Source organism: Streptomyces sp. MI02-7b (genome assembly GCF_033793585.1).
In the GTDB taxonomy this organism is placed as follows: Bacteria; Actinomycetota; Actinomycetes; order Streptomycetales; family Streptomycetaceae; genus Actinacidiphila.
Window position 1 is genome coordinate 230,253 of the sequence record NZ_JARAWX010000005.1, and the last position, 112,133, is coordinate 342,385.

The 112,133-nt window shown below is 72.7% G+C and carries 106 protein-coding genes and 2 pseudogenes (2 of these 108 cut by a window edge); 51 read left to right on the forward strand and 57 right to left on the reverse strand.

What is annotated here, in order from left to right:
* Positions 1–633, reverse strand: the 5' portion of a protein-coding gene (budA, locus tag PV364_RS10075) for an acetolactate decarboxylase (protein ID WP_319659442.1). 177 nt of this gene lie to the left of the window's left edge; 633 of the gene's 810 nt are visible here — the first part of the coding sequence; its start codon is at positions 631–633; its stop codon lies off the left edge, out of view.
* A 592-nt stretch (positions 634–1,225) separates the two neighbouring features.
* Here budA and PV364_RS10080 point away from each other — a divergent pair.
* From PV364_RS10080 to PV364_RS10110, 7 genes are all read left to right on the forward strand, one after another.
* A complete protein-coding gene (locus PV364_RS10080; protein WP_319659443.1) occupies positions 1,226–2,449 on the forward strand; it encodes an ATP-binding protein in 1,224 nt (407 codons plus the stop codon).
* Entirely contained in the window at positions 2,446–2,847 is a 402-nt protein-coding gene (locus tag PV364_RS10085) for a roadblock/LC7 domain-containing protein (protein ID WP_319659444.1), read from the forward strand. The genes PV364_RS10080 and PV364_RS10085 overlap by 4 nt, the downstream gene beginning before the upstream one ends.
* Positions 2,844–3,218 carry a DUF742 domain-containing protein gene (locus PV364_RS10090; RefSeq protein ID WP_319659445.1) on the forward strand — a complete coding sequence of 125 codons (375 nt, stop codon included), beginning with the start codon at positions 2,844–2,846 and terminating at the stop codon, positions 3,216–3,218. The genes PV364_RS10085 and PV364_RS10090 overlap by 4 nt, the downstream gene beginning before the upstream one ends.
* Positions 3,193–3,783 carry a GTP-binding protein gene (locus PV364_RS10095; protein ID WP_319659446.1) on the forward strand — a complete coding sequence of 197 codons (591 nt, stop codon included), beginning with the start codon at positions 3,193–3,195 and terminating at the stop codon, positions 3,781–3,783. Before PV364_RS10090 ends, PV364_RS10095 begins: the two co-directional genes overlap by 26 nt.
* Positions 3,784–3,844: 61 nt before the next feature.
* Positions 3,845–5,197, forward strand: coding sequence for a cytochrome P450 (locus tag PV364_RS10100; RefSeq protein ID WP_319659447.1), 1,353 nt, complete (start codon positions 3,845–3,847; stop codon positions 5,195–5,197).
* 100 nt (positions 5,198–5,297) lie between these two features.
* The gene (locus PV364_RS10105) at positions 5,298–6,560 is read left to right on the forward strand and encodes a cytochrome P450 (RefSeq protein ID WP_319659449.1); all 1,263 of its coding nucleotides are present in this window, start codon (positions 5,298–5,300) and stop codon (positions 6,558–6,560) included.
* Entirely contained in the window at positions 6,557–7,372 is an 816-nt protein-coding gene (locus PV364_RS10110) for an enoyl-CoA hydratase/isomerase family protein (RefSeq protein ID WP_319659450.1), read from the forward strand. The genes PV364_RS10105 and PV364_RS10110 overlap by 4 nt, the downstream gene beginning before the upstream one ends.
* On the opposite strand, the pseudogene PV364_RS10115 reads toward PV364_RS10110, so the two are convergent.
* A pseudogene (locus PV364_RS10115) lies at positions 7,308–7,619 on the reverse strand (hypothetical protein); the annotation flags it as partial. The gene PV364_RS10110 and the pseudogene PV364_RS10115 sit on opposite strands and share 65 nt — an antisense overlap.
* A 335-nt stretch (positions 7,620–7,954) precedes the next feature.
* Here PV364_RS10115 and PV364_RS10120 point away from each other — a divergent pair.
* Positions 7,955–8,845 (forward strand): NUDIX hydrolase, encoded by an 891-nt coding sequence (locus PV364_RS10120; RefSeq protein WP_319659451.1) that lies wholly within the window; start codon positions 7,955–7,957, stop codon positions 8,843–8,845.
* A 9-nt stretch (positions 8,846–8,854) separates the two neighbouring features.
* On the opposite strand, the gene PV364_RS10125 is transcribed toward PV364_RS10120, so the two are convergent.
* Both PV364_RS10125 and PV364_RS10130 read right to left on the reverse strand, forming a co-directional pair.
* Entirely contained in the window at positions 8,855–10,360 is a 1,506-nt protein-coding gene (locus tag PV364_RS10125) for an aldehyde dehydrogenase family protein (protein WP_319659452.1), read from the reverse strand.
* Positions 10,361–10,522: 162 nt separating this feature from the next.
* Complete coding sequence (locus tag PV364_RS10130) at positions 10,523–11,497, reverse strand: aldo/keto reductase (protein WP_319659453.1); 975 nt, start codon at positions 11,495–11,497, stop codon at positions 10,523–10,525.
* A gap of 230 nt (positions 11,498–11,727) precedes the next feature.
* Between PV364_RS10130 and PV364_RS10135 the strand changes: the two genes are divergently transcribed.
* From PV364_RS10135 to PV364_RS10150, 4 genes are all read left to right on the forward strand, one after another.
* Positions 11,728–12,711 carry a helix-turn-helix transcriptional regulator gene (locus PV364_RS10135; protein ID WP_319659454.1) on the forward strand — a complete coding sequence of 328 codons (984 nt, stop codon included), beginning with the start codon at positions 11,728–11,730 and terminating at the stop codon, positions 12,709–12,711.
* Positions 12,712–13,054: 343 nt separating this feature from the next.
* Positions 13,055–14,497: an aldehyde dehydrogenase gene (locus PV364_RS10140; RefSeq protein WP_319659455.1), complete on the forward strand. Its 1,443-nt coding sequence runs from the start codon at positions 13,055–13,057 to the stop codon at positions 14,495–14,497.
* Positions 14,498–14,648: 151 nt separating this feature from the next.
* A complete protein-coding gene (locus tag PV364_RS10145) occupies positions 14,649–15,626 on the forward strand; it encodes a class I SAM-dependent methyltransferase (RefSeq protein ID WP_319659456.1) in 978 nt (325 codons plus the stop codon).
* 64 nt (positions 15,627–15,690) lie between these two features.
* Positions 15,691–16,458, forward strand: coding sequence for a phosphotransferase enzyme family protein (locus tag PV364_RS10150; protein ID WP_319659659.1), 768 nt, complete (start codon positions 15,691–15,693; stop codon positions 16,456–16,458).
* 23 nt (positions 16,459–16,481) lie between these two features.
* Here PV364_RS10150 and PV364_RS10155 read toward each other — a convergent pair whose 3' ends face one another.
* The gene (locus PV364_RS10155) at positions 16,482–17,504 is read right to left on the reverse strand and encodes a thaumatin family protein (RefSeq protein ID WP_319659457.1); all 1,023 of its coding nucleotides are present in this window, start codon (positions 17,502–17,504) and stop codon (positions 16,482–16,484) included.
* A gap of 241 nt (positions 17,505–17,745) precedes the next feature.
* On the opposite strand from PV364_RS10155, the gene PV364_RS10160 reads away from it, so the two are divergent.
* Both PV364_RS10160 and PV364_RS10165 read left to right on the forward strand, forming a co-directional pair.
* Positions 17,746–19,701, forward strand: coding sequence for a sigma-70 family RNA polymerase sigma factor (locus PV364_RS10160; RefSeq protein WP_319659458.1), 1,956 nt, complete (start codon positions 17,746–17,748; stop codon positions 19,699–19,701).
* Between the two features lie 396 nt (positions 19,702–20,097).
* A complete protein-coding gene (locus PV364_RS10165) occupies positions 20,098–20,811 on the forward strand; it encodes an NPP1 family protein (RefSeq protein ID WP_319659660.1) in 714 nt (237 codons plus the stop codon).
* A gap of 54 nt (positions 20,812–20,865) precedes the next feature.
* On the opposite strand, the gene PV364_RS10170 is transcribed toward PV364_RS10165, so the two are convergent.
* From PV364_RS10170 to PV364_RS10200, 7 genes are all read right to left on the reverse strand, one after another.
* Positions 20,866–21,246, reverse strand: coding sequence for a hypothetical protein (locus PV364_RS10170; protein ID WP_319659459.1), 381 nt, complete (start codon positions 21,244–21,246; stop codon positions 20,866–20,868).
* 48 nt (positions 21,247–21,294) lie between these two features.
* On the reverse strand, positions 21,295–22,272 hold the full coding sequence (locus tag PV364_RS10175; RefSeq protein ID WP_319659661.1) for a zinc-binding alcohol dehydrogenase family protein: 978 nt from the start codon (positions 22,270–22,272) through the stop codon (positions 21,295–21,297).
* 2 nt (positions 22,273–22,274) lie between these two features.
* Positions 22,275–22,634 carry a hypothetical protein gene (locus tag PV364_RS10180; protein WP_319659460.1) on the reverse strand — a complete coding sequence of 120 codons (360 nt, stop codon included), beginning with the start codon at positions 22,632–22,634 and terminating at the stop codon, positions 22,275–22,277.
* Complete coding sequence (locus PV364_RS10185; RefSeq protein WP_319659461.1) at positions 22,631–23,494, reverse strand: extradiol ring-cleavage dioxygenase; 864 nt, start codon at positions 23,492–23,494, stop codon at positions 22,631–22,633. Before PV364_RS10185 ends, PV364_RS10180 begins: the two co-directional genes overlap by 4 nt.
* Entirely contained in the window at positions 23,487–24,356 is an 870-nt protein-coding gene (locus PV364_RS10190) for a citryl-CoA lyase (protein WP_319659462.1), read from the reverse strand. The genes PV364_RS10185 and PV364_RS10190 overlap by 8 nt, the downstream gene beginning before the upstream one ends.
* Positions 24,353–25,567 carry a CaiB/BaiF CoA-transferase family protein gene (locus PV364_RS10195; protein WP_319659463.1) on the reverse strand — a complete coding sequence of 405 codons (1,215 nt, stop codon included), beginning with the start codon at positions 25,565–25,567 and terminating at the stop codon, positions 24,353–24,355. The genes PV364_RS10190 and PV364_RS10195 overlap by 4 nt, the downstream gene beginning before the upstream one ends.
* Before the next feature lie 163 nt (positions 25,568–25,730).
* Positions 25,731–26,552, reverse strand: a complete 822-nt coding sequence (locus tag PV364_RS10200) for an IclR family transcriptional regulator domain-containing protein (RefSeq protein ID WP_319659464.1) — start codon at positions 26,550–26,552, stop codon at positions 25,731–25,733.
* Between the two features lie 418 nt (positions 26,553–26,970).
* On the opposite strand from PV364_RS10200, the gene PV364_RS10205 reads away from it, so the two are divergent.
* Positions 26,971–28,425, forward strand: a complete 1,455-nt coding sequence (locus PV364_RS10205) for an amidohydrolase family protein (RefSeq protein ID WP_319659465.1) — start codon at positions 26,971–26,973, stop codon at positions 28,423–28,425.
* 64 nt (positions 28,426–28,489) lie between these two features.
* On the opposite strand, the gene asnB is transcribed toward PV364_RS10205, so the two are convergent.
* A complete protein-coding gene (gene asnB / locus PV364_RS10210; RefSeq protein WP_319659466.1) occupies positions 28,490–30,334 on the reverse strand; it encodes an asparagine synthase (glutamine-hydrolyzing) in 1,845 nt (614 codons plus the stop codon).
* Between the two features lie 344 nt (positions 30,335–30,678).
* Complete coding sequence (locus PV364_RS10215) at positions 30,679–31,137, reverse strand: ATP-binding protein (protein WP_319659467.1); 459 nt, start codon at positions 31,135–31,137, stop codon at positions 30,679–30,681.
* Positions 31,138–31,300: 163 nt separating this feature from the next.
* Here PV364_RS10215 and PV364_RS10220 point away from each other — a divergent pair, with 163 nt between their 5' ends.
* Positions 31,301–31,537: a DUF397 domain-containing protein gene (locus PV364_RS10220; RefSeq protein WP_319659468.1), complete on the forward strand. Its 237-nt coding sequence runs from the start codon at positions 31,301–31,303 to the stop codon at positions 31,535–31,537.
* Positions 31,538–31,698: 161 nt separating this feature from the next.
* Positions 31,699–32,607 carry a helix-turn-helix transcriptional regulator gene (locus PV364_RS10225; protein WP_319659469.1) on the forward strand — a complete coding sequence of 303 codons (909 nt, stop codon included), beginning with the start codon at positions 31,699–31,701 and terminating at the stop codon, positions 32,605–32,607.
* Between the two features lie 124 nt (positions 32,608–32,731).
* Here the strand turns inward: PV364_RS10225 and PV364_RS10230 are convergent, their stop codons facing one another.
* On the reverse strand, positions 32,732–33,547 hold the full coding sequence (locus tag PV364_RS10230) for an SAM-dependent methyltransferase (RefSeq protein ID WP_319659470.1): 816 nt from the start codon (positions 33,545–33,547) through the stop codon (positions 32,732–32,734).
* Between the two features lie 282 nt (positions 33,548–33,829).
* Between PV364_RS10230 and PV364_RS10235 the strand changes: the two genes are divergently transcribed.
* The 3 genes from PV364_RS10235 (at position 33,830) to PV364_RS10245 (ending at position 35,432) form a co-directional block, all read left to right on the forward strand.
* A complete protein-coding gene (locus tag PV364_RS10235; protein ID WP_319659471.1) occupies positions 33,830–34,312 on the forward strand; it encodes an Lrp/AsnC family transcriptional regulator in 483 nt (160 codons plus the stop codon).
* Positions 34,313–34,501: 189 nt separating this feature from the next.
* The gene (locus PV364_RS10240) at positions 34,502–34,996 is read left to right on the forward strand and encodes a DUF2000 domain-containing protein (protein WP_319659472.1); all 495 of its coding nucleotides are present in this window, start codon (positions 34,502–34,504) and stop codon (positions 34,994–34,996) included.
* Positions 34,997–35,069: 73 nt separating this feature from the next.
* A complete protein-coding gene (locus PV364_RS10245; protein ID WP_319659473.1) occupies positions 35,070–35,432 on the forward strand; it encodes a DUF6204 family protein in 363 nt (120 codons plus the stop codon).
* A gap of 11 nt (positions 35,433–35,443) precedes the next feature.
* On the opposite strand, the gene PV364_RS10250 is transcribed toward PV364_RS10245, so the two are convergent.
* The 5 genes from PV364_RS10250 to PV364_RS10270 all read right to left on the reverse strand — a co-directional run bounded on the left by PV364_RS10250 (position 35,444) and on the right by PV364_RS10270 (position 40,304).
* A complete protein-coding gene (locus tag PV364_RS10250; RefSeq protein ID WP_319659474.1) occupies positions 35,444–36,082 on the reverse strand; it encodes an SRPBCC family protein in 639 nt (212 codons plus the stop codon).
* Positions 36,079–36,486, reverse strand: coding sequence for a metalloregulator ArsR/SmtB family transcription factor (locus tag PV364_RS10255; RefSeq protein WP_319659475.1), 408 nt, complete (start codon positions 36,484–36,486; stop codon positions 36,079–36,081). The genes PV364_RS10250 and PV364_RS10255 overlap by 4 nt, the downstream gene beginning before the upstream one ends.
* Before the next feature lie 126 nt (positions 36,487–36,612).
* On the reverse strand, positions 36,613–37,737 hold the full coding sequence (locus tag PV364_RS10260) for a type III polyketide synthase (RefSeq protein ID WP_319659476.1): 1,125 nt from the start codon (positions 37,735–37,737) through the stop codon (positions 36,613–36,615).
* Between the two features lie 373 nt (positions 37,738–38,110).
* Positions 38,111–39,316 (reverse strand): cytochrome P450, encoded by a 1,206-nt coding sequence (locus PV364_RS10265; protein ID WP_319659477.1) that lies wholly within the window; start codon positions 39,314–39,316, stop codon positions 38,111–38,113.
* A 181-nt stretch (positions 39,317–39,497) separates the two neighbouring features.
* The gene (locus PV364_RS10270; RefSeq protein WP_319659478.1) at positions 39,498–40,304 is read right to left on the reverse strand and encodes a LysR family substrate-binding domain-containing protein; all 807 of its coding nucleotides are present in this window, start codon (positions 40,302–40,304) and stop codon (positions 39,498–39,500) included.
* Between the two features lie 82 nt (positions 40,305–40,386).
* Between PV364_RS10270 and PV364_RS10275 the strand changes: the two genes are divergently transcribed.
* Positions 40,387–40,791 (forward strand): DUF5997 family protein, encoded by a 405-nt coding sequence (locus PV364_RS10275; RefSeq protein ID WP_319659479.1) that lies wholly within the window; start codon positions 40,387–40,389, stop codon positions 40,789–40,791.
* Between the two features lie 54 nt (positions 40,792–40,845).
* Here the strand turns inward: PV364_RS10275 and PV364_RS10280 are convergent, their stop codons facing one another.
* Positions 40,846–41,172, reverse strand: a complete 327-nt coding sequence (locus PV364_RS10280) for a helix-turn-helix domain-containing protein (RefSeq protein ID WP_319659480.1) — start codon at positions 41,170–41,172, stop codon at positions 40,846–40,848.
* 442 nt (positions 41,173–41,614) lie between these two features.
* Between PV364_RS10280 and PV364_RS10285 the strand changes: the two genes are divergently transcribed.
* Both PV364_RS10285 and PV364_RS10290 read left to right on the forward strand, forming a co-directional pair.
* The gene (locus tag PV364_RS10285; protein ID WP_319659481.1) at positions 41,615–41,995 is read left to right on the forward strand and encodes an SMI1/KNR4 family protein; all 381 of its coding nucleotides are present in this window, start codon (positions 41,615–41,617) and stop codon (positions 41,993–41,995) included.
* A 205-nt stretch (positions 41,996–42,200) separates the two neighbouring features.
* The gene (locus PV364_RS10290) at positions 42,201–43,121 is read left to right on the forward strand and encodes an SGNH/GDSL hydrolase family protein (RefSeq protein ID WP_319659482.1); all 921 of its coding nucleotides are present in this window, start codon (positions 42,201–42,203) and stop codon (positions 43,119–43,121) included.
* A gap of 120 nt (positions 43,122–43,241) precedes the next feature.
* On the opposite strand, the gene PV364_RS10295 is transcribed toward PV364_RS10290, so the two are convergent.
* On the reverse strand, positions 43,242–43,721 hold the full coding sequence (locus tag PV364_RS10295; protein ID WP_319659483.1) for an ATP-binding protein: 480 nt from the start codon (positions 43,719–43,721) through the stop codon (positions 43,242–43,244).
* A gap of 282 nt (positions 43,722–44,003) precedes the next feature.
* Positions 44,004–44,858, reverse strand: coding sequence for an NAD-dependent epimerase/dehydratase family protein (locus tag PV364_RS10300; RefSeq protein ID WP_319659484.1), 855 nt, complete (start codon positions 44,856–44,858; stop codon positions 44,004–44,006).
* A gap of 134 nt (positions 44,859–44,992) precedes the next feature.
* Between PV364_RS10300 and PV364_RS10305 the strand changes: the two genes are divergently transcribed.
* Positions 44,993–45,841, forward strand: a complete 849-nt coding sequence (locus PV364_RS10305) for a helix-turn-helix transcriptional regulator (protein WP_319659485.1) — start codon at positions 44,993–44,995, stop codon at positions 45,839–45,841.
* A 45-nt stretch (positions 45,842–45,886) separates the two neighbouring features.
* Here PV364_RS10305 and tpg read toward each other — a convergent pair whose 3' ends face one another.
* From tpg to PV364_RS10325, 4 genes are all read right to left on the reverse strand, one after another.
* On the reverse strand, positions 45,887–46,441 hold the full coding sequence (gene tpg / locus PV364_RS10310; protein WP_319659486.1) for a telomere-protecting terminal protein Tpg: 555 nt from the start codon (positions 46,439–46,441) through the stop codon (positions 45,887–45,889).
* Between the two features lie 11 nt (positions 46,442–46,452).
* Positions 46,453–48,639: a telomere-associated protein Tap gene (gene tap, locus PV364_RS10315; protein ID WP_319659487.1), complete on the reverse strand. Its 2,187-nt coding sequence runs from the start codon at positions 48,637–48,639 to the stop codon at positions 46,453–46,455.
* 26 nt (positions 48,640–48,665) lie between these two features.
* On the reverse strand, positions 48,666–49,022 hold the full coding sequence (locus PV364_RS10320; protein WP_319659488.1) for a hypothetical protein: 357 nt from the start codon (positions 49,020–49,022) through the stop codon (positions 48,666–48,668).
* 778 nt (positions 49,023–49,800) lie between these two features.
* Positions 49,801–51,033, reverse strand: coding sequence for an FAD-dependent oxidoreductase (locus tag PV364_RS10325; protein WP_319659489.1), 1,233 nt, complete (start codon positions 51,031–51,033; stop codon positions 49,801–49,803).
* A 117-nt stretch (positions 51,034–51,150) separates the two neighbouring features.
* Between PV364_RS10325 and PV364_RS10330 the strand changes: the two genes are divergently transcribed.
* On the forward strand, positions 51,151–52,416 hold the full coding sequence (locus PV364_RS10330) for a cytochrome P450 (RefSeq protein ID WP_319659490.1): 1,266 nt from the start codon (positions 51,151–51,153) through the stop codon (positions 52,414–52,416).
* A gap of 551 nt (positions 52,417–52,967) precedes the next feature.
* Complete coding sequence (locus PV364_RS10335; RefSeq protein ID WP_319659491.1) at positions 52,968–53,516, forward strand: HPP family protein; 549 nt, start codon at positions 52,968–52,970, stop codon at positions 53,514–53,516.
* A gap of 16 nt (positions 53,517–53,532) precedes the next feature.
* Here PV364_RS10335 and PV364_RS10340 read toward each other — a convergent pair whose 3' ends face one another.
* The 5 genes from PV364_RS10340 to PV364_RS10360 form a co-directional block, all read right to left on the reverse strand.
* Positions 53,533–54,075 (reverse strand): GNAT family N-acetyltransferase, encoded by a 543-nt coding sequence (locus PV364_RS10340; RefSeq protein ID WP_319659493.1) that lies wholly within the window; start codon positions 54,073–54,075, stop codon positions 53,533–53,535.
* 97 nt (positions 54,076–54,172) lie between these two features.
* Positions 54,173–54,742, reverse strand: coding sequence for a DinB family protein (locus tag PV364_RS10345; protein ID WP_319659495.1), 570 nt, complete (start codon positions 54,740–54,742; stop codon positions 54,173–54,175).
* Between the two features lie 577 nt (positions 54,743–55,319).
* The gene (locus tag PV364_RS10350) at positions 55,320–56,462 is read right to left on the reverse strand and encodes a glycosyltransferase (protein ID WP_319659496.1); all 1,143 of its coding nucleotides are present in this window, start codon (positions 56,460–56,462) and stop codon (positions 55,320–55,322) included.
* A gap of 919 nt (positions 56,463–57,381) precedes the next feature.
* Positions 57,382–57,738, reverse strand: coding sequence for a hypothetical protein (locus PV364_RS10355; protein WP_319659662.1), 357 nt, complete (start codon positions 57,736–57,738; stop codon positions 57,382–57,384).
* A 10-nt stretch (positions 57,739–57,748) separates the two neighbouring features.
* Positions 57,749–58,198, reverse strand: a complete 450-nt coding sequence (locus PV364_RS10360) for a helix-turn-helix domain-containing protein (RefSeq protein ID WP_319659497.1) — start codon at positions 58,196–58,198, stop codon at positions 57,749–57,751.
* Between the two features lie 199 nt (positions 58,199–58,397).
* Here PV364_RS10360 and PV364_RS10365 point away from each other — a divergent pair, with 199 nt between their 5' ends.
* On the forward strand, positions 58,398–58,886 hold the full coding sequence (locus PV364_RS10365) for a hypothetical protein (RefSeq protein ID WP_319659672.1): 489 nt from the start codon (positions 58,398–58,400) through the stop codon (positions 58,884–58,886).
* Here the strand turns inward: PV364_RS10365 and PV364_RS10370 are convergent.
* Positions 58,844–59,126 (reverse strand): annotated as a pseudogene (locus PV364_RS10370) (leucine zipper domain-containing protein); the annotation flags it as partial. The gene PV364_RS10365 and the pseudogene PV364_RS10370 overlap by 43 nt on opposite strands.
* A 190-nt stretch (positions 59,127–59,316) precedes the next feature.
* On the opposite strand from PV364_RS10370, the gene PV364_RS10375 reads away from it, so the two are divergent.
* Positions 59,317–61,464, forward strand: a complete 2,148-nt coding sequence (locus PV364_RS10375) for a LamG domain-containing protein (protein ID WP_319659663.1) — start codon at positions 59,317–59,319, stop codon at positions 61,462–61,464.
* 217 nt (positions 61,465–61,681) lie between these two features.
* Here PV364_RS10375 and PV364_RS10380 read toward each other — a convergent pair whose 3' ends face one another.
* Entirely contained in the window at positions 61,682–61,870 is a 189-nt protein-coding gene (locus PV364_RS10380) for a transposase (protein ID WP_319659498.1), read from the reverse strand.
* A gap of 324 nt (positions 61,871–62,194) precedes the next feature.
* Positions 62,195–62,896 (reverse strand): TetR/AcrR family transcriptional regulator, encoded by a 702-nt coding sequence (locus tag PV364_RS10385; protein ID WP_319659499.1) that lies wholly within the window; start codon positions 62,894–62,896, stop codon positions 62,195–62,197.
* Positions 62,897–63,625: 729 nt separating this feature from the next.
* Between PV364_RS10385 and PV364_RS10390 the strand changes: the two genes are divergently transcribed.
* From PV364_RS10390 to PV364_RS10400, 3 genes are all read left to right on the forward strand, one after another.
* Positions 63,626–64,201 (forward strand): NADPH-dependent FMN reductase, encoded by a 576-nt coding sequence (locus PV364_RS10390; RefSeq protein WP_319659500.1) that lies wholly within the window; start codon positions 63,626–63,628, stop codon positions 64,199–64,201.
* Between the two features lie 334 nt (positions 64,202–64,535).
* Positions 64,536–65,048, forward strand: coding sequence for a cupin domain-containing protein (locus tag PV364_RS10395; RefSeq protein WP_319659501.1), 513 nt, complete (start codon positions 64,536–64,538; stop codon positions 65,046–65,048).
* A gap of 118 nt (positions 65,049–65,166) precedes the next feature.
* Complete coding sequence (locus PV364_RS10400; RefSeq protein ID WP_319659664.1) at positions 65,167–65,436, forward strand: helix-turn-helix transcriptional regulator; 270 nt, start codon at positions 65,167–65,169, stop codon at positions 65,434–65,436.
* Between the two features lie 349 nt (positions 65,437–65,785).
* Here PV364_RS10400 and PV364_RS10405 read toward each other — a convergent pair whose 3' ends face one another.
* A complete protein-coding gene (locus PV364_RS10405) occupies positions 65,786–66,436 on the reverse strand; it encodes an LAETG motif-containing sortase-dependent surface protein (RefSeq protein WP_319659502.1) in 651 nt (216 codons plus the stop codon).
* A gap of 455 nt (positions 66,437–66,891) precedes the next feature.
* On the opposite strand from PV364_RS10405, the gene PV364_RS10410 reads away from it, so the two are divergent.
* A complete protein-coding gene (locus PV364_RS10410; protein WP_319659503.1) occupies positions 66,892–67,119 on the forward strand; it encodes a DUF6480 family protein in 228 nt (75 codons plus the stop codon).
* 108 nt (positions 67,120–67,227) lie between these two features.
* Positions 67,228–67,716: a GNAT family N-acetyltransferase gene (locus PV364_RS10415; RefSeq protein ID WP_319659504.1), complete on the forward strand. Its 489-nt coding sequence runs from the start codon at positions 67,228–67,230 to the stop codon at positions 67,714–67,716.
* 7 nt (positions 67,717–67,723) lie between these two features.
* On the opposite strand, the gene hemC is transcribed toward PV364_RS10415, so the two are convergent.
* Together hemC and PV364_RS10425 are read right to left on the reverse strand one after the other, a co-directional pair.
* The gene (hemC, locus tag PV364_RS10420; protein ID WP_319659505.1) at positions 67,724–68,659 is read right to left on the reverse strand and encodes a hydroxymethylbilane synthase; all 936 of its coding nucleotides are present in this window, start codon (positions 68,657–68,659) and stop codon (positions 67,724–67,726) included.
* Positions 68,660–68,774: 115 nt separating this feature from the next.
* On the reverse strand, positions 68,775–69,467 hold the full coding sequence (locus tag PV364_RS10425; RefSeq protein WP_319659506.1) for a TetR/AcrR family transcriptional regulator: 693 nt from the start codon (positions 69,465–69,467) through the stop codon (positions 68,775–68,777).
* Positions 69,468–69,655: 188 nt separating this feature from the next.
* Here PV364_RS10425 and PV364_RS10430 point away from each other — a divergent pair, with 188 nt between their 5' ends.
* Positions 69,656–71,113, forward strand: a complete 1,458-nt coding sequence (locus tag PV364_RS10430; RefSeq protein ID WP_319659507.1) for an aldehyde dehydrogenase — start codon at positions 69,656–69,658, stop codon at positions 71,111–71,113.
* Here PV364_RS10430 and PV364_RS10435 read toward each other — a convergent pair.
* On the reverse strand, positions 71,100–72,398 hold the full coding sequence (locus PV364_RS10435; protein WP_319659508.1) for an amidohydrolase: 1,299 nt from the start codon (positions 72,396–72,398) through the stop codon (positions 71,100–71,102). The two genes, PV364_RS10430 and PV364_RS10435, sit on opposite strands and share 14 nt — an antisense overlap.
* Before the next feature lie 197 nt (positions 72,399–72,595).
* Here PV364_RS10435 and PV364_RS10440 point away from each other — a divergent pair, with 197 nt between their 5' ends.
* Positions 72,596–72,775 carry a thiazolylpeptide-type bacteriocin gene (locus PV364_RS10440; protein ID WP_319659509.1) on the forward strand — a complete coding sequence of 60 codons (180 nt, stop codon included), beginning with the start codon at positions 72,596–72,598 and terminating at the stop codon, positions 72,773–72,775.
* A 79-nt stretch (positions 72,776–72,854) separates the two neighbouring features.
* Here PV364_RS10440 and PV364_RS10445 read toward each other — a convergent pair whose 3' ends face one another.
* From PV364_RS10445 to PV364_RS10485, 9 genes are all read right to left on the reverse strand, one after another.
* On the reverse strand, positions 72,855–74,783 hold the full coding sequence (locus tag PV364_RS10445) for a TOMM precursor leader peptide-binding protein (protein WP_319659510.1): 1,929 nt from the start codon (positions 74,781–74,783) through the stop codon (positions 72,855–72,857).
* On the reverse strand, positions 74,780–75,541 hold the full coding sequence (locus tag PV364_RS10450; protein WP_319659511.1) for an ABC transporter permease: 762 nt from the start codon (positions 75,539–75,541) through the stop codon (positions 74,780–74,782). The genes PV364_RS10445 and PV364_RS10450 overlap by 4 nt, the downstream gene beginning before the upstream one ends.
* 2 nt (positions 75,542–75,543) lie before the next feature.
* Positions 75,544–76,458: an ABC transporter ATP-binding protein gene (locus tag PV364_RS10455; RefSeq protein ID WP_319659665.1), complete on the reverse strand. Its 915-nt coding sequence runs from the start codon at positions 76,456–76,458 to the stop codon at positions 75,544–75,546.
* Positions 76,459–77,810: 1,352 nt separating this feature from the next.
* Positions 77,811–78,887 (reverse strand): lantibiotic dehydratase C-terminal domain-containing protein, encoded by a 1,077-nt coding sequence (locus PV364_RS10460; protein ID WP_319659512.1) that lies wholly within the window; start codon positions 78,885–78,887, stop codon positions 77,811–77,813.
* A complete protein-coding gene (locus PV364_RS10465; protein WP_415924540.1) occupies positions 78,884–81,589 on the reverse strand; it encodes a lantibiotic dehydratase in 2,706 nt (901 codons plus the stop codon). The genes PV364_RS10460 and PV364_RS10465 overlap by 4 nt, the downstream gene beginning before the upstream one ends.
* A gap of 68 nt (positions 81,590–81,657) precedes the next feature.
* Complete coding sequence (locus PV364_RS10470) at positions 81,658–83,352, reverse strand: nitroreductase family protein (RefSeq protein WP_319659514.1); 1,695 nt, start codon at positions 83,350–83,352, stop codon at positions 81,658–81,660.
* Positions 83,353–83,425: 73 nt separating this feature from the next.
* Complete coding sequence (locus PV364_RS10475) at positions 83,426–85,306, reverse strand: TOMM precursor leader peptide-binding protein (RefSeq protein ID WP_415924537.1); 1,881 nt, start codon at positions 85,304–85,306, stop codon at positions 83,426–83,428.
* A 394-nt stretch (positions 85,307–85,700) separates the two neighbouring features.
* Positions 85,701–87,938, reverse strand: coding sequence for a TOMM precursor leader peptide-binding protein (locus PV364_RS10480; protein ID WP_319659515.1), 2,238 nt, complete (start codon positions 87,936–87,938; stop codon positions 85,701–85,703).
* 89 nt (positions 87,939–88,027) lie between these two features.
* Entirely contained in the window at positions 88,028–89,137 is a 1,110-nt protein-coding gene (locus PV364_RS10485) for an AfsR/SARP family transcriptional regulator (RefSeq protein ID WP_415924538.1), read from the reverse strand.
* A 574-nt stretch (positions 89,138–89,711) separates the two neighbouring features.
* On the opposite strand from PV364_RS10485, the gene PV364_RS10490 reads away from it, so the two are divergent.
* The 6 genes from PV364_RS10490 to PV364_RS10515 are packed head-to-tail and all read left to right on the forward strand — an operon-like array spanning position 89,712 to position 95,147.
* The gene (locus PV364_RS10490; protein ID WP_319659516.1) at positions 89,712–91,232 is read left to right on the forward strand and encodes a sensor histidine kinase; all 1,521 of its coding nucleotides are present in this window, start codon (positions 89,712–89,714) and stop codon (positions 91,230–91,232) included.
* The gene (locus PV364_RS10495; RefSeq protein WP_319659517.1) at positions 91,229–91,687 is read left to right on the forward strand and encodes a roadblock/LC7 domain-containing protein; all 459 of its coding nucleotides are present in this window, start codon (positions 91,229–91,231) and stop codon (positions 91,685–91,687) included. The genes PV364_RS10490 and PV364_RS10495 overlap by 4 nt, the downstream gene beginning before the upstream one ends.
* The gene (locus PV364_RS10500) at positions 91,684–92,043 is read left to right on the forward strand and encodes a DUF742 domain-containing protein (protein WP_319659518.1); all 360 of its coding nucleotides are present in this window, start codon (positions 91,684–91,686) and stop codon (positions 92,041–92,043) included. The genes PV364_RS10495 and PV364_RS10500 overlap by 4 nt, the downstream gene beginning before the upstream one ends.
* Positions 92,024–92,653 (forward strand): ATP/GTP-binding protein, encoded by a 630-nt coding sequence (locus PV364_RS10505; protein WP_319659519.1) that lies wholly within the window; start codon positions 92,024–92,026, stop codon positions 92,651–92,653. The genes PV364_RS10500 and PV364_RS10505 overlap by 20 nt, the downstream gene beginning before the upstream one ends.
* Complete coding sequence (locus tag PV364_RS10510; RefSeq protein WP_319659520.1) at positions 92,650–93,900, forward strand: cytochrome P450; 1,251 nt, start codon at positions 92,650–92,652, stop codon at positions 93,898–93,900. The genes PV364_RS10505 and PV364_RS10510 overlap by 4 nt, the downstream gene beginning before the upstream one ends.
* A complete protein-coding gene (locus tag PV364_RS10515; RefSeq protein WP_319659521.1) occupies positions 93,897–95,147 on the forward strand; it encodes a cytochrome P450 in 1,251 nt (416 codons plus the stop codon). The genes PV364_RS10510 and PV364_RS10515 overlap by 4 nt, the downstream gene beginning before the upstream one ends.
* 76 nt (positions 95,148–95,223) lie before the next feature.
* On the opposite strand, the gene PV364_RS10520 is transcribed toward PV364_RS10515, so the two are convergent.
* Together PV364_RS10520 and PV364_RS10525 are read right to left on the reverse strand one after the other, a co-directional pair.
* Entirely contained in the window at positions 95,224–96,162 is a 939-nt protein-coding gene (locus tag PV364_RS10520; protein WP_319659522.1) for a 2-dehydropantoate 2-reductase, read from the reverse strand.
* A 28-nt stretch (positions 96,163–96,190) separates the two neighbouring features.
* Positions 96,191–97,408 (reverse strand): MFS transporter, encoded by a 1,218-nt coding sequence (locus tag PV364_RS10525; RefSeq protein ID WP_319659523.1) that lies wholly within the window; start codon positions 97,406–97,408, stop codon positions 96,191–96,193.
* A 38-nt stretch (positions 97,409–97,446) separates the two neighbouring features.
* Here PV364_RS10525 and PV364_RS10530 point away from each other — a divergent pair, with 38 nt between their 5' ends.
* Positions 97,447–98,067, forward strand: a complete 621-nt coding sequence (locus tag PV364_RS10530) for a CGNR zinc finger domain-containing protein (protein WP_319659525.1) — start codon at positions 97,447–97,449, stop codon at positions 98,065–98,067.
* A gap of 93 nt (positions 98,068–98,160) precedes the next feature.
* Positions 98,161–98,916: a glucose 1-dehydrogenase gene (locus tag PV364_RS10535; protein WP_319659526.1), complete on the forward strand. Its 756-nt coding sequence runs from the start codon at positions 98,161–98,163 to the stop codon at positions 98,914–98,916.
* A 40-nt stretch (positions 98,917–98,956) separates the two neighbouring features.
* Here the strand turns inward: PV364_RS10535 and PV364_RS10540 are convergent, their stop codons facing one another.
* Positions 98,957–99,250, reverse strand: coding sequence for an antibiotic biosynthesis monooxygenase family protein (locus PV364_RS10540; RefSeq protein WP_319659527.1), 294 nt, complete (start codon positions 99,248–99,250; stop codon positions 98,957–98,959).
* Between the two features lie 164 nt (positions 99,251–99,414).
* Here PV364_RS10540 and PV364_RS10545 point away from each other — a divergent pair, with 164 nt between their 5' ends.
* Entirely contained in the window at positions 99,415–100,722 is a 1,308-nt protein-coding gene (locus tag PV364_RS10545; RefSeq protein WP_319659528.1) for an MFS transporter, read from the forward strand.
* Here PV364_RS10545 and PV364_RS10550 read toward each other — a convergent pair.
* On the reverse strand, positions 100,682–101,143 hold the full coding sequence (locus PV364_RS10550) for a MaoC/PaaZ C-terminal domain-containing protein (protein WP_319659529.1): 462 nt from the start codon (positions 101,141–101,143) through the stop codon (positions 100,682–100,684). The genes PV364_RS10545 and PV364_RS10550 overlap by 41 nt on opposite strands.
* Before the next feature lie 74 nt (positions 101,144–101,217).
* On the reverse strand, positions 101,218–101,832 hold the full coding sequence (locus PV364_RS10555) for a TetR/AcrR family transcriptional regulator (RefSeq protein ID WP_319659530.1): 615 nt from the start codon (positions 101,830–101,832) through the stop codon (positions 101,218–101,220).
* Between the two features lie 146 nt (positions 101,833–101,978).
* Between PV364_RS10555 and PV364_RS10560 the strand changes: the two genes are divergently transcribed.
* The 4 genes from PV364_RS10560 (at position 101,979) to PV364_RS10575 (ending at position 106,516) form a co-directional block, all read left to right on the forward strand.
* Positions 101,979–102,743 carry an SDR family oxidoreductase gene (locus PV364_RS10560; protein ID WP_319659531.1) on the forward strand — a complete coding sequence of 255 codons (765 nt, stop codon included), beginning with the start codon at positions 101,979–101,981 and terminating at the stop codon, positions 102,741–102,743.
* Positions 102,744–102,881: 138 nt separating this feature from the next.
* On the forward strand, positions 102,882–103,808 hold the full coding sequence (locus tag PV364_RS10565) for an SDR family NAD(P)-dependent oxidoreductase (RefSeq protein WP_319659532.1): 927 nt from the start codon (positions 102,882–102,884) through the stop codon (positions 103,806–103,808).
* Between the two features lie 202 nt (positions 103,809–104,010).
* Positions 104,011–105,591, forward strand: a complete 1,581-nt coding sequence (locus PV364_RS10570) for a multicopper oxidase family protein (protein WP_319659533.1) — start codon at positions 104,011–104,013, stop codon at positions 105,589–105,591.
* A gap of 82 nt (positions 105,592–105,673) precedes the next feature.
* The gene (locus tag PV364_RS10575; RefSeq protein WP_319659534.1) at positions 105,674–106,516 is read left to right on the forward strand and encodes an MBL fold metallo-hydrolase; all 843 of its coding nucleotides are present in this window, start codon (positions 105,674–105,676) and stop codon (positions 106,514–106,516) included.
* Here the strand turns inward: PV364_RS10575 and PV364_RS10580 are convergent.
* Genes PV364_RS10580 through PV364_RS10590 form a run of 3 tightly spaced genes read right to left on the reverse strand, consistent with a single transcriptional unit; the run spans position 106,498 to position 108,998 of the window.
* Positions 106,498–107,232: a GNAT family N-acetyltransferase gene (locus PV364_RS10580; protein WP_319659535.1), complete on the reverse strand. Its 735-nt coding sequence runs from the start codon at positions 107,230–107,232 to the stop codon at positions 106,498–106,500. The two genes, PV364_RS10575 and PV364_RS10580, sit on opposite strands and share 19 nt — an antisense overlap.
* Positions 107,229–108,188, reverse strand: a complete 960-nt coding sequence (locus tag PV364_RS10585) for an AraC family transcriptional regulator (protein WP_319659536.1) — start codon at positions 108,186–108,188, stop codon at positions 107,229–107,231. Before PV364_RS10585 ends, PV364_RS10580 begins: the two co-directional genes overlap by 4 nt.
* A 42-nt stretch (positions 108,189–108,230) precedes the next feature.
* The gene (locus PV364_RS10590) at positions 108,231–108,998 is read right to left on the reverse strand and encodes an N-acetyltransferase (protein WP_319659537.1); all 768 of its coding nucleotides are present in this window, start codon (positions 108,996–108,998) and stop codon (positions 108,231–108,233) included.
* A gap of 185 nt (positions 108,999–109,183) precedes the next feature.
* Between PV364_RS10590 and PV364_RS10595 the strand changes: the two genes are divergently transcribed.
* Entirely contained in the window at positions 109,184–110,566 is a 1,383-nt protein-coding gene (locus tag PV364_RS10595) for a dihydrolipoyl dehydrogenase family protein (protein WP_319659538.1), read from the forward strand.
* A 37-nt stretch (positions 110,567–110,603) separates the two neighbouring features.
* On the opposite strand, the gene PV364_RS10600 is transcribed toward PV364_RS10595, so the two are convergent.
* Positions 110,604–111,083 carry a helix-turn-helix domain-containing protein gene (locus PV364_RS10600; RefSeq protein ID WP_319659539.1) on the reverse strand — a complete coding sequence of 160 codons (480 nt, stop codon included), beginning with the start codon at positions 111,081–111,083 and terminating at the stop codon, positions 110,604–110,606.
* An 88-nt stretch (positions 111,084–111,171) separates the two neighbouring features.
* Here PV364_RS10600 and PV364_RS10605 point away from each other — a divergent pair, with 88 nt between their 5' ends.
* Together PV364_RS10605 and PV364_RS10610 are read left to right on the forward strand one after the other, a co-directional pair.
* Positions 111,172–111,885 (forward strand): SDR family oxidoreductase, encoded by a 714-nt coding sequence (locus PV364_RS10605; protein WP_319659540.1) that lies wholly within the window; start codon positions 111,172–111,174, stop codon positions 111,883–111,885.
* 208 nt (positions 111,886–112,093) lie between these two features.
* Positions 112,094–112,133: the 5' end (the start) of a tetratricopeptide repeat protein gene (locus tag PV364_RS10610; RefSeq protein ID WP_319659541.1), read on the forward strand. Its footprint extends 293 nt past the window's final position; only the first 40 of its 333 coding nucleotides appear in the window; the start codon lies at positions 112,094–112,096; the stop codon falls past the right edge of the window.

The window sequence follows — 112,133 nt, forward strand, 5'->3', positions numbered from 1 at the left end:
GAGGAAGTGCAGGTGGTAGCCGGCGACCGAGATGCCCTGCTCGTAGGCGGGGGTGCGATAACCCGCGAGGGTCCCGCGCAGGCCGGTGAAGGTGGTCTCCGCCTGTCCTTCGGCGGCCTCGGTGAGCGAGGGGTACGGCGGTTCCTGCCGGCGCACGGTACGGGTGCGGACCTCACCGAAGAGGCCGGTGATCCGGATCGCGTAGATCAGGTTGGGGCTGCGGGCGGTGCGGTCCACGAGCGCGGTGACCTCGGCGCGGGGCAGGGGCGAGGCCACGTCCTCGGTGATGTCGGCCCCGAACCAGGTCAGGGCCGCGAACGGCGAGAGTTCGCCGCCTCCGGCGACCTCCACGGATCCGCCCGCGCGCAGGTGGTAGCAGACCCCGTCGAGGACGAGCATCTCGCCGTCGAGGTGGTTGAAGGTGCCCAGGCCGAAGTCGCCGTGCCGGAGCAGTTCCGCGACCGGAACGTCACCGTCGTAGACGCCGTCGATCAGCGCCCCCATCGTGGAGCTCTGGTAGACCTCCCGCGCGCGTGCGGGGTCGTGCCCGGCGCCGGCGCCCCCGTGCCGATGGGCCAGAACCGTCCGGACGAACCTGCGGAACCGGTCCTGTGCCTTCTCCTCGGCGGCCATCGCTCGTCCTCCATCGCGCCTGGCGGGCCCTGTAAACATGCTCTCGCCGTGGTCGGGGCTCGCAACCGGAGTGATCCCCCGGGGCCGGGCCCGGCGAGTGCGGGCGCAACGGCGGCGCGGGCGGACCGCGGACGTGGCGATGCCGCGGGCCGGAGGCGGATTCCGGCCGGGCCGGCCGGTACCTCGACGACCCCGGCGGCGGCCGGGCCCGTCCGGTGTTCCTCCGGCCTCCTCCGCCCCCCCGGACCGGCCTGCCCGCAGGGCCTCGATCCGGGCATGGCGGGACAACCGGGAACACCACTCCCGCGTACCCCGGACGGGCCGCTGACCTGGCAGGTTGCGGTGACCATGTGAAGATCTGCAAGTGCCCCAACCGTGTGGCTATTTGGTGATCCACTGCTGCTAGGGTGATCGGGTTTCCAGAAGGCTGATGGCGCGTCATGCGCGCGGGGGACAGTCTCCAGGGCCCCATCGCGGAGGAGCGGCTCTTGGCTCGGCTCGACGGCACACACCCTGTCGCGGTGTTCGCCCTTGGCCCGACGCCGCGGCCCCGATCGTCGCTTCCGTCGTGATGCGACTTGAAGAGAGCCTCATGACATCGATTTGGGATGATCCACTCCTGTGGATCGCGACAGTTGTATTGTGCGCCGCCGTCTTGATCATCCTGCGCGCCCGCAGGACCAACATGATCCTGCGCGGCAACAACGCCCGGCTGCAGGGTGAGCGCAACGCGCTGCAGCAGGAGCGGGACCACATCCGCGCGGCCCATGCCGAACTGCGGGAACAGCACTCCGTCGAGGTGGCGGAAGTGCGCAAGGACGCGGAGGAGGACACCAAGACCGTTCTGAAGTCGGCGATGCGCACACTGCAGGTGCTCGCCGACGAGCAGCAGGTCGTCATCGACCGGGTGCAGAAGAAGTACGGCGACGACCCCCAGATCCTCGCCGACCTGATGGCGATCGACCACGCCAACAGCCAGTTCGGCCGCCGTGCCCAGGGGATCGCCGTGCTCTGCGGCGGCTGGCTCGGCCGCCGCGAGGCCATCGCCTCGGTGTACGACGTGGCGCGCAGCGCGCAGGGCCGCATCCGGCGGTTCGACCGCGTGCAGATCCACGCGCAGGTGCACTTCACGGTCGCCAGCCGGGCCGTCGAACCGGTGGCCGTCGTGCTCGCCGAGTTGCTGGCCAATGCCACCAACTACAGCGCGCCCGACACTCCGGTCGAGATCAACATCCGCGCCGTCCCCAAGGGCGTCTGCGTGATCGTCGACGACGCCGGCCTCGGCATGAGCCAGGAGGAGAAGGACCGCGCCGCGCTCCTGCTGTCTCCGTCCGCTCCGGTGGGGATCACCACGCTGGGCAACCCCCCGAAGTTCGGCTTCGCCGTCGCGGGCATGCTCGCGGCCCGCTACGGGTTCGAGGTCTCCGTCGACTCCGTCTCCCCGTACGGCGGCGTGCGGGCGGTAATCCTTCTGCCGGAGGACCTCCTGAGCAACGAAGTCCCTGCACCGCAGCCCGAGGCCGTCCACACCCACGACGCCGCCGAGCCGGCGCCCCCCAAGCGCCTGGCACCCGTGAGCGCTCCCGTCCCCATGCCCGCCACCGGCACCACGGCGGGCGGCCTGCCCAAGCGCCGCCGCCAGCGGGTGACGGTGCTGCCGCAGCCCGCCGCCCCGGCGGCGTCCGGATCCGGCGGCACCCCCGCGCCGGAACCGGAGCCGGCCAGCGGTACCAGGGCCTCGCGCATCGGGGCGTTCCAACGCGGCACCCTGTCCGGTCGGGACATGACGAACACGGAAGGACTCCAGGACCAATGAACCCCGATCTGTCGTGGGTGCTGAACGACGTACTCCAGGTGCGCGGCGCCCGGCACGCGATCCTTGTCTCGGCCGACGGTCTGCTGCTGGAGAAGTCCAGCGAGATCGGCCGTGACGACGCGGAGACCAACGCGGCGGCGATGAGTTCGATGCAGTCGCTGTCCCGGGCCGTCGCCCCGTTCACCGGCGGCGGTGCGAGTCCGTGGCGGCAGACGCTGCTGGAGTACGAGCACGGCTGGATCTTCCTGATCGCCGCGGGCGACGGCGCGTACCTCGCCGCGTCGGCGGCCCCGGACGTGGACATGGAGGCCATGAGTTTCCGTATGCAGCAACAGGTCGGCGCACTGGGCAAGGCGATGACGACGCCGCCCCGCCAGAACGCCGGTGCCGAAGCATGACGTCGTCCGGCAAGGAAGAACCGGTCGCGAGCGACTTCGTCCGCTCCTACGTCATCACCGGCGGCCGTCAACTCCCGGCCGCGGACCAGCTGTCCCTGCTCACCCTGGTCACCATCGCCCCCGACCGGGAGCTGCCCCTCGGGGCCGGGCCCGAGGTGCGTGCCATCTGGGAGCTGTGCTCCGGGGGTTATCTGTCGGTGGCCGAGGTGGCCGCTCATCTGGAGCTCCCGGTGGGCGTCGCACGGCTGCTGCTGACCGATTTAACCGAGCATGGGCATCTGCTGCGCCGTGAAGCCCCGCCCCCCGCCCAGGCCGTCGACAAGAGAATCCTCGAAGAGGTGTTGCATGGACTCCAAAGGCGCTTTGCCTGACAGCGCATATGTGTCGGAGGGGGTGACCACCGCCGCGAAGATCCTCGTGGTGGGTCACTTCGCCGTGGGCAAGACGACGTTGATCGGCACGCTCTCGGAGATCACCCCGCTGCGCACCGAAGAGAAGATGACGCAGGCGTCGCTGCACGTGGACGACCTGGCGGGCGCGCCGGACAAGCGGACCACCACGGTCGCGCTGGACTTCGGCCGCCTGACGCTCAGCGAGGAGCTGGTGCTCTACCTCTTCGGCACCCCCGGTCAGCAGCGCTTCATGCAGCTGTGGGAGGACATGTCCCGGGGCGCGCTCGGGGCACTGCTGCTGGTCGACCCCGCCCGGCTCGCCGAGTCGTTCCCCGTCATCGACCTCGTCGAGAAGTACGGCCTGGAGTACGCCATCGCCGTCAACAACTTCGACACCGAGCACCGCTACCAGGAGGACGAGATCCGGGAGGCGCTCGACCTCTTCCCGCACACCCCCGTCGTGTACTGCGACGCCCGTGACGAGGCCTCCTCGGCACAGGCGTTGATCTCCCTCGTCCAGCACCTGCTCACCCACGCCGCCTGACCGCCGGACCCCTTCACCGCCTACCAGGGCGGGAAGGCTCCGGCCCCCTCAAGGAACCCCCATGGAATCTCAGCACGCCACCCCCGTCCCCGGCGCCCCTTCCAGATGCCCGATGCACGGCCACGACTTCGCGGCCGACCCCGGGCGGATCTACGACCAGTTGCGCGACTTCGGGCCCGCCGCGCCGGTCGAGCTGTCCCCCGGTGTCGACGCCACCTTGGTGACCGAGCACGACACCGCGCGCCGCGTCCTGCAGAACCCCACGCTCTTCGCCCGCGACTCCCGCCGCTGGGCCGCGCTCAACGAGGGCCGCATCGCGCTGGACAACCCGGTCCTGCCGATGATGGCCTACCGGCCCAACTGCCTGTTCACCGACGGCACGGTGCACCTGCGGCTGCGCAAGGCGGTCACCGAGAGCCTCGACCGGCTCAACGTCAGCCGGCTGGCCCGTGACGTGGAGCAGATAGCCGACTACCTGATCAGCCAGTTCAGCGAGCGCGGCCGTGCCGACCTGCTGAACGACTACGCCAAGCTGCTGCCGCTGCTGCTGTTCAACAAGCTCTTCGGCTGCCCCGCCGACATCGGTGACCGGCTGACCACCTCGATGGCCGCCATCTTCGACGGCGAGGACGCCCTGCGGGCCAACGAGGAGCTCACCGCCTGCCTGATGGAGCTGATCGCCCTCAAGCGGCGCACGGCGGGCGAGGACATCACGTCCTGGCTGATCGCGCACCCCGCGGGCCTCAACGACGAGGAACTGAAGGACCAGCTCGTCATGCTCATGGGCGCCGGTGTGGAGCCCGAGCGCAACCTCATCGGCAACACGCTGCTCCTGCTGCTGTCCGAGGACTCCTCGGGCCGCCGGTCGGGCATGCTGATCGAGGAGGCCATGGACGACGTGCTGTGGAACAACCCTCCGATCGCCAACTACGCCACGCACTTCCCGCTCCAGGACGTGGACCTCGACGGTGTGGAGGTGGCGGCCGGCACCCCGCTGGTCATCAGCTTCGCGGCCGCCAACAGCGACCCGGCGCTGACCGCCGAGCGCGAGACGCTGAGCAAGGGCGCCCATCTCGCCTGGGGTGCCGGACCGCACGCCTGCCCGGCGAAGTCGCCCGCCCAGCTGATCGCCCTGACGGCGGTGGAGAAGATCCTCAACACCCTCCACGACCTGACGCTCGCCGAGGACCCGGAGAAGCTGCAGTGGCGCCCGGGCCCGTTCCACCGGGCCCTGGTGGCGCTGCCGGTGAGCTTCAGCCCCCTTCCGGCCACCCGGTTCGCCGAGCCGCTGCCCCGGGCCCAGGTGCCCGCGGCGGCCGGTCCCGCGGTGACGGAGGCTCAGCCGGCCTCGCCGGCCCGGCCGCAGGCGAAGAAGGGGTTCTGGTCCACCTTCCTGGACCTCTTCCGCGTCTGACGAGAGGCATGTGACAGGAGCAACACCCCAGGACCGCATGACCGCAGGTGGGGGAGGGGTAGGTTCCGCCGGTCCGGACGCCCAGCCTGAGGAGCTCCGCGTGACCGCAGTCGGTGACATGAGCGAAACAGTCATTGACCGTCGAGCCGTCATATCCGTCCTTCGGCGCCTTCGCACCCCCGAGGGGCAGGCCGATCCCTTCCCCCTCTACGAGGAACTGCGCACCATGGGTGATGTCGTACCCGCCCCCTGGGGCGGGTACTTCATCACCGGATTCGACACCTGCGACCAGGTCCTGCGCGGCAGGAACTGGATCGTCCCCGACTTCGCCTGGCAGGAACGGCAGCGGGACACCGAGCGCTGGCACGCCCCGGCCACGCAGGAGATGAGCCGGACCCTGTCCCGGCTGAACGCGCCGGCCCACACCTGCCAGCGCCGCAGCCTGGGCAACCCCTTCGACCGCGCCACCGTGGCCGGCATGCAGCCGGAGATCGAAGAGCACGTCGCCCGGCTCCTCGACGCGCTCGAGGACGAGCTCCGCACCGCCGGCACCGCCGACTTCGTCGGCACCGTCAGCGAGCAGCTGCCGATCGTCACGGTCGGCCGCTGGCTGGGCATCCCCGCCACGGATTACGCGCACATCCTCGATTTCACCCACCGTCAGGTCCACGCGCAGGAACTGCTGCCCACCAAGTCGGAGTTGGCGATCTCGGAGGAGGCCACGGCCGACATGCGGGCGTTCTTCACCGACCTGGTGAGCAGCCGGCGCGCGCGGCCCGGCAACGATGTCCTGTCCGGCTGGATTCGCCACTGGGACGGGCAACTGCCCGGCGACCGCGAGACGGCCGACCGGATGATCTACCAGTTGGTCATGTTCCTCACCATCGCCTCCCTGGAGACCACGGCGACCCTGCTCTCGGTCGCCGTATGGCTGCTGCTCGACGAGCCGGCGCGCTGGCAGTGGCTGCGCCACCACCCCGAGCACGTCGACGACGCCGTGGAGGAGGCCCTGCGCTACGACCCGCCCATCCACCTCAACAGCCGTGTCGCCGCCGACGACACGGTCCTGGCCGGTGTCCCGATCGCCAAGGACACCATGGTGCACGTGATGTACGGGGCGGCGAACCACGACCCGCGGCGCAACGCCGATCCCCACACCTACGACATCCTCCGCAAGGGCACGCATCTCACCTTCGGCGGCGGCGCCCACTACTGCCTGGGCGCGGCACTGGCCCGGCTCGAGGCGCGTATGTTGCTGACCGCGCTGCTGAAACGATTCCCCACGCTTCGCCTCGCCTCCGCGCCCTCGTACGCGCCCCGCATGGTCTTCCGCCGCGTGACCTCGATGAAAGTGACGGCATGAACGCCCCGCAGTCCCTCCCGCACGCCACCGGCCCCACCTCCAGCACCTTCAGGACCCTCAGGACCGGCCGGCGGGGACCGGTCCTGGACATCGAGCTGCACGACCCCGATCAGGGCAACGCCGTCACCGAGGCCATGCTGGACGAGCTGCTCGCGATCCTCGGCACCCCGGAGCCGGGGGTGCGCGTCATCGTGCTGTCCGGCGCCGGCGAAGACTTCTGCCTGGGCGGCGACCGGACCGAGTACGCCGACTCCCTCGCCCACGACCCCACCGGCGGCGGCATCCGCGCGTCGGCCACGAAGGGCCGCCTCGTGTGCGAGGCACTGAGCGGCAACACCGCGGTCACCATCGCCAAGGTCCACGGCAAGGCCATCGGCGCGGGGCTCGGCCTGGCCCTCGCCTGCGACCTGCGCGTGGGCTCCGACACCGCCTCCTTCCGCCTGCCCGAACTCGCCCTCGGCCTCCCCACCGCCTGGGGCGGCCTCCTCCCCCGGCTCCTCAACGAGATCGGCGCCGCGCGCGTGCGCGAACTCGTCCTCACCGGAAGGTCCTTCGACGCCCACGAGGCGCTGTCCCTGTCCGTCCTGCAGAAAGTCGTCCCCGAGGCGCAGCTCGACGACGCCATCGCCGCCTGGGCACGGCCGGTCGTCCGGCGCCCCGAGGGCGCCCTGCGCGTGACCAAGACCCTGTTGAACTCCTACACGGCCTCCACCCGCCTCGCCGACACCTCGGCCCTGGACGCGGAGCTCATGGCCGCGGTCGTGGCGGGCACGCACTACGCGCACCACCACGGCACGGTCCACCACATGTGACATCCTCCCCGCCCTGAACGACGCTGATTCCTGGCTCACGTGGGCCGGGCACCGGCGGTCCGCCGGCGCTCGCACGATCGGCACCAGCCGGTTCGGGACCGGCCCGGAGCAGTGTCACGCGGGCGGAGTTCGCGTCCCCGGGGGACACTGCTCCGCACGCGGTGCGGGTGCGGGTACGTTCCGGAAGAGGAAGTACGCGCCTGGGTCTCGCTCCGCACGCCGCGCAGTCCATGGTGGTCTGCGCGGGACCGCGAAGGTGTCCGAGCAGATCGACCGTCAGAGGCGGGACACCAGCCGCGAGTGGGCCAAGCGCGTGCCGTCCGACCACGATGCGCCTGCGGGTGGAGGACTTCCGGCCGACGTGCCGGGCGAAGTCCGCCATGGCCCGCAGGGCGGCGGACGCCGTGATCGGTGCGACGAGGACGGCCCTGACCGACAGGGGCCGCATGCACGGGCGGGACATCCGCCTGGAGCGGCCCGGCGGGCCCTGACATCCTGCTGGATGGCGGAATCCGCGCCACACGCAACGGAGTTCCGCCCGAGCCGCGCCCGACCACCCCGCCGACCCCGGAGGACCCGCCCATGCCCGCGGTCACGCCCGAGCCCCGCCAGACCACCGCGCTCATCGTCAACCGGCGCGGCCAGTACCTGCTGCACCTGCGGGACGCCGACAAGCCGATCAGCGACCCGGGCACCTGGTCGCTCCCCGGCGGCGCCCGGGAGGGCGAGGAGACGCCGGAGGAGGCCATCGCGAGGGAACTGCTGGAGGAGGCGGGGCTCACGATCGGCCTCACCCGGTTCGGGGTCGTCGAGCACCCCGGCCCGGACGGCCTCCCCCGGCCGCACATCCAGATCTTCCTCGGTCAGTGGGACGGCGACCCCTCCCGGCTGGAGGTGGGCGAGGGCATCATGTTCGCGTTCTTCGACGTCGCGACGACGGCCCATCTGACCATGGCGCCGTGGGCGGCACGGGTGATCGCCCGCCACCAGGCCGCCGGCGGCGCCGTGCCGACGTCCGGCGGGGGCCCGGGCCGTCAGATCGTTCCCAACGTCGTCGGCGCCCATCTGTACCTTGAACGCGACGGTCAGGTCCTGCTCGGCCTGCGTCACCCGGACTCGCGGTTCGCACCGCTGCAGCACCACTTCCTGGCCGGCCACTGCGAGCAGGAGTCGGCCGTCGCCTGCCTCGTGCGCGAGGCCCGCGAGGAGGCGGGCCTGGTCATCGACCCCGACGACGTGGAGTTCGCGCACGCCGTCCACATGCTCCACATGCCCGGCACCCGGCCCCGTCTGCAGCTGGTCTTCCGCGCCCGGCAGTGGAAGGGCGAGCCGCAACTCCTGGAGCCCGACAAGTGCGTCAGCTGGGACTGGTGGCCCGCCGACCGCCTCCCGGACAGCACCGTCCCCTACACCCGCGCCGCCATCGACGGTATCCTGCACGGCCGTCCGTACACCGAGATGGGCTGGGCCTGACGCACTCGCTCAGAAGCGCACGTAGACGTTCTTCGGCTGGGTGTACGCCTCCAGCTCCTCGATGCCCTCCTCCCGTCCCACGCCGGAGTTCTTCACGCCGCCGAAGGCGGTGCCGGGTATGTGAGCGGAGCTGGAGTTGACCCAGACGTACCCCGTGCGCAGGTCGCGGGCGGCCGCCAGGGCGGTGCGGAGGGACGTGGTCCAGACGCTGGCGGTGAGGCCGTAGGGCAGGGCGTTGGCCTCGGACACGGCCTCCTCGTAGGTGTCGAAGGGGGCCGCCACGAGGACCGGCCCGAAGATCTCGTCCGTGAAGAGGGGACCGCCCGCGCCGCTGGGCGCGGAGAAGAGGGTGGGGCGGACGTAGTAGCCCGGGCGCTCGGGGAAGGTGCCGCCCGCGACGAGGTCGAGGGCGGGGTCGGCGAGCCCCGCGCGGATGTAGGAGGAGACCTTGCTGTAGTGCCCCGCCGAGACCAGGGGGCCGATGTCGGTGCCGCTCTCGGAGGGGTCGCCGATCCGCAGGGCGTCCATGCGCCGGCCCACCTCCCCGACCACCCGCTCGTACAGCGACTGGTGCACGAGCAGGCGGGAGGTCGAGCCGCAGCTCTGGCCCTGCCACGTGAAGTTCATCCCGGCCATCACGCCGTCGATCGCGGCGGGCACGTCCGCGTCGTGGAAGACGATGATCGGGTTCTTCCCGCCGAGTTCGAGGGTGACCGTCTTCACGGCGGCGCTCGCCGCACGCGCCTGGACGCGCCGGCCCGTGACCGACGAGCCGGTGAAGGCGATGCGCGGGACGTCGGGGTGGGTCACGAGCCGTTCGCCCGCCACGGAACCGAGGCCCGCGACGATGTTGAGCACCCCGGGCGGCACGATGCGGGCGGCGATCTCGCCCAGCCGCAGGGCCGACAGGGAGGTCACCTCGGCCGGCTTGAGGACGACGGTGTTGCCGGCCAGCAGCGGCGCGGCGATGCGGGCCGCCGCGAACATGAGCGGGTGGTTCCACGGGACGATCCGCCCGACCACGCCGAAGGGGTCGCGCAGCGTGTAGTCGAGCGCGTCGTGGGCGGCCAGTGGGATGGTCTCGCCACGCAGCTGGAGCGCCAGGCCGGCGAAGTAGCGCAGCTGGGCCACCGCCACCCGGAAGTCGTTGCGCATGACCCCGATGGGGCTGCCGTTGTCGATCGTGTCGATCCAGGCCAGTTCCTCGCCGTGCGCCTCCACCGCCTCGGCCAGCCTGGTCAGCACGGCCGCCCGGTCGGCGATCGACGTCGCGGCCCACGACGGCGCCGCGTCGCGGGCCGCGCCGACCGCCGCGTCCACATCCGCGCAGCCGCCGAGGGGCATGCGGGCCGCCACCGTCTCGTCCGCCGGGTTGACCACGTCGAGCGTGCCCCCCGCGACCGCGTCGGTCAGTTCCCCGCCGATCAGCATGTGCCAGGGACGGTCCACGATCTCGCGCGTGCGGGGCCGCGCGGCGAGGGTGCCCTGCGGATGAGCCAGCCACGAAGTATGCATACATCCCATGTTTGCACCATTGGTGGATATATGCCTCAATTGTTTTGATTTAGTCCAGGTAAACACTCCGCCCCACCCGGCCCCGGGTACCGGGCGACCGGCATCACCCCAGGTGGGACGGGGTCCGCGGCGGAAGCCCGGGATGCGGGGCGCCGCGCCCGCTCAGCCGCCGTAGAAATTGCGCTGCCAGCGGTGCCGGGCCAGCACGTCGAGGTGTCCCGGCGCCAGGGCACGGCCGTCGCTCACGGCGGCGTTCCGCTCGACATTGCGCACGGAGCGCATGCCGGGGATCACCGTGGAGACCGCCGGGGAGCTCAGGACGAAGCGCAGCGCCGTCTCGGCGAGCTCCTCTCGGCCGATGCCGAGGTCCGCGACGATGGCGTCGACGTGCCGCTCGACCTGGGCGGGGCGGTCGCCGCGGAAGTAGCGGTTGCGGAAGTCGCCCTCCGGGAAGGTGGTCCCGGCGGTGACGAGGCCGGTCAGCCCGCCCTCGTCGAGCGCCACCCGGACGATGACGCCGACGCCGTGCTCCTGGCAGGCCGGGAGGAGGGCGTCCGCCGGGGCCTGGTCGAAGATGTTGTAGATGACCTGCACGGTGTCGACCACCCCGCTGCGCACGAGGGCGAGCGCGTTGTCGGGCTCGTGGTCGTTGACGGAGACGCCGAACAGGCGGATCTTCCCCTCCCGCTTCAGATCGGCGATCGTCTCCAGCCAGTCGCCGCGGCCCACCCACTCGTCGCTCCACACGTGGAACTGGAGCACGTCGAAGTGGTCCAGCCCGCTCGCCCGCAGGCTGGTCTCCAGGCTCTCGCGGATGTGCGCCCCGGGGAACGCCTCCGCGGGGTCCACGCCGTCGGGAGCGGGCCACAGGCGGTTCTTCGGCGGAACCTTCGTCGCCACCAGGATGCCGTCGCCCGCGCCGGCCCGCCGGCGGACGAAACGCCCCACGATGCACTCGCTCTCGCCGTAGCCGCGGGCGGTGTCGATGAAGTTCACCCCGAGGTCGACGGCCCGGTCCAGCGCCCGCACCGACTCGTCCTCGGTGGCGCCCACCCACGCCGACTCCCCGATGCCCCAGGCTCCGTAGCCGATCTCGGACACCTGAAGCCCGCTGCGTCCCAGGTCCCTCGTGCGCACAGTCGTCCTCCCGCGGATGCCGCCTCGGCGGCGCGATCGATCCCCGTCGGCACGACCATAGGCGATCACTCGCGAGGGCGCGGGACCGTCCCCGGCGGCCGGGCGAGCGGCGGAAATGCCGGAACGCCGGCATAGGCTTGATCGTCCTGACAAGATGAACCGGCGGTGGCTTCCCGCCAAGTGTCGTAAGAACGACACGCGTTCACGCTTCCGTCGCACGGAGAAGGATCATGCTCGAATCGATCGGCCTGAGCCGGCAGGACGAGGCGGTCTACGAGATCCTGATCCGCCGGACCCAGGCCACCGTCGCCGACCTCGCCCACGACGGCCATCTCGCCGCCGCGGCGGCCCGGCGCTCGCTGCAGACACTGGCGGCGCTCGGCCTCGCGATCCGCTCCCCCGGGCGTCCCGTCACCTACGTCGCGGTCTCCCCGGACACCGGCCTGGAGGCGGTGCTGCGGGACCGGGAACGCGCGCTGAACGACGTGCGCGGACAGGTCGCGGGCCTGATGGACGTCTACCGCGCCGCCACCCGCTTCGTGAACCCGGACGACCTCGTGGAGGTGGTCTCCGGCCGCGACGACGTCAACCGCCGCTGGGCGCACATGCAGCAGAGCACCCGTACCCAGGTCCGCGGCTTCGACCGGCCCCCGTACGCCGCCGTCGAGGCGCACACCGAGCCCAACCCGGACGAGCTCGAACTACTGGGCCGGGGGGTGGCCTACCGCGTCATCTACGACAGCAGCGTCCTGGCGCTGCCCGGCTGGCTCGACGACGTCACCGTCGGCATACGTCACGGCGAACAGGCGCGCATCGCCCCCGGCCTGCCCATGAAACTGGCCGTGTCGGACGAGCGGCTGGCCATCATCCCGCTGCTGCGCCCCGGCGACAGCGTCGTGACCGCCTGCTACATCATCCACCCCTCCCCCCTGCTGGACGCCCTGATCGCCCTCTTCGAGGCGATGTGGGAGCGCAGCGTCCATGTCCGGGCGCACGAGGCGGTCACGGCGGAGGACGGCCGGGAGGAGCTGTCCTCGCAGGAGGCGCGGCTGCTGACGCTGCTCGCGGCGGGCGCGACGGACAAGGCCGCCGGGCGGGCGATGGGGTGGAGCGAACGGACCGTGCAGCGGCACGTCACCAAGCTCATGCAGCGCTTCGGCGCGCAGACCCGCTTCCAGATCGCCATGGAGGCCACCCGGCGCGGCTGGATCTGACGCACCGTCAGGCCGTTGCGCCGGTGACCCGACCCATCTGGTGTCACGTGCCCCCAGATGGGTGTAGCCTCGTGGACATTGCGGTGCACCACCGCACAGATCGCACAAACCGCCGCCGGTGAGGGCACACCCGCCCCCGATGCGGCCTCCAAGGCGCAGCGCCCCCCTGCCGCTCAGCGGGTCGCTCGCACGCCGGACGCGCCGTCGCGGCGCGCCGGACCACCATCGCGCACACACCCCGGGCCGGTGCCGCGGCACGTCGGCGGCCACGGCCACGGGACCCAACAGGGGGCGGCCCTGCCGGCCGCCGCCGGAGGAAGTGCCCGCTATGACCTCCCTTGCCATGAATGCACATGAGAACCGGCTGTTCGTCGGGGGCCGGTGGGCCGCGCCCTCGGGCCACCGGACCATCACCGTCACCTCGGCCAGCACCGGCGACCACCTGGGTGCCGTGCCGGAGGCCGGCACCACCGACGTCGACCACGCCGTCCGCGCGGCCCGCGCCGCGTTCGACGCCCCGGGCGGCTGGCCCTCCTGGGAGCCGGAACGCCGCGCGGCCACCATGCTCCGGCTCGCGCAGGAGCTCGACGAGCGGAGTGATGCGACGGCGAGCAGCGTCAGCGCGCAGAACGGCATGCCGATCTCGATCGCCCGCGCGTACGAGGGGTCCGTGCCTGCCGCCCTCCTGCGCTACTACGCCGCTCTGGTCACCTCGGCGCCCGGAGTCGAGTTCCGGTCCGGTCTGCCCCGGGGCACCACCGAGGTCCGCCGGGAGCCGGTGGGCGTGGTCGCCGCCGTCATGGCCTGGAACTTCCCGCAGACCGTGGGATTCTTCAAGATCGCGCCGGCGCTGGCCGCCGGGTGCACGCTGGTCGTCAAACCGGCTCCGGAGACCGTTTTGGACTCGGTGCTGCTGGCCGAGGCGGTCGCGGCGGCGGGTCTGCCCGACGGCGTGGTCAACATCGTCCCCGGCGGGCGCGACATCGGCGCCTGCCTGGTCGCGCACCCGGGAGTCGACAAGGTCTCCTTCACCGGGTCCACCGCGTCGGGACGCCGGGTCGCCGCCGCGTGCGCGGCGCTGCTGCGGCCGGTGACCCTGGAACTCGGCGGCAAGTCCGCGGCCGTCGTCCTGGACGACGCCGACCTCATGGCGGACCCCGGCGAGCTCTTCGCCACCAGCCTGCTCAACAACGGCCAGACCTGCTTCGCCAGCACCCGGATCCTCGCACCCCGCAGCCGCTACGACGAGGTCGTGGAGGTCTACACCGCCGTGGCGCGCGGTGCGCGGGTGGGCGACGCCCTCGACCCCGACACCCAGATCGGCCCGCTGGTCAGTTCACGGCAGCGGGACCGCGTGGAGGGCTACATCGGCAAGGGCCGGGCCGACGGCGCCCGGATCACCACGGGCGGGGGCCGGCCGGCCGGTCTCGACCGCGGCTGGTTCGTCGAGCCGACCGTCTTCGCCGACGTCGACAACTCCTCGGTGATCGCGCAGGAGGAGATCTTCGGACCGGTCCTCACCGTCACCCGCTACGAGGACGAGGACGACGCCGTCCGCCTCGCCAACGACTCCGTGTACGGCCTCGCGGGCAGTGTCTGGACCACCGACCCGGAGCGCGGGGCGCGCGTGGCCCGCCGGATCCGCACGGGCACGATCGGCCTCAACGGGTACCAGCCCGACATCGCCTCGCCCTACGGCGGCGTGAAGGGCAGCGGGCTCGGCCGCGAACTGGGCCCCGAAGGCCTGCGGGCGTACCAGTGGTCCCAGTCGATCTACCGCCCCTGACCAGTCCTGACGCCGACGGCCGGCGACTACGATCGGGCACGGGCGGTCCGCCGGACCCCCGTGAGCCGGGTGCCTCCCCGCCCGGTTCGAACGGATGGCGCGCGGGCACCGTGTCCCGCTGTGCAAGCCGTACGACCAGGAGGCCCCGCCCATGACCACCCCACCCACGCCGTCCGGCGCCGCCGCCGGCCCCGTCCTGCCCCTCGACGAGGACCCGGCCGCCGTGCTGGAGGCCGCCACCTGGGCCATGGCCGCGATGGTCGGCACGCTGCACGACGCGCTCACCGCGCCGCTCGCCGAGGTACTGGCCGCCGACCCCCGGCGGACCGAGGTCCTGGAGGAGGCCGGTCTGGTGCGCCGGGAGGGGACCGCGTTCGTCCCGCACCCGTCGCTGGTCCCGCCGGACGGCCCGACGGCCCGCAGCGCCGTGGAGGCGCGCCTCAGCTCGATGCGGCAGGCCCTGACCGCGGCGACGGGTGAGGGTTCCGGCGGCTGGGCGGCGCTGGACGACCGGGTCCTGCTCCACCAGGGCCGGGCGTCGGCCGCGGTCGGCCGGGCGCTCGGCAGCCGGATCGTGCCCCAACTGCCGGGCCTGGGCGACCGCCTGGCCGGCGACGGCGGCCACATCCTGGACGTCGGCACGGGGGTGGCCGCGCTGGCCCTCGCGCTGGCCGAGGCGTTCCCCCGCGCCCGGGTCACCGGCATCGACGTACTGGAACGCGCGCTGGACCTGGCACGCGGTGAACTGGCGGAGGCGCGGCCGGGGACCGCGGACCGGGTGACCCTGCTCCGCCGCGACGTCGCCGACACCTCCGAACGGGCCGCGTACGACCTGGTGTGGCTGCCCGCCCCCTTCCTGTCGGAGGCGGTCCTGGAGACCGCCCTGCCCCGGCTGGCCGACGCGCTCGTGCCCGGCGGCTGGCTCGTGGCGGGGGCCGGCTCGCCGTCCCCCGACGGGCTGCGCCGGGCGGTAGGCCGCTGGAACGCCGCGCGCAACGGCGGTTCCGCCTACGACGCCGACCGGATGGCGGAGGTACTGGCCGCCCGCGGGCTGCAGGACGTGCGGCGGTTCCCGACCGTGCCCGGCGGGCCCGTGCTCGTGGCCGGCCGCCGCCCGCAGCCGAGCTGACGTCGACGTGACCGGCACGGCGCCCGGGAGCGGGGCCGCCGACGGCGAGGCGCTGACCGGCGGCATGATGAACGCGGGTGCGGTCCTCCGTCGTGGAGCCCTGGTGGAACGGCCCGCGCCGCGCACCGCGCCGGCGCTGCACGGCTACCTCCGCGCCCTCGGGGAACGCGGCTTCGACGCGGCTCCAAGACCTGTGCGTCTCACCGACGACGGCCGCGAGCAGCTGACCTGGATCCCCGGCGACGTCGCTCTGCCGCCGTTCCCCCGCTGGGCGATGACCGCGACCGCGCTGCGGTCGGTGGGAAGCCTGCTGCGGCGCCTGCACGAGGCGAGCGCGGGCATCCGCGTCGACTCCCGCGCCGAGTGGCCCCGGGCCCTGGCCGACCCGGAAGGAGGGACGATGCTGTGCCACAACGACGTGTGCCCGGAGAACGTCGTCTTCCGCGACGGCCGGGCGTCGGCCCTGATCGATTTCGACCTGGCCGCCCCCGGCAGGCCCGTGTGGGACCTCGCCATGACCGCCCGCTACTGGGTGCCCATGCTCGATCCCGAGTCCGCGGCGCCCCTGTACCCCGCCGGACTCGACGCCCCGGAGCGGCTGCGGGTCCTGGCCGACGGCTACGGCCTCGGCTCACGGGAGCGTGCCGGACTGCCCGCGCTGGTCGAGGAGGCCACCGCGTCCTGCCGGGCCTTCGTCGCCGGCCGCGTGGCCGGCGGCGACCCCGAGTACGGACGGATCCTGGCCGAGCGCGGCGGCTGGCAGCGCTGGGACCGCATGCAGGGCTGGCTCGCGAGCCACCGTCAGACGTTCACGGCCGCCCTGCTCGCCTGACCGGCCCGGCGCCGGGAACAGGGCTAACCCGTGGTGCCGAAGGTGACCCGGTAGTAGCAGGCCCCCTTGCAGGACATGGTCGCCGAGTCGTCGAAGGCGTAGGAGTAGGCGTACGGCGCGGCCTTCTTGAAGACCCGGGTGTAGTCGACCGGCCACTTCGAGGGGACGCACTTGGCGCGGCCCGCCCACGCCCCGCGGCAGCAGTACACGTCGCCGCCGAACGCCGCGCAGGGCGGCTTGCAGCCGATGACCCGGCCGCCGGACGTGGCCTGCATGGCGCTCGGGCAGACCACGGGGCTCGTGCAGGTGCCCTTGTAGCAGCCGGAGGCGCTGACCGGGTCGCTGCTGGTGGTGTGGGAGATGTTGATGTACATGGGCAGGTTGGAGCCGTCGACCATGCTCACGTCGTAGAAGTCCAGACCGGCGTACGCGTCGAAGGTGAACTCACCCAACGTGGTCGGCGGGTTGGGACCGGTGCACACGCTGGTGCAGTCACCGGTGCGGCAGGCGCTCGCGGCCGTCGTCGCGCAGCCCGTACGGCCCCAGATCCGGCCGCCCCACTTGTTCCCCACGGTCAGCGACGTGCTCTGCCCGGGGGCGAGCCTGCGGCCGTCGGGGTAGGCCGGCGAGTCGGTGACGACGGCCCAGATCGTCTCCTGCGTACGGTTGACCAGGGTGATCGCCCGGCTGCCGGCCGGGGCCGCGGCCTGCGACCCCGGTGCCTCGGGCGTGGCCTTGGCGCCGTGCGACGGCCGCTTGCTCGTCCTCGCCGACGGACCGGGCGAGCCGGAGGGCCGGTGGCTCGCCGAGGGGGAGGCCGAGGGCGACGCGGCCGGGGTGGTCCGCGTCGCCGCCGCGGAGGGGGGCTCGGCCGGGGCCGTGTCCCTTCCGGCCGTCACGGCGAGTGTCGCCGGGCGGCCGTCGTCCGCGCCGAATTGCGTGAGGGCCCCGTAGACCGCCAGAACCGCCACCGCGACCGCTGCTGCCGCGAACGTCCACCGCCGCGTGCGCGGGGACCTCGCTCCGTGCCGACTGCGTCGTGCCATCCTTGTGCCTTCCTCGTCCTCACCTGGTGCGTGCGCACGTATCGGGGACCGCGCCCGGGGGCGCCCGACAACACAAATCCGTGCGGCGATCCCGCGAAGTTTGTGTTGTCCGGGCTGCGGCCGGCCGTCTCCTGTATGTGCAGGCATCCCCGTCCGCCCCGATCGCGGGCCGGACGGGACAGGGCAGCGAGACCAAGTGCCGCGCCACGGGGCGCCGGTACGAAGGGAAGAGTGGAGTCACATGCGCAAGACCCACCGGAACGGACCCGGCGCCGGGGTGGTGGTGGCGGCACGCGCGGGCGACCGGCGGGCGCTGGACCAGTTGGTGGCCGAGTGCCTGCCGCTGGTCTACAACATCGTCGGCCGGGCGCTGAACGGCCACGCCGACGTGGACGACGTCGTACAGGAGACGCTGTTGCGCATGGTGCGGGGGCTGACGGAGCTGCGGGACCCGGGGGCGTTCCGCTCCTGGCTGGTGGCGATCACGATCCGGCAGGTCCGCGATCACGCGCGGCTGCGCGCGACGGCCCGGGACCGCAGCGCGGGCCTGGAGGCCGCCGAGCAGATACCCGACCCCGGCCTCGACTTCGCCGGGCTGACGATCCTGCGGCTCGGTCTGACCGAGCAGCGCCGCGAGGTCGCCGAGGCCACCCGGTGGCTCGACCAGGACGACCGGGAGCTGCTGTCGCTGTGGTGGCTGGAGGAGAGCGGCGAGCTGGACCGGCCCGAACTCGCCTCCGCGCTGGGCCTGTCGGACCGGCACGCCGCCGTACGGGTGCAGCGCATGAAGAAGCAGATGGAGGCCGCCCGCGTGGTGGTGCGGGCCCTGAACGCCACGCCCCGGTGCGCCGGGCTGCAGGCACCGGCCGACAACTGGGACGGCGTGCCGAGCCCGCTGTGGCGCAAGCGCTTCGCGCGGCACGTGCGCGGGTGCCCGGTGTGCGGCGGGATGGAGGAGGGGCTGTTCCCCATGGATCGCCTGCTGAGCGGGCTTCCGCTGCTGGCGCTGCCCCCGGCGCTCGACCCGGCGCGGGTGGTCGCGGCCGTCGTACGCGAGGCGGGGACGGCCACCGGGACCGGCGGGCCATGGTCATCCGGCGGTTCCGGGAACTCCGCGGGACACAAGGCGGTCGGCGGCGCGCGGCATGCGCACCGGGCCGCCCGGCCCGCGTCGCGCGTGTTCAGCGCGCCGGTCGTCTCGGGGGCCGCGGTCGCGGCCGTGGTCGCCGTGGCGCTGGTGGCCGCCGGGCTCACGACGGGCTCGTCCGGCACCCCCGGGAAGGCCGCGCCGCCGGCCCGGTCCGCACCCGCGGTCGCGGCCGCCGCCTCGCCGACCCCTTCGGCGCGTTCCGCGAGCCCCTCCCCCTCCCCGAGCACCTCGAAGTCGCCGACGAAGAAGGCCACGCCCAAGCCCACGCACAAGGCACCGGCCGCACCGCCCGCGGTCGCCGTGGCCTCCACGTCCAAGAAGGGCGTGGGCGTGTGGACCTTCCCGGGGGTGAGCAAGGCGCTCGCCGCGTCCGGGGCGAGCTGGTACTACACCTGGTCCACCACGCACTCGGAGGTGACGAGCCCGCCCTCGGCCGGATTCGTCCCGATGATCTGGGGCCGCGACTCCGTCACCCCGCAGAACCTGTCCCAGGCCAGGTCCCAGGGCCCGTACCTGCTGGGCTTCAACGAGCCCGACATGGCCCAGCAGTCGAACATGACGGTGGAGCAGGCCCTTTCGCTGTGGCCGCAGCTCATGGACGCGGGCAGGGTCCTCGGCAGCCCCGCGGTGGCCTACGGCGGCGACACCCCCGGCGGCTGGCTCGACCGCTTCATGTCGGGGGCGAAGGCGAAGGGTTACCGCGTCGACTTCATCACGCTCCACTGGTACGGCGGCGACTTCCGCACCGCGGAGGCGGTCGGGCAGCTCACGTCCTACCTCAACGCGGTGTACCAGCGCTACCACAAGCCGATCTGGCTCACCGAGTACGCGCTGATCGACTTCTCCCACGGCACCCGCTTCCCCTCCGCCGACCAGCAGGCGGCCTTCGTCACGGCCTCCACCAAGGCGCTGGAGGGCCTGCCGTACCTCCAGCGCTACGCGTGGTTCGGGCTCGGGGCCGACGCCTCCGCCCCGAGCAGCGGCCTGTTCACCGACGGCACGACGGCGACGGCCGCCGGCCGGGCCTTTCAGGCGGCGCACTCATAACGCCCCGGGCCGTCGGTCGATTCACAACCGTATTTAATTTCCCGGGACCTTCGCCGTTCCTGCCCGTTGGCTAAAGCCGGGACATGTCGGGAATGCCGATCCGGAATTGCGTGCTTGCGCCACCGGATCGGCCTCGGATAACTTGTCGACGCACCAACAGGCGGAGACATGGCCGGAGATGACCACTCCGGCCTTCCGGCACGCCGGAAACTTCGTCGCGCGAAACCGTCAGTCCTCGGGCAAGGAATTCTCAAGGAGAACCCTTGCCCCCTTTTATGTCGAGGAGTTCTCGTGCGCAGCCTGAGGTCGGCGAAAAACAATCCCACCGAAACGACGTCCCGCACCCGGCGCCCGGGCCGTCTGCGTCTGGGCGCCGTCGCGACCGCCCTGGGCGCGATGGCGGTCCTTGCCTTCCCCGCCGAGGCGAACGCCTCCGTGCTCCAGCTCCTGCCGCAGAACGCCGACGGACTGGAGCAGTCCTTCTCCCCCGCGTACGACTACGACGGGGACGGCTGCTACGCCACGGCCGCGATCGGTGCCGACGGCACCCTCAACCCCGGCCTGAAGCTGGGTGGGGACGTCAACGGCCACTGCCACGACTACGCCCAGCTGGCCAATGCCAACACGTACTCGCGCGAGAAGTGCAACAACGACTGGTGCGCCGTCGTGTACGCCAGCTACTTCGAGAAGGACCAGGCCACGCTCGGCCCTGCGGCCATCGGCCACACCCACGACTGGGAGCACGTCGTGGTCTGGATCCACAACAACCAGGTCGAGTACGTCGCGGCGTCCCAGCACTCCGGCTACCAGATCGCCGCCCGTTCCGCGATCCGCTTCGACGGCACCCACCCCAAGATCGTGTACCACAAGGACGGCGCCTCGACCCACTGCTTCCGCTTCGCCGGCACCAATGACGAGCCGCCGGAGAACGCCACCGGCGGCTGGTTCTACCCCCGGCTCGTCGGCTGGGAGGGCTACCCCGCGGGCTTCCGCGACAAGCTCATGAACGCGGACTTCGGCTCGGCGACCATCAAGATCAACGACGCCCGCTTCAACTCCACCCTCGCCAACTCCAAGCCGTCCGGCATCCCGTTCGACCCCAACGCCTGATCCACCCTCGTGGACGGTGCCCCGCCCGGGGCGCCGTCCACGAGAGGCCGCGTCTCACTCGCAGACGCGCTTGGGGGCCGTCGCACCCGGTCGCGCCCGGAAGCGCACCTCGTGCCCCGCGGCGTCGGTGAACACGGCCGCGGTCGGTGAGACCAGGGTCATCGTGCCGCGCTGCGTGGGGTTGTCCCAGCCCGCGGGCGGGTTGCCGGAACCGCCCGAGAGCGGCCGCACCGCCTCGAACCACGTCGGGCCGATACGGACGTCGTCGATGCCGCAGTGGGTGTAGAGCTCGAACGGCACCGCTTTCCCGGCCGCGGTGGCCGTCGTTTCGCGGGCGGCGGCACGGCGCGGTTGTTCGTCGTCACCGGAGCAGCCGCTGAGTACCGCGGCGGAGAGCGCCGCGACGAGGACGAGATACGTGATTCTGGGATTCATGCCGCTTCGACGCCCCGGCCCCGGTCCCGGTTCCGGGCCGGGCGCCGATCAGGCGCGGGGAGGCGTCGGCCCGTGCGGGAGCAGGACGGCGCGGCCGTTCGCGGTGCCCGTCGCCTGGCGGTGCCATGCGGCGGCGAGGCCGTCGAGGGGGACGGGTTCATGGGCGACGGTGAGCCCGCCCTCGGCGGAGCGCCGGGCGATCTCGACCAGGGAGGCGGCCCGTTGGGACGGCGTGAGTTCGTTGTTCGTGTAGCCGAGGATGCGCAGGGAGCGGCTGCGCAGTGTGCCGGAGTCGAGCGGGCACGTCTCGGCCGCGGAGCTGCCCAGGTTGACCAGGCGTCCACCGGTGCGGAGGGTGCGGGCCGCCGCCGCGGCCGGGGGACCGAAGAGCGGGTCGACGACCAGGTCCACAGGTCCGTCCGCCGCGGCGGCGATACGGGCGGCCAGTTCACCGACGTCATCGGTGTCGAGGACGACGACGGTGTCGGCACCCGCGGCATGGGCCCGCTGCCGCGCCGCCGCGGAGCGAGCGGCGGCCACGACCCGCCGGGCGCCGGCGGCGCGGGCCAGTTGCACCGCGGCCTGCCCGACCGCGCCCCCGGCGCCGAGGACGACCACCTGCTCCCCGGCCGCCAGTTCGCCGCGCCACGTCAGCGCCATGTGCGCGGCGACGGCGGACAGGCCGAGGGCGGCGACGGCCACGGGGTCCGCGCCGGGCGGCAGTTCCACCAGCGCCGCCTCGGACACCGCCACCTGCTGGGCCATGCTGCCGTCGCCTGGCGCCATACCGGCCGCCGTCGGGAACCAGACCGTGCGCCCGCCGTAGCTGCCCACGCCCTGGACACCGGGCACGTAGGGGGTCCGCGGCCGGCCGAAGTAGGAGGTGCCGCTCGCGCAGAGCAGGTCCAGCGGCGTCAGGGGCGCGGCGTGCACCTCCACCAGGACCTCGCCCTCCCCCGGCCGGGGCGGCTCCCGGTCGACCACGCGCGGCGGCCGGCCGGGCTCGGCGATCTCCGCCGCCCGCATGGTCACGTGGTGATGTCGGGGTAGGGCAGCGTCATGTGCGACAGCCGCCGGGCGTACTCCTTCTGGAACTCCAGCGGCCCGTGGTCGCGTTCGAACAGCCCGATGAAGAGCGTGATCGTGAGGAAGGGATGGGCGCCCAGCTCGAACAGCTTCGGGTAGTCGTGGGTGGACAGCGCCTCGCGCTCGGTGGCGTCGAAGCTCAGCCATGTCGAGGCCTCGCCGTGCAGGCAGTTGAGGATGCGGTTGGCGTACTCCTCCTCCCACGCCCGCACGGTGGCCACCGGTTCCTCGCGGTAGCGCTCCAGCAGCTCGGGGTCGCGGTCGACGGTGTACAGGAACTTGTTCAGCAGGTACTTGCTCACGAGCGGCCTCCGCGCGGGTACCAGGTGAAGTAGGCCTCCATGGTGTGGAACAGGTCGAACGTGTCGGTGTAGTCGGCCTTTCGGCCCTCACCGGCGACGCCCATCATCAGCATGAAGTCCATGAAGCCGTGGGTGGCGTTCCCCGGCAGGTGCAGGCTGTCGAGGGTGACCTCGGCGAGGCAGCCCTCGATGTCCCCGGAGGCGATCCACTCCACGGCCCTGCGGTCGAACTCCGGGTCGGGGCCGTGCGGCCCGAACTGGCGCGGCCCGCCGAGTTCCAGGGAGAGGTGGCCGGTGCCGATGACCGCGACGCGCTGGTCGGCGGGCCAGGACTCGATGAGCTCGCGTATCGCGCGTCCGAGCTGCACGAAGCGCTTGGGCTGCGGCAGCGGCGGCGCGAAGATGTTGGTGTAGATCGGCACGATCGGCAGGTCGTTCTGCGGCCGCAGCGTGATGATCGGGCACGTGATGGAGTGGTCGATGCGCACCTCGTTGGAGAAGGCGAGGTCGAATCCGAGGTCGAGGCCGCCGCGCAGCACGTGCGAGGAGAGGTCCTCGTGGCCCGTCATCAGCATCCGGGGCAGGCCGAACTCGCGTTCCTCGTTGTAGAAGTTCGCGTCGTAGAAGGGCGCCTTGCCCACGAGGAACTGCGGCATGTTGTCCAGCCACAGCTGGTGGAAGTGGTCGGAGCCGACCATGACGAGCACGTCGGGCCGCGCGGCGGTCAGTGTCGCGCGGAACGCCTCCACCTTGCGCACCCATTCGTCCGCGAAGGGCGGCCGGTCCTCCCCGGTGGCGTTGCTCGCCCGGTAGTAGAATGGGTGGTGGGTGGACGCGATGACCGCGACCAGCTCAGCCATGCGGACCTCCGTTGGTCTCGTCGGCGCGTGCGTAGGGGTCGGGTTCCACGGACCGGTTGTTCAGGTCCACGGACAGGAAGATCTCGTTGGCGACGGGGTGGCGCAGTTCCTCCGCGAGCTGCCCGATGAGCCCCGCGGTACGGGCCAGCAGGGCGAATCCGCGCAGCAGTTGCAGCGGCAGGCCGAGGTCGGCGAGCGCGGCACCGCACACCCCGGCGCCGTTGAGCGGCAGCGTCTTCCCCAGCACCTCGGGGTGGACCCGGCCGATGGCGGCGAACAGCGAGAGGTGCGGGCCGGCCAGCCCCTCCTCCTCGGCGATCCGGAAGAGCCGGGGGGTGCGGGGGTCGCCGTTCTTGTGCACGTGGTGGCCGAGGCCGGGAATGAAGCGCCCCTCGGCCCGCCGGGCCCGCACGGTGGTGAGCGCCAGCGCGTCCCAGCCGGCCTCGTCGGTGGGCGGCGGGCCGTCCAGGGCGTCGAGGACGTCGTGCAGGAAGCGGCCGCAGTCCTCCGTGACGCCGAGGAAGCGGGAGCCGCCGCCGAGCAGTCCGGCGGCGAGCGCGCCCTGCACGGAGTCCGGGGCCGACAGGTACGTCAGCCGGGTGACGATCGCGGTGGGGGTGAAGCCGTGGTCGGCCAGCGCGGCGAGCACGGCCTCGAAGACCCGGGTCTCCCCCGCCGTGGGCCGGCGCTGGGTGGCCAGCCAGAAGGCGAGTTCGCCGAAGCCGACCTTCCCCATCACGTCCTCGGCCAGGTCGTGGCCGAGGAGCGTGATGGACTCCGTCGACGAGGCACCGAGGGCGGTGGGGTACGTGGGGCGGGCGGCCCGGTCGGGCCGTGCGGGCTGCCCGGCGGGCCCGGTCATCGCCCCTCCCCGGAGTCCGCCGGGGCGGCGGAGTCGGCGGGGCCGCTCAGCCAGGCCCTCAACTCGGCTCCGTGCTCGTCCAGTTCGGGCGGGGGAAGCCGGTATCCGGCTGGGGTGTGCGAGAAGCGGATCGGGTGCCGTGTGGTGGGCACCGCGCGGTCGCCCTCGCCGACCTCGACGATCGGGTCGAGCCCGAAGCGCTCGGCCATGGCGAACCCGCCGTCGATGGTGTTGATCGGCCCGCACGGGATGCCCGCCTCGACCAGCAGCTCGAACCACTCGACCGCGCCGCGCTTCGCCAGCTGCTCCACCAGCAGCGGGCGCAGTTCCTCGCGCCGCTCCGTGCGGTCGGCGTTGCGGGCGAAGCGCGGGTCCTCGGCGACCCCGGGGATGCCGAGGACCTCGCAGAGCTTGCGGAACTGGCCGTCGTTGGCGGCCGCCACGATGAGGTCGTTGTCGGCGGTGGGCAGCGGCTCGTACGGGAAGACGCTGGGGTGGGCGTTGCCCATCCGGTACGGGACCACGCCTCCGGCGGCGTAGGCGGAGCTGTGGTTGACCAGCCCGGTGAGCGCCGAGGAGAGCAGGTTGACCTCGACGTGCTGGCCGTCCCCGGTGGCGTCGCGGTGGCGCAGCGCCGCGAGGATGCCGATGGCCGCGTGGTTGCCGGCCATGACGTCGAAGACCGAGATGCCGGCGCGGTAGGGCGGCCCGGCGGGGTCGCCGGTCAGGCTCATCAGGCCGGAGATCGCCTGGACCATCAGGTCGTAGCCCGGCACGTTCCGTCCGGGGCCGGTGCCGAATCCGCTGATGGAGGCGTAGACGACGCCGGGGTTGGCGGCGGACACCGAGCCGAAGTCCAGGCCGAACCGCTCCAGGCCGCCGGGCCGGAAGTTCTCGATCAGCACGTCGGCGCGGCGGGCCAGTTCCCGGGCGGCCGCGGCGTCGTCCGCGTCCCGCAGGTCCAGGGCGATCGAGCGCTTGCCGCGGTTGACACCCAGGTAGTACGTCGAGACGTCGCCGCGCACCGGGGGCGTCCACGTCCGTGTGTCGTCGCCCTGCGGGCTCTCCACCTTGACGACGTCGGCGCCCATGTCGGCCAGCAGCATGGAGGCGTAGGGGCCGGCCAGGATGCGGGAGAAGTCGGCGACCAGCACACCGGCCAGCGGCCCTGCCTGCGGGGACGGCTCAGGTGGCAGGTGGGTGTTCGGCATTCGGGTAGGCCTCCATGTCCGCACAACGGACGACTGTCCGCCACAGCGATTCTGGCATGTCACCCGCCGACGTCAAGACCTTCGCCCGCCCGATCCCCCGGCTGCCCGCCGGCCTCCCGCCCCGGGGCCCCGCTCAGCCCCGCTCAGCCCCGCTCAGCCCCGCTCAGGCCCGCGGCAGCGCGGCCTGCGTCACGTGCGGAACCGTCTCCAGCAGGGCGAAATCGGCACTGATCTCTCCCGCGGCCTGCAGCAGCAGCGGCAGATGGTGGTCGAGCAGGTGCTCCACGGACGTCTCGGCGGCGTGGGTGTTGACGTTCAGGGCGGCGACGACCCGGCCGGTCCCGTCGCGCAGCGGGACCGCGACCGACCGGATGCCGCGGGCGAGTTGCTCGTCGGTCAGCGCCCACCCGCGGGCCCGCACCTGGCGCAGTTCCGCGTCGCGCTCCTCGGGACCGGGCCGCCAGCGCGGTTCCAGCCCCGACCGGCTGGGCTCGGCGAGCACGGCGTCGGCCTCCTCGGGCGCCAGCGCCGCCAGCAGCACCTTGCCCAGCGAGGTCTGCAGGGCGGGGAAGCGCGTCCCGATCTGCACGGCCAGGGTCACGATCTTCGGCACCGCCACCCGGGCCACGTACACGATGTCCGGGCCGTCCAACTGCGCAACGGAGCAGGACTCCCCGGTGCGCCCGGACAGTTCCTCCATGTGCGGGCGGGCCACGTCCCACAGGCCCATCGACCGCACATAGGCCACGCCCAGTTCGAGCACCCGGGGGGTGAGCGCGTAGCCGCCACCGCCGGACGCGGTGCGCACATAACCGAGTTCCTGGAGGGTGAGCAGGATGCGCCGGGCCGTGGGCCGCGCCAGGCCGGTCGCGGCGGCCACCTCGCTCAGGGACATCGCCGGCCGGTGCGGCGCGAAGGCCGTGATCACCTCCAGGCCGCGCGCGAGCGCCTCGATGAAGTCGGGTCCGGTGCCCTCGCGTGGCATGTCGCCTCCAGCTGACGTACGGATTCGGTGCGCGGTCGATGGGAACGGTCCAGCCTAGCGTCCGTCAGGCGGACGCAGGTTCGCGCGAACGGCTCGCGGAAAGGCGGCCCTTGCGTTCGCCGTCGCGCCAGTTCAGGCCGGTGCCCCGCCCGGGCCCGCAGACCGGCTGACCCGCGGAACCGCCCGCCCGTCGCCTCACTCCCGCGAAGCCTCCGGCAGGCGGACGCGGCGTGCAAGACCCCCGCTCGGCGCGCGCCGGGGCGCCGCGCAACCGGTGCTGACAGATTCCTTGACACCGCCGACACACGACCTCACAGTGACAGAAATTCCAAGTGACCGCTTGCCGGACGAAAGTCCGTTGATCGGCCAAGGGCGGCTGCCTGCCAACCGCACTCATGGCGAGGAGTGGAGTTCGACGATGAACGAGCAAGCGGAGTTCCTGCCCGGCCGGCCCGTCCTGCTGCGCGGCGGCACGGTCCTGCCGATGGACGACCGGCGGCAGGTGCTCCACAACACCGACGTCCTGGTCCTCCGCGACCGGATCGCCGCGGTGGGACCGGACCTGCCCGCCCCGGACGGCGCCGTCGTCGTCGACGCCACGGGCGGCATCGTCATGCCCGGCATGATCGACACCCACCGGCACATGTGGCAGACCGCCATGCGGGGTTACGGCGCCGACTGGACCCTGACACAGTACTTCGTCTGGTACTACCTGGAGTCCGGCCGGCTCTTCCGGCCCGAGGACATCCACGCGGGCAACCTGCTGGCCGCCCTGGAGGCCGTCGACGCGGGCGTCACCACCGTCGTCGACTGGTCGCACGGCCTGCAGACCGTCGACCACGCCGACGCGGCGGTGGACGCGCTGCGGTCCGTGCCCGGCCGCTTCGTGCTCGCCTACGGCAACATCCAGCAGCCGCCGGCCGAGTGGACCGCCGCCCCGGAGTTCCGCGACTTCGTAAACCGCCGGATCACCGGGGACGACATGCTCGGCTTCCAGCTCGCCTTCGACGTGACCGGCGACCCCGCCTTCCCGGAGAGGCCCGCCTTCGAGGTCGCCCGGGACCTCGGCGTGCCGGTCACCACGCACGCCGGCGTGTGGGGTGCCACCGGCGACGACGGCATCCGCCTGATGCACGAGCACGGCTTCATGACCGACCGCACGGTCTACGTCCACGCCGCCTCGCTGTCCGCGGACTCCTACCACCGCATCGCCGCCACCGGCGGCTCGATATCGGTCTCCACCGAGAGCGAGCAGAGCGCCGGCCAGGGCTACCCTCCCACCTGGGCCATCCGCTCCCACGGCATCCCGGTGTCGCTGTCCATGGACACCAGCGTGTGGTGGAGCGGTGACCTGTTCTCCGCGATGCGCACGACCCTCGGCGCCGACCGCGCCCGCGAGCACCACGAAGCGCACGCCAAGGGCGAGACCGTGACGCACCTGGGCCTGCGCGCCGACCAGGTCGTGGACTGGGCCACCCGCGGCGGCGCCCGCACCCTGGGCCGTGACCACGAGCTCGGCAGCATCGAGACCGACAAGAAGGCCGACCTCGTCCTGATCAAGAACGAGCACTCCCCCGTCTCGTTCCCGCTGCTCAACCCCTACGGCCACGTGGCCTTCCAGGCCCAGCGCGGCGACGTGCACACCGTGCTGGTCGACGGCCGGGTCGTCAAGCACGACCACCGACTGGTCGGCGTCGACCTCGCGGCCGCGCGCCGCGAGGTCGAGCGGACGGTGGAGCACCTGCGCTCGCAGCTCGGCGAGGAGGGCTGGGCCCGGGGCATGAACCCCGACGTCCCCGAGACGAAGATCCTCGACAACCCCTACCAGTACACGGACTACCGCAGCAGCTCCACGCACAGCCGGACCGAGTGACGCCCCGGCCCGGCCTGCCTGACCGGCCCGGTCGCCGACCGGCCGCCACCGGCCGGCGGCCGGGTCAGGCCACGTCGACAGTGGGCGAGTAGATGTCCATCCACAGCGCGAGGTCGAGGACGCGCTCCAGCCCGTGCCGCGCGGCCTGCGTGTGCTGCGGGGCGTCGTCCTTGACCGCACGTTCCAGCCAGGCCTTGCTGACCAGGTCGAACACCGGGTGGGAGGGCTTGGCCAGCAGGTCCCTGCCGTTCTCCCGCAGTGCCGCGGCGTACTGCGGGTCCTGGGTGGAGGGGTAGGGGCTCTTGACCCTGTCGTACACGGACTGCGGCAGCAGGTCCACGGTGGCCTCGCGCAGCAGGCTCTTCTCCCTGCCGTCGAAGGACTTCAGCGCCCAGGGCGTGTTGTAGACGTACTCCACCAGCCGGTGGTCGCAGAACGGCACCCGCACCTCCAGGCCCACCGCCATGCTGGCCCGGTCCTTGCGGTCCAGGAGGATGCGCACGAAGCGGGTGAGGTGCAGATAGCTGATGACCCGCATCCGGAACTCGAAGTCGCTCTCCCCGTCGAGGCGTTGCACCCCGGTCAGCGCCTCGCGGTAACCGTCGTGGACATAGCCCTCCAGGTCCAGGGCCTTGGACAGGGGCTCGGTCAGGACGTTGCCGTCGTCCCCGAACTGCTGGGCGAAGTGCACCAGCCAGGGGAAGGTGTCGGCCCTGCGGGCCTCCTCGTCGAAGAACTGCTGGTAACCGCCGAAGACCTCGTCCGCGGACTCACCGGACAGGGCCACGGTCGAGTGCTGCCGGATGGCCTTGAACAGCAGGTACAGAGAGCTGTCCATGTCGCCGAGCCCGGCGGGGATGTCCCGGGCGCGGATGACCCGCGCGCGCACCTCCGGGTCGGCGAGCTGATCGGAGTCGAGCACGATGTCCTGGTGCTCCGTCCCGGCCAGTGCGGCGACGTCGTGGACGAACGGCGTGTCGGGAGTGGCGCGCAGGGCGTCCGGGACGAAGTGCTCGGTCTGGCCGACGAAGTCGACGGCGAAGCTGCGCACCGTCTCGCCCACGGTGGCCAGTTGGCGAGCGGCCAGCGCGGTCATCGCCGAGGAGTCGAGCCCGCCGGACAGCAGGGTGCAGCGCGGTACGTCGGCGACGAGCTGGCGGCGGACGATGTCGTCGAGCAGCTCGCGCACGCGGGCGATCGACGTCTCCTTGTCGTCGGTGTGCCGCTCGGTCCGCAGCGACCAGTACACATGGGTGCGCAGCCCGCCCCGGTCCACGGTCACCACGGTGCCGGGCTCGACCTCGCGCATACCGTCCCAGAACGCGTGACCGGGGGTCTTGACGAACGCGAACAGCTCGCGCAGGCCGTCGAGGGTGACATGGCGCGCGGCGAGCGGGTTGGCGAGGATCGCCTTGGGCTCGGAGCCGAACATCACGCCGTCGTCGGTCGGGTAGTAGTAGAAGGGCTTGATGCCCATGCGGTCGCGGATCATGACCAGCTTCTCGGCGCGGCTGTCCCAGATGGCGAAGGCGTACATGCCGTTCAGCCGTTCGGCGATTCCCTCGCCCCACTCCAGGTAGCCGTGGAGCACCACTTCGGTGTCCGAGGTGGTGGTGAAGCGGTGGCCGCGTGCGGCGAGTTCCTTGCGCAGCTCGGTGAAGTTGTACGCCTCACCGGAATACACCATGACCGCCGTACCGCCGTCGGGGTCCTCGGCCGCCATCGGCTGCCGGCCACCCGGCAGGTCGATGATGGCGAGCCGCCGGTGGCCGAGCGCGGCCGGCCCCTGCACCCAGGTGCCGCGGGCGTCCGGCCCTCGGCAGGCCATCGTCTCGGTCATCGCGTCCAGTGTGGCCTGCTCGTTGCGCAGGTCCCGCTCGAACGAGACCCATCCCGCGATTCCGCACATGCGTCTGCCTCCGGCTCTGGCGTGCCGTTGTGTGCCGCTGTGTTCCTGCGCGGGTCGGCCCCGGGATCCCGACTGGCGACTCCGCGCCGGGAGCACCATCACTGGGAGTGATGTGTATTAAGCAGCTATATGCCCGAGTCTGCGTCGATATGTGCTATTCGTCAAACGCCTCAGGCAACGATCACCGAGGGTCGCGACCTGCGGCTCAGGGACCGGAAAGGCGCCCCTGACCTGCGGCGACGCCATGACACAGCCACGCCGCGAGCCGACGCGCCCGCTCGCCGGCCCGGGCCGCGGATCGGTGCGCGGACATCCGTCCGGGTGAGCGGAGTGGCGGCGACGGATCACACGCGGGCGGAGACCAGCGCCCAGACGGACTTCCCCGACTCGTCGGGCGGCGTCCAGCCCCAGGAGTCACTGAGCGAGTCGATGATGTGGAGCCCCCGCCCCGACTCCGCGAGCCAGTCGGGCTCCTTCAGCACCGGGATGCCGGTACCCGGATCGGCGACCGTGCAGAGCACGGAGGTGTCGCGCAGCAGCAGCCCCAGCCACAGCGGCCGGTCGGAGAGCGCGCACCTCGCGTCCTCCAGTCCGTAGCGCACGGCGTTGGTCAGCATCTCCGAGACGACTATCGACGCGTTGTCGACCACCCTCAGCATGCCCCACTCGCACAGCGTGGACCGGGTGAACTGCCGGGCGGCGCCCGCCGCTTGGAGGTCGCCGCTCAGCCCGCAGGCGGCGAAACGTGTCCCGGGACCCTCGGGCAGGTCGAAGTCGAGGGGGGTCGCCGGGTGAGTCGTCATCGAGTACTCCGCGGAGCGTCGAGGGGGGCGCGGTGTCTACACACTCCACTATCCCGGTCGGATCCCTACCCGTGCAAGCACATCTGCAATTACAGTCGTAAGTGCAACTGTAAGTACGTCTGCACGTGCAGATGCACGTGCAGAACGCCAAGGAGGCGTATCCATGCGGGAGTTCGAAAACGGCGTCCCGGCCACCGACATCGACGGCGCGGTCTGGCGGAAGAGCGGCCGCAGCAACCCCAGCGGCAACTGCGTGGAGCTCACGGCGCTGCCGGGCGGAGGCTTCGCGATGCGCAACTCCCGCCACCCCGGGGGTCCCGCCCTCGTCTACACGCGCGCGGAGATCGAGGCCTTCCTCGGCGGCGTCAAGGACGGCGACTTCGACGACATGGCCGGCTGACGGACCCTCACACCACCGATGACCTGCCCTCCACCCTTTCGAAGCGCGGTCCCGTCGGCGCGCCGTCCGCGAACGCGTGCGGCGCGCCCGGGGATATGGCTGTATTCGCACGCCCATTGGTGGGAGACTGGCTGTCTGCCCAGTCACTCACGGGAGTCGGCATGACCGCCACGCGGCCGAGCAACGAACCGTCGATAAAGCAGTACCTGGAGCACCCGCGAGGCGGTCCCACGGTCCTGCGCATCGTGCTCGGCACCCAGTTGCGCAGGCTGCGGGAGGCGGCCCGCATCTCCCGCGAGGACGCCGGCGAGGCGATCCGCGGTTCCCACGCCAAGATCAGCCGGCTGGAGCTGGGCCGCGTGGGCTACAAGGAGCGCGACGTCGCCGATCTGCTCACCCTGTACGGGGTGACCGACGAGACCGAGCGCGCCGACTTCCTCAACCTCGCGCGCCAGGCCAACACACCCGGCTGGTGGCACCGGTACGGCGACGTCCTGCCCGGCTGGTTCGAGACGCTGGTCGGCCTGGAAGAGGCCGCCTCCATCATCCGTACCTACGAGGTGCAGTTCATCCCCGGCCTGCTGCAGACCGAGGAGTACGCCCGCTCCGTGATCCGCCTGGGGCACCCGCGGGCGTCCGGCGTCGAGCTGGAACGCCGGGTGGCGCTGCGCATGGACCGTCAGCGGCTGCTGACCGCGCCGGGCGCGCCGAGGCTGTGGGCGGTCGTGGACGAGGCGGCCCTGCGCCGGACGCTGGGCGGCCGGGAGGCCATGCGCAGCCAGCTGGAACGTCTCATCGAGGTGGCGGCGCTGCCGAACGTGACGCTGCAGATCGCGCCCTTCAGCGTCGGCGGCCTCGCCACGGCCGGCGGCCCGGTCACGATCCTGCGTTTCCTGGAGCCGGACCTGCCGGACATCGTCTACCTGGAGCAGCTGACCAGCTCGCTCTACTTGGACAAGCAGGAAGACGTCGACAACTACCTGGCCGTCATGGACCGCCTCAGCGCGGAGGCCGAGCCGCCGGCGCGGACACCGGGCATCCTGAACGACATCGTGAAGCAGCTGCTCTAGCCGCTTCCGCGCCGAAGGAATCAAGGCGTCGTGGCGCCCGGTTAGGCCTGCGGGCGGGCGGGCCGGACCGCCTCACGGAGCCGGCGCACGCTCCCCTTCCCGTTCCCGGGCCGCGCGGGGCCGGTCAGACCTTGCGGCCGACGCCGCCGAACTCGATCCACTCCTGCGTGGCCTGACGGGGTGCCAGGTCGGTGTCGGGGCGCCAGGTGGAGACCTCCACCAGGCCGGGCTCCAGGATCTGCAGTCCGTCGAGGAATCCGGCCACGTCGTGCTCCTGGCGCACCCGGCCCCAGTTGCCCTGCGTGCTGGCATCCATGAACTCGGTCACGAAGTCGCGCACCGACTTGTCCTCGCTGACCAGTTGGCACACCACGAGGAAACTGCCGGGCACCAGACGCTCCGCGACCCTGCGCACCAGACCCGCCGGGTCGTCGTCGTCGGTGATGCAGTGCATGACGGAGACGAACAGAGCCGCGACCGGCTCGTTGAAGTCGATCAGCCGCTCGACCTCCGGGTGGCCGAAGATGCCCTCGGTGTCGCGGAAGTCGGCCTGGATGACCGCGGTGTTCTCGTTCTCCTCCAGCAGCGCCCGGCCGTGCGCGAGGACGATCGGGTCGTTGTCGACGTAGACCACGCGCGAGGCGGGGTCGATGCGCTGGGCGACCTGGTGCACGTTGTCCACCGTCGGCAGACCTGAGCCGTGGTCGAGGAACTGCCGGATGCCGTACTCCCGCGCGAGCACGCCCACGACGCGCTGGAGGAACCGCCGGTTGTTCACCGCGAGTTCCTTGGTGCTGGGCACGACCTTCAGCAATTCCTCGGATGCCTCGCGGTCGACCGCGTAGTTGTCCTTGCCGCCGAGCAGGAAGTCGTACATCCGCGCGACGCTGGGTGTCGCCGTGTCGATCGCGGTCGGCAGCGGCTCACGTTCCTGGCTCATCCGGCCCCTCACAGTCTTCCCCACGCCCCGAACGCAGGGGTTGATCGCGGATCTCCATCCTAGGGGCAACGAGGCGGCGCCGAACTGTGGTTCTCCCATTCCGCATCAGGAATCGGCCGTGCCGGAAGGTTTTCTGAAATCCCCTCAGGCGGTGCACCGGGCGACATACCTCGCGTCCCGGCGGCCCCCGCGCGGAACGGGCTGACGCCGTCCGCGGCGGGCCGGACACAGAGGCGGAGAGCCGAGGCGCCGCCGTACTTCGTGCGGCATATCGTCCCTTGCATGGAACTCGATGCGCTGGACCGCGCCCTGATCCGGGAGCTGCAGCACGACGCCCGGCAGACCAACCGGGACCTGGCCGCCAAGACGGGCGTGTCCCCGTCGACCTCGCTGGAGCGGGTGCGGCTGCTGCGCGAGCGCGGGGTGATCACCGGCTTCCACGCGGCCCTGGACCTCGAGGCCGTGGGGCGCCCGGTCCAGGCCCTCATCGCCGTGCGCATCCGGCCGCCGGCCCGGCCGGTCATCGAGGGGTTCCGGGAGTGGGCGGCGCGGCTGCCGGAGACCATCGGCCTGTTCGTGACCTCGGGGGCGCACGACTTCCTGATCCACATCGCGGTCCCCGACGTGAACGGCGTCTACGCCTTCGTCATCGACCGTCTCACCGAACGCCGCGAGGTCGCGGACGTGCAGACCACGATGGCGTACGAGCACGTGCGGGCCCGTTCCGTCGAACCGGCCGACCCGGACCGGCGCCGGACCCGCTGAGGCCACCGGTCCCGCCCGGGGAGCCGCCGTACGGATGGGCACCGGACGGGCGGAACGCCGCACGAACTGCGCCGCGCGGCCGGGACACGCGGGGCCGCCCGAAGTAAGTTCGGGCGGGGGCGCCATCCGGCCACATACCTGCCTAGCATCTGCCCGGTCCACCGAACAGACGCGGCAGGAGAGCAGGTCATGACCGCCGAGAACATCACCCCGTCCCGCACCGCAACCGTCGGCTTCTCGCCCGAGGAGATCGACCCGGCCGCACCGACCCGCGCGGCCCGGCTCAAGTGGGTCGTCGTCGTCGACAGCGACCTGCCGCCGGGACGGGCCGTCAACGCCGCGGTCTGCGCGGGCGCGGCCACCGCCGTCGCCGTGACCGGGCTCCTCGGGGAGGACGCCACCGACTCCGAGGGCAACGCCCACCCGGGGCTGCCGTGGGCGGGCTGCACGGTCCTGACCGCCGACGCCGCCGCGCTGCGGGCGATCCGCGCCAAGGCGCACGCCTCCGCCGGCACCTTCGTCGCCGACATGCCCGCGGCCGCCCAGCAGACCCGCGTCTACGCGGACTACCTGGCCACGCTGGGCAGGACCGCGGCCGAGGACGTCGGTTACTGCGCGGTGAGCATCGTCGGGCCGCGCAACCGCGTCGACAGGATCGTCGGCAGGCTGCCTCTGATGTCGTGATCGCCCGCGGCGCGCGGACAGGCCGCCGGAAACCCGGTGGAACGGGGACGGCCGCCCGGCCTAGGGTCGGAGCATGAGCACCCGCGTCTTCCGCATCACCGTCCGTGGCGTCTTCGACGGCCTCGGCCCCGAACAGCGCTCCGAACTCCTGGCCCGCGCCGGGGAGCACGACGTGCTGCACGCGGCCTTCACCCCCGAGGGACACCTCTCGTACGACATCGCCGCCCGCCCCGCGTTCACCTTCCGCTTCCAGGACTCCGGCGAGGCCGAGGAGGACATCCTCGAGGCGACCGAGCGCGCCGAGCAGGCGGCCCGGGCCTGGCTGACCGGACGCGGCTACGGCTTCAAGAACCTCCGCGCCCAGGCCGAGGACCTCTCCCAGGCCCCGCTCGGCAAGCGGCAGCGCCGCGCGGCCGCCATGGGGAATCCCGCCTGACGATCGGCCCGCTACGCCTCGCGCGGCGGGACGTAGAAGCCGGTCGTCGCGGCGACCGCGGCGGCGACGACGTCCTCGGGCGCGCCCGAGGCGGCGTAGGCCTCGCCCCATGCCTCGCTGCTGCGCGTCATGCACACCCGCACCTCGTCGGACTCCGCGAACTCGGCGGCCTGCTCGGGGGTGGGGAAGTCACCGGCAAGGTAGCGGCCGAACCCGAGGAGCGCGAGGTCCCAGCCCACGCCGACGGCTCCGGGGCCGAACTGGTCCCACATGCCGGGCGGGACGACCGCGACGTGCTCGAGTTCGAGGACGGTCCGCTCGTCCTGCTCGGTGAGCCGCACCGCCACCTCGCTGAAGCCCGGCGCCTCGCCCATCACCCAGCTGACGCGCAGCAGTCGGGGCGGTTCGCACTGCAGGATCTCCCCGCCCGCGTTGCCCTCCAGCTGGTAGTGGCCGCCGAGGCGCAGGTCGCCGGTGACCGGGAGGAACCAGCGCTGGATGCGCTCGGCGGTGGTGCAGGCGTCCCACACGTCCTCGATGTCCGCGTCGTAGGCGCGGCGGAGCAGGACCGTGCGAGCCTCCTCTCCGGAGACGTCCCGGGAACCGACCTGCCGGTGGACGTGGTTGATCTGGTCGACGATGTCGCTCATGGCGTCTCTTCCTGTTCCTTCCCGGAGCGGGGGGCGTGCCCCGCCCCCGGCCGTGGTCCCTGCCGCCGTTCCCCGGCGATCCGCCGCTCCCGGCGCCCGCGCGCCAACTCCGTGCCCAGCGCGTCCAGCCGCTGCTCCCAGAAACCGCGGAAACGCTCCAGCCAGGCGTCGACCTCGCGCAGCGGGGCGGCTTCCACGGCGTAGAGCCGCCGCGTCCCCTCCGCGCGGACGACGGCGAAGCCGTGTTCCCGCAGCACCCGCAGGTGCTGGGACACCGCGGGCTGCGAGATGCCGAACTCCTCCCGGATCGCGTCGCTGATGGCACCGGAGGGCTGCTCACCGGCGGCGAGCAGCTCCAGTATCCGGCGGCGCACCGGATCACCGAGGATGTCGAATGCGTGCACGGCGAGAACTATGCCAGCGTCCACTTATATAAGCAATCACTTATAGAATGCCCTCGCGGAAGCGCCGGCGGCCCGGGGCGGTCCACCGCCCCGGGCCGTCCCGGTCCGCATCCGCCGTCCCCGGCCTCACGGGGCCGCGGGGTCGCGGAGGCCGTCGTCGAGGGTCCCGTAGTTGTGCTGCGGCAGCACGTCCGCGTCGTAGTCGGCCTTGACCCAGGTGCCGAGCACCATCTCGGCGGTGATGCCGGGGCCGAAGCCGGCCAGCAGGCCGCGGTGGCCGTCGAGTGCCGTGCCCTCGTCGAACATCCGGGCCAGGGCGTCGAGCACGACGCAACTGGCGATGTTGCCGTACTCGGTGAGCGTGGCACGGCTGAAGCGGAACGCCTCGGGAGCGACGCCGAGGTAGCGGCTCAGGTCGTCCAGGATGCGCGGGCCGCCCGCGTGGATGACGTAGAAGTCCAGCTCCGACGCGTTCCATTGGTGCTCCGCGGCCACGCGGCGCAGGACCGGCGCCAGCGGCTCCATGGTGCCGGGCACGCGCTTGTCGAGCTGGAAGTGGAATCCGGTCTGGCGCACCGCGTAGGAGATCCAGGCCTCGGTGTTGGGGATGAGGTAGGAGGAGTTGCGCTCCAGCCGCATCCCGGTGCCGCCGTTGCCCCGCACCACGGCGGCGGCGACACCGTCGCCGAACAGGCCGTTGGACAGCAGCGTTCCGACGCTCAGGTCGGTCGGCTGGTAGCACAGCGAGCAGAACTCGCAGGCCACGATGAGGGCGTTGGCCTCGGGGTACGCCGTGCAGAAGTCGTGCGCGCGGTTGATGGCCGCGCCGCCCGCCGCGCAGCCGAGTTGGGCGATGGGCATCTGCCGGGTGTCGTGCCGGAAGCCCATCGTGTTGATGAGCCACGCCGTCAGCGACGGCATCATGAAGCCCGTGCACGAGACGTAGATGATGAGGTCGATGTCGGCGGCCGTCAACTCCGCCTCGTCCAGCGCCTGGCGCACCACCGCGGGCACGCGCGCCTTGGACTCCTCCTCGTAGATCTCGCTGCGCACATCGAAACCCGGATGTTCCAGCACCTCGTCGATCGGCCGTATCAGGTGCCGTTTCCGTACGCCGGTGTTCTCGATGAGCCTGAGGGTCAGGCCGAGTTGCGGGTGGTCTTTGTGCAGCCGTCGTGCCAGCTCGAGCGTTTGTTCGCAGGTGATAACGTTGTCGGGAACCGCGATCACCGGCTTGCACAGAACTGCCATGATTGGCTCCATTCCTGTCCCTCTGCGGGCAATGGTCCACGTGGTGCCCCGCCCCGGTGCATTTCTTCCGGGGCGGACCCGTACCTTTCACGGAAAGGCGATAGGGAGGTACGGGCATTTCGCATGCGGCGCCCCAATGGCGCCGGTATTGCACGTGGGCCCAAACGGAGTCGGATGACACATTCGGACCGGCCACCGCCGGAATGGCGTTGTGGCCCATTCGGTTTCTGGTCCGCCCAACAAAAAGTACGGCAGCCGGACCGGGAGCGCACGTCGGAGGCGGGGCGGCCAAGCACCGCACGGGCGCCGCGCCACGGCGCCGGCCCCGCCCCGTACGGGCGGAACCGGCGCCGGAGGGCACTCGGGGCGGTTCCTACCAGCCCACGTGCAACGCCACCGGGTAGCGCCAGATCGACGTGGCGCTCCAGCGCACCTCCTCGGCCGGCTTGGCCAGCCGCAGCTCGGGGAAGCGGCGCAGCAGCTCGGTGAAGGCGACCTGCAGCTCCATCGTCGCCAGCGGTGCCCCGAGGCAGTGGTGGCCGCCCCAGCCGAAGGTCATGTGCGGGGCACCGGTGCGCTCCAGGTCCAGTTCGTCGGGGCGGTCGAACTTCGCGGCGTCGCGATTGGCGGTCAGGTAGGAGACGTGCACAATGTCCCCGGCCCTGATCAGGACGCCGCCGAGTTCCACGTCCTCGGTGGCCACCCGCGGGATGCCGACGCCCTTGCGGAACGGGATGTGCCGCAGCATCTCCTCGATGGCCTGCGGGATCTTCTCGGGGTGCGCGCGCAGTGTCGCCAGCTCGCGGGGCCGGGTCAGCAGCGTGTAGGCGATGTTGCCGATCTCGTTCGAGGTCGTGTCCTGGCCGGTGATCAGCAACACCATGGCCATGACGGTGAGTTCCTTGTCGTTCAGGATCTCGTCGCCGTCGCGGGCCGTGGCCAGCACGCTGATCAGGTCGTCGCCGGGGTGCGCGCGCCGCTGCGCGGTCAGCTCCGCGAAGTACGCGCGCAGGTCGGCCTTGGACCGCACCGCGTCGTCACGGTTGTCGGGGCTGAAGTCCATCAGCGTGCGGGCGTGGGCGCGCAGCCGCCACCGGTCGTCCTCGGGGATGTCGAGGACCTCGCAGATCGCGGTGAGCGGTAGCGGAGCGGCCAGGTGCTCCACGAGGTCGGCCGGCGGACCCTCTGCGGCCATCGTGTCGAGGAGCTCGGTGACGACCCGCTCGATGTGCGGGCGCATGCGCTCGACCTGGCGCGGGGTGAAGCCCTTGGAGACCAGGGAGCGCAGCCGGCTGCTGTCCGGCGGGTCCATCACGTTGATCGCCTCGTCCTGCACGATCGGCTCCGGGGTCATGCGGGGGAAGTCCCGGCCGACGACGCCGCGGCGGCTGAAGCGCCGGTCGGTCGTCACCGTCCGGACGTCCTCGTAGCGCGTGACGAGCCACGCCTCGCCCTCCCCATGGGGCAGCTTGATGCGCGAGATCGGTTCGTTCTCCAGCAGGTGCTTCAGCTGGGGGTCGAATTCGAGGGCCACGGCGAAGTCGAAGGGGCAGTCGTGCGCGGAGGGGCCGGAATCCATGCGATGCTCCAGTGAGCCTGGACGTCAGGGAACACCTCACAACAAATCGCCCCCGGACCCCTGACGGCCACCGCAGCAAGCCCATCCGGGGGACCGGCCGCCCCGGGCGGCGTGCCGGCCCGGCAGCCCCACGAGCGGCACGGTGCGGGTGCCCCGGGTCCGGTGCGTCCGGTGCCCCGGGTCAGGAACGGCGGCGGGGTTTGCCCTGCTTGCCGCCCCGGCCGGTACCGCCGCCCTTGGCGCCCCCGGAGGCGCCGCGCGGGTTCTTGCCGCCGGCCCGCCCGCCGGTCTTCCCGGCGCTCTTCCCGGCCGCCGGCTTGCGCCGCGCAGCGCCGGCGTCGGCACGCCCGTCCTTCGTCTGGGCGGGGGCGTCGGCCCGACGGCCCCGCGTGCTGTTGACCGTCCGGCCCCGGACGACGCCGATGAAGTCGTCGACCATGTCGGTCGTCGCGTCCTCGGGCCACGACAGCGCGACGCGCGACTGCGGGGCGTCGACCAGCGTGCGGTAGGTGAGGTCCCGGCGGTGGTGCAGCCGGGCCAGGGACTGCGGGACGACCAGCAGGCCCACCCCCGCCGCCACGAGCTCGACGGCGTCCGCCGTGGTGGCGGGGCGCTCGATCGCGGGCCGGCCGGGGGGCCGCTCCCAGTCGATGGTGTCGTCGAGGGGGTGGAAGACCACCTCGTCGGCCAGATCGCCGGTGCTCACCTCCTCGACCGCCGCGATGACGTGGTCCTTGGGGATCACGACCACCGTCGTCTCGGTGTAGAGGGGGATCGCGCTCAGGTCCGTGCCGTCCACCGGGAGCCGTACGAAGCCCGCGTCGGCACCGCGGCCGCGCAGCACGCCCGTCGCCTCGGCGGAGGGGACCGCGACGAGTTCCAGCGGGACGGCGGGGAACCGCTCCTGCCAGATCCTCACCCATTTGGCGGGGGTCACGCCCGGCACGTAGGCGAGCCTGAACTGGGGGGATGCTTCCGAGCCTGTCACCAGGACAGGCTACCCGGGCCGCGGCGGGGGGCGGCCCGTCCACGCGGTCGGGGGTGCCCCGCGGGATCGATATCCTTGACCCATGACGTCGCACCACGCCACCCAGACCATGAAGCCCGCCACCGCGGCCAAGAAGCTGGGTGTGTACCTCGAGGCCACTCCCGCCGCGTTCCGGGAAGGCGTCGTCTCGCGCGACGAGCTCAACGCGCTCCAGGCCGACCCGCCGGAGTGGCTGCGGGAACTGCGGCGCGACGGGCCGCACCCGCGTCCGGTCGTCGCGGCCAAGCTGGGTGTCTCCATCGCGGGCCTGGCGCGCGGCGGCGTCACCGAGCCGCTCACGACCGAGCAGATCGACGCGCTCAAGCAGGACGTCCCGGAGTGGCTGGTGCGGGAGCGCGCCACGCAGGCCGAGGTCCGCAAGGAGGCGGCACGCCTGAAGGAGCGCGACGCGGAGCGCCGGCAGCAGGCGAACGGGCCGCGTTCCTGATCGACGGTCCCCCTGGTCGGCGGGGTCCCCGGGGCTCCGGGGACCCGCCCTGCGTCACACGGACGTGGGGAGTGAGCCGCGGACGACGAGGTCGAGCAGACCGGGGAAGCGCTCCTGGAGGTCGTCCCGGCGCAGTGTGACCTTGCGGCTGTTGCCGTAGTTGACCTGCCGGATCAGTCCGGCCTCGCGCAGGACCCGGAAGTGGTGGGTCATGGTCGACTTGGAGATCGCGAGGCCGAAGGACGCGCAGGTGCGCTCGGTGCCCCCGGATTCCCGGCACAGTTCCTCGACGACCTTGCGGCGCAGCGGGTCCGCCAGGGCGGCGAAGACGGAGCCCAGATCCATCTCCCCGACCTCGGGGTGGCCCTCGGCGTCCGGCATGGCCCCTCCTGGTCCGCTTCCGCCCTGGATACGACAATCACCATACCTCAGGGGCGACAACGCCCTCCGGGGCACACTTCGCGACAGGTACGTCTTGCGCCTTACCTTGAGGTAGAGGTATGAACGTATGCGTACCTCGCGCCCGGCTCTGCCGCCGCGCGCGCCGCGACCCGCCGAAAGGACCGCTCCGTGCCCCTCCCCCACGACGCGTCCGAGGGAGGCCGACGCCGCCCCCGCGTCCGTCGCCTCCGCATCCCCGGCACCGTTGCCGCACCCCTGCCGTGCCGCGAACTCCGCGCGGGGCGAGGGCAGTCGGGCGCGGCCGGCCATTCGGCGCCCGCGCCGCGGGACGGCTGAGCGGACCGGGGTCCGACCGCGATATGGTGCGCCCCGGGAGGGTCCTCGGCGTGCGGCGCCGGAACGCCCAGGGGAGGGACGTGCCATGGGCGCACCAGACGCCGCGATCCAGCGGGCCGAACGGGCCCTCGGCGTCGCCTTCCCCGTCGACTACCGCACGTTCCTCGCCGACCCGGGTTCCGTGGCCCGGTACTTCCTGCCCGCCGGCGACTTCCTGACGCTCTGCCCGGCCGACGAACTCCTGGGCCTCAACGACACGGCGGGCCCGGCCGGCCACCTCCCCGGCGCGGTGGTCATCGGCGGTGACGGTGGCCGCGAACTGCTGGTCTACGACTTCCGGCAGCAGCCTCCCCCGCTCCTCCTGGTCGACTCCGCGGCCGCCACCTGGTCCGAGGGCCTGCGCCAGGCGGCCTCGCTCACGGAGTTCCTGACCCGCTTCCCGGAACACGGCTGGCGCTGGCAGTAGCCGGACACCGCCGACGGCCCGCAGGCGAGCTTGCATCGTCAAGCATTCTCATGATCTTCTTGATTGACACAGCAATCATCGCGGTGTGCCGCTCCGCGTGTCGGCGGGTGGCTCATGGTGCCGGGCGCAGGCGGGAGGGGTCCACCGCACAGGACGGCCCGCACGGCGTCAAGGCGGGCCACGCATCACCGATGAACGGACATCAATGAAGAACGTACGGATTCGGCTGACCGCGCGTCGCGGCGCGGCGCTGAGTACCGCAGCACTGACCGGCGCAGTGGCACTGGTGGGATTCGCGGCAGGCCAGGCGGGCGCCTCTCCCGCCGGTCACTCCGGGCGGGACCACGTCGCCCTCGGCGACTCCTACGCGTCGGCTCCCCTGGTCCCCGACCAGGTGGACACGACCTGCTTCCGGTCGAGCCACAACTACCCCTCGCTCGTGGCGGCCCAGCGGCACGCGGACCTCACCGACGTCAGCTGCTCCGGTGCGACCACCGCGCAGATGACCGCGCCGCAGGGCACCGCACCGGCCCAGTTCACCGCGCTCGAGCGGGGAACCGACGTCGTCACCGTCAGCATCGGCGGCAACGACATCGGCTTCAGCAGCGTCATCGCCACCTGCGCCGGCGTCACCTCCTCCGACCCCGCCGGGGCGCCCTGCCGGGCCCACTTCACCAGCGGCGGCAGCGACCGGCTCGCGGAGCGCGTCGAGCAGACCGCGCCCAGGATCGCCGAGGTCATCCGGGGCATCCACCGGCGGTCACCCCACGCCGAGGTCCTGGTGGTCGGCTACCCCGACCTGTTCCCGGACGACGGTGCGGGGTGCACCAGTTCCTCGGTGCCCTTCGCCGCCGGTGACTTCTCCTACCTGCGCGACACGGAGAAGAAGCTCAACAGCATGCTCGCCGTCCAGGCCCGCGAGAACGGCGCCCGGTACGTCGACACCTACACCCCGACCATCGGTCACGACATGTGCCGGCCGACCGGCGAACGCTGGATCGAGTCGCTGGCCCCGGCGACCCCGGCGGCTCCGGCGCACCCCAACGCCCAGGGTGAGCAGGCCATGGCCACCGCCGTGGCGCGCACCCTCTCGCACCACCACGAGCCGCACCACAGCCACCACTGACCCCCTGGCGCGCCCCTCCGGCCACCCCGGAGGGGTGCGCCCCTGGGTGCGACGGCTCGGGTATCTGCCGGCGTCCCCCAGGACACGGCTGCTCGGCTGTTCTCGGGCAGCCCGCAGAGGTCAGTTCTCGACAGCCTCCGCGATCCGCTGCGCGGCCTGGGCAGGGGTGAGGCGCGTGGTGTCGACGACCTCGGCCTCGTGACGGAACGCGGAGGGGCCGAGAACCGTGTCCCCCTCGATGCGTCCGCGGAGGGTGACCTGGTCGGCGTGGAGGACGAAGTGCCTGACGGGAATGGCATGTCGGGCCAGGCCCGTGCAGATCTCGCGCCAGTACGGCTCGACCAGGACGGTCATCGGCACGATCAGGGTGCCGCCGGTGTAGTCGAGCACGCGGCGGGCGGTCTCGACGACGAGCGGCCGCCACGGCGGCCAGTGCTGGAAGTTGTCCGAGCCGGGTCCGGGCAGCGCCGGCGTGATGTCCATGAGGGTCTCGCCGACCTTCTCGGCGTCGAACACCCGTGAATCCGCGAGCAGTCGCTGCACGAGTGCGCTGGTCGTGGTCTTGCCGGCGCCGTGGGTGCCGTTGAGCCGTACGATCATCCGCCCACGCTAGCGGCATGGGGGTGCCGTCCCCGCCGACCGCTCGCGCCCACCGTACGCGCTGCGTGATCGAATCCCCAGCACGAAAGGGCGGCCTCCGCCCCGGCCGGTGAGGTGGCTGAACGCGGCTGTGGCCGACGGGCTACTCCGCCTCGCCCACGCCGAAGTGCCGTTCGTACGGCGGGAAGCTTTGGACCTCCTTTGAGCTTGACCGGCGAACGCCTCTGGCCCGGCCGTGCGGTGGGGTCGATCAGAGGGAGGGCCGACCTCGCGCGGCGGCCGTCACAGGGCCCCGGCGTCCCGGGCCGTCCAGACGCTCGGATAGATCGGCCGGAAGCCGAGCTCCCGGCGGATGCGCTGGTTGGACACGATCCCGAACCACGGGTCGGGGTCCGTGAGCTCGTGGAGGCCGGCGGGCACCTCGACGCCGTTGAGCTGGTGCAGCTCGACCGTCGTGACCGGGGCGTCATCGGCGATGTTGTAGATCCGGCCCGCGATGCCCGGCGCGTACAGCAGACGCATCAGGCCCTGGGCGACGTCCGCGTGGTGGGCCATCTGCAGGCGCTGGTGCGGAGCCCAACCGGACGCCCAGCGCAGGGAGTCGGCGAGGTGCGGGTCGCCCTCGCCGTAGACGAAGGGGAGCCGCCCGATGCGTACGTCCAGGCCCTCGAGCGCGAGCAGTTCGCGCTCGGCCGCGGCCTTGGACTCGGGGTAGGCGCCCCACATCTCGCCGCCGGGCCGGCTCTCGTCCTCCTCGGTCAGCGGGCGGCCCCGTCCGACGCCGTACACATTGTTCGTGCTGACCTGCACGAACCGCTCCACCCCGGAGGACTGCGCGGCGCGGCCCAGGGCCACCGCGGCGTCCCGGTTGACGGCCCACGCCTCCTCGTCCGGCACCCCGCGGAAGGAGGCGGCGACGTTCACGACGGCGTCCACGCCGACGAGCGCCTTGCCGAGTGTCTCCTCGTCGCGCAGGTCCCCAATGGCGACCTGGGCGCCCAGTTCCGCGAAGCGCTCGCCGCGGGCCGCGTCCCGTACCAGGACCCGCACCTGCTCGCCCGGCTGCCGCTGGGCCAGCAGCCTCGGTACGAAGCGGCGTCCGACCTGTCCCGTCGTACCGGTCACCAAAGTCAGCATGATGTGCTCCTCACGCACTGTTTCCCGTCGTTGACGACCAGCCTCGGCGGATGCCGGAACGACCGGGAGAGACCTCTCCATCAGGGGATCGGCAGTCCCTGGATAACCCGGACGGCCTGCCGCACCCTGGAGGGGTGAACCGAGGTGAACTGGCCGACTTCCTGCGCCGCGCCCGGGCCCGCCTGGCCCCCTCCGACGTGGGCCTCACGGTCGGCGCCCGCCGCCGTACGCCGGGGCTGCGCCGCGAGGAGGTGGCCCAGCTGGCCGGCATGTCCGTGGACTACTACACGCGGTTGGAACAGTCCCGGGGCCCGACACCGTCCCGCCAGATGCTCACCGCGCTGGCCCGCGCCCTGCGCCTGACGGAGGACGAAGCCGACCACCTCTTCCACCTCACCGGGGAACAGCCGCCGCGCCGGGAGGCGACCAGCACGCACGTGCGCCCGGGCCTGCTCCTGGTGCTGGACCGGCTGCACGACACTCCGGCGATGGTGGTGACCGACTGCGGCGAGGTCCTGGCCCAGAACGCGCTGTCACGAGCGCTGAGCGGAGACGTCCTCGCCCGGCCGCCCCGAGGACGCAACATGATCCGCCGCTTCTTCCTGGACCCGGCGGCCCAGGAGCTGTTCCCGCCCGAGGACCGCCCCGAGCGCGCCCGCGAGCAGGTCGCCGACCTGCGAGCGGTGGCCTCGGCCCGCCCCACGGACCCCGAACCCTCCGCCCTCGTCGCCGAACTATGCGCCGGGAGCGAGGAGTTCGCCCGCCTCTGGGACGAACACGAGGTCGCCGTACGCCGCGCCGCCACGAAACGCTTCCGCCACCCCTCGATCGGCATCCTCGAACTCGACTGCGAGGTCCTCGTCAACTCCGAGCACAATCAGCGGCTCGTCATCCACACGGCCCGCCCGGGCACGGAGTCGTACGAGCGCTTGCGGTTGCTGCAGGTGGTGGGCTTGCAGGACCTGACGCCGACGAGCTCCTGACCGCCTGCGGCCCTTTCACCTCGGGCAGGTCGGTGGCGCGGCGGGTCAGAACTCGAGCTCGACGTAGTCGATGTCGGTGAACTCCACGTTCAGGCCCTGGGCGCGGCGGCCGCGGTCCTTGAAGTAGATCTCCTGGAGGCCCTCGGCGGCGATGGCGCGCAGCTGCTGCTCCGTCGCGCCGGCGTCCCGGGCGGCGAAGAGGCGGGCGGCGTAGGCGGGCGGGAGGGACTGGGTGATGAGGCGGACGCGGCTGTCGTCGGTGGAGCCGGGGGCGGCCGTGAAGCCGAAGCGGGCGCGGGTCTCGATGACGATGCCCCCGCTGGTGGCGGCGTGCCGCTTCGCGCGGTCGCGGACGCGGGGCTGCCAGCGCTCGCGGACGGCGTCCTCCAGGCGGGCGGCGAGGTCCTTGCGGGGCTGCTTGATCCGGCCCGCGAGGTAGCGCTCGACGGTGCGCTGGGAGACGCCGAGGAGGGCGGCGACGCCTCGGGTGCCCTTCTCGTGCTTGACGAGGTAGCGCATGCGGGACTGGGCGGACTTGGGGAGAGGACGGGTGAAGGTGGCCGCGGTGGCCTTGTCGAGGCTGTCGCCGAGCATGCCCATGGATGTGTTCCCTACTCCCCGTCGGCGGCGGCGTCGGTGCCCTTGATGTGGCGGGCGGGGTTGTGGCCGTCCTCCAGGAGTTCGGCGGCCCACATGAGGGTCTGGGTGCCCTCGTGCTTGACCATGCCGGGCGAGACCCCGAGGCGGAAGCCGCCCGGCAGGGGCTTGCCGTCGGGGGTGTACGGCAGGAAGTCCGGCGGGCCGGGGCCGTCGGAGAGGTAGACGGCGCAGTCGGAGAGGACCGCGATCGGGTGGAGGCCGACGGCCGCGAGCCTGAGCATCTTGCGGTGCATGTTGACACGGGCGGTGGCGATGACGGCGGCCCGGATGTCCGGGCGCCAGGTGGGGCGTTCGAGGGCGGGCCAGCGTTCGCCGGGCCGGTAGCCCGCGCCCTGGGGGCGTTCGCGGAGCTTGCCGATGCCGCCCTTCACGGTTGCCTTGATCGCCGACAGGAGCGCGACCCGCGCGGGGTCGGTCCGCTTGTGGCGCTCCATCGCGGCGAGGAACTCGTCCTCCGGCATGCCGGGGACGACGCCCAGCTCGCCCATGGTGGCCAGATACGCGTCGCGCAAACGCGTGTACCAGGCGTCCAGGTACGGACCGTGCTCGGGCCGTACGTACGCCTCCAAGGGGGCGACGGCGTGGCCGAGTTCGACCGCGTAGGCGACGGTCGGCGTGGCGTACCAGGCGGGGCCCTCGGGGCGGCCGCCGTGCGGGGTGAAGGGGCTCGGCAGCCGCGGGTCCAGGTCGATGCCGGACAGGTCGACCAGCCAGCAGCCGGGCAGCGCCTTGTCGAAGGCCGGGGCCTTCACGTGGACGGGCTCGCCGAGCCCGACGGTGAGCCGGTTCGCGGCGGCGGCGAAGGCCATGTTGACGTCGACGCCGACCGCGTACGGCTGCGCGCACTCGGTGTCGGTGAGGAGTTCCGGGTCCCGGATCCAGTCGTACGCCTCCTCGTCCAGGACCTGGTCCGGGGTGCGCAGGTGACCGCGCGGGTGGAGCGCGGCGACGACGGGGTGCTCGTCGGGGGCCTCGGGCGGGGCGGGATCGACGGGGCCGGTGAGGGCTCCGGGGTTCGGCCCGGAGACCCACGCGCCGGTCGCCGGGTCCTTCACCGGCCGGGTCGGCGGCCGCAGGGCGGTCATCAGCTCCAGCCCGGACACCGCTGTCGAGCCGCGCGGCGTCAGGACGCGGGACGCGTACGCGGCGAGGGTCCGGGCGAGTTCGGGCGCCGGCAGGCCGGCGGCACCGCCCCAGGACCGCGCGTCCAGCGCGCCCCACGGCAGGACGGCCAATTGCACGCACTGACGTCTGCCGCCCTCAGCCGGCCGGAACACCCGCGCCCACGGGCCGAATCCGCGCTGGGTCAGTTGCCAGCCGGCCCTCGTGATGCGGCGGACGACCGGGTGGTCCGGGGGCAGCCGCAGGCCGCGGCGGTCCTCCAACTCCGCCGGCAGGCCGAGCCGTTCGGCTGCCGACGCGGTCAGCACGACCAGCGGGTCGGCGTCCTTGCCGTTGCGGTGCAGCCGTGGCGCGCCGAGGCGGGCCTCCGTGAGCGTCCACTCCACCAGGGACGGGACGTCCGCCGCGGGGCACTCCAGTACCAGACCGCCGGCTCCGTACGCCGATCCGTCACCGTCCAGCACCGCGAGCGGGCCGTTCACGAACCGCGGGTCGGGCGCGCCATGGTCGCCCTCCGGCCGCGGCACGTCCCGCTGTCCGGTCGAGCGACGTCCCGCATGCGGTGTCCGCGCCGCCGGGGGCTCGCCACCGCGACGGGCGTCCCCACGCGGCGCGTCCCCGGACGGCTGCGCCGCCAGGGGCGCGGCCCCGGCAGCGCGGGCGGCGGTCACGGGCACGGGCACCGCCGACGGGTCGCTCGCGGCCTGCCCCGGCCGCGCCGAAGGGTTTTCGGCGGCTGGCGCCGTTGGCGACGGCGGTGCGCCCGCCGCGAGTTGACCGGCGATGCCCTCCAGCAGCTTGGCGTACGCGGCCCGTGTGGCGCCCTGGGGTTCGCTGCGGCCGGCCTCCCAACCGGCGACCGTGGTACGGGTGACCTGCAGCGCCTCGGCGATCTCGGCCTGGGTGAGCCCGTACGCCGTGCGCAGCCGGGAGCGTTCGGCCGGTTCGGGGAGCCGGGTGCGGCGGGGTCCTGACCGCAGGAGGGCGTCGACGGGGTCGGGCGCTGCGGCGGCCATGGGGGGCTGGGGCTCCTTCACTGCGGTCAGGCCTCCCCGGAGTGCGGGACGCCGCCCGGCGCGGCGTCGAGGAACTCGCGCAGGTGCTGGCCCGTGAGGATGCGCGCGGGGTTGCGTCCCGGAGGCAGCGGCAGCCGGTGGCCGAGGGCCCACTGGAAGCGCCGGGCCGGGGCGAGGTCGAAGACCCAGCGGCCGTCCGCCGCGTCGCCGGACCGGCTCCCCCGGATCTCGAAGGCGCCCACGCACACCCCGCCGTCGACGAAGGCGAGCAGGAAGTCGCCGTGGGTGGCGACGGTGCGCGCGGCGAAGCGCCAGCCGCGCCCCGCGCCCTCCGCCACGGTCCGGCCGTCGCGCAGCGACTGCCGGACGTCGACCGCAAGCATGTGCTCCTCCGACTCCGACCGGGGGTGGGAGGTCCGGTCGGCCCGGCCGGTTTCCTCGCGTAACGACGGACTTTATCAGCCGATAAAGTCCGTCGCGATCATGCCGCGGGAAGAGGCCCGGTGTGTCGGGTGGCACCGCCGAATGTCCGTGCCGTGTGCTTCGATTCGGCCACGGAGGCGTTCCCGGCATTGACGGGTTTCGCCAGGACGGCATTCCGGCTGCACCCGTTCCGGGGAATCCGACCGTCCATGACAGTTCGATAGGTGGGCCACTGCTGTGGCCTGCTGACGAGCCCTGCCGGAGTAAGAGTTGGCGCACATTCCGTCCGAGCCTGCGACCACGCTTGCGGACGTTCACCTGCTGCGCACCCCGCTGGCGCGGTCGTGTGCACGGTCCAGCGGCCCCGGACGGGATGCTTTGACCGACGACGAGCGGGCATCATCGACCGGATCAACACGGGGCTCGCCCCGGACTCACTGCCGTCCGGCCCTCAGCCGCTGATTCCGCTCGCCCGGCTCTACGCCCGCGATGTGCCCCGACCGCCCTTCCCGCGGAGCACGGACCTGCTGCAGGTGCTCTGGGTGCCGCCCTGAGAGGTGGAGGTCGGTTCCACCGCCGTACAGCTGAGGTGGCGGCGGTTCCCGGAGGTACGGGAAGTCCTGCCGGCTCCGCCGGAGCCCGCCTGTGTCCCCTCCGCCGGTCAGGTGCCCGATCGAGGAGCCGGTGTCGCTGCGGGCGGTGGCGTCCGGGGCGAAACCTCCCATCGCGCCGGGGAGTTCACCGCACGGACGCGGCCGGGGGGCGTTCGCGCAGCGCGCCGTATCCGAAGAAGTACGCCGGGATCCGCCGCAGCCACCGCGATCCGGCCATCGCGCGGGCCACGCGCCGGCCCCGATCGGCATCGCCCAACGGCGGCTCCCCCCGCAGCACGGGCGCGATGAGCCGGGCGTGGGCGATCCGCTGGAGGGTCTGGGTTCCGGCCGTGGTGGGCGTCCTGCGGCGCTGGATCGCGCGCACGTCGCTCAGGCCCACGCTGCCGCGGCGCAGGGGCTCGACGAGGTGCCGCGCCGAGGCCACGGCGTCCTCGACCGCCAGGTTGATGCCGATGCCGAAGACCGGGGACATCGCGTGCGCCGCGTCGCCGATGCACAGCAGCCCGGGGCGGTGCCAGCGGCGCAGGCGCTCGAGGCGTACGTCGAGGAGCTTGACCTCGTCCCAGGAGTGCAGGGCGTGGGTGCGGTCCATGATCCACGGCACGGCGCCGGCGTAGTCGGTGAGGAAGCGGTCGAGGCCGGCGGCGCGGCGGTCGGGGTCGGTGCCCTTGGGGATGAGCGCGGCGCACTGCCAGTAGTCGCCGCGGTCGATCATCACGGTGAGGAGGCGGTCGCCGGCGCCGCCGACGAGTCCGTGCGGGTCGCCCTCGTGCCGGGGCAGCCGGAACCACCAGGCGTCCATCGGGCAGTCGTAGCGGCGCAGGCCCAGTTCCGGCCGGGAGCGGGCCAGTGACCCGCGGCCGTCGCAGGCGACGGTGAGGTCGGCGCGCAGTTCGCCGGTGCGTCCGTCGGAGGTGCTGTAGCGCACCCCGGTCACGCGCCCGCGCTCGATGACGAACGAGGTCGCCTCGGTGTTCATCCGCACCTCGAACGACGGCTCGCGGCGGGCCTCGTCCACGAGGAGTCCGAGCAGGTCCCACTGCGGGACCATCGCCACGTAGTTGTACGGCTCGGGCAGCACGCTGAGGTCGGCGACGGTGATCAGCGCACCGTCGGCCCCGACGGGCAACTGGAGGGTGCGCACCCGGCGCTGCGGCAGCGCCGCGAAGCGTTCGGCGAGGCCGAGGTCGTCCAGCAGGGCGAGGGTCGAGGGGTGCACGGTGTCGCCGCGGAAGTCGCGCAGGAAGTCGCCGTGCTTCTCCAGCACGGTGACCGCGATCCCGGCGCGGGCGAGCAGCAGGGCGAGCACCATGCCCGCGGGACCGCCGCCCACCACACAGCACGTGGTCCGTTCCATCCGCACCCTGCCCCTCCGGCGGTGCACGGACACCGCCATATCGGTACATACTATTCTTTAAGTGATCACATCTCTGCGCGTCGCTCCCGACCCGCACCCCCACGTTCCGGAGGCACGATGAGCCGGCAACCGGTCCTTCTCCCCTACGCCGACCCGGCCTTCGTGGCGGATCCCTTCCCGTTGTACCGGCAGCTCAGCCAGGAGGGCCCCGTGCGGCGGGCCGTCATCGCGGGCGGTGTGGAGGCGTGGCTGGTGACGCGCTTCGAGGACGGCCTCGCGGCCCTGTCCGATCCCCGGCTGAGCAGCGACGTCCGTGACGCGTCCGACCCCCGGCTGATGCGGATGCTGCCCGCCACGGAGCGCGAGTCGATGCTGCGCACCATGCTGCGTTCCGACCCTCCGGACCACACCCGGCTGCGCCGGCTGGTCTCGAAGGCGTTCACCGCCCGCCGGATCGCCGAGCTGAGGCCGCGGATCCAGGAGGTCACCGACCGCCTGCTGGACGCGATCCTGCCCCTGGGCAAGGCCGACTTCGTCGCGGACTTCGCGCTCCCGCTCCCCGTCACCGTGATCAGCGAACTGCTCGGGGTACCGTCCACCGACCAGGGCGACTTCCAGCGGTGGACCGACGAGATGATCCTGCGCGGGGCGGAGCCCCCGGACCCGGTGAAGGTCGACGCGGCCTGGCGGCAGATGCGCGCCTACCTGGTCGGCCTCCTGGACGACAAGCGCGCCCGGCCCGGCGACGACCTGCTCAGCGCGCTCATCACCGCCCGCGACGAGGAGAACCGGCTCGACGAGGACGAGCTGATCGCGATGTGCTTCCTGCTGCTGGTGGCCGGCTACATCACCACGGTCAACCTGATCGGCGGCGGCATCGCCGCGCTGCTCGCCCACCCCGAGCAACTGCGCATGCTGCGGGACGACCCGGAGCTGCTGCCCGGCGCCATCGAGGAGTTCCTGCGCTGGGACGGTCCCGTGAGCCCCGGCATCGCGCGCTTCGCGCGCGAGGACCTCGAGATCGCGGGCACCGCCGTCCCGCGCGGCGCGACCGTCCTCGTCGCCTCCGCCATCGCCGACCGCGACCCGCAGCGCTTCCCCGACCCGGACCGGCTCGACATCACCCGGGGCGACAGCGCCCACCTGGCCTTCGGGCACGGCGTCCACTACTGCCTCGGCGCCCCGCTGGCCCGCCTGGAGGGCCAGATCGCGATCGGCACCGCCTTGCGCCGCCTGCCCGGGCTGGCCCTCGCCGTGCCTCCGGAGGAAGTCCGCTGGCGGCTGGGCGGTCTGCGCGGGCCGTCATGGCTGCCGGTCACCTTCACGCCGGGGGCGCCCGGTGTCCCGGGCGGGGCGGGGGCCACGGCCGACGTGGCGTCGTAGCGGGCGGGACGCGGGCCCTTCGCGGGGTGGGGCGCGCCGCGTCGGTGGCCGCGTGTGCGGGGGCGCCGCGTCGTCACCGGGCCGGACCACGCCCCGACACGCCTCGCCGGGGACCGCATGGACCGCTCCGGCGCCGCCCCGTGGCCCCGTACGGCCAGTGCCCTCGACGGCGCGCGGGGTGTGGCCGACGGCGGGCCGGCGCCGGGCGCGGGCGGGCGAGGTGGGCACCCAGGGAGAGGCACACCGAGCCGGCGCGCATCCGGAAGGGCTCCTGGCCGGCGCCGCGGGGCGGTCCTGCCGGGGCCCGCACACGGGCGGAGGTGCCTCGATAGGCGGGGTCGATCAAGCGATAAAAAGCCGCATTTGGACAGGTGGCGGACCGGGGCATCAGGCTTTCGGCGTGCCCCCGTCCTCGCGGACGACGAACCCGCCGTGGTCCGGCAGTCGGGGCCGGATCCGAGGTGTCCCCGTGTTGATTCCACGCGTTCCTCAGCCGTGCGCCGCGTCCGTCACCCGCCCGACGGCGTGCCGCCACCGGGAAGGGCGGCGTCATGGCGACTAGTAGCCCGCCCGGGACGGCGCAGGCCGAGACGGCGCAGGCCGGGTCCGTTCCGGCCCGGTGGTGGAAAACGGCGGAACCGCGGCCCGCGCGGCGCACGGTCGTCTCGGCGGCCGTGACCACGTCGGTGGGGCTGGCCGTCGTGGTGGCCGCCGGGACACTCCTCCACCAGACGGTCCTGGTGCCGCCGCTCGCGGCCACGGCCGCGATCGTCACGGCGACTCCCGGTTCCCCGCTCGCGCAGCCGCGGCACGTCCTCGGCGGCCACATGCTGTCCTGCCTTGTCTGCTTCGTGGTGCTCGCCCTCGGCTGGCACGGCCCCTGGGCCGCCGCCGCGGCCTGCGGCATCGCCTGCGGGCTCGTACTCGTGCTCAAGGCGGCCCATCCGCCCGCGATGGCAACCGCCGTCATGATCATGCTCACCGACCCGCCGGCCCACCGCTTCGTGCCCCTGCTGGCCGCCGGGCTGGCCCTGCTGGTCGGGGTGCAGATGGTCTCCTCGCGCCTGCGACGCGAGGTCTACCCCACCGCGTGGTGGTGAGTCCGTACGAACTGGGTCAGGCCTGTTCAGCGGGACGCGCCACCGCACTCGGCGGTCGGGACATGAGGACGTCGATCGGGTCCTCGGCCTCTGCGACGAAGCCGTGGCGTTCGTAGAGCCGTCGTGCGGCACTGCCCTGCAAGACGTTCAAGCCCACGACCACGGCCTGCGCGTCGGCCCGGTCCAGCACCGTGCGCAGGACGGCCGATCCGAGCCCCCGGCCCTGGTGGGGCGGAGCCAGGTAGAAGTGCTCCAACCAGTGCCTGCCCTCGGTGGGCCGAACCGTGATGCACCCCGCGAGTGCGTCATCGACCATGACGATCGAGGTGTGCCGGGTCGAGAACGAATCCCGGAGCCGCTGCCGCACCCTGTGCTCGTCGTAGCGTCCCAGGCGTTCCAAGTCCCCACGCATGACCGTGGCCCGCAACTCCGCGATCACCTCGACGTCCGCCGCCGTCGCCGACCGCAGCGTCCACCAGCCCGTGGTGCAAGCCGAAGCCCCCCTTTCAGGGATCGCCGTGCCCGATCCCGCCTCCGTCGCACTCGCCTCGACGCCCATGGCCGAAGTCTCCCAGACTCCGCGTTCGCGACCGCGACCGCCGAAGCGAAGCGCCGGCCTCGGCGCCCTGGCCGATCTCGGGCCCGGTTACCGGAAGTCATGTTCGGCCCGGTACGGCTCCGTCCTGCCGGCGGTAGAGGTCGCGCAGCAGGGAGATCTCGGCGCCATGGTGGATCAGCTCCCTGTTGACGTGCAGGACGATGCCCTCCATGGGAAACCGCTCGAGACCCGCCGTGGGCGGATTCTCCAGGTCGGTGTCCGAGAGCTCGCGGACCCCCGCGTTCCATCTCCCGTACATCTCATCGAGCTGTTTCAGCGCCTCGTCAGCGGTCCCCGCGTAGGCGAACGTCCGGGAGTCGACGTCCTGGCCGCCGAAGTGCCATCCGACCCGATAGCCCAGGCAGGAGACGATGATGTGCGCCAGCCGCCAGGCAATCGTGGTCACCGGCGCCGGCACCGGGTCAGGGTCAGGGGAAGCGGAGTCCATCGTCCAGTCCCCCGAACCTGCCGACATCCGTGCGGCCGACGTGTCCCGTGGGCGGATGCTCCAGCAGCCGCGCACCGGCTCCCAGAAGTACTCCTCATCGGTAAGACCGTGCAGCCGCGGCCGCAGGTTCTTCTGCCAGTGCCGGTCCAACTGGTCCGCGAGCCGCTCACTTCTCGTCATTTCCGCACCCTACAAAGAGCGGAGACCCGGCTGCGACCCTCGCGGACGCCGTGGCCGGCCGTGAGCCGCGGGAGGGTGCCGCACCGGGAGATGACACCGGGCGCCCAGGACCCGAGCGGACACACCGGCGTCTGCCAGGGTCCCGGTCTGATCTCGGTACGGGGACAGGGCCGACGGAGTCCGGGCTTCCGGGAGACGCCCGGGTCGTGAGCGACGCGTGGAGGAGGTATGCCGAGTGGGCCGGGGACGTACCGGTGTCAGTGGGCCCTGGCGATGTGCGAGGCGACCGCGATGTCCGGCGTCGTGATCGTGGCGATGGTCATCGGCCAGACGGGCACGCCTGTCCGGTGGCTCGGCGCGACAGCCTCTGTGCTGCTCGCCGTGGCCGCATTGATCATGGCAGCGGGGGCCTGGAGCGTGCGTCTGTGGGTGACGGCGGCGCCGCGGATCCTGGTCGACGTGTGCCTGGCCGTCCTTCTGGTCCGCCTCGGCGTGGAGAAGGCACGAAGGGCAGGGCCGTTCCATGCCGGGGGCGCGACGCGTCGTGGACGGGCCCCCGGGGATGGTGGGGCGCGCGCTAGCCGACGACGGAGGCGATGAGGCGTTCGGCCACCTCCGGAGCCGCCGGCATGGCCGCGATCTCGTCGTGCAGGCGTTGCGCCGCCGCGGTGAACTCGGGCTCGGCGAACAGCCGGACGACCGCGGCCGTGACCGCTTCCGGCGCCTGTTCGCCGATCGGCAGCGCCAGACCCGCTCCCGCGGCGTGCAGACGGAAGGCCTGACGCTGCTGCCCCGCGGTGGCGGGGACGACGACCGCGGGGATTCCGCGGGCCGCGGCCGCGAACGTGCTGCCGGAACCGCCGTGGTGCACGACGACCGATACGCCGTCGAGCAGTTCCGCCGCGGGCACGAAGGAGACCAACTCGGCCCGGCCCGGCTCCAGTCCGAGGTCCTCGACGGAGGCGCCGCCCGACGTGGCCACCAGGTCCACGTCCAGGGCGCTCAGCGACCTGAGCATCGGGCCGAGCATGAGGGCCGCTCCCCGGGTGGTGGTGAGACTCACGAGCACGCGCGGTCGGCCTGTTCCGGGGACCCGGGGAACGCGGGGCGTCCCCTCGGGACTCCGGTGGGGTTCCGGCCGCAGGGCGATGCGTTCGAGGGGCGGCATGACACCGTCGCGCTGCAGGCTCGGCGGGCAGAGGTCCAGCAGCCGGCTGCCCGAGGGCGCGTGAGCCGGGGCCTGCAGACCGCGGTCGAGGTAGCGGGTGCCGGCCGTCGAGGCCAGGGCGTCCAGGAGGACGGGTTCCAGCGCCGGATCGATGCCCATGACGGCGGACGGCACCTTGAGCACGGCGGCGACCAGCGGTCCCACGAAGTCGCAGTGCTCGGAGACGATCAGATCGGGCTCCCATCCGCGCGCCCCGGCGAGGGCCTCGTCGACGGACAGGTCGACACGCGCTCCGGCGAAGAACTCCGCGACCACCTGCGGCGACGGGCCGGTCCGCAGGTCGACGCCGGTGCGCCGGGCCACCGCCGCGGTCACCACGTCCGTCGGCGGACCTGCGGGGATCAGCTCGAACCCCGCCTCCCCGACCGAGCCCGCCATGGTGCCGGCCGAGACGAAGGCAACGGCGTGCCCCTGCTTCCGCAACGCCCGTGCGAGCGGGAGCAGGGGCAGGAAGTGGCCGGTCAGCGGGTTGTTGAACAGGAGGATGCGCATGGAGTCGAGATCACCTGCGTGCTGGTGCCACCGGGGATGGCCGCTGTGGACGGACCGTGGTGCCTCTGCGACGCGCCGGTCCGTGTCCTGCCCGGGTCAAGGGCCTGCCCGGCGCGCGACAGGGGGCCTGGCGGACCTCGAGACCCGGATTTCCGGGACTGATTGTCCGAGCAAGCATATGTCATCACTTGACCCGTCAAGTACATGGCCCCTGGCGTGGCGCACCTCCCCCTCGTGCCCCCTGGCGCCGGCGGCCCGCCGCTCGTCAACGCGCCGGGCCTGTTCCCAGGGGTCGCCCGACTGCAGGCCACGGTTCGCGGGGGTACACAGTCAGGGCTGCGCCCTTGCGGATCTGCGTGCCGTTGCCGCCGTCCTCGAACGACCCGGGGAACTGCGGCGCGCCGCCGTCGAACGGGTCGAGCGCCCACACCTCGACACAGGTGATCTCTCCAGTGCGCTCGCCGTTCGGCGTCGTCGCAGCGGACCCGGGTGCCGATCTGCCGGGCGCACCGCTCGCCGGTGTCGCCGCACAGCCCGAGCGTGCCCGTCGGGGCGTAGGCGGCACCGGTGCTCGGGGCCGCGCCGTCCGGCGCCGAGCAGCGCACGGCGCACGGGCGTAAGGAGTATCCGAACGGGCCACACCGGCATCCCTGCGCTTCGCCAGATCAAGCACGAAGGCCCCCACCGCGGTGAGGGCCTTCATCGAGCGCCGGCCAGGACTCGCACCTGAACCTCCCGATGTGGGCCCGGGGGTGCCGCTGACACCACCAACGCGCGGGCCGGTCGCGCCGCTGCTCGAAGCGACGACAGCTCCGGAGCTTACTCAGCTTCCGTGATCACGTCTGACGGCCCGTCAGAATGATGCGTTCCCTTGCGTACGACCGGGAGTCGGGCGGAAATACCGGCCGGCAGCCCGCACTCAGCCGTGGGTGATGGATTGCTCGATGAGGGCGACGGTGGCACGAGGGTCGTCGACTTCGACGATGAGGCGGTCGTAGGTCTCGGCGTCGGCGAGTTCGATGACGATCGCCTTGTCCGGGTTCTTCACCTGCCAGAAGATGCGGTCGCCGTCGTGACGGAACCGCCCGGCGGTCATCACTCCGGGGAGATGGGTGCCGCCGACACGGATGCCCTTCGGCTCGCGGGCGATGCCGGGGTCATGGGTGGCGCCGCGCACATGGGCCAGGGGGACTTCCAGGCGGCTTTTATGAGTCCAGAGCTTGTAGAGGCCCTCAAATTCCGCGGCCAGGAGGCCGTGTTCACGATTGATGGAGATCCGGGCCGTGTCAGTGCTCCTTGAGGGTGTCGGGCTGGACGCGCAGGCGCAAGCGGGCGCCGAGAACGGCAGAGGCGATGTGAGGGGCCGCCTCGCCATGGGAAGGCCGTAGGGCATCTTCCAGTGCGGTGATGGCGTCCGTGACCATCGTGGCGACTTCCGGGTCGTGGGGTGCCCGTTCCACGGCGGCCATGAGGAGCAGGCCGGCGGCGGGGCCGTTGTCATAGGAGGCGATGGCCGCCGTCAGGGCCTGCGCGGGGTCGGCGAGAGTGGCGATGGCGGTAGTGGCCGGGCGGATCTCCCGCTCGAGGTGATTGCTCAAAGCTCTCAGATGGAGGCTCCGTTTGGAGCCGAAGACTTTGTAGAGACTGCCCCGGTGGATGCCGGTGGCGATGACCAGGTCGTCCACCGAGGTGCCCTCGTAGCCGCGAGCGGCGAAGAGGGCGGCCGCGGTCGTCACAGCCTGATCTGTGTCAAAGGTGCGTGGCCGTCCCATGTCCTCGACCTTACAACGTAAGAGAATGACCAGTCAAGAACGAGCGTTCCTTTACTGATGGACGCAGCCTTGAGGAGGTGCGGACCGCGCCTCGTGGTGGGGCCGCGTGCTCGAGGTGCCGGGCGACCGCCCGCCGAGCCAATCACCGCGCGGAGGGTGCGGGGTGGCCGTCTCGCGCGGCCAGGGCGCCGCGTACTGGCGGCACGTCCGGGCCGGTCCGGCCGAGCAGACATGGCGCGCCTACGGCGAACTCGCACAGCGTCGTCTCCGGCCGGACGAGGAGCACGGCGACAGGCTCGGACAACTCGCCGAACGCGAGGCCGAATTCGTCAAGGAGCCAGCAACGCGGCCGATCCACGTGACCGGCATGGCCATGCGCCTTGGAGAGACCCCGATCGCACCGGGGAAGGAGCGGCACGCCCGGACCACTCTGAGAGAGGGGTACGACCAACTCGCCGACGAATTCAACCAGCTCGTCCAGGAGACGACGCAGGACCGGACGGCTCCCTTCACCCGCACCCCAGCAGAAGCGCGCCCGGTCCCGCGACTCATTCCGACGAATCATCGCAGATCAGACGGCATCCGTTGCGCCGATACCTGCAGGGGCGGGAGGATCGGGCCGATGCGGGCCGGTCCGAGCTTGCGTTCCTGACGCAGCCGACACACCTGCTGTTCGGTGGCAGCCGCCGTTTTGTGCGGTGTCGAGTGCGGCCGGCTGGAGCGGTCGAGCAGACCGGATGCGCCCTCGACCGCGAACCGGCGGACCGACCTGTGGGCAGTGGTGCGCGATACCCCCGTCCCGGCCGCGACAGAGCAACGGGACGGCCCGAGCGGACACGCTCGACCAGCAGTCGCTGCCGTGAACGGCCAGGCGGGCATTGCGGTGGAACACGGAGACCTCCGGGGCGGTGCGGTCCTAGACAGCTCCACCACACCGGAGGTCTTCGCCTTGGTAAAGCCCGCCTCGGTGTCAACAACACCAACGGGAAAAGCCTTTCGGCGGTGTCAGCGGTCTCTGTTAATTTCATGCGGCTCGTGTGATCCACGAGCTTCGAAGACTCACAGGGGAGGGACGCTTGACCATGTTCGGAAGGACGGGCAGACGCAGACGGATGGTGGTGGGGAGCTGCGCTGCCGCGCTGCTGGCCGGGGCTGCCGGTACGGCGCATGCGGTGGACAATCTGCCGCCGAAGCAGCCGCTCGTCCAGGACCTCCAGACGCAGAGTAAGGCCTGCGCCACGGGCGACGACACGCCGTACGTGTCGCAGCCGCCGAGGCTCAGCGCCATGTTGTACGACCCCGAGGAAGACAACCAGCCCAGCGAATCCAGCCCGCTCAGCGGTGAGTTCGAAGCGTGGTGGACGGACGCAGCGGGAGTGGAGCAGCGCCGTACCTACACCACGATCACCTTGCCGTCGGGCTCGCGTTTTTACTGGACGATGCCGACCGGCATCCCGGCGAATACGGTCGTTTCCTGGCACGTCCGCGCGGACGACGGCAAGGCGACCTCCGCGTGGAGCGATGACGGCGGCGGCTCGGTCTGCTCGTTCGTGTACGACGACGCGAACCCTGAGAAGGCCACGATCAGCTCCCCCGAGTACCCCAACCCCGACCAGGTGTTCTGGGTGGACGGTGTGGGCGTCTACGGCCATTTCACCATGGACTCGCCTTCCGACGACGTGGTGTCGTACACGTACGGCTTCATCGGCGGCCCGTACGGGACCGTCTCCGCGGGGCGGCCGGGCGCAGCAGCAACGATTCCGTACCTGCCGCTCACTTCAGGGCCCAATTCGCTGACGGTCCGCGCCATCGACAGGTCGGGCCGAAGCAGCGGAGAGTCCTCGTACGACTTCAACGTTAAGTACGGGCGTGCCCCTGTCGCCCGTTGGAAGCTGGACGACCCGGCAGGCTCCCGCTCGGCCTCCGCCGAGGTGGGCACCGCGGCACGTGCCGGCATCGGCGTGACCTTCGGCGGCCCGGCGCCCACAGGCATCGAACCCACCGCCACCGCCAGCCTTGACGGCAGCGGCCACGGCTTCCTGACCACGGACGCCCCCGCCACCGACATCAGCAAGACCTTCGCCGTCAGCGCTTGGGTGCGGCCCGCCGAAACAGGCCGGAATATGACCGTCGCCAGCCAGGACGCGGACGGAAAGCCCGGCTTCAGCCTCGGGTTGCGCAGCCAGCATCCCGGTCCCGTCTGGTCGTTCGCGATCGCCGACGCGCGAGTGTCCGGTGGCGCGCCCGAGACCGGCGAGTGGGCCCATCTGACGGGGCTGTACGACGCGGAGACGGGTCGCGCGCGGTTGTACGTCAACGGCCAGGAGGTGGGCACCGCGGCAGAAGCGGCCCCCGCCGCGACGGCCGGCGCGTTCCAGATCGGACGCGCCCGTGGGACCACCGGTTACCGTGAGCGGTGGCACGGTGACATAGGTGATGTACAGGTCCACGACCGGGTCGTGGTGCCGGACGAGGTGGCCGAACTGGCACGGCGCACCCCGCAACTGCTCGGCCACTGGTCGCTGGAGAACGCGGCGGATGGGACGAGCCCCGAGCAGTCGGACGGTGCGCCGCTGCGGCTCGGCTCGGGAGCTTCGATCTACCGGGGCTCCGACAATTCCTGTATCCCGGACCTCGACCCCGACTGCACCTACACGCCGCCGCCGCTCGTCGGCGACGGACATCTGCACCTGGACGGTGAGACGGGGTACGCCGCCGCCGACGGGCCTGTCGTGGACACCGGCGACAGCTTCACCCTCGGCGTCGTCGTCCGCCTCGCGGACTTCGAGCCCGCCCACCCGATGACGGTGCTCTCGCAGGCCGGCGTGCACACCGACGCGTTCAAGGTGCGCTACGACCCGTCCACGTACAAGTGGCAGCTGGTGATGCCGGAGAAGGACGAGGCCGGAGCCCCCGAGAAGGTGGTGTCACAGATCGCGAGCGCGGACGGCGGCGAGGGCCAGGGGCAGCGTCTCGCCGTGGTCTACGACGACGGGACCGACACGATCAAACTCTTCCTCGACGGTTACACCAACGCCGAGGCCACGGCGAGCCTCCCCAACGGCTGGCACAGCACCGGCGCCCTCCAGCTCGGCAGGGCAAAGGTCGGTGACGGCTGGGGCGAGTACCTCCACGGTGACGTGGACGAGCTCCAGGCCTACTCCGGTGCGCTGCGGGACGCGCAGGTAGTGGGTCTGGGCACGGGTTTCAACCCCTGCCTGGTGTGTTGATCCGTCCGTCCTGAAACCAGGCCCGACGGCCCGCCGAACCCCAGGTTGCGGCGGGCCGTCGACTGTTGCAGGACTCGGCGAGGACACCGTTCCGGAGTACTGGCGGACCCTCCCGCAGCGAGGGATGCCGTCCTTGGGGAAGCCGGTGTCATCCACCACCCGTACGTGCGGTCGCACCACTGCCACTGCCCGACGGGCCGGCTTCCCCCGCACCGCATCAACCGGCCAGGAGGGACGTCATGTACTGCCGCACCTGCTGATGGTCCACACCACCGAGCCGTCCGGCCATCGGCTGCATCGACTTCCGGCGCCTGTCCAGCAACAGCCCACGCAGATACGAACCACCCTTGACCCGCTGATCCGCACGCGTCAGCGGCGCAAGCACCTCCCCGGCGAACTCCTCCAACCGGCTCCGAAATCCGGCTGATTCATCCGGCCTCATGACCCAGCGAACCACCAGCCCAACCACCTGACCAGACACGTAACAACGTCCTGCCAGGACTTGCCCCACCGATGAGGACGATGGGGGAACCGTGGACGGGGGTGGCGCAGGCGGTGTCATGATCACGCCCGTGTCCGGCGCCGGTTCGGCGCGTACTGGGGGAGCATGGAGCTGCTGTGACGAGGGAAACCGCGCGGCCCGTCGTGGAGGCATCCGACGCCACGACCGCCCCGGTCTTGCGTCAGACCAGCGAAATCCGAGCACGGCATTCGGAAAGAGAACGGCCTTTCAGGCGCTTTTACTTGACGAGCAGTCGTCGGCTCGGATCGAAGGCCAGAGGGCCGCGACTACCCGGTCGGCGTGGTCCGCAGGTGTGCTCCGACCAGTCAGCAAGTAGTCGCCGAAGTAACTGCCGAAGCAGAGAACCACTGTGGCGTCGAGATCCGCATCCACCCGCACTGCACCGGCATGCTGCAAATGCTGCAACGTCTGCTTCAGCTCTGCGCACCGCGGATGAATGCCCTGCTCGCGGAACTGCTCGAACAGCGCCGGCTCGCGCTCGGCATCACCCATGAAGTTGCCATGCAGGGCCATGGCCCGCTCATTGTGGTAACGAGGGTCAAGCCGTTCGACGGCCCTGGTAAAAGCCTCCACCGGTGCCAAACCGTCCACGTCCAGGGGCGGATAGGCCTCGCGCTGCCTCTGCAGGCCGTAAGCCAGCGCATCGACGGCCAGCTCGTACTTGTTCGACCAGCGTCGATACAGAGTGGGGCGCGTCACCCCGGCGTCTGCCACCACGTCGCCAATTGTCATCCTTGTGTAGCCATCGGTGGCCAGGCGTTTGCGAGTGGCTTGGAGAATCGCCTCCTCGATCGCCGGATCTCGGGGCCTGCCGCCAGTGCGCGGGGAGCGTTGCGCCGACGCGTTCGCCGTTGCTTCTGGCGTGCCCTCTCCATGCGGCCCGGCTGTCGCCCGGTCCCTGCTGCTCACAACACGTCTCTCCCCTGTCGGCGACCCACGGGTCTTACATTACTGACTTCAGCTCATCGGGGTGAATCGTCACGAAGCCCCTGATGAGTGGGTCGGCGACCGCAGCCGTGTGGTGTGCGATACGCGGAGGGGGCGGGCCGATCCCGGCGGGGCGCCGGCGCGGAAGTCGCGGCCGCTGCGGGTAATCCCCCACGCCGTACGCGAGCTCGTCGCCGGACGCGAGTGACTGGGAGCGTTCCTGCTGCCTGCCCACTCGCCCGATCTCGACGCCGCCGGGTGGACATGGGCACACGTCGAACACAGCCTGGCCAACCCTGGCCGTGGTAGCGCTCGACCGGCTCGAAGCCCTCGTCCGCAACCGGCTCAAGCGCTTGCAGTAGCGGCCCCGCACCCTCGACGGCTTCACAGCCGGTACCGGCCTGCCCTCGACGAACCCGTGCGACCCTGCCGAGCCGAAGTCAGCGGCCACCTCTGAGGTGACAGTCACGATGTTTCGTTACACACATTGACTGTAACGAAACCCTGATGCAAGATTGCCCAGTCGGACAGCGCCGCACCACTACAACGCTGAGCCCGTCGATCTCCAGCACCAGTGGGCCGGGTCGATCATGCGCTGGTACACGACCCGCCAGGAAACCTTCCCGCCATCGGCGTCTACCCGCGGTCGCCCCCCGTCCCCAGCCGTCGGCTGCCCGCCGCACCCCTTGACCAACCTGAGGATCCACCGCCATGTCCAACCTGACCTTCCTTGCCGTTTCCGGCAGCCTGCGCCGCACTTCCCACAACACTGGCCTGCTGCGTGCTGTGCGGAACCTGGCTCCGGCCGGCGTCACCATCGACCTGTACGAGGGACTCGGCTCGCTCCCATTCTTCGATCAGGACCTTGAGAGCGGTCCCGAACCTGCCACCGTCGCAGACCTGCGCCGACGCGTGCGAGAGGCCGACGGCATCATCATCGCGACCCCTGAATACAACTCGGCCATTCCAGGCGTCCTGGTGAATGCCCTCGACTGGCTGTCACGGCCCACTGACCAGCCTGTCCTGGGGGTCAAGCCCGCCGCCGTTCTCGGCGCCTCCCCTTCCCAGTTCGGCACCGCCCGCGGCCAACTGGTCCTGCGTCAGATCCTGCACCGCATGCATGTCCCGGTGGTGGCTCACCCGGAGGTCACCGTCTTCCAGTCCCATCGACGTTTCGACACCAACGGTTGCTTCCTCGGTGACGAAGTGACCGAGGGTCTGCTGAGCACATTGCTCGCGGAGCTCGTCATTTTGGCAGGGCGCGCACACCCGGCCGGCGTCGTCTGAATCAATCGCGGTACCAGCGCGTCATGAACCATTCGAGCGTAGGCAGCAGCGCGGGCCGCCAACCGAGCCGTCAGGCCGAAGGAAGTCTGCCGGGCGGATCGGAGGCAAAAAAGCGGCAGCAACCAGGCTCGGGGTGCCGCAATAAGGGTGATCAGTGCGTGGGCGAGTACACCCCGGACAGTTCCCCTAGGTGCCCTGCGAATCCACCGACGTGGATCGCCGATCATCTGTGGGCTTCCTGGGCAACCAGGCAGCCCGCAAGTGCCTCAGGGCGAGAGCCATGCGCCCATCACTCAAAAATTCCAACAATGTAGGACACAAGGGAGTTGACAGCGTGAACATCACCCCTATCCCTCCTGTCACGGTCGTGCCTCCGGGGGAAGGTGAACATGTACACATTCCCGGCTTCGGGGCTACTTTCAAGATTTCGAGTAGCGAGACGTACGGGGGCGCGTCAATCGTCGAGCACCCATTTGAAGTGGGCACTATCAGCGCGCCCCACATGCACAGCCGCAAGGACGAATATTCCATCGTCGTAGAAGGAGAGATCGGCTTTCGCTCCGATGAATCCGAAACGGTGCTCGGCCCGGGTGGGTATATCGTCAAGCCACGCGGCCAGATGCACGCCATGTGGAATGCGGGCCATGTCACCGGACGGATCATCGAGATCATCATCCCCGGCGGCTTCGAACGCTACTTCCGCGACCTCGCCGAGCTGATGGCCGCAAGTACCACCGACCGGTCCGCATTCACCGAACTCGCTGCGAAGTACGGACTGACCTACGGGCACCCGGAATGGCTGGACGACGTCGTCCGGCGCTACGGCCTCACCCCGCCGACACATTGACGAGGCAGCCCCCCCGACAATGCGTCCAGGACCACATACCGATCATCAACACATCATAGTGCGAGCAGCGAAGGGTGTCATAGAGAGAAATATCGAGGACCCCGATCTTTCTCCCGCAATGATCGCCGGGATACTGGGCGTATCCCTCCGAACACTGCACCGCTCTTTTTCTGCTACAGACGAATCGATCATGACGTTCATGCGTCGACGGCGGTTGCAGAACGCGCACGACGATCTCTTGAGATGCGGAAATCCCGTCGGGGTGTCCGAAATAGCGGCTCGCTGGCATTTCTCGGATGCCAGCCATTTCATCAGAGCTTTCAAGGCGGCGTACGGAACAACTCCCGCGGCGTATCTGCGGACCGGGACGTCCAAGCCGGCGTCGTAGGACGGCGTCCGCGACGGACCGGTCTGCGTCCGCGACGCGGTCGGTCGGGCGACCGCGGAGGGAGCCGGCGGCGGCGTCGGTCCCAGCGCCGCAGGAGGTCGTCGGCGGCGTCCTGCGCCGGCTCGACGAGGTGGTCCGGCCCGCGGACCGGGCCGGGTGCCTCGGCATGCGGTCGGCCGGCCGAAGAAGGGTCAGCGGGCGGCGAGACGCTGTCGGTGTGCTCGTCGACTGCCGATCCGGAGGCGGGGGCGGCCCGGGTCGGGGGCGGCCGGAACGGCAGCCGGGTGCCGGCCCTCCACGCGGAGGAGCCGGCACCCGGGCCGATGAACAAGGTGTCGTGCGGGGCTCGTCAGTGACGGGCGGCGCGACGCTTGCGGTTCGCGAAGAGCAGACCGCCACCGGCGAGCAGCGCGACAGCGGCGCCACCGGCGAGGAGCGGGGTGGAGCTGGAGGCACCCGTCTCGGCGAGATCGGCGGCGGGCGAGGACTCGCCACCGGCCGGGGAGGGTGCAGCCTCGGACTCACTCGCGCTCGCGTCAACGGTCGGGGACTCGCTGGGCGCGGGCGACTCGGTGGTCGGGGTGGCCGACGGCGTGGCGCTCTGCGACGGGGACTGCGGCGTCTGCGGGGGCGTGACCTGGCAGGCCGGGGACGTCTTGGTGTCGCTGAACGAGTAGCGGGCGCCGTCGCCGGCCTTGACCGTGAGGGTGACCTCGATCGGGCTGGTGTGCCCGGGCAGGGTCACGTGGTCCCTGTGGAACGCCGCACCGAAGGTCTCGGTGGGAAGCACGTCCTTGCCGTCCACGGTGATGGTCACCGTGTTCTCCACACCGCCGTTGTAGGCCTTGAGGTCGACGAACGTGACCTCGGAGCAGTTCACGTCCCAGTTGGGAGTGTGCGCCGAGGCGGGCGCGGCACAAAGGCCGAGCCCGATGATGCTGGTTGCTGCGGCCGCTATGAGCACGCCGGGGCGCGGCCGGATTCGGGGGGATAGGGTCACTGGATCTCCAGGCTGTCGTTATCCGATGCCATTGGCGCGCAGAGTACTCTGCCGCGTCACACGTCCCTCAGCCGCCCCATAGGTTGACTCCTGTCAACAGCCGTGATGCCCGGCTCATGTTATTTCCGGGCAATCGGAGCAGCCTGTGCGGGATACGCCCGTTGCGTGGCCACTCGTCCGCACGGCCGTCCGCGTGCGGACGCACCGCGGGCCGACGAGCGCCTCTCCACGGGCGGCTGACCCCGCGGCAGGGGGCGGGGGCCCGGGCTCGCGGCGCCCCACGACCCGGTCCGACCCGCGCGGCCCCCTAGGCGAACCCGCAGGTCACCTGGGCCGCGACGGGCGCGGTGACGCCGCGCGGCCTACCATCGAAGGACAGGGCAGAGCGCGGCAGGGGCCGCCGTCCCGGGCGGGCCCCCGGTGCCGCGGTCATCCGCACATCGGGAGTGATGCACATGCCGACCACGAACAGCGGCCCGAAGCTCGCCCGCCAACTCCAGCCGCACCGCGAAGGGATACCGCCCACGCCCACGCCGCCGTGCGAGAGCAGCACCACGGCCGGCATCTCCTACACCGAGCCGCCGGAGGTGCGGACCGCGTGGGAGGTCGTCTCCCTCATCCTGATCTTCGCCGTGGCGGCACTCATCGCCGTGGGGCTGATCGCCCGGGTGGTGGCGATGTAGCCGCGCGCTCCCCGGCCCACGGACGCGGACGCGGACGGAAGACGGCGGACGAAGGACGGCGGGACGCGTCCCGCTCCGGGGGCGGAACCCGCCGGTATGCTGCCGGGCATGATCAGGCTGGAGCGGCTCACGGAAGGTCACGCGGACGCGCTGCTCGCCTTCGAGCGGGCGAACCGGGAGTGGTTCGCCCGGTCCGTGCCGGACCGGGGCGACGCGTATTTCGCCGGGTTCGCCGCGCGGCACCGGGCGTTGCTCGCGGAGCAGAGCGCGGGGACGTGCCACTTCCACGTCGTGCTCGACGAGCGGGACGAACTGGTGGGGCGGGTCAATCTGGTGGACGTGGCGGACGGCGCGGCCGAACTCGGTTACCGGGTCGGGGAGAACGCGACGGGCCGTGGGGTGGCGACCGCCGCGGTCGCGCAGGTGTGCCGGCTGGCGGCCACCGCGTACGGGTTGCGCACGCTGGACGCGGTGGCCGCGCTGGACAACGCCGCATCCCGGGCCGTGCTGGCGCGCAGCGGTTTCACCGCGGTGGCGGACGTGACCGTGAACGGCCGTCCCGCCGTCCGCTACCGGCTGCCCCTCGACACTTCCTGACGGTACGTCAGTGCGCGATGCTGTCGATCAGTTCGCGCGCGCCCTGCCGCAGGAGGGCCACCGCGACCGACGTGCCGAGCGTGGCCGGGTCGAGCGGGCCGGCCCATTCGTGCGCGTCGAGGACGGTTTTGCCGTCGGGCGAGAAGACCCGGGCGCGCAGGGAGAGCCGGCCGTCGCGTTCGGCACGGGCGTAGCCGGCGATGGGACTGTTGCAGTGGCCCTGCAGCACGTGGAGGAACATGCGTTCCGCGGTGGTCTCGCGGTGGGTGGCGGGGTCACCGAGGTCGCTGACGGCGTCGATGGTGGCGGTGTCGTCCTCGCGGCACTGCAGCGCCAGCACGCCGGCGCCGATGGGCGGGATCATCGTCTCGACCGGCAGCACCTCGGTGACGACGTCGGCCCGCCCGATGCGTTCGAGGCCGGCGACGGCGAGCAGGAGGGCGTCGGCGGCCCCCTCGGCGAGTTTCTCCAGGCGGCGGTTGGCGTTGCCGCGCAGCGGGACGCAGGTCAGATGGGGGTGCGAGGCGGCGAGCTGCGCGACGCGCCGGACCGAGGAGGTGCCGATCCGGGTCCCGTCGGCCAGCGCGTCCAGGGTGAGACCGCCCGGGTGCACGAGGGCGTCGCGGATGTCGTCGCGCTTGAGGAACGCGGAGAACACGGTGCCGGCGGGAAGCGGGCGGTCGGCGGGGATGTCCTTGACGCAGTGCACGGCGAGGTCGGCCCGGCCCTCCAGGAGGGCGGCGTCGACCTCCTTGGTGAACGCGCCCTTGCCGCCGAGCCGGGCGAGGTCGCCCATCCAGCGGTCACCGGAGGTGGTGACGGGCACGACCTCGGTGGTGATGCCGGGGTGGAGCGCGCCCAGTTCGGCGCGGACCCGCTCGACCTGGGCGAGGGCCATGGGTGAGGAGCGGGAGACGATGCGGATGAGGTCCGGGACAGCCATGTGACCACGGTACGGCGGCGCACGCCGGCCCGGGCGACCGGGCCGAAGCGGCCACCCGCGGTGACGAATCCGGCTAAGCTGCGCGAGCTCCCAACAGCCCGGCCGGGTCTGCCCGTCAGGGCGTCGCGCGCTCGCACAGGAGCCCCGCGAGCGCCGCGTGCAGCATGGTGCCGAGCGACTCGGCGAAGTCGACGCGGGCGTCCGCGAGGCAGGGGTCCCCGGTGGCCTCGACGACCGCGGGCGAGGGGTTGGCGAACGGCCACAGGCCCGCGGTCAGCACGACGGAGATCCGGGTCAGTTCCCTCGCGGCGGCCTCGCCCAGGCCCGGCAGGCGGTCGCCGGCCATGCGGGCCAGCCGGGCACGGTGCTCCGCCTCGCGGAGCTTGAACGCGCGGACGGACGCGACGGAGACGTTGCGCTCCAGGACCGCCGCCAGGATGCTCCACAGCTCGCACAGCAGCGGCCGGCGGGCCAGCGAGTCCGCCCAGGCCCCGGCGAGCGCGCGGGACGCGACCGCCGGCCCGTCCGGGCCCGGCACGGGCGGCAGTTCGCCCTCCAGCGCGTCGAGCCAGTCGCCGATGGAGCGGTCGAGGAGTTCGAGGAAGACCGCCTCGCGGGTCTCGAAGTAGCGCACGACGTTGGACTTGGAGAGCCCGACGCGGCGGCTGAGCTCGCGCAGGCTGACCTCGGCCGCGGGCATCTCGCGGAGCAGCGCGGCGGCGGCGTCGAGGATCGCCTCGCGGCGCTGCTCGCGCTGTTCGGGGCGGCGGGCGCGCTGGAACGCGGCGGCGTCCTGTGGCTGGCTCACGGTGCCGGTCCCCCTTCTCTCGGGCTCTCAGGTGCCTCGGGCGTCCTGCGGCCGTGTGGCCACCGTTACAGCGTAACGGGCCGCCGGGCGCTTATTAACGGGCCAGCGGACTGTTAACGTGGAAGAGGTAAGAGACCGGCGTCCCTTTATCTCGGGACGCACCACCCTGCCCTCGAGAGAGAGCCCTCATGACCGTCTCCCCCTCCGTCACCTCCTTCGACCGGCTGTTCATCGGCGGACGCTGGGTCGCCCCCGCCGGCACCGGCACCATCGAGGTCCGCTCGCCGCACGACCGGCGGCTGGTCGGCGTCGTTCCCGAGGCCGTCCCCGCCGACGTCGACCGGGCCGTGGCCGCCGCCCGCGAGGCCTTCGACCACGGGCCCTGGCCGCTGACGACGCCCGCCGGGCGCCGCGCGGTGATCAGCCGCTTCAACGAGCTGCACACCGCGCGCGGCGAGGAGCTGGCCGCGCTCGTCACCGCCGAGAACGGCTCGCCCCTGTGGTTCACCCACTGGCTGCACACCGGCGGGATCGCCGAGCAGACGGCCGCCTATCTGCGGGCCTCTGAAGGGTTCGGCTGGGAGGAGGAGCTGCCCTCCGCCGGCTCCGGCCGCACGCTCGTGCGGCGCGAGGCGGTCGGCGTCGTCGCCGCGGTGATCCCGTGGAACGCCCCGCACCAGTCGGCGCTGGCCAAGCTCGTCCCGGCCCTGCTCGCGGGCTGCACGGTGGTCCTCAAGGCCGCGCCCGAGACCGCGGTCGACGCCCTGGTGCTCGGCGAGCTGTTCGCGGAGGCCGGGCTGCCCGAGGGCGTGCTGAGCATCCTGCCCGCCGGGCGTGAGACCAGCGCGTACCTGGTCGCCCACCCCGGCGTCGACAAGATCGCCTTCACCGGGTCCACCGCAGCCGGCCGGCGGATCGCCTCCGTCGCCGGGGAGCAGCTCAAGCGCGTCAGCCTGGAACTGGGCGGCAAGTCCGCGGCCGTCGTCCTGGAGGACGCGGACCTGGCCGCGGTGACCGAGGGCCTGAAGTCGGCGTCGCTCGGCAACAACGGCGAGGCCTGCATCGCCCACACCCGGATCCTGGCGCCCCGCTCGCGGTACGAGGAGGTCGTCGCGGCGGTGGCGTCGATGATGGAGGGCATCAGCGTCGGCGACCCGTCCGACCCGGCCACCTACCTCGGCCCGATGGTCCGCGCCGACCAGCAGGCGCGCGTGCGGTCCTACATCGACCTCGGGATCGAGGAGGGCGCCCGCCTGGTGACCGGCGGCCCCGGGATGCCGGAGGGCCTGGAGGAGGGCTACTACGTGCGGCCCACGCTCTTCGCGGACGTGGACAACTCCATGCGCATCGCGCAGGAGGAGATCTTCGGCCCGGTGCTGGTCGTCATCCCCTTCGACGACGAGGACGACGCGGTGCGCATCGCCAACGACTCCCCGTACGGCCTGAGCGGCGGCGTGTGGACGTCCGACACCGAGCGCGGGCTCGCCGTGGCTCGGCGCATCCGCACCGGGACGTTCTCCGTCAACGGCGGCTTCGGTGGGTTCGACGGGCCGTTCGGCGGCTACAAGACCAGCGGCATCGGCCGGGAGTTCGGCGCCGCGGGCCTGGGCCAGTACGTCGAGCAGAAGACGATCAGCGCGGCGTGACCCCCGGTCCGAGGAATGCCAGGGCCGCCGCCGTCAGGGCGGTGATGCCGGCCGGGACGGCCAGGCGCGGGTCGGTGCGGAAGTCCGGTGCGTGGTTGGGGGGCAGGGCCGCCATCTTCTCGGCGGCGCTGCCCCCGGGGGTCCCAGCCCACTGGCGGGGGCCGGTGCAGCCGAACATCCAGTAGGCGGTCCGGACGCCGCCCGCGCCGTGCAGGGGCGCCCCGGCGGGGCCGAACAGCGGGAAGTCCTCGGTGGCCGTCGACGCGGGCCAGAGCGCTACGCGCCCTTCTCCGAGGGCCTGTTCGTGGGCGCGGCGCACCGCCTCCGCGGCCCCGGCGTCCGGGACGGTGGGGGGTGACTGCGCCAGCACCCGGACCGACGGCTCGGCCGGGCACCGCGAGGCCGCGCACTCGGCGGCGGCGATGCGCCGCACGGCGGCCTCCACACGGTCGAGTGCGGCATCGGTGAAGGCCCGCACCGAGACCTCCAGCGTGGCCCGGTCCGGGACGATGTTGCCCCGGACACCGGCGTGCAGGGAGCCGACGGTGAGCACGACCTGCTCGGCCGGGGCGGTCTCCCGTGACACCACGGTCTGCAGCCGCAGCACGATCGCCGCGGCGGCGACGACCGGGTCCACCGAGAGATGCGGAGCGGCCGCGTGCCCGCCCGAGCCGTGGACGACCACTTCGAGCAGGCGGCTGCCTGCCAGCACCGGCCCGTGCGCGTGGGCGTGCGCGACCATCCCGGCGGGCAGGGGCGCGGCGTGCTGGGCGAGGACGACGCCGGGGGTGGCGAACCGCTCGTAGAGGCCGTCCTCCAGCAGCGCGCGGGCACCGCTCAGGGTCTCCTCGGCGGGCTGGCCGACGACCATGAGCGTGCCCGACCAGTGGTCCGCCGCGCCCGCCAGCAGGTCGGCCGTTCCCGTCAGGCAGGCGAGGTGCAGGTCGTGGCCGCAGGCGTGCATGACGCCGTCGTGCTCGCTGGCCCAGGCCAGACCGGTGGTCTCCCGCACGGGCAGCGCGTCCAGTTCCGCGCGCAGCATGACCACGGGTCCGGGGCCGTTGTCCAGCAGTCCGACGACGCCGTGCCCGCCCACGCCGCCGGTGGTCCGGTAGCCGGCGGCGGTCAGGCGGGCGGTGACGCGCGCCGCCGTGCGCTCCTCGGCGCCGGACAGTTCGGGGTGGCGGTGCAGGTCGAGATGGTCCTCGACGGCCGGGCGCAGGACGCCGGGCAGGCCGTCGAGGACCGCGGTGGCGGCGGGGGAAGTGGGGGCTGCGGGATTCACGCCGGGGGCTCCTTGTCCTTGCGTGCGCATTGGTCGCTGAGGGGGCGCGAAGGGGGCTGACAGCGAGGTGACAGCGGGACGTGGGCCATCTGCCAGCGGGCGTCGGTAGAACTGAATCCGGTACCGCGCACGGGTGTTCCGCTCGATCCACCCGGGCCCGGGCCGCTCCCGCCACGTTCACGTTGAGGAGGACCACCATGTCGCCGCAGCCGAAGTCCCTCGCGTCGCTTGCCGACGAGATCCTGGAGCTCGAGTCCGAGACCTTCGAGATCACCGACTACTCCGACGCCAGCGAGGTCATGCTGGGCTCGTCCACCAGCTGCAGCAGCACCAGCACCTGCAGCAGCACCACCAGCACCACCAGCTGCACGGCCTGATCCGGCCCTCGGCCCCCTGTCCGGCGGTTCGCGCCGCCGGACAGGGGGCTTCGCCGTGCGCGCCGGCCCGGCCCGGTCGTCAGGGGAACGGGTGCGGGACCCGGCGCAGTTCGGCCTCGGACAGGTCGGTCTCCCGCAGCCCGGCCCGGCGGAAGGCCGAACGCAACCGGGGCATGGTCAGCGCCCGTTGCCGGGACCAGCCGAAGTCGATCGGCAGCAGGCCGGGGACCAGGGTGCACACGGTCCGCAGGCCCATGCGCTCCTGCTCGGGTGTGGTCTGGTCGACGGCGATGACGTCGAAGCCCGCCCCGGCGAGCAGGTCCCGGCACAGGGCGACGTCGTCGAGCAGGTCGCCGGTCCGCGGGCACAACTGCTCCCAGTCGGCGTACAGTTCCTCCAGCGACCGCACCGCGGACGGTTCGAGGTAGCTCGCGGCGTGCCCGGCCATGCGGGGCAGCCCGAACAGCGCCGCGTGGTCCGGCAGTCGTCGCACCAGGTCGAAGTCGTCGGCCATGGCGTCCAGTTCGTCCGGGCGTTCGCGGACCTGGCCGGGCAGGTGCGGGATGTAGGTGAGGATCTCGGAGACGGCGGACTCCACGGCCGTCTCCGGGTCGAAGGCGGCGCCCGCGGCGAACGCCAGGGTGCCGGGGCCCCCGTCGCAGCGGACCGCGAGCCCGGTGGCGACGGGCACCGGAAGGTCGACGCGGTTGTCGAAGACGTGCACGTCGTAGCCCTGGAGCGCGGCCCGGTCGACCATGGCGCGGGTGGTGCCGCGGGCGAGTGAGCCGAGGTCGATCTCGGTCAGGGGCGCGTTGCCGTACCAGCCGAGCAGGAAGGCGTCGCGCTCGATGAGTTCGAGCAGGCCGAACAGGACCGCCTCCTCCGTGCAGCTGCCGATGGCGCAGCCGTTGGAGCACTCGAAGACGAAATTGTCGGCGGCCAGACCCGCGCTGTAGTGCACCAGGCGGGCGGGGACGAGGACGGGGCGTTCGTCGCGCAGCGACCAGCCCGGCACCCACGGGATCGGCCGGTCGGGGGCGAAGGGGCTGAGCAGGGGGTCGCCGCGGTAGGTCCCGGGGGCGTACAGGCCGCACGCGCGCGGATCGAGGGCCCGGTCCCCCAAGGTGTCCCAGGCGGCGGTCAGCAGGGGCGCGCGGCGCCTGCGGTGGGTACCGGCGTAGCGTTCCAGCCCCTCCAGGAAGGCCAGGTCGCGGCTGGCCCGGAAGGAGTTGGCCTGTCCACTCCAGGTGACGTCGGTCAGTCCCGCGTAGCCGCGCATGAAGACGCTGCCGGCGACCGGCGCGGTGGTCGGGGACTTCACGTCGGTCCAGGTGGCGGCGCCGAGCACACCGCACACCGGGTTGGCGAGGGCCTGGGCGGGCAGCTCGTACGAGCGCGGGGAGCGCAGCCGGTAGGCGTCGGGCGAGGGCTTGGGCCGGGGGACGGTCCCCGTCGGCGCGGTCGCCGCCTCGGCGGCCGGGGCGCACCGCGGGCAGAGCGGCTCGCGCAGCAGCGGCACCGTGGCGACCTGGAGGGTGGCCAGGTCGAGCCGGACGACGCGGGGCAGCGGCCCGTCGGCGCGGCGCGCGAGCGCGGCGGCGTACAGGGACGCGACGGCGTCGACGACGTACTCCGGCAGCACCGGCCACCGCCCCGCGGCGCTCGCGGGGCTGCCGGTCTCCCAGGCCTCGCGCTCGGAGCGGGTGCGCAGGCGCTGCCAGCGCATCGCCAGGCACTGGCCGCAGGCGTCCTCGGCGGGGTCGGTACCGGCGAACGGGCCGATCAGGACGGCGTCGTGGGTGAGGTGGACCACGGCGTCCGCCCGGCGGTCCGCGTGGGGGTCGCGGCCGGGGTTGAGGGTGTCGACGGCGCCGAGCGGCACCACGTCCGGCGCCGTCGTGAGGTGGCGGGCGGCCAGGGCGTCCCGCAGGGTGCGGGCCGCGGCGTCGGTGGGTGTCCCGGGCGTGTGGGGCGGCGCGGCCGCGGGCGCGGTGGGTTCGGCGGTCATCCCCGGTTGCTCCAGCGGAAGGTCCGGGCCGCGACGAGCGCGAACAGGGCGGCGAAGCCGACCAGTCCGGCACAGGCGACGGCGAGGTCGGAGGCGCTGCCGTGGTGGGTCTGCGAGAGCACGCCGAGCACGCCGTCGTTGAAGTAGCGCAGCGGCAGGGCGAGCGCGATGTCCCGCAGCCAGCCGGGCATCAGGTCGCTGGGGTAGAACGACCCGGACAGGAACGCCATCGGCACCATGACGCAGTTGGCGATCGCGGCGACGGCCTCGGGTGTGTCGGCGAGGCTGCCGACGACGAGCCCGAGCGCCATGAACGTGGTGATGCCGAGGATCAGCACCGGGATCACCAGCGGCCAGCCGGAGGCGAGCTCCAGGCCGAACAGCGGCAGCAGGGCGACGCCGATGAACAGGGCGGCCTGCACGAGGCCCACGCCGATGGCGAGGGCGTAGCGGGAGGCCAGCACGGACGGCAGCGAGGTGGGCGTGCGCCAGATCAGCCGGAGGATGTCGTCGCGGCGCCAGTGCATCATCGTGAACGCCACACCGAACATGGCGGCGTTGCCGACGCCCCAGGACAGCACGCCGGGCGCGATGTAGTTGATGTACGGCGGGCCGCCGTCCTCGACGGTCTGGCCCTTGAAGATCAGCCCGAAGACGACGAGGAAGAGCAGCGGGAAGGCGAAGGTGAAGAAGACGGTGGTCTGGTCCCTGACGTAGGCGCGGTAATTGGCCTTGGTCAGTGCTGCGTACGCGCTCACGGTCAGTGCTCCGATCCGGTCAGGGCGAGGTAGGCGTCCTCCAGGGTCGCGGTGCGGGTCTGCACGGCGTCCGGTCCCGCGATGTCGTTCACGGCGACGATCACCTGTCCGGCCACCCGGGTCTCCATGACGACCTCGCCGCCCTCGACCTCGGCGCGGTCCACGCCCTCGATGGCGCGGGCGCGTTCCGCCGTGATGCGGTCGGCGGGGACCAGGACCCTCGTCGGCGCCTTGAGGGAGCGGACCAGGTTGGCGGGGGTGTCGAGCGCGACGACCTTGCCCGCGGACATGATCGCTACGCGGTCGCAGAGGGCCTCGGCCTCGTCCAGGTGGTGGGTGGTGTGGACGATGGTGCGGCCCTCGCGCTTCAGTTCGCGCAGCACGTTCCACAGCGAGCGGCGGGCCTCGGGGTCGAGGGCGGCGGTGGGCTCGTCCAGCATGATGAGCTCGGGGTCGTGGACGAGCGCGGTGGCGATGGCCAGTCGCTGGCGCTGGCCGCCGGACAGGTTGTCGACGCGGGTACGGGGCTGCGCGGACAGGCCCACCAGGTCCAGGGCGCGGACGGCCGCCTCGGGGCCGAGGCCGTAGAGGACGGCGACGGTCTCCAGGTGCTCCAGGGCGGTCAGCCGGGTGAAGAAGGCGGAGGCCTGCGTCTGGACGCCCATGCGGCTCAGCAGCGCGGTGTTGCGCGGCCACGGGGAGGCGCCGAGCACGCGGACGCCGCCGCTGTCGGCCCGGCGCAGTCCCTCGACCATCTCGATGAGGGTGGTCTTGCCGGCGCCGTTGGGCCCGAGGATCCCGAAGAACTCACCGCGGTGCACGGTGAACGACACCCCGTCCACGGCCCGGACCGGGCCGTAGCGTTTGTGCACGTCGTCGATCACCACGGCCTCGGGGGCCGTGTCCACTGCCGTCATCTGCCGTTCCCTTGGTGTGTGGGGGTCGTCGCCGGACCGCGCGCGCGGGGCGCGCGGCGGGCCGGAAGGGGTGGTACCGGGAGAGGGCACGGCGTCCGGTGCCGTCCGCTCTCCGTCCTGGGGGGGGTGCGCGGTGCGCCGGGCACGGGCGGCCAGCCCGAGCCGCCGGAGCACGACGGCGGCCACGAGGAGCAGGACGGGGGCCGCGCCGGCCGGGGCACCGTACTGGCCGGCCAGCCACCAGCAGGCGGCGGCCAGTGCGGCGGCGGCCGTTCCCGTGGTGAGGGCCCCGGCCAGCAGCCCGTACAGCGTGTAGACCGCGCGGGCCCGGCGCGGATAGGCCCGCGCGCCCGGCCCGCGGCCGAAGCGGCCGGCCACCGCATGACCGAGGAAGGTACGGCTGCCGGCCGCCAGCTGGCCGATGCCGACGGCGTAGCCGAGCAGCTTGTAGCCGTCCAGCGGGGGAAGCGGGACGAGGTTGGCCAGCGCCACCGCGACACCGAGCAGCAGCGTCCCGCCGAGGGCGTAGTGGGTGGGGCCGTCGTCCGGCGCCCAGGCCCACAGCGGCCAGAACGGCAGCAGGAAGACCAGGTTCGCCGCGGGGCCCGCCGCCGCGGTGGCGATCTGGTGGCGGCGCCGGGCGAAGAACGCCACGTCCTGCACGAGGCAGTACAGGTACGTCACCGGCAGCCGCCAGCGCAGCCCGATCTCGGCGACCGTGCCGCCGAAGGCCCGGCCGACCAGTCCGTGCGCCAGTTCGTGCAGGGCCAGGCTCACCCACAGCACGACACCGACCGCCATCAGCAGCACGGGGCGCTGCGCCAGCTGGGAGACGTCGTGCACGAGGGTGCCCAGGCGCGCGGTCAGGTGCACGAGCATGCCGAGGACCAGGACCAGCAGCGCGGCCAGGAAGACCGGGGTCCGCGCGAAGGCGGTGCGCCGGTGGAGGGTCTCGATCAGCGCACCGGCGTCGGAGGACATCCGCACGTGGCCGTTGAGCAGGGTGGACCTGCCCTCCTGCACGCGCGGCGCGGGAGCCGCCGCGGCCGGCTCCGGGAGCGGGCCGCCGTCGAGCAGCCGGCGCGCGCCGAAGAGGCCGAGGAGTTGCTGCCAGCGCGCGTCGTCCAGGCGGGCGCCGAACTCCCGGGCGTAGGCGTCGCCGATGGCGCCGAGGGTCTGTTCGCCGTCGAGCCGGGACAGGACGAAGAACTCCTTGGGCCGCAGTTCGAAACGGCGGCCGCCGACGGGGTCCTTGACGGGGTGGACGGGAGTTGCGCCGCGCAGGACGGACGGCCCGATCAGCAGGTCCGGTCTGCGCCGCGGGCGCAGCGCGAGCAGGGAGGGCGGGGCGGTCACCGCTCCCCCTCTGCGGCGCCGGTGCCCTCGCGCAGGGCGCGGGCGAGGACGTAGGCGAGGAACGCCTCGTCGCGGATGGTCACCGAGAGCCGGTTGTTGGTCATGTGCATGTACGGGGACATGAGCATCGCCAGGGCCCGGCCCGGCTCGGTGACCTCGAACTCCTCGTCGCCGCTCCAGGACCGGAAGACCAGCCGGCCGGCGGCCGCCAGCTCCCGTACCCGGCCGGCCAGTTCGCGGCAGTGCCGCGCCCAGCCGCGCAGGAAGCCGGGCAGTTCCTCCTCGGCGCCGGCGGCGATGGCGGATCGGATCCCGGCGAACCTGCGGCCCAGCTCGGCGCCCATGTCGCCGAAGGCCCGGTCGTAGCCCTTGCGGGCGGTGAACTCCGTCCCGGAGAAGGCGCCGTCCCAGAAGGCGTGGTAGCGCTCCAGGAAGTGCGCCAGCTGCTCGTCGTCGTCCAGGAAGGAGGCCGACATGACCATCATCAACTGGGCGGCGGTGCCCAGCAGGACGGTGCGCACGTGCAGGTTCATCGTGCGCAGGGCCTCGATGACCAGGTCGCTGGAGCGCTGGAAGTGCCATTCGGCGAGCGCGACGCCGGCCGGGCCGCCGTACTTGCCGTACTCCGGCTCGTAGGCCTCGACGCTGACGGAGTTGTTGTCCCGCAGCAGCATCCGGCCGTCCGGGCCGACCAGCTTGTCCCGCTGCTCCCGCGGGTACTCCAGCTCGAACAGCTGGTTGTACAGGTCGGCGAGGAAGCCGGCCTTGACCTCGTAGAGCGCGGGGCGGGTGGCGAGGAAGCCCCGCACGGCCCGCAGCGCGCGCTCGCCGACCTCCTCGGCGACGTCCGCCGAGGACGGCTTCAGGCGCAGGCGTACGTGCGGTCCCTGGAGCCAGTAGTTGATGAAGAAGTACCCCGACAGCAGCCCCTCGGAGTCGAGTTCGGCGACCAGCGGCCGGACGCAGTCGAGCAGCAGCGGCCGCGGGCTGGCGGCGTAGAAGACGTGCAGCGCCTGCCATGCGCCGGGAGCGGCAGCGGTGGGGGCGGTACCGGCCTGGATGGGTGAGGTCATGACCGCTCACCGTGTCCTTCCTCGTCGGGTGCGGGGCGTGCCGGGGCGGCGGGGAAGATCTCGACCGCCAGTTCGGCGACGTGCCGGCCGCGGGCGGTGCGGACGTGGAGGTCGTCCTCGGCCGGGAGCATCTCCTCCAGGACGACCCGTCCGGCACGCTCCTTGAGCAGTCCCTCCAGGGCGACCAGGCACAGGGGGCTGTCGAAGTCGACGTAGTGCGGCTTGGAGCCGCCGCCCGCCCAGCCGCCGGCGGCGCCCCGGGGAGCGTGCACGGTGGCGAACACCCGGGCGGGTAGGCCGTGTTCGCGCCGCCAGCGCTGCCAGGCCAGGAACCAGCCGGCGTCGTCCTGCCCGCCGGGGCGGACGGGCAGGGCGGCGGCGTCGGCGGTCCAGCTGCGGCGGCTCAGCACGACGGATCCGTGCCGCACCCGGGGGCGGGCGGTGACCCCGCCGGCGGCGGGCGCCTCGGGGACGCCCGTCCACACGTCCAGGGCGGTCTTGGAGGTCGGGGAGAGCAGCAGCAGGGTGCGGGGGATCTCCGGGAGCACCATGGGCACCAGGTAGCCGAGGTAGAGCGGGACGACCTCCTTGCCGAGCCGCCGGGACCGCACGACCAGGCGGTCCTGCTCGGCGTCGTGCTCCACGTACAGGTCGTCCAGGTGGATGCGCTGCTCGGGCGGGGCGGAGCCGGTCTCGCCGGGACACAGGATCTGATAGTCCGTCATGCGTCCGTGGAGATTGAGGTTCGTGGTCGCCGAGCCCGCGGTGATCTCCGCGAAGACCGCACCCTCCGGCTGCGCCGCCCGCAGGTCGGCCAGGAGCGCCGCCGACAGTCCGGGGTCGTCGCCCGCGGTGTCGAAGCAGTGGGTGAAGCGGGTGAAGGGGAAGCACAGTCCGCCGTACGAGCCGTTGAGGACGACGAGGGGGTCCTCCTCGCGGGCGGCGAGCTGGAGGAAGTGGCTCTGCGCGGCGAAGCCCTCGGCGAGCGGGACGAGTTCACCGGCGACCTCCTCCACGAACGCCTCGTCCAGCCGCAGTTCCTCCGCGCCCTGCGGCCGGTCCCGCCACAGTTCGCGCATGCGGCGCACGAAGGCGGCGCGGGCCTTGTCGAGTGCGGTGATCTGCGGCAGCCCGAGCCAGTTCTCCTCCGGGGCGTGGCCCTCGGCGGGGTCGTGGGGTCCGCGCTGCGAGGTGAACAGCAGATACTGCTCGAACAGGTCCTCGTGGAAGTCGTGGACGAGGCGCAGCAGGTCGTCGCAGCGGCCGCCGCTGCCGTAGCGGGCCAGGAAGAAGCCCTTGAAGGTGAGCCGCTGTGCCAGGGACACGTCGAACGCGGGCAGGATACGCGCCAGCGACCGCAGGGGGCCGGCCGCCAGATCGGTCCAGGTGCGCTGATCGGCGGTGACGGGTTCCGCGCCGGCCCGTACGTCCTCGTAGACCAGGGTCTGCGGCAGCGTCGTTCCGGAGGCGCCGAGGGACTCCACGAGCGCGGGCAGGTCGCGCTTGAGGCCGGTCAGCAGCTCGCGGCGGCGGGCGAGCGGCGCGGTGGGGTAGGCGTCGACGGCCGCGGCCACGCCGTCCAGGCGCGCGGCGACGTCCAGCGCCCAGGGGCGGCCGACCTCACGCAGCGCGTCCTGGAACGCGCGGACCGGGTCGGGACTGTGCACATCGGGGTAGAGGCCGTCGAGCTGCACCATGCCCAGTTGCAGCAGCGCCGACAGGTAGCGTTCCGCGTCCTCCCGACTGGCGTCGCGCTCGGTGGTCAGCCACGACGTGAGATCCCGGTGGCGCAGCCGGGGCCGCTCGCGGAGCAGGGCGAGCAGCCCTTCGAGCGCGCCGCTGCGGCGCAGGAAGAACAGCCGGTCCCGGGCGGCGTCGAAGCTGACGGGGGCGCTGTCGTCGCCCGCGGTCACCGACCGCCGGACGAACCGCACCCGTTCGTCGTCCAGCTCCCAGCCGGAGGCCGGGCCGACGAGCAGGTCGCCGCGCCGCTCGGGGTCCGCGGCCACGGCCTCGGCGATGCGGCGCAGGACGACGACGTTGAGGCGGGCGTGCCCGGACCAGCTCTCGACCACCTCGACGGCGCCCGCCGGGGCGGCGTCCGGCCGGAACACGCCGAGCGCGACCCCGGTGAAGGTGCTGAAGGGACTGGTCTTGCAGGCCGTGCGGTACAGGTAGGCGAGCAGCGACCGCTCGATCTTGCGGCCGCGCTTGCCGGACGCGGACGCGTCGCCCCGGATGTACGCGTCGAGCTGCCCGTCGAGCGTCGGGGAGGCGAGCAGCAGGCCCAGCCGCAGCTGCTCGGAATCGGCGAGCCGGCGCAGTGAGGCACGGCCGCGGCCGAACTCCTCCGCGAGCAACTCGGGTCCCCGGGCGTGCAGTTCCGCCAGGTGGCGGCGCTCGTGCAGCCAGCCGGCGAGGTCGTGGCCGGTGGTGCCTCCGAGGCGGGCGGCAAGGCCGAGGGCGGCGGGCACGTCCTGCGGGAGCCGGTTGTTGAACACCGCGCGCCGCAGACGCAGCACCTCCCGGCGCATGCCGTCGTCCTCGTTGCCCTCGACGACCGCGGCGAGCGGGTCGCTCAGGCGGGCGCCGAACTCCCGCAGGCGGGCCTCCTCGGCCAGCACCTCGTCGGCCCAGCCGCGCGCGGCGGGGCTGCGCAGCGCCTCGGCCGCCTCGACGGGCAGACCGGCGAGGCGCATCATGAAGCGCGGGGAGAGCGCCGAGGCGGGCGCGGCGCCGGACGCGAGCTCCGGCGAAGTGAGCGAGGTGGTCACCGGTCCTCGTCCTCCTGGATCTCTTCCGGGGTCTCTTCCGCGATCCCTTCCGGGGTACGGCGCGGGGGGCTCGGTACCGGGGACGGCGCGAGGTCGTAGTGGAAGTCCGCGGGGCGGGGGCGTTCGTTGCCGACCAGCATGAGCAGCAGGGGCAGTTCGCCCGTCCCGGTCAGTCCCAGTTCCTCGGCGAAGGCCACACTGTCGAAGCCCAGCGCCACACCGCAGGCGGTGTCCGACGCGGCCGCGGCGGTGTACACGGCCTGAGCGGCCGCGCCGATGGCGGCGCTGACGAGCCGGTAGCCGCGCTCGCCGACGGCGTCGAGGACCTGGTGCGTGCGGATGGCGGGGACGATGGCGGCGGCGGCCTGCTCCAGGTTGTAGTTGTTGAGGAAGTAGTGCGCCTGCAGGAAGGGCCCGGGGGCGCCCTGCTTGATCAGGCGCAGTTCGTCCGTGGCGGGGTCGAAGGCGTAGGTGCCCCGGGGCACCCCCTCGACGTGGTTGACGAAGACGTACAGCGAGGCGAGCCGGGGCCCGCCGGGCGGGGTGGCGTCGGTGGTGAGTTCCGTCCCCGCCGCGGCGGCCCGCAGGGCGGCGGTGAGGTGCGCGGCGGACAGCGGCCGCAGGCCGGTGAACCGCCCGAAGCTGCTGCGGCGCGAGCGCAGGGCCCGGCGCACGCTCAGGTCCATGGGCGCGGCGGGCGGCAGCGGCACCCGTTCGCCGCCGGCGGGCACCGCGGGGGCGGCGGCGCTCTCCAGGGCGCCGGGCGACGGGCGTTCCGCCGCGTGCGCGGTGGTGGCGCGGTGCACCGTGCGCACGGTGTCGAAGGCGATGACGCGGCGGGAGCGCTCCTGCTCGCGGTGCCGGACCCCGGAGGTGCGGACCCCGGAGGTGCGGGAGGCGGCCGGCGCCGTGCCCTGGGCCGGAACGGCGCCCTCCCACCGCAGCGGCACGACCGCGAAGACACCCTCGTCGTCCGCGTCCGCGCCGAGCAGCCGGCCCAGGCGCGGCTCGTCGAACCACAGGACGGGGTCGATCCGCAGGCCGCGGGCGCGCGCCCACATGCTCCAGGTCTGCAGCAGTGCGCCGAGGTCCATCGTCACGACGTGGTAGCTGAAGCTGTTGTACTTGAACGCGTTCTGCCAGAACTTGACGCCGAGGACGAGGAACTGGTCGGCGTCCCGGTGCAGTCCGGCGTCGCCGACCGCCGCACGGACCTCGCCGGTCACGTCCCCGGTCAGCAGCCGCTGCACGGCGTGGTGCTGCGGCGAGTAGTGGTGCACGCCCGGCGTCAGCGGGCCCGAGGGACCGGAGACCCAGTGCACGCCGACGGGGTAGAGACCGCCGCCCGAGGCCGTGCCGCGCGACCAGTTGGCCTGCGTGTACATCGGCAGCGTGCCCAGGTCGGTGTTGGCCTGCACGGCGAGGCGCCGGCCGACCAGCCCGTAGGAGTCGCGGAGCATGCCGCCGAGCAGCGGCAGGGTGAAGGGGGCGTCCCCGTGCGGCCCCGACAGGCCGCGGCCGACGCCGGCGTCCTCGGGGAAGTCCCCGTCGGGCAGCGGGAAGCGCTCGGCCCCGGGGTAGAACTTCTCCTTCCGCGGGCGGTCCGCCCAGTCGGGCACGAAGTCGGCGGGCTCCATCGCGACCCGGCCGCGCCGCATCACCGCGGTCGCGTACTCATGGGTCTCCCCCATGTCCGTTCCTCTCTGTCTGCCGCGGCGTCCGCTGCGGCGTCTGCTGCGGCGTCCGCGGTGGGTGGGCGGCGGTTCACGGGAAGGGGTGCGGGGCGAGGTTGAGGTCCTCGTCGCGCAGGACGTGGCCGGTGAGGCCGGCGGCGTGCGGGGCGGTGCGCAGCCGGGGCATGTGCAGCGCGCGCTGGCGGTGCCAGCCGAAGTCGATGGGGATCAGTCCGGGGACCAGGACGGCGGCCGTGTGCAGCCCCGCGTCGCGCTGCTCGGGCATCGTCTGGTCGACCACGACGACGTCGAAGCCGTGCGCGGTGACGGCCCCCACGGCGGCGTCGAGGTCGTCGCGCAGGTCGGCGGCGGGCGGGCGGCCGGTGCCGAGGCCGGCGACGGGGAGCAGCGGCCGCGCGGGGCCGTCCTCCCGGTCCAGCAGGAAGGCCGCGTGCCGGGCCATGCCGGGCAGCCCGTACATCAGCGGGTGGTCGTGCAGGACGTGGACGGAACCGAAGTCGGCCGCCAACGCCTCCAGCCGGTCCCGGTCGCGTTCGGTGCGCCGCTGGAGCTTGACGGCGTCGGTCGCGATCTCGGCGAGTCCGGCGGCCAGCGCCGCCTCGGGGTCCCAGGACGCGCCCGCGCCGAAGCACAGGGTGCCCGGGCCGCCGTCGGTGCGCTGCGCGACGGCGGTGACGACCGGGACCGGGAAGGTGATCCGGGTGTCGAAGAAACGGGCCCGGTAGCCGTACATCGCCAGCCGCTCGACCATGTGCCGGGTCGCGGGCCGGGTGCTGGTGGCGGGATCGATCTCGGACAGCGGGAGGCCGGCGTACCAGGCGATGAGGAAGGCGTCGCGCTCGACGGCCTCCATGAGCCCGAACAGCACGGCCTCCTCCGGACTTCCGCCCGAGGCACAGCCGTTGGAGCTCTCCTGGACGAAGCGGTTCTCCAGTCCCCCGGGTGCGTGGTAGTAGGCGAGCACTTCGGGGACGAGCAGCGGCCGCCGGTCGCGCAGCGAGTACCCCCACACCCATGGGCGGGGCCGGTCTGGGTCGAAAGGCCGGACGAGGTCCTGGTGCCGGTAGAAGGCGTCGGAGTACACACCGCAGGTGCGGGGGTCCAGGGCGTCGTCGCCGAGGTCGGTCAACGACGCGACGACGGCGGTGCGTTTGCCCCGGGCGCGCATGCCGGCGAAGCGTTCCATGCCCTCCAGCAGGCCGACGCGGACACTGCGTCCGTAACTGCCGGTGTGGCCGCCCCAGTAGGACTCGCGCAGGTAGCTGCCCGAACGCAGGGTGAAGGAGCCGACGGTCGAGGCGGTCGACGCCGAGGTGAGGTCGGGGGCGACGGACGGGCCGAGCATGCCGGTGACCGGATTGACGAAGGCCTCCAGCGGGAGGTCGTAGTCGTCGATGTGCCGGGCGCGGAAGCCCGCCGGGTCCGCCTTGGGCACGCTGCGTACGGTGACCGTGGCCCCCTCGGCGGTGTCGGCGACGCGGCGGTCGCAGTGCGGGCACTCCGCGTCGGGGACGAGGACGGCCCGGTTGACCTGGAGGCTCTCCAGGTCGAGGAGGTGGACGGCCCCGAACCCGCCGTACTGCGGGGCGCGTTCGCGGGCCGCGGCGGCGAGGGCGGCGAGGGCGTCGACGGCGAAGGCGGTGGTGAAGGGCCACTCCCCCGTCTGCCGGGTACCGGAGCCCAGTTCGAGGGCGTCGCGCAGCGTGCCGGGCCGCACGGCCTGCCAGCGGCGGGCCAGGCAGCGCGGGCACGGCGCGTGCGCCGCGGGAGCGGGGCCCGGGCCGACGAGGGCGTGATGCCCGTAGAGGTGAACGGGGGTCGCCCCCTCGGCGTGCGCGCCGTCGGCGGGCCCGGTGGCCGCGGCCTGCTCGTCACGCAGACCGAGCACCGCGACGCGCACCTGGCCGCCCCCGCGGTGGCTGCGCAGGCTGCGGTGCAGTAACGCCTCCACGCCCGTGGCCGCGCAGCCGGCGCCCGCCCCCTCCGCCCGAGGCCCGGCCCCGGGGCCGGGCGCAGTCCCGGTACCCGAAACGGCCTGCCGGCTCGACTCGGCCCCAGCACCACGCACGGCCCCCGCACGTGGATGCCCCGCGGCGTCCGCCGCGACGTCCGCGCCGAGCGCGGCCTGCGCACCCGGCGGGCCCGAGCCGACCCGGCGGCCGGACCCGACGTCGACTCCCGGCACGGCACCGTGCCCCGACGCATCCCCAGCACCCCGCACGGCCTGCCCGCCAGACGCAGTCCCCGCACCCGGCATCGCCTGCGAGCCGGAAGCAGCCACGGAACCGGACACGACCTCCGCGCCCGGCGCGGCCTGGTGGGCGGCCCGCAAGGGCTCCGTGTCGTTACGCATCCACGGCCCCGTGCGCCAGCAGGACGCGGGCGACGTGGACGCCGCCGGCCCGCAGGTCGGCCGAACCGGTGGGTACGACCAGGGCGTCCAGGTCGTGGGCGGCGAGCCGGGCCGGCAGGTCGGTGCGCGGGGCCCGCTCGTGTCCGGCCACGGCCTCCCCCGTGACGGCCAGCGTCATCGGGTCGAGGTCGCCCAGCAGCGGATCGCCGGTGTCCGGGAGCGCGGCGAGCCCGGTCTCGCGGCCCAGTTGGACCTGCCCGAGCAGGTCGCGCAGGGCCGTGACGGCGGCCCGGCGGCGGGCGGCTCCGGCACCGATCGCCCAGAACGTCCGGCCGGTGTGCGGGTCCTCCGCGCGGGCGACCAGGACCGCGGCGGGCGCCTCGGGACCGCCGAGGTCGAGGAGTTCGGCGGTCAGGCCCAGGTTCACGGCCGACCGGCGCAGGAAGACCAGTTCGCGGTCCTCGCCCTCCCAGCCTGCCGGGAGCAGGGTGACCGCCGTTCGGCCGCGCAGCGCGAGCGTCAGGGCGTGCAGCGACAGCGCCGAGTACAGCCCGAGCGTCGCCGCCGCGGCCGGGGACGCGGCGGCCGCCGAACCGGCGGACGTGGGCAGGAACGCCCGGTCGTGGTTGTCTGCGCCGAAGGTGCGCACCGCACCGGCCGGGACCAGGGCGGTACGCCCCGAGGTCAGCGAGGTCGCGGGCAGCCACGCGCGGACCTGCGCGGCGCCGGCGCCCGTACCGGAGGCCACGTCCAGGGAGTCGGGGGCGATCAGCGGCCACTTCTCCCGGGCGGTCTCCAGCGCGGCGCCGCACACGAGGCCGTCCGGCGGTACGACGTGCTCGGCGTAGGTCTCGGCGGCCCGGTGCACGGCGCGCAGCCGGGCCCCGGCGACGTGGTGCACGTCGAAGGCGGTGATCTCGCGCGCCCCGCGGTGGCCTATGCCGAGCCGCACCGTACCGACCTTGAGCGGCGTCTGCTCCCAGGCGTCGTCGGCGAAGGCGGCCAGCACGCCGGCCCGGGGGTGGGTGAGCACCGACCGGGTGTCCAGGGCGGCCATCGCGGTGTCGGCGTCCGCTTCGGGAGTGACCTCGCCCGACCCCTCGTTCTGATACTCCATCAGGTAGGGTGCTGTGACGGCGGGTTCCGCGAAGCCCTCCTCGCCGCCGTCGACGTCCCGGCAGAACGGGCAGCGCGGGTGCGGCAGCAGCGGCTCGGTGACGACGTCGAGGGAGTCGAGGTCCTGGAGGACGACGCGGCCCTCGGTCTCCGGCGCGAGCGCACCGGTGATCTGCCGGAACACCTCGTACGCGAGGAGGTTGCCGAGCATGGCCGCGGGCGGTCCGGACACGCCGGCCGTGGCGGACCGTCCGCGCTCGCCCAGGCTCGCACCGCTCCAGAGGTCGGCCGCGGCCCCCGGCTCGCCGTTGGCGCCCAGGCGCAGCGCCGCGCACGCCCAGCAGCCCGCCGTGGCCGAGGTCATGACGGGGCCGGCGACCGCCTGGCCGCCGAACGTCCAGGCGGGCAACAGCCGTACGCCCTCGGGGACGCCCGCCTCCAGCAGGCCGAGCACGGTGCGCGGACCGCCTGTGGTGACGACCACGTCGTACCCGGCGAGGTCCGTCCATCCGGCGTGCGCACCGGTGCCGAAGTCCCGGCGGACGACCTCGACCGGGCACCCCTCGCCCGCCAGGGCACGCACCTCGTCGAGGACGTCGGCGAACGGGTCGTCACCCGTCGCCGCGGGGACGGCTATCGCCGCGCAGCCGTTGCGGACGAGGCTCAGCGCGCACCACTGGGCGACAGAGTCGTCACCGAGCACAGCGACCCGGGTCTCGCGGAAGCGGCGGAACCGGCCGCCCGCCTCGCCCACATAGTGGTCGATGTAGTCGATCTGGGGTGCGAAGCGCCGCGCGACCGCGGGGTCGAGCTGGTCCAGGCCGTCGCTGCCGGGTGCCACGTCACGGGCGAAGCCCCGTCCGTACAGGGCGCCCACCAGTTCCCCGACCATGGACCGCTGCTGCTCGCCGAGGCCAGCGCACATCTCCTCGACGCGGTGCGTCCCGTCGAGGTGGGGCACGATCAGTGACGCGAACCGGTACGCCGATCTGCCCTGGAGATTGAATCCTCCGTGGGCATTGTGGAATACCACGCCCGCGGGCGTCTCGGTGAAAAGCACATCACGACGGATACGGGGATACGAGTGCGCGACTTCCTCGTAGGCAGCGGTCATGCCGTATTACTCCCTTGCAAGGCGCGATGAGGGGACACACGGGGACACACGGATTCCCGGAACGGTCGGGGTAACCGCCGGGGAACCGTTCAGGTCGTGCCGGGCGACATATCGGGACCGGCGGCGTCGGAACGCATTTCCAGCGCACCCCTGGCGAGGATGCGCAGCGAGTCGTGCATTCGGTACTGGCCTGCGGGGCCCTCTTCCAGCAGCCCGGCGCCGACGAGTGTTTCGAGGACCTGCGCGGCACCCCCGGCCAGAAAGGACTTTCCGCCATGGCCGGCCTTGGCGCCGGATTCGGGACGAGCCGGGAAATGGTCTCGACCACTGGCACGGGATGTCGGGAGGGCGCGGCCGGCGGGCGGACCCGCCGTCAGCTCGTCGCCGCGCAGCACCGCGAGCTCCAGCCGTTGCAGCGCGGGACCGGGGTCGACGCCGAGTTCGGTACGCAGGTAGCTCTTCACCACTCCGTACTCGCGCAGCGCGTCCGCGCGCCGCCCCGTGTGGTGCAGGGCCGCCACGAGCTGCACCCAGAAGGGCTCGTGGGCGGGGTGGGAACGGGCGGCGGGCCAGAGCTCGGCGAGCACCTGGCGGCTGCGCCCGAGGGCCGCTTCGAGGTCGAAGACCCGCTCCATGGCGCGCAGTCGCTCCTCCGTGAGCCGCGGCACGACCTCGCGCTGCAGGATCTCGGAGTGGATGTTGGCCAGCAGCGGCCCCTGCCACAGGGCGAGCGCGGCGCGCAGGGTGCGCAGCTCCTGCTCCGGGTCGGCCGCGGCGTCGGCGCTGCGCAGCAGGTCGCGGAAGGCGATGAGGTCGAGCGTCGTGGCGTCCGCGGTGATGCGGTAGCCGCCGGGCACGGCCTCGATGAGCCGGCTCGCGACCCCGTAACGGGCGAACAGCTGCCGCAGCCGCTGCACGCAGGTGTGGAGCGCGGATTTCGCGGTGCCCGACCGCTCCTCTCCCCACACCACCCGCTGCAGAAATTCCACGGACACCGTGGAATTGGGATGTAAGAGAAGGGCGGCGAGGAGATTGGCGGGCTTCGACGGCTGAAGTGCGATGACGTCGCCGCCGTCCGCTATCCGGACCGGCCCCAGCACGAGAAACCTCGGACTGAATCCCTCTGAATCGAATGACGCACCCGATCGGGGTCCGCCAGACTCTTCTTGCACATGGTCGACAGATTGCTTTTTCTGCATTTCCGCCCACACTCCCCGCTGACGTCGGCGAACGTACCACCGCTCACAGACCCCTCACAAGAGGACCGCAACGGTTCAACGGGGTTTCCGGGAAGCCGTATGCACCATTTCACCTCATTCATCTACGCGTGTCGACCCGCATGTACGAAGTATTAGCAGAGGTGCGTCTTCGACCGCGCTCCAAGGAAAGGCCCCCACCAATACCGGAGCGACGCGGAACCACCCGCGGCGATCGTGCGCCGGACATCTCGGAGCACGCCGGGCACCGGGAATCACCGCGGACACCGGGATCCGCGCCGGCCGCCTCCGGCCGGCATCTCCCCGAAGCCGCCTCCCGGCCCACGTCCTGGCCGGTCACGAGGCCGATGCCGCCGCGCAACCTCACCGGCGAACGGAATTAACCGTGGGAACGATCAGCCACGGTCAGGAACTCGCATATAGTGACCCGGAGTTCACGCGGCCCCCGGCTCCGCCGGACGGGACGCGTGTTCTTTTGTGACGTCACCTCCTTCCGCGCCCTTTACGTACCGTCCGCACCGTCCGTCCGTCCGCACGGCCCCGAGGTCACCGATCCATGACAGCGCACACCGAGCCCACCCGACTGTGGTCCGGGCGTTCGCGAGCCGCCGCAGTGCCAGAACCGCCGCGTCCGCCGCTCCCGTACCTGGCCCGGACCGTCGCCGCCCCGGTGGTCGTCACCGGATCGGCGGGAGTCTGGCTGGTGGCCGCCGCCGACGGTGCGCGGGTGCCCGCGGCGGTCGGTGCCACGGCCGGGGTGGTGCTCCTCGCCGCGGCCGCCGTCGTGGCGGCGACGTCCTCGTGGCGGGCCCGCCGTCTTGAGGAGCAACTCGCCCAGGAGGAGGCGGACACCGCCCGCTTCGCGGGCGAACTGCTCCCCGCCCTGATCGACCGGCTGACGCACGGCGACTCCGCGGCCTCCGCGCTCGCCGCCATCACCCTCCCCCGGGACGAGACCCGGCGCCGGGCGCTGACCCTGGTCGCCGAGGAACTCGCCACGAGCGAGTCGCGACGCGCCGCGGCCATGTCCGCGGGCTCCAACGCCGCCGGGCGCATGCAGGCGCTGACCACCAGCATGCTGGCGGACCTGCGGGAGATGGAGCACCGGCACAGCGACCCCGCGGTCCTCGGCGACCTCCTCCACCTCGACCACCGCACGGCCCAGGCCGGCCGGCTCGCCGACAGCATCGCCGTGCTCGCCGGGGCGCGTTCGGGACGCCGTTGGGCCAAGCCGATCCGGATGGAGTCGATCCTGCGCGGCGCGATGGGCCGCATCAGCGGTTACCAGCGCGTGCGGCTGCACTCCAGCAGCGAGGTGGCGATCGTGGGTCACGCGGCCGAGGGCGTGATGCACGCCCTGGCCGAACTCATGGACAACGCCGCCAACTTCTCGCCGCCGACCGCCGAGGTCCACGTGTACGTCGAGGAGGTGCCCGCGGGCGCGGTCATCACCATCGAGGACAGCGGACTGGTCATGGGCGAGGTGGCGCTGCGCCGCGCCGAGAGCGCGGTCGCGGCGAACGGATGGGACCTCACGGGACTGTCCGGCACCCGCCTCGGACTCGTGGTGGTCGGGCGGCTCGCCCGCAAGCACGGTCTGAAGGTCTCGTTCCGGCCCTCGGCGCGCGGCGGCACCGGCGTGGTGGTGATGGTCCCCCAGGAACTGATCACCCGTCCGCGCGCCGGTGGCACCGCGGACGCCGAGTCCGTCGAGATCCTGCTCCCCGATCCGCTGCCCGTCGCGCCGCGGCCGGACCCGGCCCCGGCCGCCGCGCCTTCGCGCACGCAGGCCGGCGACGCGGCCGCGGAGCCGGATACGGGCACCGAGTCACCCGAGTACGGCGAGAGCGGCCTGCCCAAGCGCCGCCGCGGCCGCACCCTGGCCGCCGCCCGCCACGTCGAAGCGTCCGCCGGCGCCCGGCGGTCCGTTCCCCGCGACGACGACACGCCGGCGGCGCGCGCCGCCCGGTTCAGCACCTTCCGGGGAGCCCTCAAGCGCAAGCCCTCCCCCGCACCAGACCCCTCCGCGGCCCCCCACCAGCAGACCGCGACGGACCCAGAAAGCGACTCCCGATGACCGCACCCGCAGCCGGCAGCACCCACGGCAGCAGCACCAGCACCGACGAGAGACTCAACTGGCTGCTGGAGAACCTGCTCGAGCGGACGCCCGGCGCCCGCCACGCACTGGTCCTGTCCCGCGACGGACTCAAGCTGTGCCGCACCCCCGAGCTCTCCGTGGACCAGGCGGACCAGCTCGCGGCGATCTCCGCCGGTATCCAGAGCCTGTCGCAGGGCGCGTCCGTGGAGTTCGGCGACGGCAGCGGCGGCGTCCGGCAGGCCATGGCCGAGTTCTACGGCGGCATCCTGTTCATCGTGGAGGCCGGCGACGGCGCCCACCTGGCCGTCGTCGCCCGTGAGGACTCCGACGTCGGCGTGATCGGCCACAACATGAGCGAACTGGTCGAGCAGCTCGGGGAGCACCTGAGCGCGCCGCCCCGCGAGGTCGGCGGCGCGGACGGCGACAGCGGATGACCCCTCGCCCGGGCCGGGACGACGATCCGGACCGGCTCTACACCCTCACCGGAGGACGCAGCCGGCCCGGGTCGGACGTGTTCGACCTGGTGACCCTGGTGGTCGCCGAGTGCGATCCGGCGCCCGGGATGCAGTCGGAGCACCAGCTGATCCTGCGCGTGTGCCGGCAGCCGACGGCGGTGGTGGAACTCGCCGCCGACCTCGCACTGCCGGTCGGCATCACCAAGGTCCTGCTCGGCGACCTGCTGGAGACCGGCAGGATCAGCGCCCGCCACCCCCGAACCGCCCGTACGGCGGCCCAACTGCCGGACCCCGAGATCCTGGAGCAGGTGCTCGTTGGACTACGCAACCTCTGACCCCACTCCGCCGTCCCGGCGGCCGCTCAGCGCCACCGCCGACAACGGGCTGAAGATCGTGATCACGGGCGGGTTCGGCGTGGGCAAGACGACCATGGTCCGCTCGGTCAGCGAGATCCGCCCGCTGAACACCGAGGAGACGATGACGCAGGCCGGCGAGAGCGTGGACGACCTCGCCGGTGTCCAGGCGAAGACCTCGACGACCGTGGCCTTCGACTTCGGCCGGATCAGCCTGGACCGCCGCAACGTCCTCTACCTGTTCGGCGCGCCCGGGCAGCAGCGCTTCTGGTTCCTGTGGGACCGGCTGTTCAGCGGCACCCTCGGCGCGGTCGTGCTGGTCGACACGCGGCGCCTGGACGACTCCTGGTACGCCATCGACCGCCTGGAGCACCACGGGACGCCCTTCGTGGTGGCCCGCAACGACTTCGGCGGCCCCCGGCACACCGAGGAGCAGGTGCGGGACGCGCTGTCGCTCGCCGACGGCATCCCGCTGATCGAGTGCGACGCGCGCTCGCGCCAGTCCTCCAAGGACGTGCTGATCACGCTCGTCCGGCATCTGCACACCCTGTCCGCCGCCAGCCCGCGTGCCCGGGAGACGACCGCACCGTGACCACCGAGCCATCGACCACCGAGGACGCGTTCGCGGGCGCCGTGCCCTTCAGCGGCCCGCGCTTCCACGTCGAACCCGCCGAGCTCTACCGCGAGATGCGTCGCGACCACGGCGCGGTCGCGCCCGTCCTGCTCGACGGCGACGTGCCCGCCTGGCTGGTGCTGGGCTACCGGGAGCTGCTGCACGTCACCAACGACCCCGTGCTGTTCAGCCGCGATTCCGACCTGTGGAACCAGTGGGACCGCATCCCTGGCGACTGGCCGCTGCTGCCGATGATCGGCCGCAAGCAGCCGTCGATCCTCTACACGGTCGGCGAACGCCACCGGCAGCGTGCGGCGATGATGAGCCACGCCATGGAGGCGGTCGACCCGTTCGAGCTGCGGCGGACCGCCGAGCGGTACGCCGACCGGCTCATCGACTCCTTCTGCGCCCGCGGCCGGGCCGATCTGCTGGCCGAGTTCGCCACCCTGCTGCCGGTGCGCGTGCTGGCCCGTATCTACGGCTTCGCCGACGATCAGGGCCCGGCGCTGGTCAAGGCGATCAACGACCTGGTCGACAGCACCGAGGACGCCATCGCGGGCCAGACCCATGTCTTCACCGCCATGACGGAGCTGCTGGAGCTGAAGAAGGAGCGTCCCGGCCCCGACGTCGTCTCCCGCATGCTCGCCGACCGGTACGACTTCTCGGACGAGGAGATCGTGCAGGACATGATGGTGATGACCATCGCGGGCCACCAGCCGACGGCGGACTGGATCGGCAACTCGCTGCGGCTGATGCTGACCGACGACCGCTTCGCCGCGTCGTTCTCCGGCGGCCGGCACAGCGTGGGCCAGGCGATGAACGAGGTGCTGTGGGAGGACACGCCCACGCAGAACATCGCCGGACGGTGGGCCTCGCGCGACACGCGGGTGGGCGGGCGCCAGATCCGCACCGGCGACCTGCTGATCCTCGGTTTCGCGGCGGCCAACGCCGACCCCCAGGTGCACCTGGAGGGAGGCGGCCCGACCCACGGCAACAACGCCTTCTTCTCCTTCGGGCACGGCGAGCACCGCTGCCCCTTCCCGGCCCAGGAGATCGCCGAGGTGATCGCCCGTACCGGGATCGAGGTGCTGCTCGACCGGCTGCCCGACATCGATCTCGCGGTGGCGGCGCGCGGCCTGGTCCGGCGGCCGTCCCCCTGGCTGCGGGGCATGACCGAACTCCCCGTGCGTTTCACTCCCACTCCGGCCCTTGGAGACCGTCCATGAAATGCCCCGTCACCGGAGCGAGCGCCCTCGACGGCGCGCGCATCGTGCTCGACCCCCTGGTGCAGGACCTGGCCGCGGAGAGCGCGCTGCTGCGCGACGCGGGCCCGCTCGCGGCGGTCGAACTGCCGGGCGGCGTACCCGTGTGGGCCGTCACGCACCACGCGGAGGCCCGTGCGCTGCTCACCGATCCGCGGCTGGTGAAGGACATCGCCCACTGGGACGCGTTCACCCGCGGTGAGATACCGGCCGACTGGGCGCTGATCGGCCTGGCCAACCCGGGCCGCTCCATGCTCACGGTGGACGGCGCGGACCACCGCCGGCTGCGCGCACTGGTGGCCCAGGCGCTCACCCCCCGCCGGGTGGAGCGGATGCGCGAGCGCATCGAGGAGCTGACCGCGGGTCTGCTGGACCGGGTGGCGAAGGCCGCCCAGGACGCCGAGGTGATCGACCTGAAGGCCGAGTTCGCCTATCCGCTGCCGATGTACGTGGTGCAGGAGCTGATGGGCATCGACGAGGCCCATCTGCCCCGCCTGAAGGTGCTGTTCGAGAAGTTCTTCTCGACCCAGACCCCGCCGGAGGAGGTGCTCGCCACCCTCGGCGAGCTGGCGGAGATGATGGGCGCCACGGTCGCGGCCCGCCGCGCCGAGCCGGGCGACGACCTGACGAGCGCTCTCATCGCGGCCTCCGAGGACGGTGACCACCTCACCGACGCGGAGATCCAGAGCACCCTGCAGCTGATGATCGCCGCCGGTCACGAGACCACGATCTCGCTGATCGTCAACGCGGTGGTCAACCTGCTGACCCACCCGGACCAGCTCGCGCTCGTCCTGGCGGGCGAGGTGGCGTGGGAGGCCGTGGTGGAGGAGACGCTGCGCTACTCCACGCCGACCTCGCACGTGCTGATCCGCTTCGCCACCGAGGACGTCCCGGTCGGCGACAAGGTCATCGCCAAGGGCGAGGCACTGATCGTCTCGTACGCGGCCATCGGCGGCGACGAGGCGCAGCACGGGCCGACCGCGGGCGCGTTCGACATCACGCGGGAGCCGATCCGGCACATCGCCTTCGGCCACGGCCCGCACGTCTGCCCCGGCGCGGCCCTGTCCCGCCTGGAGGCGGGCGTGGCGCTGCCGGCCCTGTTCGCCCGCTTCCCCGGGCTGGCCCTGGCCGTCCCGGCCTCGGAACTGCGCAACAAGCCCGTCGTGACGCAGAACGACCTGTTCGAACTGCCGGTCCGGGTCGTCGGCTGACGGTGAGTCACCACCGCCGCGCACGGGGAACCTCCCGCGCGCGGCGGTTCCGGTCCGCAGCGGGCCGCGCCGACGCTCAGGCGTCAGGGGCGGCCGGGCGACCGAGCTCGTAGGGGGCGAGGACGTCGGCGACGGTCCGGTTGCGGGGCGTGGGCACGCCCCGTTCCCGCCCCAGGGCGACCACCCCACCGCTGAGCCACGGCAGTTCGAGCCGGTTCCCTCGCTCCAGGTCGTGGGCCATGGACGAGGTCATGCCGGCCGGGAGGGTGTCGACGGCGGCCATCTGCGCGTCGGCGAACGCCTCGTCGAGATCCACACCCGAGGCACGCCCGACGGCGACGGCCTCGGCCATCACCTCGCGCAGCAGCTCCCGTGTGGCGGGGTTGCCGCGGATGACGCCGATCGGCTGCCGCACGGCGCTGGTCGTCGCGGACAGGCCCGTGAGGAACACGTACTTCTCCCAGACCGTCCGCGCGATGTCCGCGCCGACCTCGGCGTCGATGCCGGCCTTCACGCAGGCCTCGTGGAACTCGGCCACGCCGTCGGCCGGGTGCCCCTGGTAGGCGCCGAGGACGATCCGCTGCATCTGCCCGCGGTGCACGACGACGCCGGGCTCCTCGATCACCGCCGCGATGTAGCAGACGCCGCCCCACACGGCGTCCTCGGGCAGGTGGCGGCGGAGCACCGTGTCCTTCTGCACCCCGTTCTGCAGGGAGAGCACGCGGGCGCCGCCGTCGGTGAGATGCCGCAGCCCGGCCGCGACGTCCTCGGTGTCCCAGAGCTTCACGGCGACCAGGACGACGTCGGCCCGGTGCACGTCGGCAGGGGACTCGACGAAGTGCCGCGCGTCGACCCTGGCCTCGCCCAGCGGGCTGCGCACCAGCAGCGCCCCCCGTTCCCTGATCGCCGCCAGGTGCCGTCCGCGCGCCACGAAGGTGACCTCGTGGCCCGCCTCGGCCAGCCGGGCGCCGAAGTAGCCTCCTACGCCGCCCGCTCCCACAACCACGATCCGCATGACGTGCTTTCCTTCCGGTCAGGGTGATTCAGCTGCTGCCGTCGGTGGTGCCCATGCGCTGGGCCTGTCTGGTGCGCGCCGCCCGGTGCAGCAGGGCGGTCGCCGGTATGAGGAGCGCCGTCGTGGCGGCGGCGCAGACGAACAGGGGCGCGGGCGGCAGGACGCCGTGCAGGGCGGTCACGACGAGCGGCGTGACGAATCCGAGGTAGGCCAGGCAGTAGAAGACCGCCGCGGCGCCCGCGAGGTCGCGCGGCGCCGCCCAGGCCTCCACCTGGCTGAGCCCGGCCACCAGCAGCATCCCGTAGCAGGCCCCCAGGGTCACTGCCGCGGGGATCAGGAGGGCGGGCTCCGCCAGCCGGACGGCCGCCGCGGCCAGCAGGAATCCGGCGACCGCGGCGGCGAGCCCCCAGTTCCGGGTCACATGGGAGCCGCGCCGGGACAGCCGCCGTGCCAGCGGCTGGACGAGCAGGCCGGTCAGGAGCGTGAGCCCGGCGATGCCGCCGCCGACCGCGATGTCCGGGCCGTGCAGCGGCACGAGGGCCGGCAGCACGGCGAAGCTCGTGGTGGGCGCGCCGAAGACGAGCGGCGCCGAGGGCGCCACTTCCCAGCGGAACTCCCGCTGCAGGAGCGCGGCCCGCAGCCGGGGACGGGCCTGGGGCCGTGCGCTCGCGGCGGGCGCGACCGGGTGGGGCGCGGCAGGGTCGGGCGTGTGCCACACCATCGGCGCCACGGCCGCCGTCAGGCCCAGGTGCACGAGATAGGGCAGTGCCTCGGGTGCGGTCAGCCACTGGGCCAGGACGCCCGCCACCAGCGGGCCGCCGCCGAATCCCGCGGACAGTGCGACGGCGGCGCGCCGCGCGCCCGCGCCGGGGCCCGCGTCCGCCGACAGGTCCTTGATCCACGCGGTGCCCGGGCCGAAGGCCGCGCCGGACGCGACACCGGCGACCAGCCGCCCGAGCATCAGCGCCCAGAACCGGTCGCCGCCGGTGAGGAGGACGGCCGAGGCGACGGCCGACAGGAGCAGGGCGGCGCACATCACCTGCCGCCGCCCGTACCGCTGTGCGAAGCGCGCCGCGAGCAGCAGCGCGGGGATCAGCCCGACGGCGTAGGCCGCGAAGGCGGTGGTGACCACACTCCCGGACACCCCGCTGTCGGCGCGGTAGACCAGGAGCAGTGGCGAGAACTGGTTCGCACCCCAGCCGACGACGAACATCGCCGAGGCCGCACGCATCCAGGGTCGCATCATCTGTCCTTGGTAACCGTTTTCCTGGTTACTATTGTCACATGATCGAGGAAGTCCCGGCCACCCCGCGGACCCGGATCACGGCCAAGGCCCGGTCCCTGCGGTTCGACGCCGGATCGCTGTCGCTCGACCTCGTCGCCACCGTCGGCCGCAGGCCCAGCACCCCCATCGAACGCCTGGACGGGCCCGAGCGCCTGCGCGCGTGGTGCGCGGGCGTCGGTCTCGCCCCGCGGGACGAGGAGGACCCGGCCGCGCTCCTCGCCGCGCTGCGCACACTGCGCGACGCCGCCCACGACGTCGTCACGGCCCATCTGGACGACCGCGCCCCGCGACCGGAGTCGGTGTCCCTGCTCAACACGCTGGCCCGGGTCGCCCCGCCCGCGCCCCGGCTGCCGACCGACGCGGACGGACGGCTCGCGCACGGCCCCGCTCCCTCGCTGACGACCGCCGAGCTGCTGTCCGCGGTGGCCCGGGACCTGATCGCCGTCATGACCGACCCCCGCACGCGGGCCCTGCTGCGCACCTGCGACGCGGAGGCCTGCCGCATGATCTACCTCGACAACGGCCCCGGCTCCGGCAAGCCGCGCAGGTGGTGCTCCATGGAGCGGTGCGGCAACAGCGCCAAGGCGGCCCGCCACCGGCGGCGCGCCGCCCGGCCCTGACGCGAATCGCCGCGGTCGCCGGTCCGCACCACCCGCTGCCACGATGGGAGGGCGGCACACGACGCTGACACCAGGAGCGGACGGGAGCACGCCATGGGAGAACTCACCGGCAGGACGGCGGTCGTCACCGGCGGCACGACCGGCATCGGCCTGGCGACGGCGCGGCGGTTCACCGAGGAGGGCGCCCTCGTCTTCGTCACCGGCCGGCGCCAGGAGTCCCTCGACGCCGCCGTCGCCGCGATCGGCGGCGACACCGTGGGCTTCCGGGGCGACGTGTCCGACCTCGCCGACCTCGACCGCCTGTACGCGACCGTGGCCGAACACGGCCGGCAGGTGGACGTCGTCTTCGCCAACGCGGGCACCGGGCAGACGCTCCTGATCGAGGACGTCACCGAGGAGTACTTCGACGCGACCTTCGCCGCCAACGTCAAGGGCGTGTTCTTCACCGTCCAGAAGGCGCTGCCCCTCCTCGCCGAAGGGGCGTCGATCGTCATCAATGCCTCCACCGAGCAGACCGCGGCCAAGGAGGGCCTGAGCGTCTACTCCGCCACCAAGGGCGCGCTGCGCACCCTCACCCGCTCCCTGGCCAACGAACTGCGCCACCGCGGTGTCCGGGTCAACGCCGTCAGCCCCGGCCCGATCGACACCCCCGGCATCGAGGGCCTGGCCCCCGACCCGGCCGCGAAGGACGCCTTCAAGGCCGCCCTGGCCTCGGGCATCCCGCTCGGGCGGCTCGGGCGCCCGGAGGAGGTGGCGGAAGCGGTGCTCTTCCTCGCGTCCGACCGCAGCTCCTTCACCACCGGCGGCGAGATCTACGTGGACGGCGGGATCAACCAGTTCCAGACCTGACGGAGCGGCCGGTCGCCCGGCGCCGCTCGCTGGGACGGGGCTATTCGCCGGCCTCGTAGGTCGTGACCACGCGGCTGTCGAGCAGCGGGGCGATCCGCCTGAGGACCAGGTCCTTGAAGTGCAGCGACTCACGGTGCACCGCGAAGGCCCGCGGGGAGTCGTAGCGCTCCAGGAGGACGACGTCCCGTGCGTCTTGGAGCGCGTGGAAGACCTCGTAGGAGATGTTGCCCGGTTCGGCGCGGCTCGCCTCGGCCAGGCGTGTGAGCAGGGCGAACACCTCCTCCTCGTGGCCCTCGGAGACGGTGTAGCGGGCGATCACCTGCAATTCGGGCATCGAAGCGCCTTCCTGGGCGGGCGGGGGCGCGGAGCCGCGGCCGGGGTGACGGGGAAACCGGGGCACCCGCCCTCCATCATCACCGAGGACGGGTGACGGGGCAGTTCCGAGGGAATGTGGTTGTTACACCTATCGTCCCTCCGTCCCTCACCGCCCAGGTACCGATGCCCCTCATCGACCGATCCGGCGCATCAGGCCGTTCCGGCCACTGCGGCCACTGCGGCCCGTGCGATCGGGCCACCCGGGGCGCCGGCCAGGCCCCGCCCGGCCGGCTCGTCCTCCTGCTGGCCGTGGCGTGCGGGCTGACGGTCGCCAATCTCTATTACGCCCAGCCGCTGCTGGCGGTCCTGCGGCAGTCCCTCGGTATCAGCGCGCTGACGGCCGGCACGCTGATCACCGTCGGCCAGGCCGGCTACGCGGCCGGAATGATCTTCCTGGTACCGCTCGGAGACCGCGTCGAGAACCGGCGGCTGACCACGGTCCTGCTGGCCGTCGCCACACTGGCGTGCGTCGCGGCGGGCACGGCGCCCGGCTTCGGGGTACTGGCCGCTGCGCTCCTGGTCGCCGGCGCCGTGTCCGTCGTCGCCCAGATCCTGGTGCCCTTCGCCGCCGGACTCGCCCCGGACCATCTGCGCGGGCGCGTCGTGGGCCGGGTGATGAGCGGGCTGCTGACCGGCATCCTGCTCTCCCGGACGCTGAGCGGCCTGATCACCGAGGCCGCCGGATGGCGTGTGGTGTACCTGGTCTCGGCGGGGCTGATGGCCGTCCTCGCGGTGGCGCTGCGCCGGACCCTCCCCGACCGCGCGCCGCCGGCCGCCCTGCCGTACGGGCGGCTCCTGCGCTCCACCGCGGGGCTGCTGCGCCGGCACGGGGTCCTGCGGCGCCGGGCCGCGTACCAGTCACTGATGTTCGGCGGGTTCAGCGCCTTCTGGACGACCGTGTCCTACGTACTGACCGGACCGCCCTTCCACTACTCGGAGATCGGCGTGGCCGTGTTCGCGCTCGCCGGGGCGGGGGGCGCGGCGGTGGCTCCGCTGGCCGGGCGGTGGGCGGACCGCGGTCTGACCCGGCCGATGACGGCCGCCGCCTTCGGCACCGGCGCGCTCGCGTTCGTCCTGGCCGGTCTCGGACGGCACCAGATCCTGCTGCTCGCGCTGGCCGCCGTGCTGATCGACATGGCCGTGCAGACCTCGCTCGTCCTCGGGCAGCACACGGTGTACCAGCTCGCCCCCACCGCCCGCGCCCGTCTGAACAGCGCGTACATCGCGGTCTTCTTCGTGGGCGGCGCGCTGGGGTCCCAGCTCGGCTCCGTCGCCTACCATCTGGGCGGCTGGGTCGCGCTGACCGGCTTCGGAGCCGGGTTGCTCGCGTTCGGGCTGCTGCTGCAGACACCGGCGCTGCTGCCGCGCCGCAAGGGCGCCCAGGCCGGCGTCAGGCCCTCCCGTCCCCGGAGGGACGCAGAGCGACCATGAGGTCGATGTTCCCTTCCTGCGCGATCTCGTCGCGCTGGTTGAGCAGTTCGAACCGGCGGACCAGGATGCCCGCGTCGCCCCGGCCGGTCAGGCGGGTGGAGAGGATCGCCACCCGGCAGCGCACGGTGTCGCCGACGAGCAGCGGCCGGCGGAAGCGCCAGTCGTCGATGCCCAGGAGCGCCACGGAACTGCCCTCGAAGACACCGAGCCGCGAGGCCAGCCCCATGGCCACGGAGACCCCGAGCAGTCCGTGGGCGATGCGCTCGCCGAAGCGCGTGTGCGCGGCGAACTCCGCGTCGGTGTGGACGGGGTTGGTGTCCCAGCTCCACGCGGCGAAGGACGCCACGTCGGACTCGGTGAGCGTGCGGCCCTGGGTCGTGAACTCCTGGCCGGCGTGGAAGTCCTCGAAGTACAGCGGCATGTCGGCTCCCGGTGCTGTCAGCGGTCCAGTCCAGTGGCGGTGCGAAATTCAGCGTAGGGGGGTGGACGGGGCCGCTAGGCGCCGCGGCCGGTGGTTCCGATCCCGGCCATCACATTGGTCACCAGGGCGACCGCGAACTCCTCGGTGAGGGGTTCGTCGGGGATCAGCAGGCGGTGGTAGCAGGCTCCCCACAACTGGTCGACGAGCACCTGGGGGTCGATCTCGGGACGGATCTGGCCGCGCTGCTGGGCCCGGGCGATCGCCTCGACCGCGAAGGCGCGCCGGGGGCCGGAGTAGTGCTCCCGGAATGCCGCGGACAGGTCCGGGTCGGTCTGCGCCTGCCCGACCAGTTCCACGACGATCCGCCCGGCGCGGGTGCGGGTCATCAGGCGCACAAAGGCACGCAGTTGGGCGGTGAGGTCCGCGGCGATGTCGCCGGTGTCGGGGAACGCGAGGGTGTCGCGCACCGCGGTGAAGTATCCGTCGAGGGCCAGCGCGCCCTTCGAGGGCCACCACTTGTAGATGGTCATCTTGCTGGCACCCGCCGCGTTGGCGACCCGCTCGATGGTGAACGCGGCCATGCCGTCGGCGAGCAGCAACTCGCCCGCGGCCTTGAGGATGTCACCGCGCACCTCGTCGGCCGGCCTGCGGCCGCGGCCGCGGCGGACGGGTTCCGATGCTGATGTCATGGCGGTCCTCTTCCCTGGTCCGGAGGTCTCGGGAACATTTTATATGGACGCGGCGTCTACATCCGTGCTTATATGGACTCAGCGTCCATTAAACGTTGCCGCGGCCGACCGGCCACGGGAGTACGAGACCGGAAGGACCCCCTGCCATGACCACCCCCGAGACCTCCACGCCCGCCACCCCCTCCACCGGCCGGGTCGCCATCGTCACCGGCGGCTCCGGCGGCATCGGCCGTGCCACCGCCGAGCGCCTGGCCGCCGACGGCATGAAGGTCGTCATCGGTTACGCGGGCAACCCCGGACGCGCCAAGGAGGCCGTCGACGCCGTCGTCACCGCCGGCGGCACCGCGATGGCCGTCCGGGCCGACGTGGCGGACGAGGACGAGGTCGCCGCCCTCTTCGACCGGGCCGAGCAGGCCTACGGCGGCGTCGACGTGGTGGTGAACACCGCGGGGATCATGCTGGTGAGCCCGCTGACGGAACTGGACTTCGACGACTTCGACCGGATGCACCGCACCAACGTGCGCGGCACCTTCGTCATGAGCCGGCAGGCCGCACGGCGGGTGCGCGCCGGCGGCGCCATCATCAACCTCTCGACCAGCGTGACCAAGCTGGCCCTGCCGGCCTACACCGCCTACGCCGCCACCAAGGGCGCGGTGGACGCCATGACGCTGATCCTCGCCCGTGAGCTGCGCGGCCGCGACATCACCGTCAACGCCGTCGCCCCCGGCCCGACCTCCACCCCGCTGTTCCTGCAGGGCAAGGACCAGGCCACCATCGACCGGCTCTCCTCGGTCACCCCCTTCGGGCGCCTGGGGAGCCCCGAGGACGCCGCCGAGGTGATCTCGTTCCTCGCCGGCCCCGCCCGCTGGATCAACGGCCAGGTCGTCTACGCCAACGGCGGAGCCATCTGACGGCTCCCGCGTCGCCGCAGCCGCCCGACCGCACCCGCACCCGCACGATCCGCACCCGTACCCACCGGTCCCGCACCCACCGGCCCCGGCGCAGCGTTGCCGGGGCCGGGGCCACCCGCTCCGAGGAGACGTTCCACCATGCCCGCCACCGTCCTCATCACCGGCGCCGGTTCCGGATTCGGCGCCCTGACCGCCCACGCCCTGGCCACCGCCGGCCACACCGTCTACGCGAGCATGCGCCACATCGAGGGCCGCAACGCCGCCCGCGCGGCCGAGGTCCGCGACCGCGCCGCGCACGAGGGCATCGACCTGCGCGTGGTCGAACTCGACGTGCTCGACCAGGGCAGCGCCGACCGCGCCGTGGCCCGCGTCCTGGCGGAGACCGGCCGGCTCGACGTGCTGGTCCACAACGCCGGCCACATGGTGCTCGGCCCCGCCGAGGCCTTCACCCCGGAGCAGTTGGCCGCCGTCTACGACACCAATGTGCTCGGCAGCCAGCGCGTCAATCGCGCCGCCCTGCCCCAACTGCGCCGGCAGGGCCACGGACTGCTGCTGTGGGTCGGTTCCTCCAGCACCCGCGGCGGCACCCCGCCCTACCTCGCCCCGTACTTCGCGGCGAAGGCCGCCATGGACGCGCTCGCCGTGAGCTACGCCGCCGAACTCGCCCGTTTCGGCATCGAGTCGACGATCGTCGTCCCCGGCGCCTTCACCAGCGGCACCGACCACTTCGCCAACGCGGGCCACGCCGCCGACCGCGCCGTCACGGAGGAGTACGAGGCGCGGTACGCGGGCATGACCGACCAGGTCGGCAGGGCGCTGTCGGCCATGACGCCCGAGGGCGCCGATGCCGCCGACGTGGCCCGGGAGATCGTCCGCGTGGTCGGCCTGCCCGCGGGCGACCGCCCCTTCCGCACCCACATCGACCCCGTCGACGACGGGTCCGAGGTCGTGTCGGTCGTCGCCGACCACGTCCGCGAGCGCTTCTACCACCGTCTGGGCCTGCCGGACCTGCTGGTCCCGGCCGTCGCCCCCGCCGGCGAGGCGGTCCGCGCGCCATCGGCCTGAGTCACCGCGATGCCGACGCCCCTGGTCCGGGTTCCCGCGCGAGCGGAGCCCGAACCAGGGGCTTTTAGTGCGTTCATATGTCTATTCGCCAGGTCCCACGGGTGTCGCCCTGGCACGCGTGTCCCACCCTTTCGTGTGTACGGTGCAGCCCTATGCTGACGAAAGCCGCAAAACGATCAAATCGGCGTGGATGGGAGCCAACGTGATCCGAGGTATCGACCGGCGCCGCTTTCTCGCCACGGGTGCGGCAGCGGTCATCGGGGCGGGGGTGGCGGCACGCGCCACGGCCCTGTCCCCCGCCGACGTACCGCCAGGCGGCGTCATGCGGAGCAAGGCCCCGCTTCCCCGCCCCTACCAGGTGCCGCTGCCGATCCCGGCGGCGCCGAGCCCGCTGCAGAGTGCCGGTGGCACCGACACCTTCCAGATCGTGCAGCGCGAGGCGAAGCTCGAGATCCTGCCGGGTCTGCGCACCAGCTGCTGGACGTACAACGGCACCTTCCCCGGGCCCACGATCATCTCCCGCTCCGGGCGGCGGACCATCGTGCGGCACCGCAACGAACTGCCGCAGCCCACCGTCGTCCATCTGCACGGCGGCCACACCCCGTCGGAGAGCGACGGGTACCCGATCGACCTGACCATGCCCGTCAACGGCCGCCTGTCCGTGGAGGACGCGATGGCGGGCATGGACGACATGGGAGAGACGCACGGCAACATCGCCTACGGCGAGCGCACGTACACGTATCCCATGCAGCAGCGCGCGTCCACCATGTGGTACCACGACCACCGCATGGGCTACACCGGCACGGCCGTCTGGCACGGCCTGGCGGGCTTCCACCTGGTCACCGACGACGAGGACGACGCGCTCGCGCTGCCCCGCGGCGACCGGGACATCCCCCTCATGATCGCCGACCGGGCCTTCGAGGCGGACGGTTCGCTGATGTACCCGGGCGACCCGGGCATGCACTCCCCCGGCGTCTCCCGCAACCACACCGCCGGCGTCCAGGGCGACGTCATCCTGGTCAACGGTGTCCCGTGGCCCGTGCACCAGGTCCAACGGGGGCGCTACCGGCTCCGGTTGCTCAACGCCTCCAACGTCCGCTACTTCAAGCTCGTGCTCGACCCGCCGCCCCCCGGTGGGAAGGGCCTGGTGCAGATCGGCAGCGACGGCGGCCTGATGGAGCGCCCCCTGCCCCACGACAGCCTGCGGCTGGCACCCGGTGAGCGCTTCGACGTCGTCGTGGACTTCTCCCGCTACCGGCCCGGTACCAAGGTCCGCGTGGTGAACCTCTTCGGCAGCCGGACCACCGCGGACATCATGCGCTTCGACATCTCGCCGTCCACGCGGGCCGTCCGCGACGACACCCGCGTCCCCGACCGGCTGGCGCGGCGGGCCGAGAGCGTCCTCGACCCCGCGAAGGCCGTCGCCACCCGCACCTTCGAGTTCCGGCACTCGGGCCGCAAGGGCTGGACGATCAACGGCCAGCCCTATCGGCCGGGCCGCTCACTGGCCCGCACGAAGCTGGGCACCACCGAGATCTGGCGCTTCAGGTCGGTGTTCTTCCACTCGATCCACGTGCACCTGGACCCCTTCCGCGTGGTGTCCCGCAACGGCAAGGCACCGGGGCCGTTCGACCAGGGCTGGAAGGACACGATCGCCATGGGGCCCGGTGAGACCGTCGAGGTGGCCGTCCACTTCACCGATTACGCCGGCCACTTCATGCTCCACTGCCACAACCTGGAGCACGAGGACATGGCGATGATGGCCGACTTCTCCACGTACTGAGGTCGCCGATCCCACGATCACCCGGTCACCCGGTCGGCACCTCCGGCCGACCGCGGCCACCGAACGAGAGGCGGGTGCCGCCGTGGCCCCTCGCATCAGTCCCGAACGCCGGGAATGCGCGGTCTGCGTCATCGGCGGCCCCACCGCCGTCATCGACATCGGCGGGCTGCGTCTGGTGACCGACCCCACCTTCGACGAGGCCGGGGACCACGGGTACCTCACCAAGACCGCCGCCCCGGCCGCCCACGAGGACGAACTCGGGCCCGTGGACGCCGTCCTGGTCAGCCACGACCTCCACCCCGACAACCTCGACATCCGCGGGAGGGCCTTCGCCCTGGCGTCCTCGCTGGTGCTCACCGGGCCCGCGTCCGCGCGCCGGCTCGGGCCGCCCGCCCGCGGACTCGCGGCTTGGGAGAGCGTCGAGTTGCCGCGGCCCGGCGGGGCCACCGTCACCGTCCACGCCGTTCCCGCGCAGCACGGTCCCGACGACGGCGACCGGGACGAACAGGGCCACGTGAACTGCGAGGTCACCGGCTTCGTCCTGACCGGCGCGGGGCTGCCCACCGTGTACGTCAGCGGCGACAACGCCTCCGTCGGCGTCGTCGCCGAGATCGCCCGGCGCATGCCGCCCGTCGAGATCGCCGTGCTGTTCATGGGCGGCGCGCGGGTGCCCGTACGCAGCCGCAACCGTCCGCTGACGCTGACCGCCGAGCGGGCGAGCGCGGCCGCCTCCGTTCTGGGCTCGCCGCTCGTGGTCCCCGCGCACTGCGACAGTTGGGCCCACTTCAGCGAGGACCGCTCCGACATCGACCGGGCCTTCGACGACGCGGGGCTCGCGGCCCGGCTGCGCACCGCGGAGAACGGGCGGTGGATCGACCTGGACGTGCCGGGGCCCTGCGGGGCGGATCAGTCCGCCACGCGGTAGTGACAGGCGGCCACTTCGCCGAACCCGGCCCTCGCACACGGCCGCACGGCCGCCGTGTTGTGCCGTTCCACCTGGAGACACATCCGGCCGGCGTCCACGGCGCCGGCCCGGCCGGCCGGCGCGGCCCGCACCCCGCCGGCCGCGCCCCTGCCGCGCGCCGCGGGCAGTGTGCCCATGCCGAACACCCCGGGCCCCTCGACCCGCCCGGGCAGGTCCCACTCGCGGTGCGGATCGGCGCGGTGGCCCCGCACCGCGAGCCGCCCGTCGAACCACTCGCGCGTGGGGCGCTCCGCCACCCGCACGCGGACGGCACCGGCGGACGGCGCTCCCGCGACGCGCGCGGTCACGGCGGTCCGCGACGAGGCCGGGCCGTCACGCCGGTAACCCCGGCCCGCGAGCGGGGAGTCGAGCCCCTCCGGGCACACGCCGGGGGTGATCTGGAACCGAGCGGGCGCACCGTGGGCGGCGGAGAACTCCTCCGCCCCGCCGACCCTGCCGGGCAACTCGCCCGGCGCCGCCGGTCCGTGGGGCAGCGCCGCGCCCACCCACCAGGCGCAGCCGTGCGCGTGGCGGAGCCAGCACCCGTCGGCGTCCTGTTGGTGCTCGGCCGTCTGGGCACCGGCCGCCCGCTCCTGGAGTGCCCTGATCGTCTCCGTGCCCGGGACCCGCCCGGCGGGCTCCGTGCCCGGGGCCCGCCCGGCGGCCGGCGGCGTCACGCGCGCACGCTGCGGCGCCACTCGCGCGGCGTCATCCCGTAGGCGGCGTGGAACCGGCGGGCGAAATGGCTCGCGTTGCCGAATCCGCAGCGTGCCGCGACGGCCGCGATCGTCAGGTGGTCGTGCCGGACGGAGGCCAGCAACCGCCTTGCCTCTTCCAGTCGTTCGGTGATGACCCACTGTTCGAGGCTGATGCCGGCGCGGCGGAGCACCGCGTAGAGGTGGCGCTCGGAGATCGCGTGGTCGGCGGCGATCCGCTCGGGCGTCAGGTCGGCCTCGGTGAGGTGGCGGCGCGCGTAGGCCATGACGCGGGCGAGCAGGGTGTCGTCCATCACCGACCTGGTCGCGGGCTGGCGTTCGTCGGACGCCGCGGAGATCAGCAGCGCGCGGACCAGGTCGATGGTGGCGTTCGCCAGGGACGGCGCACCGGGGTCGGCCTCCAGTACCGATGGATCCCGCCACAGTCCCCGCAGATGCTGCAGGACCAGATCGTGCAGCGGGCTGGCGCGCAGGTGCAGGCCCGCCTTCGTCACCAACTCGACCGGCAGGCCGAGGTGTTCGCTCTCGATGACGACGGCCCGGCCGGCCCCGTCGCCGGACCAGCCGTAGAGGCGGGGCGTCAACTCGTGGAAGACGAACACCTCGTCCGGACCGAGCAGACGCTGCTCGCCGTCCACCTCGGCGCGGCCGGCACCCTCCGTCTGCAGCGAGACCGCGACGATCGGACGACTGCGCTGCCGGCGTACGTGTTCGGCGGTACGGCGGAGTTCGAAGCCCGAGTTGCGTGTGGCGAAGAGGTCCAGCCCGCCGACCCGCCACAGCTCCATCCGCGCGTGGATGCCGCTCCCGGTCTCCTCGTGGACGATGTCGTTGGGCACGGAGTCATCGGTCATCGCGTGGTGGAACGCTGCCACCCGCTCGCCCGGCGGCACGGCGTCGAGGTCCACCAGCAGCACAACGTCCCCCTCACTGGGCCCCGCGAAGCCCATTGTGCAACATCAGCCCGCCGGCGGGCGGGCGCGGTGGCGGATCCAGACATTCGGTTCCACGTAGACCCCGAGGCCGTGCACGGTGTCGCACCGCACCGGAACGAGGGCCCCCGGCACCTCGACGTCGCCGTCCTCGTCGAAGGGCAGGCCGGTCCACCGCCGCCACTGCCCCAGGGAGCCGCTCACCGTCATCGACGCCGGCGCGATCGCCTCGACGGTGCCGCCGCTTCTGACGTGGACGCGCAACCACGGGTCGGCCGGAAGCCCGTCGTCGCGTCGCCGTCCCGCGTACACGGCCATCGGGACGCGCGGTTCGCGGTGCTTGCCGGTGGGCCGGACCGGGGCGAGCAGATGGTCGTGGCCGTGGCGCCCGGCGGCGGCGCGCAGCGCCCGCAGCATCCGGTAGGACAGCCCGCGCCCCTGGTAGTCGGTGTCCACCGTGATCTCCAGCGCGCTGACCGCCGTCGGGCGCCGCCCCCGGCGCCGGTCGTCGTACGCCCACCCCAGCACCCGGTCCCACCCCTGCCCGGGCGTCTCCTCGCGCCCTTCGCCCGACCCGGCGAACGGCACGGCGAGCCCTCGCGCCACCACGCGGTCCGCCACGGTCGCCACGACGCAGTACGCGGGGAAGTCCTCGGCCACGGTGCCGAGCAGCGCACTGCCGACGAGGTCGTGGGGGACGAACGCGGGCCAGGTGTCCGCGATCTCGTAGAGGCGCCCGGTCAGTTCCGGGCGGGCGGTGAGCGGGGTGATCCGGATGTCGTCGACGTCTGCCACACCCCGCACCGTGCCACAGAGCAGGCGCCCCGGACCAGGCGATTTCGGTACCTGCGGGCCTCCCGCGGCGGTCGGTCCGCGACCGGCGCGCCGATCCGGCAGGGGCCGCCTACCGTGGGAGACAGGGAAATGGTCGGCGAGCGCCGCACGCGCCCGCGATGCGGGGCGGCAGCGGGAGGCCCGTGATGGATCGGACACCGGAGGACGTCGACCTGCTGGTGGTCGGCGGCGGCAAGGCCGGCAAGACGCTCGCCATGGACCGGGCGCGTGCCGGGCAGCGGGTCGCGATGGTGGAGCGCGGCATGATCGGCGGCACGTGCATCAACGTGGCCTGCATCCCGACCAAGTCCCTGGTGGCCTCCGCCCGCGCCCGGCGTGTCCTCACGCGGGCCCGGCAGCTCGGGTTGATCGCGGAAGCGCCCGTGGTGAGCGCGGAGTCGCTGCGCGAGCACAAGAACGGCGTCGTCGACGGCATGGTCTCCCTCAACCACCGGCAGTTCCTGGACTCCGGGATGGACTTCGTGCTCGGCAGGGCCCGTTTCGTCGCCGAGCGCACCGTCGAGGTCGCGCCGGACGACGGCGGCACGCGGGTGCTGCGGGGTGCGGACACCGTGATCAACACCGGGACCGTGCCCCACGTCCCCGGCATTCCCGGGCTCGTGGAGGCGGGGGCGCTGACGAGCGAGACCCTGCTGCGCCTGGAGCGGCTGCCCGCGCACCTCGTCGTGATCGGCGGCGGCACGGTGGGCCTGGAGTTCGCGGACATGTTCGCGACCTTCGGCAGCAGGGTCACCCTCCTGGTCCGCGGCCCGCGCCTGCTGCCCGGTGAGGACGAGGACATCGCGCTCGCCGTGACGGAACTGCTGACCGCGGACGGCGTCGAGATCCTCTTCTCCCGCTCCGTCGCCTCGGTCCGCCGCGGCGACGACGGCCGCGTCACCGTGGCGCTCTCCGACGGCACCGAGGTCGGCGGCGACGACGTACTCGTGGCCGTCGGCCGCGACCCGGTCACCGCGGACCTGGCCCTCGACGCGGCGGGGGTGCGGACGGACGCGGCGGGCTTCGTCGTCGTCGACGAGCACCTGGCGACGGACGCTCCGCACACCTGGGCGGCCGGGGACGTCGCCGGGAGCCCGCAGTACACGCACATCTCGCTCGACGACTACCGGATCCTCAAGGCGAACCTCGCGGGCGGCTCCCGGTCGACCCGGGACCGGCTGATCCCGCACACCACCTTCCTCAGCCTCGACTTCGCGCGGATCGGCCTGACCGAGCACGAGGCGAGGGCGGCGGGGCACGACGTGGGCGTCGCCCGGCTGCCGGTCGCGGCGATCCCGCGGGCCCGCACCATGCGCGAGACGGACGGGGTCTGGAAGGGCGTCGTGGACAACGCCACCGGGCGCATCCTGGGCGTCGCGCTGCTCTCCCCCGAGGCCGGCGAGACGCTGGCGACCGTGCACACCGCGATGGCCGCGGGCCTGCCGTACACGGCGCTCCGGGACATGATCATCACGCACCCCACCATGACGGAGGGACTCAATCTGCTCTTCGCGAAGATCGAGACCTAGCCGCCGCAACGCCGACCGGCAACGAGGCGGGCCGCTGTCAGCGCTGCGGCACGGGCGCCGCCAGGAACCGCACGTCATCGGCCGGGACGACGGCGCCGTCGTCGTCGACGAACGCCACGCGCACCACGCGGTCCCCGGTCGCGGAGCGCCGCAGGATCGTCGGCCCGACGGAGGGCGGGCGATTTTCGTCACCCCACTGCTGGAGCGCGGCCAGCACCAGCAGCAGCTGCTCGCCGCCCGGCGTCAGGTGGTAGCTGAAGCGCGTGCGCGCGCCGGGCTCCCGGTAGGGCCGCTTCTCCATGACGCCCTCCTCCACCAGCGTGCCCAGGCGCACCGCGAGGACGTCGGGGGCGATGCCCAGGCGGTCCCGGAAGTCGGCGAAGCGGGTGGCCTCCGCCAGCGCCGCGTCGCGGAGGATCAGCAGCGTCCACCTGTCCCCCACCACTTCCAGGGCACGGGCGATCGAGCACGTCTCTTCGGTTTCGCGGTCCTTCCGCGTGGTCTTGGCGGGAGTCATGGCCCCAGCATACCGCTGAGTTGCACATTCGTATTCAGGCCTCTACGTTGGACATGCCTACTCAGCTTCCTCCCGAAACGAGAGATCCATGGACATCAGGAACGCAGTGGCTGTCGTGACCGGCGCGAACCGCGGCCTGGGCAGGCATTTCGCCGCCCAGCTGCTGGAGCGCGGCGCGGCGAAGGTCTACGCCGGCGCGCGCAACCCGTCGTCGGTCGACCTGCCCGGAGTCGTGCCGCTCGAAGTGGACATCACGGACCCCCGGTCCGTGGCACGGGCGGCCGAGTCCGCTCCGGACGCGACGCTGCTCATCAACAACGCGGGCGTCAGCCTGCACGCGGGCCTCGTGGCCGGAGACATGGCCGACATCCGCACCGAGATGGAGACCCACTTCTTCGGTTCCCTGAGCATGACCAGGGCCTTCGCCCCGGTGATCACCGCGAACGGCGGCGGGGCCGTACTCAACATGCTGTCGGTCCTCAGCTGGGCGCACTACCCGAACTACGGGGGCTACAGCGCCGCCAAGGCCGCCGAGTGGGCCATGACCAACGTGACGCGGCAGGAGCTGGCGCCTTCCGGCATCGACGTCATCGCCGTGCACGTGGGCTACATGGACACCGACATGGCCGACTACGTGCCCGGGTCGGACAAGGTCGACCCCGCCGAGGTGGCCGCGCTCGCCCTCGACGGCATCGAGGCCCGCGCCCTGGAGGTGGTGGCCGACGACAAGAGCCGTGCCGCGCGCGCCGCGCTCTCCGGCGACCTCGCGAACCTCTACCCCGGCCTTTCCGCGGCCCGCTGACCGCACGGGTGGGAGGCCGGGCCCCGCCGTGTGCCCGGCCTCCGCCGCGTGACGCGCGTCACCTGCCAGGTGCGCAGATCCCGTCCGAGGACGGAACAAACGGACACTCCGGACGGTTGGCACCCCCGTCGGTCGCGGGACCGATGACCCACCAGCCGGAGGGGCGCTGTCACGACAGCGTGGACGAGGACACGGAAAGGTGCCCCGCATGAACAGCTCGACCGCGGAGACGTTCAAACGAGCGACGC

Coding starts and splice junctions, on each gene's coding strand:
- PV364_RS10145 (WP_319659456.1), top strand. CDS start 14,649: ATGACCACCCCACCCACGCCGTCCGGCGCCGCCGCCGGCCCCGTCCTG.
- PV364_RS10185 (WP_319659461.1), bottom strand. CDS start 23,494: ATGGCTGAGCTGGTCGCGGTCATCGCGTCCACCCACCACCCATTCTAC.
- PV364_RS10120 (WP_319659451.1), top strand. CDS start 7,955: ATGCCCGCGGTCACGCCCGAGCCCCGCCAGACCACCGCGCTCATCGTC.
- PV364_RS10205 (WP_319659465.1), top strand. CDS start 26,971: ATGAACGAGCAAGCGGAGTTCCTGCCCGGCCGGCCCGTCCTGCTGCGC.
- asnB (WP_319659466.1), bottom strand. CDS start 30,334: ATGTGCGGAATCGCGGGATGGGTCTCGTTCGAGCGGGACCTGCGCAAC.
- PV364_RS10225 (WP_319659469.1), top strand. CDS start 31,699: ATGACCGCCACGCGGCCGAGCAACGAACCGTCGATAAAGCAGTACCTG.
- PV364_RS10090 (WP_319659445.1), top strand. CDS start 2,844: ATGACGTCGTCCGGCAAGGAAGAACCGGTCGCGAGCGACTTCGTCCGC.
- PV364_RS10460 (WP_319659512.1), bottom strand. CDS start 78,887: ATGACCTCACCCATCCAGGCCGGTACCGCCCCCACCGCTGCCGCTCCC.
- PV364_RS10125 (WP_319659452.1), bottom strand. CDS start 10,360: ATGCATACTTCGTGGCTGGCTCATCCGCAGGGCACCCTCGCCGCGCGG.
- tpg (WP_319659486.1), bottom strand. CDS start 46,441: ATGGGCATGCTCGGCGACAGCCTCGACAAGGCCACCGCGGCCACCTTC.
- PV364_RS10490 (WP_319659516.1), top strand. CDS start 89,712: ATGACAGCGCACACCGAGCCCACCCGACTGTGGTCCGGGCGTTCGCGA.
- PV364_RS10320 (WP_319659488.1), bottom strand. CDS start 49,022: ATGCTTGCGGTCGACGTCCGGCAGTCGCTGCGCGACGGCCGGACCGTG.
- PV364_RS10535 (WP_319659526.1), top strand. CDS start 98,161: ATGGGAGAACTCACCGGCAGGACGGCGGTCGTCACCGGCGGCACGACC.
- PV364_RS10285 (WP_319659481.1), top strand. CDS start 41,615: ATGGGCGCACCAGACGCCGCGATCCAGCGGGCCGAACGGGCCCTCGGC.
- PV364_RS10135 (WP_319659454.1), top strand. CDS start 11,728: ATGCTCGAATCGATCGGCCTGAGCCGGCAGGACGAGGCGGTCTACGAG.
- PV364_RS10235 (WP_319659471.1), top strand. CDS start 33,830: ATGGAACTCGATGCGCTGGACCGCGCCCTGATCCGGGAGCTGCAGCAC.
- PV364_RS10400 (WP_319659664.1), top strand. CDS start 65,167: ATGATCGCCGGGATACTGGGCGTATCCCTCCGAACACTGCACCGCTCT.
- tap (WP_319659487.1), bottom strand. CDS start 48,639: ATGGCCGCCGCAGCGCCCGACCCCGTCGACGCCCTCCTGCGGTCAGGA.
- PV364_RS10195 (WP_319659463.1), bottom strand. CDS start 25,567: ATGCCGAACACCCACCTGCCACCTGAGCCGTCCCCGCAGGCAGGGCCG.
- PV364_RS10280 (WP_319659480.1), bottom strand. CDS start 41,172: ATGCCGGACGCCGAGGGCCACCCCGAGGTCGGGGAGATGGATCTGGGC.
- PV364_RS10290 (WP_319659482.1), top strand. CDS start 42,201: ATGAAGAACGTACGGATTCGGCTGACCGCGCGTCGCGGCGCGGCGCTG.
- PV364_RS10260 (WP_319659476.1), bottom strand. CDS start 37,737: ATGGCAGTTCTGTGCAAGCCGGTGATCGCGGTTCCCGACAACGTTATC.
- PV364_RS10455 (WP_319659665.1), bottom strand. CDS start 76,458: ATGACGGCAGTGGACACGGCCCCCGAGGCCGTGGTGATCGACGACGTG.
- PV364_RS10110 (WP_319659450.1), top strand. CDS start 6,557: ATGAACGCCCCGCAGTCCCTCCCGCACGCCACCGGCCCCACCTCCAGC.
- PV364_RS10165 (WP_319659660.1), top strand. CDS start 20,098: ATGGCGGTCCTTGCCTTCCCCGCCGAGGCGAACGCCTCCGTGCTCCAG.
- PV364_RS10530 (WP_319659525.1), top strand. CDS start 97,447: ATGATCGAGGAAGTCCCGGCCACCCCGCGGACCCGGATCACGGCCAAG.
- PV364_RS10295 (WP_319659483.1), bottom strand. CDS start 43,721: ATGATCGTACGGCTCAACGGCACCCACGGCGCCGGCAAGACCACGACC.
- PV364_RS10265 (WP_319659477.1), bottom strand. CDS start 39,316: ATGGATTCCGGCCCCTCCGCGCACGACTGCCCCTTCGACTTCGCCGTG.
- PV364_RS10465 (WP_415924540.1), bottom strand. CDS start 81,589: ATGATGCGCCTCGCCGGTCTGCCCGTCGAGGCGGCCGAGGCGCTGCGC.
- PV364_RS10410 (WP_319659503.1), top strand. CDS start 66,892: ATGCCGACCACGAACAGCGGCCCGAAGCTCGCCCGCCAACTCCAGCCG.
- PV364_RS10500 (WP_319659518.1), top strand. CDS start 91,684: ATGACCCCTCGCCCGGGCCGGGACGACGATCCGGACCGGCTCTACACC.
- PV364_RS10245 (WP_319659473.1), top strand. CDS start 35,070: ATGAGCACCCGCGTCTTCCGCATCACCGTCCGTGGCGTCTTCGACGGC.
- PV364_RS10555 (WP_319659530.1), bottom strand. CDS start 101,832: ATGACATCAGCATCGGAACCCGTCCGCCGCGGCCGCGGCCGCAGGCCG.
- PV364_RS10495 (WP_319659517.1), top strand. CDS start 91,229: ATGACCGCACCCGCAGCCGGCAGCACCCACGGCAGCAGCACCAGCACC.
- PV364_RS10430 (WP_319659507.1), top strand. CDS start 69,656: ATGACCGTCTCCCCCTCCGTCACCTCCTTCGACCGGCTGTTCATCGGC.
- PV364_RS10340 (WP_319659493.1), bottom strand. CDS start 54,075: ATGGGCGTCGAGGCGAGTGCGACGGAGGCGGGATCGGGCACGGCGATC.
- PV364_RS10275 (WP_319659479.1), top strand. CDS start 40,387: ATGACGTCGCACCACGCCACCCAGACCATGAAGCCCGCCACCGCGGCC.
- PV364_RS10095 (WP_319659446.1), top strand. CDS start 3,193: ATGGACTCCAAAGGCGCTTTGCCTGACAGCGCATATGTGTCGGAGGGG.
- PV364_RS10470 (WP_319659514.1), bottom strand. CDS start 83,352: ATGGGGGAGACCCATGAGTACGCGACCGCGGTGATGCGGCGCGGCCGG.
- PV364_RS10220 (WP_319659468.1), top strand. CDS start 31,301: ATGCGGGAGTTCGAAAACGGCGTCCCGGCCACCGACATCGACGGCGCG.
- PV364_RS10160 (WP_319659458.1), top strand. CDS start 17,746: ATGCGCAAGACCCACCGGAACGGACCCGGCGCCGGGGTGGTGGTGGCG.
- PV364_RS10595 (WP_319659538.1), top strand. CDS start 109,184: ATGGATCGGACACCGGAGGACGTCGACCTGCTGGTGGTCGGCGGCGGC.
- PV364_RS10550 (WP_319659529.1), bottom strand. CDS start 101,143: ATGCCGCTGTACTTCGAGGACTTCCACGCCGGCCAGGAGTTCACGACC.
- PV364_RS10335 (WP_319659491.1), top strand. CDS start 52,968: ATGGCGACTAGTAGCCCGCCCGGGACGGCGCAGGCCGAGACGGCGCAG.
- PV364_RS10215 (WP_319659467.1), bottom strand. CDS start 31,137: ATGACGACTCACCCGGCGACCCCCCTCGACTTCGACCTGCCCGAGGGT.
- PV364_RS10175 (WP_319659661.1), bottom strand. CDS start 22,272: ATGCGGGCGGCGGAGATCGCCGAGCCCGGCCGGCCGCCGCGCGTGGTC.
- PV364_RS10140 (WP_319659455.1), top strand. CDS start 13,055: ATGAATGCACATGAGAACCGGCTGTTCGTCGGGGGCCGGTGGGCCGCG.
- PV364_RS10605 (WP_319659540.1), top strand. CDS start 111,172: ATGGACATCAGGAACGCAGTGGCTGTCGTGACCGGCGCGAACCGCGGC.
- PV364_RS10545 (WP_319659528.1), top strand. CDS start 99,415: ATGCCCCTCATCGACCGATCCGGCGCATCAGGCCGTTCCGGCCACTGC.
- PV364_RS10560 (WP_319659531.1), top strand. CDS start 101,979: ATGACCACCCCCGAGACCTCCACGCCCGCCACCCCCTCCACCGGCCGG.
- PV364_RS10390 (WP_319659500.1), top strand. CDS start 63,626: ATGTCCAACCTGACCTTCCTTGCCGTTTCCGGCAGCCTGCGCCGCACT.
- hemC (WP_319659505.1), bottom strand. CDS start 68,659: ATGGCTGTCCCGGACCTCATCCGCATCGTCTCCCGCTCCTCACCCATG.
- PV364_RS10540 (WP_319659527.1), bottom strand. CDS start 99,250: ATGCCCGAATTGCAGGTGATCGCCCGCTACACCGTCTCCGAGGGCCAC.
- PV364_RS10485 (WP_415924538.1), bottom strand. CDS start 89,137: ATGCAGAAAAAGCAATCTGTCGACCATGTGCAAGAAGAGTCTGGCGGA.
- PV364_RS10600 (WP_319659539.1), bottom strand. CDS start 111,083: ATGACTCCCGCCAAGACCACGCGGAAGGACCGCGAAACCGAAGAGACG.
- PV364_RS10200 (WP_319659464.1), bottom strand. CDS start 26,552: ATGCCACGCGAGGGCACCGGACCCGACTTCATCGAGGCGCTCGCGCGC.
- PV364_RS10525 (WP_319659523.1), bottom strand. CDS start 97,408: ATGATGCGACCCTGGATGCGTGCGGCCTCGGCGATGTTCGTCGTCGGC.
- PV364_RS10170 (WP_319659459.1), bottom strand. CDS start 21,246: ATGAATCCCAGAATCACGTATCTCGTCCTCGTCGCGGCGCTCTCCGCC.
- PV364_RS10515 (WP_319659521.1), top strand. CDS start 93,897: ATGAAATGCCCCGTCACCGGAGCGAGCGCCCTCGACGGCGCGCGCATC.
- PV364_RS10350 (WP_319659496.1), bottom strand. CDS start 56,462: ATGCGCATCCTCCTGTTCAACAACCCGCTGACCGGCCACTTCCTGCCC.
- PV364_RS10150 (WP_319659659.1), top strand. CDS start 15,691: ATGATGAACGCGGGTGCGGTCCTCCGTCGTGGAGCCCTGGTGGAACGG.
- PV364_RS10445 (WP_319659510.1), bottom strand. CDS start 74,783: ATGACCGCCGAACCCACCGCGCCCGCGGCCGCGCCGCCCCACACGCCC.
- PV364_RS10565 (WP_319659532.1), top strand. CDS start 102,882: ATGCCCGCCACCGTCCTCATCACCGGCGCCGGTTCCGGATTCGGCGCC.
- PV364_RS10345 (WP_319659495.1), bottom strand. CDS start 54,742: ATGACGAGAAGTGAGCGGCTCGCGGACCAGTTGGACCGGCACTGGCAG.
- PV364_RS10375 (WP_319659663.1), top strand. CDS start 59,317: ATGTTCGGAAGGACGGGCAGACGCAGACGGATGGTGGTGGGGAGCTGC.
- PV364_RS10240 (WP_319659472.1), top strand. CDS start 34,502: ATGACCGCCGAGAACATCACCCCGTCCCGCACCGCAACCGTCGGCTTC.
- PV364_RS10190 (WP_319659462.1), bottom strand. CDS start 24,356: ATGACCGGGCCCGCCGGGCAGCCCGCACGGCCCGACCGGGCCGCCCGC.
- PV364_RS10415 (WP_319659504.1), top strand. CDS start 67,228: ATGATCAGGCTGGAGCGGCTCACGGAAGGTCACGCGGACGCGCTGCTC.
- PV364_RS10230 (WP_319659470.1), bottom strand. CDS start 33,547: ATGAGCCAGGAACGTGAGCCGCTGCCGACCGCGATCGACACGGCGACA.
- PV364_RS10440 (WP_319659509.1), top strand. CDS start 72,596: ATGTCGCCGCAGCCGAAGTCCCTCGCGTCGCTTGCCGACGAGATCCTG.
- PV364_RS10250 (WP_319659474.1), bottom strand. CDS start 36,082: ATGAGCGACATCGTCGACCAGATCAACCACGTCCACCGGCAGGTCGGT.
- PV364_RS10480 (WP_319659515.1), bottom strand. CDS start 87,938: ATGACCGCTGCCTACGAGGAAGTCGCGCACTCGTATCCCCGTATCCGT.
- PV364_RS10325 (WP_319659489.1), bottom strand. CDS start 51,033: ATGGAACGGACCACGTGCTGTGTGGTGGGCGGCGGTCCCGCGGGCATG.
- PV364_RS10520 (WP_319659522.1), bottom strand. CDS start 96,162: ATGCGGATCGTGGTTGTGGGAGCGGGCGGCGTAGGAGGCTACTTCGGC.
- PV364_RS10085 (WP_319659444.1), top strand. CDS start 2,446: ATGAACCCCGATCTGTCGTGGGTGCTGAACGACGTACTCCAGGTGCGC.
- PV364_RS10330 (WP_319659490.1), top strand. CDS start 51,151: ATGAGCCGGCAACCGGTCCTTCTCCCCTACGCCGACCCGGCCTTCGTG.
- PV364_RS10155 (WP_319659457.1), bottom strand. CDS start 17,504: ATGGCACGACGCAGTCGGCACGGAGCGAGGTCCCCGCGCACGCGGCGG.
- PV364_RS10100 (WP_319659447.1), top strand. CDS start 3,845: ATGGAATCTCAGCACGCCACCCCCGTCCCCGGCGCCCCTTCCAGATGC.
- PV364_RS10080 (WP_319659443.1), top strand. CDS start 1,226: ATGACATCGATTTGGGATGATCCACTCCTGTGGATCGCGACAGTTGTA.
- PV364_RS10300 (WP_319659484.1), bottom strand. CDS start 44,858: ATGCTGACTTTGGTGACCGGTACGACGGGACAGGTCGGACGCCGCTTC.